The sequence below is a fragment of the Flavobacterium sp. RSP15 genome (genome assembly GCF_003968755.1).
Classification (GTDB): Bacteria; Bacteroidota; Bacteroidia; order Flavobacteriales; family Flavobacteriaceae; genus Flavobacterium.
This window is the reverse complement of sequence record NZ_RYDL01000002.1, coordinates 386,769-495,672: the sequence shown is the minus strand read 5'-3', so window position 1 is coordinate 495,672 and position 108,904 is coordinate 386,769. Positions and strand designations below refer to the sequence as shown.

Here is a 108,904-nt window from a genome sequence, read left to right as displayed (position 1 = left end):
ATCCTATTTTGTTGCTCAACTGGTGTGCTCTTTTTAGTGGGTTTGCTTCGCTTTGCTCGCAATGACTGGTTGGGGTCATTGCGAGGAACGTAGCAATCTCACTTTGTGGCTCAACTTGTGTGCTCTTTTTAGTGGGTTTGCTTCGCTTTGCTCGCAATGACATTACCCTCCACAATCCCAATTTCTTCCTCACTCAACCCATACAACTCATACACCATAGCATCAATAGCTTTATCGGTAGCAGCGATTTCATTTTGCAGTTTATTGGCTTTTACTTTGTTTTCTTCAAATAAATCAATCCAGTCAAACTCCTCTTTTTTAGTAAGTGGTGTGCCTTTTTGGGTTTTTATGGCTTTGTTTATTTCCTTTATAAAATCCTCAAACGATAAACCATACCATTTTTCTAGTTTACCACTACGTTTTTCTATTTTAAACTGACCCGAAAAATATTTGCTGAATTTTTGGGTTACTTCTTGTAGCTCTTTATTCAACGATAACATTGAATCCGCTTTTTCTATGAATGGTTGTTGGTTTTTTGAAATTTCAATAGGAATCTGAGATACATATTTCTTTTTAAAACGAAGATAGCCACCAGAAACATGAGCATCATTAAACTTTGATTTAAACCAAAAGCTAATTAAATTACTATTCAATATTGATAATAAATATTTATATTCAATTGATTTATTGTTTATTAATAATGAATATAAAGTGTTTACAGTGTAATATTTTTCATCATCATAATATGCTTGAAGTCTTAGTGAAATATCTCTAATTAGTATTTTTTCATTTTCATAAAGTTTTGAATTTGTTAAATTTGCATACTCACCATTTTCTTTTAAAATTAAATCATTATCAAAATTGACAAACAGATTCAAATCAGGATTTATTGAATATCTATCTAAATCTCTACCCCTTAATAATGGTTTACATTTACTATTTAACTTTTCATCAATTATAAGTTTCTCTCTAACATTTCCAGTGTGTATTGTTTCTGTAATCGAGCAGATGTTTATTAATGATAATGAATTCCTACTCAGCTTTTCTATAAAAGAATAATTGTAATTAGTTTTAGTTTTGAAAGATATAATGTCGTATGTTTTGTCATCAATCTTTTTAAATTCATTTTTCTTCAAGTTAATTATCACAGGATATACTGAAGCATCTATAAATATATTTTCATTTGATATATCTTTAATTTCATTAATTAATGAATTTTCTAATATAAATTTTCTGTTTTTAAGTCCATAATTTGTTGCAATAAATTTATTTGGAATTATGTAAGATAAATAACTTTTTTGTTTTAATATATTTAAACCTAATTCAGTAAAAAGAACATATAAATCATATTGTTGATGTGCGCTCTCATATTTTGTACTAAAATATTCTTTATCAACATTTTTCAACATTGTGTTTCTAACATAAGGCGGATTCCCAATCACCACATCAAAACCCTCATTAGCAAAAACTTTAGGGAATTCGTTTTGCCAGTTAAACGCTTTGTCGCCAGCAATGGCAACATCGTCTATTAAAGAATTACCACATTTTATATTGTTGTTCAGGCTGTTTAATTTTCGGTTGCGTTGTGCGGTACGCAACCATAAGGAGAGTTTGGCAATCTCTACACTTTCTTCGTTGAGATCCACACCAAAAAGGTTATTTTCAAGAATGCTTCCTTCCACATCGCTTAATACTAGTGCATCACCAAACAGTTTGGCTTGCAGTTCATCTACATATTTATGCTCGGCAATTAAAAATTCTAGAGCTTGGCTCAAAAACGCACCACTGCCACATGCTGGGTCAACAATGGTGAGTTGCAACAACCAGTTCCGGTAATTGTCTAAGGTTTCTTTTAATTTCTTTTTGGTAGTAACATTTATTTTTTTGTCGGTAGAATATTTGGTTTCATCCAGCGCAATTTCAACTTTCTTTTCTTCACAGAGTTTGCCAATGGTATTGTCAACGATGTATTTTGTAATGTATTTTGGGGTGTAAAAAACGCCGTCTTTTTTGCGTTTGGTTTTGGTTTTATCCGTTACTTGTCCTGCAATGGCATTGGTTATTTCGTCTATTTCATTTAGCGAATTTTCAAAAATATGACCAAGAATGTTTACGTCAACTTCACTTTCAAAATCGTACTCGCTTAGTTTTCTGGTATGTTTAAAAAGTAAATCATCGTTTACGGCAATGTTATCGAGCAAATCATCTGGCTGAAACAAACCGCCATTGTAGGCATAAATATCATATTGTGCGGTAACAATTTCGTTAGTGTGTTTTCCAAAAGCGGGCAAACTTACTCTGGCGCCCGTATTTAAATCATTAAAATACATTTTGTATCTGTCGTATAACGAAACGGGAATGCGCGCTTCACGGAGTTTTTGCCATTCGAGATTAATACTAAAAATTAAATTGGTGGGTAGCAATTGTCGGTCTTCGGCAAAGAAAATAAACAAAAACCGATCAAGAAGTTTCTGGGTTTTCTTAAACAGTTCCGGTTGGTTGTATTGCGGATTGAGTTGAACAATATCACTAAACAATGCTGTACGAAACGCGGAATAATCCTTGTACAATTCTTTAGTAATCTTGTCTTCACTGGAAACACTTTCATATTTTATTTTCTTAGGTAAATCAGTCTGCATACTTTCTAGCGAAAGGCACAGGAATAGCAAATTGAATTCGTCACGAGAAAGCGTAAACAAATTAAATTCTACAAACTCGGTCGCATTGTCAACATAAAAACGAAGTTTCTCGAAGTTGGAAATGATTACGTAACTACACTGTTTCTGATTGTTTTTATAGCCAAATGCCTGCGTTTCTATTTTGGATAAATCGGTAGTTTCGGTTCCTTTCAGTTCAATTACGGCATGCACATTTTCGTTCAGGATTATGGCGCCATCGGCTTTCTTGCTGTTGGTCTCGTTTTTCTGTTCGGTAATTAAATTGTAATTGGTATTAGGATGTTGCGTGTAACCCAGCACTTGCACAAACAAGTCGTTCAGGAAAATAGCTTGGTATTGTTCTTCCTTGCTGTTACGAATGTTTTGTTGCTTTGCTGCATTATGAAATATGGTGGTAAACAACTGCCATTTTTCATCAAGAACAAGTTTGTTGATTGCGTTAGTATATTTTTTAACGACTGTATTTTGAAATAAAGACATAATTTGAATCGATTGGAGTTTCAAACTTACGATTATTTAACCTAAAAAAAGCGTAGAAATCTAGATTTTTTCTAAGAAAATTACTAAAAAAAACGCCCTTTAAAATCTGTTTAGCCAACAAAAAAAATAAAAATTCACACTGTTGCCCTACGTAAATAATGGCTAAAATTTAATGTTGTATTTTAGCAAAACACTAAATTTCTTTACCACAGATTTCACAGATTAGCACAGATTAATTCACCATCTAATTTTAAAAATCTTTTAATCCTTTTAATCAGTGGCAAAAACTCTTTTTAATAATTGCGACAACATATCTTTCTTGCTACTTATTTCGTTCAATCGGTTTAAATCATTGAGTTGGCTGATCTCTTTTGGTGAATTCCGTTTCATGCATAAATAGCGTTAAAAAATTAAAAAAGTCTTTTGTTTGATTTCGTTTACCAAATATGCTCCTGAAAATCGTACAAGAAATTAAGCACACTGTAAAAAAGTTGCTCTACAACAAGCGTTAAATTTACAGACGCTATTAAAACATCTTTCGCTTAAGGAGCGGCTAAATTTGGAATGCCGTGATCGGCAGCCGACAATAATCTAGAATTATTGAAGTTACTTTTTAGTTTCTAAATGATGCTGCGAGTTACAGCGGAATTTTTGCTATTGCTCTGTTTTTCTAGCTTGGATGGATCTATTTGCAGAAGCAATTAGCGGTTTACTGTTATTGTCCGAATATCAAACTCGTATTGCCTCTTTCCTTATTATGTGTGCGATGTTGGTAGCCACTTTTATCCGACAAATTAATAACGGAGTATGGAATTGTATAGCAACAATGGGATTTCTTCAGATAGCGATGTTCTATCTAATTTTAGGATCTGGACGTTTTGATATTGATTATTTACGAACTAAAAATAACGCAACATCAAGAAAACTATCATAGTAATATCCGCAGTACTTTTATTTTTACTTTTACGGGACTGCCCAAAAACCATTTTCTAAAACTCCGTTTTTATAATAAAAATTGGCTTTTCGGTTGCCGTGAAAGTCGAGGTATAAAAATTCAAGTTCATAAACGGTACAAGCAACTACCGAAAAATTTTCTTGAAATAGATCACTTTCAGTATTTGTGGGTTTTATTAGAGAAAATCGTTCGTTATAACCTAAAGTTGCTATATCTGATTTTGTGTTTGGCGGTTCATTAGTCATATAACCCAATCGAGCTTGAGCGCTAGTTGCCTTCCATCTATCATTTGCTAAAGCATCGTTTGTATGTAGGGTTGCATGCGCTTTCACAGCGATTTGAACGCGTTGACGCGCATCGTAAAATAACAATGAAATTCGATTGTCTTGTTGTAAGTGAGTGAATTTTCTAGAACGATTATCGGTATGAAAGAAGATCGTTTTTTGAGCTTCGTCTACTTTTCTATTTACAACAATTCGCAAAGCTGCAGTATTATTTTCATCAATAGTTCCCACACACATAGTTCGAAAACCGTTTTTTTTCTTAACCGATCCATTGACTAATTTTTTCCAAGCCAATGTTTCTAAATCGGTTAATGCGTAAGGAGTATCATTGATGGTAATGTAATCTTGAAGTGGATTATTCATAAATACAAGGTGTAAAAAGTTCAAATTTATTTCTAGAATGCTATTGCAAATACAACCTAAAATAAAATCATTTTGCAAGCAAAAATACAACAAGAAAGTAACCACCGGAGTACCGATATAAAATTAAATTTCAGTTGCCTTAACATTAGGTGTTGTTCAATCTTCGATAAAAAAACTTTTAGCTTATATTTGCAGATTAATAGTCGCTGTTTGGCGATTGCGTGAGGGATTGCAGTGAAAATCCTTTTCCTTTTTTCTTTAAAAAAGGAAAAGATTGTAGCGGAAAGCCCGACCCTTGTGGTCACGCCCTGAAAAAAAATCAGGGTAAATCCAAATAAATTTGATATCAACAGAAAATGAAACACATACGGAATTTTTGCATTATTGCACATATTGACCACGGGAAAAGCACGCTTGCTGACCGATTACTTGGCGCTACACAAACCGTTACCGCTCGTGAGGAAAAAGCGCAATTGCTGGACAACATGGATCTAGAACGTGAACGTGGGATTACGATTAAGAGTCACGCGATTCAGATGGAATATACGTATAAAGGACAAGAATACATCTTGAACTTGATTGACACTCCTGGACACGTGGATTTTTCGTACGAAGTTTCTCGGTCGATTGCCGCTTGTGAAGGCGCACTTTTGATTGTAGATGCAGCGCAAAGCATTCAGGCACAAACGATTTCGAATTTATATTTGGCTTTAGAAAATGACTTGGAAATTATTCCGGTTTTGAACAAAGTAGATTTACCAAGCGCGAATCCAGAGGAAGTAAGTGACGATATTATTGATTTACTTGGATGTAAATTAGAGGATATTATTCATGCATCGGGTAAAACTGGTTTTGGTGTCGAAAATATCTTGGCAGCGATCATCGATCGAATTCCTCCTCCAAAAGGAAGTGTTGATGAGCCATTACAAGCCTTGATTTTTGACTCGCATTACAATCCATTTCGAGGAATCGAAGTTATTTTTCGGGTAAAAAATGGTCAGATTAAAAAAGGCCAGAAGATTAAATTCATGGCTACCGGAAACGAATATTTTGCAGACGAGATTGGGACTTTAAAATTAAACCAAGTTCCGAAACAAGTGATTTCAGCCGGTGATGTTGGGTATTTAATTTCTGGAATTAAAGAAGCGAAAGAAGTAAAGGTAGGTGATACATTGACAGATGCGAAAACACCAACAACGAATATAATTAAAGGATTTGAAGAGGTGAAACCAATGGTTTTTGCGGGAATTTATCCCGTGGATACGGAGGATTATGAGGAGTTGCGAAACTCTATGGAAAAATTGCAGTTGAATGATGCTTCATTAGTATTTTTACCGGAAAGTTCAGCCGCTTTGGGATTTGGTTTCCGTTGCGGATTCTTGGGAATGTTGCACATGGAAATTATCCAAGAGCGTTTGGAGCGTGAATTCAACATGACAGTGATTACCACGGTTCCCAACGTTTCGTATTTGGCTTACACCAAAAAGGATCCAACAACTCCACTTATCGTAAACAATCCTTCGGACCTGCCCGAGCCCTCCCGTTTAGACCACGTGGAAGAGCCTTTTATTAAGGCAACTATCATCACCAAATCGGATTATGTTGGAAATGTAATGAGTTTGTGTATTGAAAAACGTGGGTTGATTACGAATCAGACCTATTTGACTACGGAACGTGTAGAGTTGACTTTTGATATGCCATTGGCAGAAATTGTATTTGATTTTTACGACCGTTTGAAAACCGTTTCTAAAGGATATGCGTCGTTTGATTATACGCCAATTGGGTTGCGAACTTCTAATTTAGTGAAAGTAGACATCTTATTGAACGCAACGATTGTGGATGCGTTATCCTCCTTGATGCATGCCGACAACGCGTATCAAATAGGAAAAAAAATGTGTGAAAAACTGAAAGAATTGATTCCGCGCCAACAATTTGATATTCCTGTTCAAGCGGCTATTGGGGTAAAAGTGATTTCTCGCGAAACAATAAAAGCATTGCGTAAAGACGTTACCGCTAAGTGTTATGGTGGAGATATTTCCCGTAAACGTAAATTATTGGAAAAACAGAAAAAAGGTAAAAAACGAATGAGATTGGTTGGAAATGTTGAAATTCCGCAAGAAGCATTCATGGCTGTTTTGAAGTTGAATGATTAATGACAGGATGTTTTTTCTCGTCATTAATTACCCCGACTATAGTACCGGTTTTTTTAGAGGAGTGAACTAGTATTTTATGCCACATTTAAATACCAAATTGGTTGTTTGCTTTGGCGTTCAGCTACAAAAGAGACATAGGAACAAAAGCGTATATTTGAATAACAAAAAAATATAACAATTATGAATTTTAATTCTAAAAATCCATTTTTAAATACTAAAACTTTTTCTACTGCAGTTTCAAAAAATGATCAAGTACATCAAACCACAATTCTTGATTATAATGACGAGATGACCTTGTCAGGAACCATAAATAAAAGTTTGATTTTATTTTTACTACTTACAGCTTCGGCTGTGGTAATATGGTGGTTGACCCTTAATGGGATGAACCCAATGGTTCCAGCAATTGGCGGTGCAGTAGTTGGGCTTATTCTAGTCGTAATTTCAGCGTTTAAACCTCAATATTCCCCCTATTTAGCCCCTGGTTACGCACTTTTTGAGGGATTATTTATTGGTGGGATTTCAGCAATATTTGAAGCAATGTATCCTGGAATTGTCATTCAGGCAGTAGGAGCCACATTTGTAACCTTCATGATTTGTCTGGGATTGTATAAATATAAAATTGTGAAGGTAACAGAACAATTCAAATCGGTAGTTGTGGCAGCAACATTGGCAATTGCTACATATTATCTTATATCTTGGGTATTTTCAATGTTCACCAGTTTTGTGCCCGTGCATTATGGCAACTCTTGGATGAGCATTGGAATCAGTGTTTTTGTAATTGTGATTGCTGCTTTAAATCTGTTTTTGGATTTTGACCGCATCGAAAAAGGAGCAGAACAAAAAATGCCAAAATACATGGAATGGTATGGTGCCATGGGGTTAATGATCACCCTTGTTTGGCTGTATATTGAATTTTTAAGATTGCTCTCAAAATTAAACAGTAAAAACTAATTGACAAAACCTGTATAGAAAAGAGTGGTCTTATTGGAGTATAAAAGAGTCACTCTTTTTTATGCTGCTTTCTCAAAAGCAATGTAATGACTTAAAAGCCCTTTATTGTTGAAAATAGGAAATCCTTTTATGAAACAAACATAAATAGCCCCATTTTTTTTATAATTCAACACTGTTTTTTCAAAAGGTTTCTGCTCTACTATTGCCGTACGAATTTCACTAGACGTGCTCTTGCTCGTTGCTTTCCCTTGAAAAATCTTAGGGCTTTTTCCCAAAACTTCGGATTCTGCATAGCCATTCATTTTTTTCATATTGTGTGATGCAAATATAATATTCAATTTTGCATCCGTAACAATTACTACTTCTTCTTTCAGGCTGCTATTGAGATCCCAATCATTCTCTGACCATTTATTTTGCAAAGCAATTGAGTTGAGTTTATTTAAATCCAAAAAAATATTCTTTACTGAACTCAAAAATTCATTATGAAAATCCCAAGAACAAACAGGAACTGTTTTAATGCTTAAAGCACTGTGATACATTGCAATAGCGTCTTCATATTCTTTAAAATTGATCATATTACATAATTTAATAAACCAAATGTAATTTTATTTATAAAGATAAAATAACAAATTTCAGATTTTAACCATTGTTGAACACCTTCATTCTCCATTAAAAATCAAATTTCAGCTGTACCACAACAAATTTTTTCTCCTCTGTATTCAAATTGCTTAGAGAAATCCCCAGCAAACGAACGGAATTTTTCATGCGCTCCTGATACAAAAGTTCTTTCACAACCTCTAGAATCAGTCCTTTGCCAGATATAAAATAAGGCAAGGTTTTACTGCGGGTTTGTTGGGTAAAATCACTGTATTTAATTTTCAAAGTGATTGTTTTTCCAGCTATAGTTTGTTTTTTTAATCTTCTTTCTAAAGTACTAGCAATATGATCCAGTTGCTCCATCATGAAAATTTCTGAAGAAAGGTTGACGTCAAAAGTATGTTCTGCCGCTACTGATTTTGTGATTCGATTGGATTTAACCTCACTATTATGAATTCCCCTGACTACGTTGTAGTAAAAGTGTCCTGATTTTCCAAAATGTCTCTCCAGAAACTCCAATGATTTACTTTTTAATTCTACTCCCGTAAAAATCCCTAATTGGTACATTTTCTCAGTGGTTACTTTTCCAACCCCATGAAATTTGCGAATGGCTAATTCTTCCAAAAATGCAATCATTTCATTTGAATTGACTGTTTTCTGCCCGTTGGGTTTATTATAATCACTTGCGATTTTAGCGACGAATTTATTAACTGAAATCCCTGCTGAAGCGGTCAAACCTACTTCATTAAAAATGCGTTGTCTTATTTCTTGTGCCAATAAAGTGGCGCTTGGATTTCCTTTTTTATTTGTAGTGACATCTAAATACGCCTCATCGAGTGAGAGTGGCTCTACTAGATCCGTATATTCATAAAAAATCTTATGAATTTTTCTTGATATTTCTTTGTACCGATCAAATCTCGGTGTAACAAAAATAAGTTCCGGGCAGTTTTTTTTAGCCATAACGCCACTTATGGCACTCCTTACTCCAAATTTTCTAGCCTCATAACTTGCTGCAGCGACAACTCCTCGATTCTCTGAACCTCCCACTGCAATGGGTTTTCCCCGCAAGAATGGATTGTCCAATTGCTCCACAGAGGCGTAGAAAGCATCCATGTCAACGTGAATAATTTTTCTTTCTGGGAATGAATCCATGCATAATTTTCTAATTGAATACTCCCCTTCGATTTCTTCCAAGTAAACCTAGCATTCTAATTAATTCTTACCGTCTGAACTCAAATAATTGACGACTACTTTTGATTTTTTTTTGTTTTCCGTTGGAAAAAAGAAACTAATGGGTCTGGATTTAAAATGATTCCAGATAGAAGCAGCAATAAATCGCAATTCAAACAAAGAAATAGCCCTGGAGCGGAGCGCCAATCCCAACGAAAGGCTAAAACTGACTGTAAAATTCACTAACCCAATAACTCCAATCCCAAAAATGCCCCAAAACAACATAGTATTGCTTACTTGATAATTTGCTCCATACACTCCTAAGGCAAGATTACCGCTTACAAAAGTGATGTGTCTAATATCCAGATTTAACCCTAAAAACAGGCCAACGGAAGCCGTACTTCCCATAAAAACGCCAAACCAAAAATTAGAAATAATTCCAGCCCCTCTTTTTTCGTACAGCTTGGCTAATTTTAAAGTACGTACTTTTCCTAAGCTTCTTTTCAACATAGGGTGTTCCGTTATTCGGAAAAAAACCTGATTATGCTTATCCCTATTGGCAATACTTCCCGAAATAATTCCAGATAAAAACAGAAAAAATCCTGCTATTGCCGCATGAAAAATAGCTAATGAATGAATGGGACTAATGTCTATAAGTAACGTTTCCCATTTAGTTGCAGCAATATTATAATGGAATAAGTAATCAATAGCCCAAATTCCAAGCAATGAAACTGGAAAAGCCATAATTACATTCCCCAAAAATGCAATAAACTGGGACCTGAAAACACGTGCAAAAAGAATGGCAAAAGCTTCATATTTTTCCGCCTCCTTCCCTTGTTTTGCAACTCCTTTTTCTAGAGCTTTTATCAAGGCCGCGGCGGTCATCGCTGGCTGTTTTGTAGCTAAAGTAAACCCCAGAAGATAAATAGCAATAAATCCAAAAGCATAATTCATACTATAAAGAAAAGCATGCCCAAAAAAACTAGTGTCAGCACTAGCAAGCAAAACCTTAATGACACATAATATACCTACAATAAACCCTCCACCTAGGGCGGTACGGAACATTTTAAAATATTCTTTGCGACTTTCTGTGATATAATGTTCCCCTGTTTTAGCCGTGTGCTGGGTAATTTCATAGGAGATTAATTGCGTACTTTCGGCTATGAATTTCCTAACGTTGTTCTTGTAGCAATTGAATTTTATCAAACGTAAGGCTAAAATAATTCCATTGTTTTTTTTATCACTCTCTTTTTCAACGATCAGCAACGGAATTAAAAATTTAAGCCGCTCTAATTGCTGTCTGATTTTTAGTAAATTCTGGTTTACCCGAAGTGAAATGCCATATTTAGAACTATTATGAAAGGCTCTGTCCACAAATTCTTCGCATTGCTTATGCAAAACCATCAATTGGGAATAAGATAAATCATCTATAGTGATGAAATGATTTTCAGAACTCCGGACTTGATCTTCTATTTGAAACAATTCCTTTTCAAAAGCTGAAAAAGGACTTTCAAAATCATCAAATTCAGGTACCATTTTAATCACATCCGTTTCCATGGCACGACCGCTGATGCGTTGAGTAATAAGATGCATAGCAACAAGTATTTCTGATAAAACGGAGTGAGGTGCTACATTTTCATAAATAGATTTGAATTTTAAAAGGCTGTATAATTCCTCTAATTGCTCCACTGGAATTTTATTTACCCAAATCCCATCATTGGCTAGGTAAAAAACCTGATTGAAAATGTATTCTAAAGTGTCTTTTTGAGGTTGATAAGGCAATATCTTAGCAAAGATTCTTTTTTTGACTTCAAAAAGAAAATCTACATCTTGCAAAATAGCTGCGTCTGTTAGGATTTTATTAAACTTAATGTCTTTGAGAATTTCTTTGAGATACAGGGAAAGTTGTTTTCGACAAGAATAATTTTCTTTCAAAAAAGTAATAATATCCTGCAAATCTACGGTTGCCAATTTTTTTGTTTGCAAAGGCCGAATCAACCGAATTAACTCCACTAAAGGCTCTAGGTTGTCCTCTGTATCGCGCCAAGACTCTGCTTCCCCAAAAAATTCAGTTAGCACTCCCACTGCAGTTGGCTTGTATTTTCTTTTAAAGAATGGTTTTATCAACTTTGTTTAATTTTTGTAAAAATACGAACAGACTGATCATTTTTCATTAACAAATCCCTGAAATTATTGCTCGGGGACACATAAAAAGCCCTATTCACAAAATTCCCTTCCTATTACCGGTAATCGACACACCGAATTGGAACATAAAAAACAGCAAACTAGCGTAACCCCCGCTTTTATCAAAGAGATAAAAACGGAACAAAAGCAAAATATTTAATACCTTTGGTTGCTGGTATTAGCCCAAATAGCAATGAAAAATCATCGATTGAAAAAAACTATTTTTTACAAATTGAAAAAAGATTTATGAGTAACAATTGAAATGAATATCTGGATACAAGCCAAGTAAACTGAAAAAATAAATAACAAAAAATAACAAATTCCGCTTGAAATGATAGAAATAGAAAGGAAATTTTTAGTCAAAGATGATTCCTATAAAGAATCTGCTTTTACTCAAAATCATATTGCGCAGGGCTATTTGAGTTCCGCGCCAGCGCGAACGGTACGGGTACGAATAAAAGGAAAAAAGGGGTTTCTGACGATAAAGGGAATTTCTAATACCTCCGGACTGTCCCGTTTTGAGTGGGAAAAAGAAATTTCCATTCGTGACGCTGAAAAATTACTGCTTTTGTGTGAAAAGGGAGCTATTGATAAAACTCGTTTTGAAATAAAAGTGGGCTCTCATATTTTTGAAGTAGATGAATTTCATGGTGAAAATCAAGGACTGGTTGTGGCAGAAATTGAATTAAACTCTGAAGAAGAATTTTTTAAAAAACCAGCTTGGCTGGACAAGGAAGTCACCGGAGACTCCCGCTATTACAATTCTTATTTGAGCACTTCGCCTTTTAGAAACTGGTAATCTAATTACTCATTACGGCTATCGTTACTTGCAGCCCTCCGCTGTTTTTATTAGCTGCAATATCCATAAATGCTCGTTTAGAAAGATCAATCTCTCTAGACTTGACAAATGGGCCTCTATCTGTAATTTCTACAATTACGAACTTCCCGTTTTTTTCATTGGTCACTTTGACTTTGGTACCAAAGGGCAGTTTTTTGTGGGCGGCGGTATATTTATTATTGTCAAATTTTGTACCGCTGGTCGTTCTTCTGCCATTGAATTTATCTGCGTAATAGGATGCGTGAGCGGCTTTTTTGTAGATTTTAAATTTTCCTAAAGAAGAGATCAATGAGTCTATTTTTTTTTCTTCCAGATCGATTGCTGTTCGGCTTTTTTTGATGCTGTCTTTTTGTATAGTGGCTTTTTGTCTTTCAGAGATGGAACTTTGGCTGCTGGCTAAAGTGATTATTGCCAACAAAAAAAATAATGTTATTAATTTTTTCATTTATGTCTTTTTTAGTTAAATCTATTTTACAAAAACCATACCTAGATAAAAAAAGCTCTATTTCTAGAGCTTTCACGGTTTTTTTTAAAACCATATTTTCCATGGGATTCGGCTTAAAATAAGCAGTAATCCTAAACCATAAAAAATAGAAAATGTTTTAAATTTAGATTCGCTTGTAGTTGCTTTTTTGTGTTTTGACCACCCAATAGTAATCAAGACAATTGCTATTATATTGATTAAAGGATGTTCTAAAGCCAACAATCGGCTTTCCGTTGTCAGCCCACCCATTCCAACGGCTTTTATCATATTCAAACCATTGGGAGACACAAAATACAAAATAACACCTACTACTAATTGAATGTGTATTGCTATTAAGCCAAACAGCGCTATCTTTCTGTCTTTGGAAGTAAATTCTTTTTTAGAAAACATTCCTATCAGAGAATTAACCACAGCCACCACTAAAACTAAAAGTGCCAGATAAGCCCAGCCAGAATGAAATTTTTGAATAAAATCGTACATAAATAATATTTTTGTTTTAACAAATATAGGCAAAAAAGGCATAAAAAAACCACGTTTCTCAACGTGGTTTTAAATATTCAAATACTTAAATTACTCCTATTTACCAAAAATATATCTTAGTGTAAATTGTGCTTGCCAAACATCAAAAGTTGAAGCATTTTTTTGAAAAGTGTCTTTTATTAAAACTCGAGTTCCGTTAGCTTCTACTTGAGTCGCTAATTGATAAAAAGGAACATTCGTAGTCGTTGTTCTGTAGTTCAAAACATTTGTATTTGTAACTCGTTGTGTAACTCCCCAATCTTTATTAATGAAATTAGTAAAGTTCAGGATATCAGCTCTGAATTGAAAATTATTCTTTTTACCCGCAATTGTAATATAAAAATCTTGAGTTGCTGATAAATCTAATCTATGTAGCATAGGTAAAACTCCTCCATTTCTCTCTGCATACTGCCCTCTTCTAGTAGAAAGGTAATCATCTTGATTGATATAGGATTCGTAAGCTTGTTGTTGTTGCGCTTCAGTGTAGACTGTTGTCACAGTCCCATTTGTTACTGAAAGTGATTGAAAACGAATTTCATTTGCATTTTTAGGGACATAAATCAAGTCATTGTTATTTACTTTGTCACCATTCATATCACCCCCGTAAGAATAGGAAAACGGTCCGGATTGTTCTCCAATGTATCCTAAATTGATTGAAGTTGCCGCCCCTACATTTTTACCGTATTCAATTTTGTATCCTAAAATACCAACTAATCTATGTGGTGTATTATTGTTAGATAATGCTAAAGGTAAGTCGTTATTTCCATTTACAGATCTAGCGCCCGTCCACGAACCAGAAGCAATAGAACCCGGAGATAACAAATCATTAGCACTTGAATACGTGTATGCAAACGATCCCCATAGCCCTTTTTTGTATGGATACTCTAATTTAAAGGTTGAAGAATAAAAATATCCTTTGTCCGTGTTTGTTAAAACAACGGCACTGGAAACATTATCATTAACACGAACACCTCCATCGGTACGAGCATATCTTGGTCTGTTATCCGGACCGCTGAAAGTTCCAACTGGCGCATCAAAATTAGCATTATAATAATGTATCGCATTAATATTTCTTTGAAAAATCCCTTCTACTGTACCTACAAAACCAAAAGGAAGCCTTTGATCAACCGCTATATTTGTTTTCCAAACTTGAGGAAATTTGAATTTTTTATCGCTAAAAGCCAATTCAAAAGTAGTAGGAAGCGTTGGGGTATCCGGAATGAAATACTCATTAGGATTTGGAGTAAAACCATACCCACCTGTAGCTAGTGCCGAACCACTTACATCAACAAAACCTGTAAGCACTCCATTATTACCAATTGCATTAGATAAATAAACTGAAGGTGCTCTTCCTGTAAAAACACCACTACCTCCACGAAGTAAAGTACTTGCATCGCCATTTAAGTCTAAGTTGAAACCAACTCTTGGCTCAAACAAATACTGTGTATCAGGCATTTCTCCTGTATTAAATTTTTGGCCTTGCCCAAAAGTTAATGCAGTAACTGCAGGATTCTCAAGAGCTGTATCAGCAAACCAAACTGCTGAAGCACGAATACCTACTGTTAATTTAAATCTATCGCTCAATTTCATTTCATCTTGCGTGTACAAATCTAATTTGTTTGACTTGAAAATTTGTAATGGCTCTTGAGCACCCGGCAATGCAGAATATCTGAATTGAAGACGTGCAGGAAGTGCCGTTGTTGATGGAATGCCACCAGTGTTTGCAGATTGATTAGCTGCTGCATAAAAGTCAGTAAGTGAATTAAAAGTGTAAACACCATTTGAACCAGAGAAAAACAAGTTGCTTGATTTGAAATACTCAAAGTTAGCACCAAACAATAAAGAATGTTTTCCTATGGTTTTAGTCAAATTATTTGTAAAATGTAAAGTAGAATACGAAAGTTTATTTCCTTGAGTGAACGGATCTAAACCTGCCGAGATAGCTGTAGTAGACCCATCCAAAATATCAATTGTTGGAAATAACCCACCACCTTGTAATGCTCTGTCTTCAATTTGCTTATCGTAACCAGCTATAAAATTATTGTACCAAGAATTGCTTAGTTTACTATTCAATTCTAAAACTACTGATCTAGTATTATCTTGAATAACGTATCCACTGTTTTTGAAAGACATAGCAAGAGGACTTGTTCTTCTATTTCCAAAACCTAATGAATTTGAGTTCGATGTTAATTCATCAGAACTTGAATCATGAAATACATAACGAGCAGTTAATTGATGATTATCATTAATATTCCAGTCAAGTCTGGCTAGGAATTTTTTTGAAATCCTTTCTGAATCATAATTCTCCCAAGGACCAGTAGTGTAATTAAATTTATCTTGCAAGAAATTTGAAAGTGTCTGCATTTGTTCGAAAGTAGGTCTAGAAACCTGCGCACTTGCTTGTGGCGAACCTGTAGATGTCCAAGTAGTAGCCGGACTAATGTTCTCTATAGTTTCAACATTCCCAAAGAAAAATAATTTATCTTTAATGATTGGTGCTCCAATTCTGGCACCCCAAATTTTTTCTTCAAATTTTCCAGGTACTACTGTTCTTTCTCCTGCTTTACTTCCTATGAAGTCTTTTTTGTTGCTCCGGAATGAGTTGTATATTGACCCTTCCACCTCATTCGTTCCACTTTTGGTAACCGCATTGATTCCAGAACCTAAAAATCCGGATTGACGTACGTCATAAGGAGCGATATTTACTTGTAATTGCTCAATAGCATCTAATGAAATAGCTGTAGAACCGGTTCTTCCTCCGGCTTGTGAGTCACTACCTAAACCAAAACCATTATTAAAAACAGATCCGTCAATAGTAAAATTGTTCAATCTTGAATCCTGACCACCAAAAGTACCGTTACTACCTGCATTAGCATTGTACTTGGTAATTGCATTTATGGAACGCGCACCTGTTACTGGTACGGCAGTGATTTCTCTGTTAGAAAATTGTTGAGATGCTCCAGTTCTTCCTTTATTGAAATTCCCTTTTGATTTTGTTGAGACTATAACTTCACTCAAAACATTAGACTCTTCCTGAACAACTACATTTACAGTTAAATTATTCCCTAAAGGAGCAGTAATTTCTGTGATTTCAGTTGTTTTGTAACCAATATACGTGACTTTTACAGTGTAAGGTCCACCTGGTCTTATTCCTTGGACAGCATATCCACCATCAGAACCAGTAGTTGAAAAATATTTCGTTCCTGTAGGCTTGTGAACAATTTCTACTGACGCTCCAGGCAAAGTCTCTCCAGTATCTGATTTAACAATACCAGACATAGCAGAACTAGTAACCTGCGAATGACCAACAACTGATAAAAAAATAATTAAAATAAAAATAATTTTTTTCATTTTTGTTTTTTGTTTAGTTTATTAATATTTGGCAAAAATATAACATTTTTACTTAAATAAGTTAACATAACGTTAAGAATAGCATTTCTTTTAAACAGAATTTTTATCTTAAAACAACAATCTCGTTTTTTTTAATTAAAAAAAACGAGATTGTACAATTAAAATCATTTTGTTTTAAACTATTCACACCTAATTACCAATTGCAAATACTAAAAAAATAACACAAATTTAAAAAAAAGTGCTCTAACAGCGTTACTTAAACACTAAAAGCCCTGAATTAGCTAAATTCAGGGCTTTTAGTGTTTTATACCTCCATCAAAAACAGAGCAGTAATCTGCCTTAAATGAAAATTGATAAAATCATAAAAATCAGTGACCTATTTACTCCTGTTTATTTTTCAAAAAATGATTCAATAAAAAAGTGGTAGAGCTGTCATGCGTTTCAACCGTTTTTGTATTAATTTCTGTCAAGATAGAATTAGCCAATTGTTTTCCTAATTCAACTCCCCACTGGTCAAAACTAAAAATATTCCAGATCACTCCTTGTACAAAAATCTTATGCTCGTACAAAGCAATCAAAGAGCCCAAGGATTCGGGGGTCAGCTTTTGGATTAAAATAGTATTCGTTGGCTTGTTGCCTGTAAAAACTTTAAATGGCAAAAGGAATTTTGCTTTATCAGCTGAAATTCCTTGTGTATCAAATTCAGCTTGTACTTGTTCTACTGATTTCCCATGCATTAATGCTTCTGTTTGTGCAAAAAAGTTAGACATTAGTTTATCATGATGATCATAGTCGCCGTATAGCGGAGTTACAAATCCAATAAAATCTGCAGGTATCAGTTTTGTCCCTTGGTGAATTAACTGAAAAAAAGCATGTTGTGCATTAGTCCCCGGCTCCCCCCAAATGATCGTCCCAGTTTGGTAATTGACTGGTTTCCCGTCCCGACCCACACTTTTACCATTGCTTTCCATTGTTCCTTGTTGCAAGTAGGGGGCTAATTTTTGTAAGTATTGCGTGTACGGAATCAAAGCTTCACTTTCGGCACCAAAAAAATTGTTGTACCAAATACTCAATAACGCTAACGTAACCGGCATGTTTTGGTCAAAATCGGCAGTTTTGAAATGGTCATCCATTTCATTGGCTCCTTTTAACAATCCGTCAAAATTATCATATCCTACGGCTAAACTTATCGTAAGTCCAACGGCACTCCATAAAGAAAATCTTCCGCCAACCCAATCCCACATAGGGAATACGTTGTCTGGATTGATTCCAAACGCTGTTACTTTTTGAATATTGGAGGAAACTGCAACAAAATGCTTGGCTACATCCGCTTGAGTAGCGGTTTGTAAGAACCATTTTCTAATGGTCTCAGAGTTGGTCAGTGTTTCCTGAGTTGTAAATGTTTTGGAAACAATCACAAAAAGGGTTGTTTCCGGATTTAGTTTTTTTATGATTTCATTTACATGATCCCCATCCACATTAGAAACAAAATGAACATTTAAATGATTTTTATAAAATTGCAATGCCTCAACAACCATAACAGGCCCTAAATCCGAGCCTCCTATACCTATATTGACCACATCAGTGAACGGCTTCCCTGTAAAACCTGTTCTTTCTCCTGAAGTGACTTCGTTCGTGAATTTCTTTATTTTGTGTTTTACCTGGTATACCTCTGGGACTACATTGACTCCATCCACTTTTATAACTGCTGTTTCTTTGACCCGCAAGGCGGTATGCAGTACGGCTCTGTTCTCCGTTTGATTGATTGGTGCACCCTCAAAATAATCAGCAATAGCTGTTTTAAGTCCAACTTCATCAGCCAGTTCAAGCAAAAGCTGAATCGTTTCTTGATTGATATTGTTTTTAGAATAATCAATTAAAAAATCATTCCATTTTAAATTAAATTTTTCTGTTCTCTCAGTATCCAATTGAAATAATTCTTGCAAAGACGCTTTTTGCATTTTGGCATAATGTTTTTCAAGTTTCTTCCAAGCACTCGTTCCAGTAGGGTTTATAGTATTTAAAGCCATGTGTAAGAATTTCTAGTATTGTTAAAATTTGAGCAAAAATACTCAAATTAGTTTTAATGAAAAATGGTTTTGCATTATATTAAACTATAGTAATATAACAAGATCCCAGTGTTTTTTGGGACTAACACTAAGCAACTCGTCTTTTTTGAAAAAACTGTGATGATTTTACAACTGTTATTTACAGGTTAGCCACACTGTCCAGTTCAAATTTCAAGGGCGTTATTTGTGTCAAAAACCGACTTTTATTAGCGCCATTCATAGGTTCTCCACTCGGTAATTTAAGTCTTAATGCATCCACTTGTCTCCCGTTTTTCCAAAATCGATAACATACATGCGGCCCTGTTGCCAGCCCTGTACTCCCAACTAAACCAATGACTTGTCCCTGACTGACCCGTTGACCGCGTCTTACCAAAATTTTTGACATGTGCAGGTATTGTGTAGAATAGGTTCCATTGTGTTTTACTTTTACATAATTTCCATTTCCGGCAGTAAAACCACTTTGCTCCACAACACCGCCAGCGGTAACGGTAATAGGAGTTCCGCGTGGTGCGGCATAATCCGTTCCTTTATGCGCTTTCCATCTGTGCTGAACCGGATGAAATCTACTGTTTGAAAATCTTGACGAAATTCTACTGAATTTTATTGGAGACTTAAGAAAGAAATTTTTTAGTGTTTTCCCTTCTTCATTATAATATTGAATTTTATCTGAATTGGGGTTCTGCGCAAAGGGAAAGGCATAAATAATTTTTCCTCCGTATTCAAAAAAAGAGGCTTCCAGTTCTTCGACTCCGTCATAAACGGAATCATTTATAAAGCGCTCTGTAAACGTTATCGCAAAACGATCTCCTTTTTTGAGTTTCATAAAATCAATAGAATACGCATAAATTTTAGCTATTTTATTTGCTAGAGCCCCTTCAATCTTGGCATTACCCAATGTTGCAGACAAGGATTCTTTCAAAACGCCACCAATGGTGCGTCGCCTAATTGTAATGGGCTTAGTTTTTTTATAAACAACTACCGCTGTGTCCCGCATATCAATAACGTAATAACTCAGCGCATCGGGTTGATAAATAAAAGCCTGTAAATTATGTTTTTTATCTTTGGATCTCAACAACGTAAAAGGCCTGTTGATTCTTATACTTCTTACATCAAACGAATCTCTCACTTTAGCAATAATATCATATACTTTTCGTTTCCCAATATTCTGATTTTGAATAATGGTTCCAAAAGTATCTCCCCTTTCGATAGTATCATTAACGATATTAAAATCCGCAAGAATAAACCCAAACGCACTCTTTTTAGGAACAATTTTCACTACTTTTTCCGGCACGATTTCCTTTTTTTTATCACAGGATACTAAAGAAAAAAGTACTATTATAATTATAAATATTTGTTTCAAATCTTGTTTTTTTTATTCAATCTACATTTCTACTCCCCAATTTTCTAATTCGTGGCTACTCCATAATTCCGGGAAGAAAATTCTTCTTTGATATTTTGGATGCATGTATTTTTTCCAGTCACTCCCGCCAGTAGCTTCACCATCCCCTTTACCGCTCTGATCTATATATTTTTTTGCTGTATTAAGGTGTTGCATTACCCAAGTAATATTTACCGTATGGTCATAATGACGCATCGCTTGAACTAGTTCTGGATTTTTCTGATCTGTTTCCGGTAATTGTTTGAATTTTTGCCAAATATTAATGGTGTTGTATTCCTCCATATGGGCTAAGAATTCCTTCTTGTATTTTTTTTCAAACTCCTCCAGTAAAAATGATTTTTTACCGCTTTGATGCTCTTTTCCGGCTGCTTGCCAATACAAATGCTCTAGTGCAAACTCATACGTGGTATTCCTGTCGATGGTATCTCTATAACGATGATCTATCAGATTTATTAGGTCAGTTGATGAAAATTCTATCAAGCGGTATTGCGCACTTTGAAAGCCGCTGGCCGGAGTTAGTGTGTTTCTAAATTTCATGTATTGCTCCACTTCCATTCCATTTCCCATAATATCAAAAGATGTGGTTAACATGTCAAAGTAACGGCTGATTCGCATTAATCGCTCTGTGAAAAATACTGTACTAATGTTTTTACAATAGGAAATTTGCTGCATCTCCCAGAGAATCATTTTAAATATCAATTCATTAACCTGGTGGTACATGATAAAAACCATTTCGTCCGGAAGCGTCGTTCTCTGGATTTGAAGATTCAACAGGGCATCTGTCTGAATATAATCCCAATAGGTGATTGGCTTGGACCACAATAATCCTTCGAGCTGTGTTTCTGTTTTTTGATTTATCGCTTCATATTTAAGCTCAATTTCTTTTAAAATAGCCTCTGAATTGTCTTTAATGCTCATTATTTTTTTGTTTTAAAAGGATTTTTCAATCCTCTGTATCCTTCAATATCTGCTTTGATTGACCCTACTGCCAGACTGGCTTTTATCCTCAGCGGCACTTTATTGTCATCGTCCGAAATCCAGACAGTAAGACTTTCTTGCTCTTTGAAAACGCGTCCTGATTGTACCAAAGGTCTAAAAATCATAGCCGAAACAACGCCAAATTTAGTGGTAATATTTTCTCGTCCAATAAACTTTAGCTTGAATTTAGTAGTTTCGTTATCAAAAAACATATCGATTGCCACTGAATCACCAATTTTCAATTTATCGATAGTAGGATAGTTTCTTAAATAATAAAAGGCAGATAAAATATCCTGAGTGTTTTTTGGAATGTAAAGTGTTTTTTCGGTTTTATGCTTATAATCTTTTACAACAACTCTATTTGTAGATTGGTCAAAAAATCCTTCTTGATTTTTAGTATAGCCCCCTTCATCAATTTTTCGAACGAACTGGTACGGATTTCCTGTTTCCTTATCAATGTAGCTTTCGTATAAATCATCTACTTTAAAGAAAAAACGAGACATCCCTGTGGTGTATCCTTTACCAACAACATGAAACGTTTTTTTGTTGTTTAAACTGGCCTCTTTTACTTCCAGCGTAGCATAACCGGCATTGACTATTCCATAGTGTATCCTGAATTTGAACCACTCACCCACTCCGTAAGCATCTTCCTGAGGAGAATCAAAGCTTACTGTTATAATCAACACAAAGAATAAGAATAGTTTTTTCATCACTTAATTTACCCGTTTATTAACTCTATTAGCAAATTTTGTTCCAAATATATCAAAACAAAAAAACTCAGTCAAATAATGACTGAGTTTTTATGCTATTAACTAACCAAAAAACTATAAACTATGAAATTTATATGAAATCAGGAAGGAAACCACCCCTTCCCTTTTTGCGAGTGCAAAGGTAGTTAACAAACCCACTTATTTTTGTTAAAAAAAAAGTTTAACACAACATTTACAAAAAAACATGTTGTTTATTGGTTATTTTTTCACAATATGTAAAAATAATGCTTTTTTACAACGTTCCTCGTAATTCCTGTTCTCGCTCAATTGATTCAAATAGTGCCTTAAAGTTCCCCGCTCCAAAACCTTTGGCACCCATTCTTTGTATAATTTCAAAAAACAAGGTCGGCCGGTCCTGTACTGGTTTTGTGAAAATTTGCAACAAATACCCTTCTTCATCGGCATCTACCATGATGGCCAGTTTCTCGATTTCGTTCAAATCTTCTTTCATCATTTTCATGTGATCGCCCAATCGCTCCGGAATGGCTTCATAATAGGTATGTGGAGGAGCAGACAAAAATTCAATTCCTCTTGCTTTGAGTTGCGATACTGTTTTGATAATATCGTCCGTTGCTATAGCGATATGTTGAATTCCAGGCCCACCATAAAAGTCTAAGTATTCCTCAATTTGTGATTTCTTTTTTCCTTTGGCAGGTTCGTTGATTGGAAATTTGATTCTTCCATTTCCGTTTGACATTACTTTGCTCATCAACGCTGAATATTCCGTATTGATTTGTTTGTCATCAAAAGAAAGGAAATTTACAAATCCCATTACATCTTCATAGAACTTTACCCAAGTATTCATTTCGTTCCAGCCCACATTTCCCACCATGTGGTCGATGTATTTCAAACCTGTTGGTTCCGGATTATACTCGGATTTCCATTCCTTATAACCCGGAAGGAAAACGCCCGTATAATTTTTACGCTCCACAAAAATATGAACCGTTTCGCCGTAGGTATAAATTCCAGAACGTATTACTTCTCCAAATTCATCTTTTTCTACGGTTGGCTCCATAAAAGAACGCGCCCCACGTTTCATGGTTTCTTCGTACGCACTTGTGGCATCTTCTACCCAAAGCGCAGCTACTTTAACACCGTCTCCATGTTTCCTTAAATGGTCATGTATGAGAGAATCTTGTGTTAATGGCGTAGTTAATACAATACGGATTTTATCTTGTTTTAGCACATACGACGTTCTGTCTCGCACTCCGGTTTCTAGTCCGGCATACGCCAAAGACTGATACCCAAAAGCCGTTTTATAATAATGTGCGGATTGTTTTGCATTTCCTACGTAGAATTCTACATAATCGGTTCCTAATAACGGAAGGAAATCTTGTGCTCCTTCAAATATTTTTTCGAGTCCGTATTCTACTGATTTTACTTCTTTGCTCATTGTGATTTATTTTTTGATTCGGCATCTCTAGTTTTGGAACGCGGTTGACGCGGATAAAGCAGATGTACACGAATTTATTAATTTAAAATTATGTTGCTGTTTACTCTAAAGCCCTAGTCCTGATGGTCGAATTGCTCTCGCAACTACCTTTTTCTGGCTTCTTTAGCCAGGAAAAGATAAAGTGTACAGCAGGAAATAGCTTCCTTATTATTATATATACGTGTGATTGCTTCGTTGCTCGCAATGACTTATTCTACCCAAGATTTATAATATTGGCCGTCGTCCAACCCCATCGCTTCTTCGGTGACCATTAAGGGGCGAAAAGTATCAACCATAACCGCTAATTCGTGGGTTTCTGTATGACCAATGCTGCGTTCCATAGCACCTGGCGCCGGTCCGTGAGGAATACCTTTTGGATGTAGTGTAATGTGACCTTGCTCTATATTGTTGCGACTCATAAAATCCCCATCTACATAATACAAAACCTCATCACTATCTATATTACTGTGATTGTAAGGCGCAGGAATGGATTTTGGATGGTAATCGTACAATCGTGGACAGAACGAACAAACGACAAAAGTTGAAGTTTCGAAAGTTTGATGAACTGGTGGTGGCTGGTGTACCCGACCTGTTATAGGTTCGAAATTATGAATACTAAATCCGTATGGAAAATTATAACCGTCCCAACCTATTACATCAAAGGGATGCGTGGCATAAACGAATTCATGCATCATTCCTTCTTTCTTGATTTTTATTAGAAAATCACCTTTTTCATCATGCGTTTCTAATTCTGTTGGTAAAATAAAGTCGCGCTCGCAAAATGGCGAATGTTCTAAATGTTGACCTGATTCATTTTTATAGCGTTTCGGCGTGTAAAAAGGAGCAAATGATTCGACGTAAAACAATCTGTTTTCCGAAGTTTCAAAATCAATTTGGTAAATCATTCCGCGAGGAATAATCAAGTAATCGCCATATTCGAAAGGAATATTTCCCATCATGGTGCGCAATTTTCCTTTTCCTTTGTGTATGAAAATCATTTCATCAGCATCGGCGTTTTTATAGAAATAACTTCGTAAGGATTGTCTTGGCGCGGCTAGTCCTATAATACAATCTTTATTGATCAACATGGCTTTGCGGCTGTCCAGAAAATCGTCCTCCGGCCTTAACTCAAAACCTTTTAGCAGTAATGATTTGATGTTTTTTCCAATGGCAATTTTTGGCTCAACCGAATACGAACGAAGAATTTCCTTGACTTGCGTAGGCCTGTGAACGTGATATAATAAGGAAGAATGGCCATGAAAACCCTCTGTTCCAAAGAGTTGTTCGTAATACAAACCACCATTTGGTTTTTCGAATTGTGTGTGTCTTTTTTGAGGAAAACTTCCTAATTTGTGGTATAAAGGCATGATTTTTTTGTTTAAAAGTGTAACAGATTAAAGTTGAGATTACTTTATAATGTGCTATGATAAATCAAAAAAGGTGCTTACTCAGGATTTCTCTTGATAAGGAATTGAAGATGCTCTAATAAATCTAGCCATTTTGTTTTCATTATAACAAATATCGGAATTATTATCGAAATAAATTACAATTAAAACAAAAACCCAATGCTGAACCATGTAAATCCTTTTGGTTGTTCCGGGGACCAAGAATATTTTATTTCTATAGGTCCAATGACTGTTTCTAAACCATATCCTACGGCATAGCCAGAATATTTTGGAATTGAAACCCAATCCACGGTCTCAAAAATCTGATCTCCAATATTAGCAAAATTTGCCGAAAAATTGATATGATTTTTTTTATAAAACTCGTAATCTATCGTTCCTGTTGATTTTATATAACTATTAGCGGCCACACTTAAATAATCGTATCCATATAAATATTTGAAATTATTAAGCGGATTATACCCATATCCCCCTAAAATAAAATTAAAGAAAGCAACGCTCTCCTGACCAAAAGAAAACCCGGCATCGGTTTGGAATTTTACTGTAGCGTTCTTAAATAAAGTTGCAGCTACACCAAAATCGGCTTTAGCAATAGAAAACGGTTGAAAATCACCCGTGTAATTAGACGACAGCAAATAGGTTTGAATATCACCAGTAAAATACCATCCTTTTTTAGGGAAATATTTATTATCAAAAGAATCAAATTTCATGTAGCCAAAAAGACTGAAGTAATTACTGTTGTCAATTATTGGATTTACATTGGCGAGTGTTTCTGATTTTATTTTTAAATATTTGAGTTCGACTCCGCCTCCTATAAGAAATTTTTGAACAAATAAAGACTGGAAATATGCTTGATTTGTCAAGTCCGTAAAATTTATATTAATCGAATTTATATCAGGATTATTAAACGTTGTACTGCTTATTTCTTTGGCTACATTCCTATTAAATTGGTTGTAATTAGATTTAAAACCAAAACTCAAATTAAATCCATTTTCAATGTAATAATCTAAATTATATCTAATATTATCTCCTAAAACAATATCCAGAGAGGCTATATCATTTTTAAAAAGTGTTTTTTTACGGGTCAAATTTACCAAAACGCCACTTTTGAATAAATTATCATAATGCAGGCCAAATTTTAAATAGGTTTTTGTTGAATTCTCTTCTAAATTTATGTTCAGGTCTACACCTCCTTTATTAGGTTCCAATGAATATGAGATAGAGCTGAAATTTTTGGTTGCATTGATATTATTAATGCCTCTTAATAAATCATCATAGCACGTTTTTACTCCGGGCTTAAATCTTAGCTTCCCTATGACATACTCTTTCGTGTAATTCTTTAATTCATTGCTGTTTATTGCTCTTATTTGCAGGCTGTCTGACAGTAGTTTTAACTTGGGTTTTGTATAGGGATTGGACACATCAACAAGTTGTTTGAGTTGTTCATAAATGCCTAATGTTGCTTCCTCCCCTTTTCTTATTATTTCCCTTCCCTTGTCAAATGAGATCACACCATATTGTGTAACGTCTGGTCTAATATAAATATCGGTATCCGTTACATTTCTTTTCATTCGCTCTATAGATTGAAGGTTGGTGATTTGAACCAAAATTTTAGTAGCATCCTTGAGTTGTGTTCGGTCTAATAAATCATTTTGAACATCAACTCCTATAATGATGTCCGCACCTAATTTTCGCACCTCTTCAATAGGATAATTATTAACAACGCCGCCATCGACCAGAATTTTTCCACCAATTTCAACCGGAGAAAATAAGGAGGGAAATGCGGAACTGGCAATCATGGCCTGTGCCAGGTTCCCTTTGTTCAATAAGACTTGCTCTCCCGTTTCAATATTAGTTCCAATACATAAAAAAGGAATTGGAAGCTGGTTAAAATCTTTGATGTGTCTAACGTTTCTGGTAATTCTGCTCAATAAATTATAATTGTAGATTCCTTTAGACAAAGCTTCTGGAATTCCTATTTTGAATTTGTCAAACGGTAAAACCAAAGCATACAATTCGTCGTTTCTTTTTTCGTAAAAATTCTTAGAAGACCTGGGGATAAAATCATTTATTAATTCATTGAAATCGGTCGCTTGAAAAATAGAATCGATCTGGTTCGCGTTGTAACCTGAAGCATACAACCCTCCAATAACCGCACCCATACTGGTTCCGCCTATATAATCAATCTTGACACCCGCTTCTTCTAACACCTTAAGGACTCCTATATGAGCAAATCCTTTTGCACCACCACCGCTTAAAACCAAGCCTACTTTGGGTCTTTTTTGCTCCTGCGAAAACACCATCAAACTAGTAAAAACAAGAAATATTAGTGCGATTTTCTTCATAAGCAGCAATTTGGTAGTACTAAAACTGGACGCCATTGGGTATTATTTGTCCAGATTTAGATATTCTAGATTAATCATTGATCTATTGCCTTGTAAAATTCGGTAATTTTTTTGGCTTTAGACACACCTATAACGTCCGAAATTTCTTTTTCTGTTGCTAATTTCAATCTTTTAACACTTTTGAAGTGCTGGATCAAGGTCAGCATCGTTTTTTCGCCAATACCGGGAATGGATTCTATCGAAGAATTCAGTGCTGCTTTACTCCTTTTATCCCGGTGATGCGTTATCCCAAAACGGTGCGCTTCGTTGCGTAATTGCTGGATTATTTTAAGGGTTTCTGATTTTTTATCTAAATATAATGGAATAGAATCACCCGGATAAAAAAGTTCTTCGAGCCTTTTGGCAATGCCAATTATGGCTATTTTTCCCCGAAGACCCAATTCGTCAAGACTCTTCAGCGCTGATGACAATTGCCCTTTTCCACCGTCAATAATTATTAAATTCGGTAACGGTTCCTTTTCGTCCAGCAATCGTTTGTACCTTCTATAAACCACTTCGGTCATTGAAGCAAAATCATCCGGTCCTTCGACTGTTTTAATATTAAAATGGCGGTAGTCTTTTTTGCTGGGTTTTCCATCTTTAAAAACCACACAAGCCGCTACAGGATTTGTTCCTTGAATATTCGAGTTGTCAAAACATTCAATATGTCTTGGCTCTACAGGCAATCGCAAATCTTTTTGCATTTGTGCCATAATCCTTTTTGTATGACGGTCTGGATCTACAATTTGCAGTTGTTTGAGTTGTTCAATTCGGTAAAACTTAGCGTTGCGAATGGATAAATCCAAAATTTGCTTTTTATCTCCTAATTGCGGAACGGTTACTTTTATATTCTCCCCCAAATCAACAGGAAACGGTACGATTATCTCACGCGACAGCAATTGAAAACGTTCCCGCAGTTCAATAATTGCTAATTCCAGTAATTCTTCATCGGTTTCGTCAAGTTTCTTTTTGATTTCCATCGTGTGCGAACGAATAATCGAACCGTGCGAAATTTGAAGGAAATTCACATAAGCCGCACTTTCATCCGAAACTATTGAAAACACATCGATATTAGTGATTTTTGGATTTACAATCGTAGACCGCGATTGGTAATTCTCTAAAATATTTATTTTTTCTTTGATTTTTTGCGCTTCTTCAAAATGCATGTCGGCGGCCAGATTGGTCATCACACGCTTGAAATCTTTCATGCTTTCTTTGAAATTTCCTTTCAGGATTTCGCGAATCGCATCCACTTGTTTTTGGTAATTTTCTAAAGTTTCTAATCCTTCGCAAGGCCCCATACAATTACCAATATGATACTCAAGACACACCTTGAATTTTCCACTTTCAATATTGCTTTTACTCAAATCATAATTGCAAGTTCTAAGCGGATACAACTCTTTGATCAGTTCTAAAATAGTGCTGACGGTTTTGAAACTAGTATACGGCCCAAAATACTCCGACCCGTCTTTGACCATTCTCCGAGTCGCAAATATGCGCGAAAAAGGTTCTTTCTTGATGCACAACCACGGATAACTTTTATCATCCCGCAATAACACATTGTAGCGCGGCTGCAAGGTTTTTATTAGGTTATTTTCAAGTAAAAGGGCATCGGTTTCCGTAGGAACCACAATGTGTCTTATGGTCACGATCTTCTTAACGAGCACATTGGTTTTGGCCGTGTCATGAATTTTATTGAAATACGAAGAAACTCTTTTTTTTAAATTTTTGGCTTTGCCTACATACAAAATTTTCCCTTCCTTGTCGTAATATTGGTATACGCCTGGATTATCAGGTAAGGTTTGGATTTGGAGTTCAAGTGAAGGAAGTAGCATTTTAGATTGATTCTTTTTAATTTAATTTTGCACTTCAAAAATACAAATAACATTTTTCAAAAGCGAAAAATGACGCACTTCTTATTTCTTCCCGAATAATTTTCTAAATTTAGCCTTTAAACTTTCTATGAATATACGAGAACCTAAAAACATAACGATCTTAAAAGAGCCCATCTTACCGGGAGACAGCAAAACCATCAATATGGAAATTGCAAAACTCCATACCATGACCAAACTGAAAATTCCAATAATTGTGGAACGGTCAAAAATCAACGGGCCTACCGTGTTATTCACCGCGGGGCTTCATGGAGATGAAATTAACGGGATCGAAATTGTACGCCAGCTGATTGTACAAAAAATCAATAAACCAAAAACAGGAACCATTATCTGTATTCCCGTGATTAATGTCTTTGGATTCGTGAATCAATCCCGAGAATTTCCAGACAAACGGGACTTAAACCGGGTATTCCCTGGCAGTAAAACGGGCTCACTTGCAAGCCGGTTTGCGTATAATTTACTTAAAGAAATTATTCCACATGTAGATTATGTAATTGATTTTCATTCCGGTGGCGCCAGTCGCTTCAATGCCCCACAAATTCGTATTGTTCCTAATAATCCAGAACTGAAAGCCTTATCGGACATTTTTAACACCTCTTTTACAATGTTTTCAAAAAACATTCCAGGAACTTTTAGAAATTCATGTAACAAATTGGGGGTAAAAATGCTGCTGTTTGAAGGCGGAAAATCCATTGACATAGATGAAGCGGTCACACAGGAAGGAGTTGAAGGTTCTAAACGAATATTGCATCATCTGGGGATGTTAAATGCAAAGAAAAAAACCATAACCCCTGAAAAAGAAACCATTTATATAGAAAAATCCGTTTGGGTCAGAGCCAAATACTCCGGGATGTTTCACGGTCATACTAAAATTGGTAATTACGTAACAAAAGGACAACTCTTGGGCTCGATTTCTGATCCCTACGGAAAGGTTGAACACAAAGTAAAAGCACCCAATTCAGGTTATATTTTTAATGTAAATGATGCGCCCATCGTATACCAGGGTGATGCCATCTACCATCTTTCTCTTTAAATACGAGTATACAATCCATACTTTTGCATCCGGTTCAAAATAATAAAACATGAATAAAACAGCCTTACGGAAAAAATACAAAGCCTTACGGAACTTCCTTTCCGAAAATGAAATCGAGGATAAAAGTTTGGCAGTAGCCAATAAAATACTCGCGATTCCAATTTGGGAGAAAACCTATTTTCATATTTTCCTTCCCATAACAGAACAAAAAGAGGTTAATACAGAATTTATTCTTCACATATTATCTGGAAAAGATAAAGAGATTATTGTTTCCAAAGCTGATTTTGCCACCAGAAAGATGACGCATTTTCTTTTGACTGATAATACCCGAATCAAAAAAAATGAATATAACATTCCCGAACCGGTAGATGGTATTGAAGTTCCTTCTACTAAAATCGATGTGGTTTTTGTTCCGCTTTTGGCTTTCGACAAAAAAGGACATCGGGTGGGTTACGGCAAAGGATTTTACGATACATTTTTATCAGAGTGCAAACCGGATGCAATCAAAATTGGACTTTCCTTTTTTGACTCCGATGAATTGATTACTGACGTTTTTGAAGGCGATGTACAACTGGATTACTGTGTGAATCCGAATCAAGTTTATAAATTTTAATCCGTACTTTTGCAACTGATACAATTCACTTAACTTATGAGAACATTCAAAAATTCAAGATTTGCCGTAAGCGTTATGGTCATTCTTTTTGCAGTTTCCTTTTCAAGCTGCAGCATTCAAACCGGAACCAGCAGATCATCCTACAAAGCTAAAAAACTACCTCCAGGTCAAGCAAAAAAAATATATGGCGGGAAAAGCGCTAAACGATATGCCCCCGGACACAGTAAAAATTAATACAAACAAAAAAGACTTGCTCGAATCAGGAACAGGTCTTTTTGTATGTTATAAAAAAGTTGAATCTAATCGTGATGAAATGCTTTTTTGTTGAAAAAAATCAAGATTCCAACTCCTGTTGAAATCGCCATATCGGCAACATTAAAAATAGCGTTGAAAAACGTAAATTCTTTTCCGCCCCAAATTGGCAACCAACTAGGTAAATTTCCATGCCAAAAAGGAAAGTAAAACATATCTACCACTCTTCCGTGAAACCACGTTCCATAAGGTTGATCTGAGAATAAAGTAGCCACTTCTTGCTGACTGTCATCAAAAATAATTCCGTAAAAAACAGAATCGATGATGTTCCCAAAAGCACCTGCCAAAATCAATGAGATGGCAACAATTAGATAGTTAGAACTATTTTTCCTTTCTATAGAATCCCATAGCCAGTACCCAATTCCGCCTACAGCAACCAATCTAAAAAGGGTTAAAAATAATTTTCCGTAAACCCCCGGAATTACTGTTCCCCATGCCATTCCCTCATTTTCAATGAAAAGGATTTTGAACCATTTGAATACTTCGACTTCTTCCCCTAAGATAAAATTAGTTTTGATGTAGATTTTAGTGACTTGATCAACAAGCAGTAAAATAAAAATAAGGAGATACGCTTTTCGTAATGACATTTTATAAATTTTAATGGCGCAAAAATAGCAATTTAATCAAAAAAAACGCTCCCAACGGAGCGTTAAATATTGTTTAACTAGTAGTTTATCGTTGCAAGTTCTTTGCTTCAATACTCATTGTAGCGTGAGGGACAATTTTCAATCTTTCTTTCCCGATTAATTTGCCAGAGACTTTACACACTCCGTACGTTTTATTTTCGACACGGAAAAGGGCATTTTTCAAATCCCGAATAAACTTTTCCTGACGAATTGCCAGTTGAGAGTTTGCTTCTTTAGACATCGTTTCGCTTCCTTCTTCAAAGGCTTTAAAAGTTGGCGAAGTATCGTCGGTTCCGTTATTTAAATCATTCATGTATGCACTTTTTATCAGATCTAAATCAGCTTGTGCTTTTTTAATTTTCCCGAGGATTATCTCTTTGAATTCTGCTAAATCAGTATCAGAATATCTTGCAATTTCATCTGTCATCTTATATTATTTTGAAATTAATATCATTGTTTTTATTTCATCAAACGCTATTTCCGTACCGTTTGTTATTTCATCTGCAAACACCAATTCACTGGTTAGTGTTTCTGATTTTATATAGGCTTCATTTTCTAAAATTGCCTGTTCTAAAAGTCCGTTTCTCTTCAGTTGCACTTTAATTTTATCCGTAACTTCAAATCCGGAATCTTTACGAATATTCTGAATTCTGTTTACTAATTCTCTGGCAATTCCCTCTTGTTTTAATGCAGGTGAAATTGTAATATCCAGCGCAACCGTTATTCCGTTAGCGTTTGCTACTAACCAGCCTTCAATATCCTGTGAGGTAATTTCGACATCTTCTTGTGTTAAAATTACGGTATTTCCTGCAATAACAATACTTAGACTTCCTTCCTTATCCAATTGACTAATCTGTGCTGCAGAAAACCCCTGTATTTCCTTAGAAATCATCCCCATATCCTTTCCGAAACGGGGTCCAAGCGCCTTAAAATTAGGCTTAATTTGTTTTATCAAAACACCGGAAGCATCATCCAAAAGTACGATTTCCTTCACGTTTACCTCTGCTTTTATCAGGTCAGAAACAGCCTCAATTTCGACTCTTTGGTTGTCGTCAAGCACCGGAATCATTACCTTTTGCAACGGCTGACGCACCTTGATCATTTCCTTTTTTCGGAGTGATAAAACCAATGATGAAATGGTTTGTGCTTTCTGCATTTTGCTCTCTAACATTTTATTAACATAGTTTTCAACCGAAATTGGAAACTCGGCCAAATGTACGCTGTCATATTTTTCCGACTGTGTTGCTACAGTTAAGTCTCTGTAAAGTTTGTCCATGAAGAACGGAGCGATTGGTGCACCAAGTTTACTTATGGTTAACAAACACGTATATAAAGTTTGATATGCCGCGATTTTGTCCTGTGCGTATTCTCCTTTCCAGAAACGTCTTCTGCACAAACGAACGTACCAGTTACTCAAATTTTCCTGAACAAATTCAGAGATTGCTCGAGCCGCTTTCGTTGGCTCATAATCTGCATAATAGCTATCTACATCTTTTATCAAAGTATTCAATTCAGAGATAATCCATTGATCAATTTCAGGTCTTTCGTTTAATGGAATCTCTGCTTCTTCATATTTGAAACCATCAATATTGGCATACAAACTAAAGAACGAATACGTGTTGTACAAGGTTCCAAAGAACTTTCTACGAACTTCCGCAATTCCTTCTAAGTCGAATTTCAAATTATCCCAAGGATTCGCATTCGAAATCATATACCAACGCGTTGCATCTGGACCGTATTCTTTTAATGTTTCAAATGGATCAGCGGCATTGCCTAAACGTTTAGACATTTTTTGTCCGTTTTTGTCTAAAACCAATCCGTTAGAAACTACATTTTTGTACGCTACTTTATCAAAAACTAATGTCCCAATGGCATGTAAAGTATAAAACCAACCACGCGTTTGATCCACTCCTTCAGCAATGAAATCAGCAGGAAAATCCTTGTTTGCGTCTATTTTATCTTTATTTTCAAAAGGATAATGCCATTGCGCATAAGGCATGGAACCAGAATCGAACCAAACATCAATCAAATCCGCTTCACGTGTCATTGCTTTACCGGAAGCAGAAACCAACGTAATTTCATCGACTACATTTTTATGCAAATCAACTAAATCATAATTGGATTCAGCCATATTTCCAATTTCAAAACCTTTAAAAGGATTTTCTTTTTGGAAACCTGCAGCGATAGATTTTTCAATTTCGTTATATAATTCTTCAACAGAGCCAATTAAGATTTCCTCTTGTTTATCTTCAGTTCTCCAAATTGGCAATGGAATTCCCCAGAATCTGGATCGCGATAAATTCCAGTCATTGGCATTTTTTATCCAGTTTCCAAAACGTCCTTCTCCAGTCGATTGTGGCTTCCAGTTAATCGTTTCGTTCAGTTCGAACATTCTGTCTCTAACCTCCGTGATTTTTATGAACCAGGAATCCAATGGATAATATAAAATCGGCTTATCGGTTCTCCAGCAATGCGGATAACTGTGGACATATTTCTCTACTTTGAAGGCTTTGTTTTCTTCTTTTAATCGAATGGCAATTTCAACATCTACGGAACGCTCTGGCGCCTCGCCATCGTTATAATACTCATTTTTCACATATTTACCGGCATATTCGCCCACATGTGAGGTGAATTTTCCTTGTAAATCTACTAAGGGAACCGGAGTTCCATTTTCATCCAGCACCAACATCGGCGGGATTTCTGGCGTAGCTTCTTTTGCTACTCTTGCATCATCAGCACCAAAAGTAGGTGAGGTATGTACAATTCCTGTTCCATCTTCGGTAGTTACAAAATCTCCTGAAATTACTCTAAAAGCATTTTCAGCATTTTGATACGGAAGCACCAATGGCATTAGTTGTTCGTACCGAATATCAACCAAATCAGCTCCTTTGCATTCTGCTAAAACCTGATACGGAATTTTCTTGTCGCCTTCTTTGAAATTTTCAAAATCAGCAGGTTCTGTACTTTCAAAGAACCCTTTCCCGAATTGTTTTGCAACTAATTTTTTAGCCAAAATCAATGTTGCCGGACGAAATGTATATTGATTGAATGTTTTTACTAAAGCATATTCAATTTTTAGACCTACAGTCAAAGCGGTATTACTTGGCAATGTCCAAGGCGTTGTCGTCCAAGCGAGGAAATAAAAATCCCCACCCCAACCCTCCCCAAAGGGGAGGGAGTTGAGTCCGAATGCTTTGTAAATATCATTCTCTTCTCCCTCTCCTTTGGAGAGGGCTGGGGTGAAGAATTGTGCCACAACAGTCGTATCCGTTACATCACGATAACTTCCCGGTTGGTTGACTTCATGAGATGACAATCCTGTCCCTGCTTTTGGGGAATAAGGCTGAATAGTGTAACCTTTGTACATCAAATCCTTGTTGTAGATTTGTTTCAAAATCCACCAAACTGTTTCCATGTATTTGGATTTATAGGTCACATACGGATCTTCCATATCAACCCAATAGCCCATTTTTTCGGTCAAATCGTTCCATACATCCGTATAACGCATTACGGTTTTTTTGCACGCTTCGTTGTATTCTTCGATGGAAATGGTTTTTCCAATATCTTCTTTGGTGATTCCCAATTCTTTTTCGGTTCCTAATTCCACCGGCAAGCCATGCGTATCCCAGCCGGCTTTACGCTTTACTTGAAACCCTTTTTGAGTTTTATATCTGCAAAAAATATCTTTAATCGCGCGTGCCATTACGTGGTGAATTCCCGGTAATCCATTTGCCGAAGGCGGGCCTTCAAAAAACACGAATGGGATGTTTCCTTCACGAGTGGTTACACTTTTCTCGAATATGTTTTCCTTCTTCCAAAAATCAAGTACCTCTGACGCTACAGTTGGTAAGTCAAGTCCTTTGTATTCAGTAAATTTTGTGCTCATTTTATCCTTTTCTTTAATCGAAGTGCGAAAGTAATAAATTAAAGTCGAAAGTTGAAAGTCGTAGGTCGAAAGTTACGCTTTAAGCAAAAATCGATCTATTGGAATTTTGTCAAAGAGACAAAAACACTTTTATTCATTCCCTTCTAATTCAAAAAAATCATTTACTGGTTTATCAAACAATTTTGATAATTTTAGGGCTAAAACTAAATCTCAACTGCGCTCGATTGGACAAAGTTGCTAATTTTTGTGAGCACGGATTGCAAATCCTCGCGATCGAGTCAAATCGTTGAGTGCTTATTTTATCTGCTGGCCCTTTTATTTTTTACTCATTATTGTGAACGTGAAATTTTGTTCTTTCATTCTTTTTTGAACTTCTGTAATTATTGGCGCAATATCTTTGTATGAGTCAACACTTGGAGCTTCTGTGATATATTTTTCATATTCGTCGATTTCTCTGTTGTATTCTTCCCAGATTTCATTTAGTTCTTTAGTGAAACGTTTTTTTAATATTTCATTAATGCATTTGACCGTACTAAATATCATTCTTTCTTCTTCATTAGTGGTTGCAAATCTTTTTCCTTCTAGCTCTTTCCACCAAGGAGCAAATACTTTTTTTTTGTCTCTATTGTGATGAGCCAATAGTTTATTTCTCTTACTCCTTAACGAATCAAATTTTTTAATGTAATCCATTAATGGCGTCAAAGCATATAGTGTATCAGATAAGTAAAAATTATCTTCTTCATTAACAAATTTCTCAAAGACTATTAGTTCATCTATTAATGAACAGATATAAATATCTAATAATCTGTGAACATCTGTATAAACCTGTTTGTGTTTATCAAATTCTATTTTTTTAACTTCAGCTCTCGAGTATGCAATATGAGAACAGAGATGATTTACATTAAATAAAGTATGTTTAAGTTTTTCTATTTCCATTTTTTCTTATCGAATATATATATTTCTCGATTACAACTTTTAGTTTCAAAGTTGATCGTTCGCAATTTTAGCGAGCTTTCAGGTCGTACGTCTTTTATAAAGTTCTCAATTTAAGCCCGTTGGATATTCTTCGGCTATTAGGTCTTCAATTGTTTTAATTCCTTCAGTAGAATTCATTTTTTCTAATAAAGCTAATGTTTCCCTATATTGCATTGCTTCTGGTAAAATTGTAAATTCAGCTTCAAATCCTAATTCGTCTATTTTTTGCTCAATTTCTTCTAAACTAACATTAAAAAATTCTTTTCTGTAGTTTAACATATTTACTTTTTTATTCGAAAATGCTTTATGAAGTTCATTTTCTAAAGTTCTCGCTTCGTCTGAATAAATCATAGCGTGAACATCAAATTGAAATGGAACAGAAGCGTCTCCAAGTTCTTTAACCCTATCAATTGGTTCAAGTCTTCTTGTCATACCTATTTTGTATACGTTTTCACCAAACGAACCAATATTAGAAATTATATAAACGTGTCCACGTTTTGTTTGTTGAGCCATTGACATTGCACGTTCCTTCTTTTCTTGTGCTAATAATAATTCTTGTTCAAGAATTAAAATTTTGGTGTTAAGTTCTTCTTGTAATTCGCCTGTCGCTTTTTCAACTTCTTTTCTTGCTTTGAGTAAAGCTTTTTGGTAAGTTTCCTCTTCTTTTTCCGCTTGTTTTTGAGCTTGCTCAAATTCACGTCTTGCTTTTTCTTCCTCTCGCAATTCTTCTTGAATAGCTCGCATTTCTTCTTTCTCTTCTTGGCGTTTTACTTGGAACTCATATTCAAGAGTGATTTCTTTTAATTTTAGTTCAAGAAATTCATAAGAAATGCTAACTGAATAACCATCAGCAAGTTTATTCAAAGTTTCATATGATTTATGAATTCGTTCCTTCATCTGATTAACGTTATTCCATTTAACTTTAGCAAGTTGAGAATTACATTCACCATTAAAAGCCCGAAGCACTAATTTTATATATTTTTTTGTGGTTGCTCTTCCTTTTGTAACACTTCCATCTATTGTCCATTCTGTTCTGCAAGTTGCAGCCGTTTCCGATTGAATCATCAATTTTTGTTGCTCAATGATCCTATTTTGTTCAGTTCGATAATCTTCTGATTTCTCGAAATCGTAAACAGGTTCATATATACCAAACTCTATTAAATCTAGTTTTGATTCGTATAAACTTACATCTTTTCGAAGTCGAGTGTAAGTTTCGAGAGAAGTTTGATAATTTAGATTTAATTCATCAAAATCTTTTTGTACATAATTTATTGATTGTTTTTTGTTATCAATAGTTGAATTTAATTCAATTTCTTTATCTAAAATAACTTTATTAAGCTCTTTTTCTTTTTCTGAAATTTCACTGGTTTTATTTTGAATTAGAAATTCTAACTCAATTTTTTTTTGTGAGATTAGTAATTCTAATTCATTCTTTTTATTATCAACTTCATTTTGAATATCAGTAATAGATTTATACTTTTCAAGTTTTTCTTGAAGAGTACGTATTTCTTCAAATTCCGTCTTTTTTAGAAAATCGAATAATCCCATAATTAGAAATTTATGATAAGGTTTTTATTTTATTTCGTTTCATTCACAATTTTGGTCGCATTGCCTACAACTCACAAATAAACACAACTCTACTTCATATTCTACGCCCAAAAGAAGGTGCTTTATTTTGTAAACAGCGGCATTAATTTCTGCTAATATATAAATAAATCTTACAAAATTTGCGCTTCTGTATAATTTATCTTGAGTTTTTGCGTGAGGGATGGAAGAGGAAATCCTTTTATGAAGTTTACGAAATAAAAGATTGGGACGAACAGCCCGACCCGGAGTTTTTACGTAGGGTCACGCCCGAATTTCTAGGCAAAAACCTCTTTCAAAACGTCCAATGATTTTGGTTTTTTGAAGCCGTCCAAGTGGAAACTGTAGTAATCGATCAGTATTCTTAAAACGATTTGCCGTTCGATGACATGGAATATCTTTTGACTGTTATCAAATTTTAAATCAATCAGTTTTTTAAACAAATTGCTTTCGTGTTCTGTGAGCGAACTGATGGCATTAAAAGGCGTAAAGACACCTTCGTTCATTTCGAAAAAAGGCATATCCATATCGGAAATATCAGGATAAAAACCCAAATATTTGGTGGTTTCTAATAATAGGATTAGGTGAAAATTGGCAATTTCATCATGATTGTCCAGCCAATGCAAAGCAGCTTCAAGGAAATTAAAAAGAGGCTCATTTTCTTCTTCTTCATGGATCGAATGGTGCAGCATTTCGGAGATAAACATCACGATCGTGCTTTTATAAATATCCGAATGTATCGAATGAAAAGGAGTCCCGATTTTTATTTCCTTGAAATTTTCTAAAGTACCTTTGTTTTTATGAACGGCTTCAATTTCGAGTATCGTCAAAGGTTGAAAATAAGCGATTTTTTGATTCGATTTCCTTCCTGAAAAAGCATCTCGAACAAAGTACGATTTCAAGCCATGTGACAGCGTAAAGCATTTCACAATCAAGCTTTTTTCTTGAAATTTTAAAGAGGAAAGGACGATGGCTTTGGTTTTTACGAGCACAATTTTAATTTAAAGATTGAAAAATTTAAAGATTGAAAAATTCATTCCTTTAGATTATCTAATTATCATTACTTTTTTGACCTTGGTCTCCACTCCGTCTTGTGCCGAAATAAAAATCATATACACCCCGGAAGCCACTTTATATTTCCCAAAGGCGGTGGTATCCCATTCTATTGTTCCGCCTTCGGAAGTGGTTTCATAAACCAGATTTCCTCCAATATCAGTGATTTTAATGTTGGCTTTATCCAGTAATCCGGAAATTTTAACGGTTCCTTGGTATTCTGGTCGAACCGGATTTGGATACACATACGCGTTACTTAAATCATCATTAGCAGCAGTTGCAATTCCTTTGAAAGAAATCAGCCCTTTTGCAGTAGCAATAAAAACTTCGCCCGTAGCGCTATTGATCTCAATGTCATTGATCACATTGCTGGGCAACGGCGAGTTGCTTATTGTAAAATGATATTTGGTTTCCTGACCGTTTGGCGAGACTAAAAACAAACCGGAATCAGCCGTTCCAATCCATTTGTTATTGGCACCATCTACAGCAATATCCGTAATAAACTGTTCGTATAACAATTCTTGGGCCAGATTATCGTCTGTAATAATTATGGGATTGGTCGTCATCTGGTCATCCGATTGAAAACTACTTACATTTGACAAAATTCGCAATCCTTTTGTAGTACCGATCCAGAGCTGGTTTCTGGTATCTATTGCAATAGTTCGAACATCCGAAACTGGTAAATTACCCAAATCAGCGCCTGTTGTTATTTTTTTAAATCTAGTGTTACTTTCGTTAAAACCAATCACACCATCACCATTCGTAGAAAGCCATTTGGTTCCATTTCTATCTATTGCAATTGTTCCAAAATTGTTGTCATTTGGCGAGTCCAAAATAGCATCCATCGCATAACTTTGCCATTGACCCGAAGGCCTCAAGACTTTCAATCCGTTTTTTATTCGGCTATTGGTAACCCAAAGATTTCCTGTTTTGTCAAATGCGGTTCCATTAATCCTGATGTCTTTATAATTAGGCCCTGCAAAGGTTAATGACTCTAAGCCGCTATTGGTTTGATTATACAAAATTTTTGGTATGTCATTTTCTATTTTCAACAGTCCGGAGAAAAAAGAACTGGCATACACTTCGTTTTCATTGCTTGGATTAACTATAATTCTGGTCATTGATTGCGCTCCTAAAACTGCTTCATACGGAATATTCAACCATCCTGTGGCGCTAAATTTACTAATCCCATAACCATCTAACGGATAAGGATTATAATCGGACGTATAATCTCCGTAAACCACCCAAAGCGAGCTGGGCGCCACCTGAAGCGAAAAGATATTGTTTCTTGACGGACCAATGGGTGTTATGTTTTCAAAAGTTACACCCAAAGAAAGCCTAGTGGTAGTCAATCCGTTTTCTTTTGTTCCAATAAAAACAGTGTCTCCTATTACAGTAGCACACGTAAAACTAATATTGGGTTCCGGCAGTTGATTGGTGTTTATTTGACGTACCAATGCCATTTGGTTATTATAAATATATATACTGCTTAAAGTTGTAACTACTAAATAACCATCCGATGTTCTCATATCCAATGCTGGTTGAGACAGCCGGACAGATCCCGCAAACGAATCTGCATCCGAATTAAATTTATGAATGTATCCTGAAGCGTCCACAGCATACAGATTTGAACCTACGGTTGTGATGCCAGACCAGATTCCAGAGGCTATTGTGGTCCATTGGCTAAAATCGACTAGATTCTTATTAGAAACAGCAGCCCTTCTTATTCCATTATTTGTGGCAGCATAAATAAAACCATTGTACAATGCGGTTTGGCTCACACTGATTTCGGCACCGGCATTCCCAATAAAATAAGTGTCTCCAAATTGCATGGTGGCCAAATTAAATTGGACAATACCAAAATCACACGAGAGATAAGCTATTCCTTCAAATTCCATAAAATGGTTGATTTTCTTTATATTCGAAGGAAGTTGTTTGTTGATAATATCGACTATATTGAGCATGCTTCCATCGGCTTCATTAATCACGATTAGCAGTCCGTTTTCATATCCTACAATTGTTTTATTCGAGGCCGTACTATGAAATACCGATGAAATGGTTTGTCCAGAGAGTCCGTCTACTGTATTGGTGGTTTTGATTATATTACTGGTTGTGTTTTTAGAAAACAACGCATTTTCAGAAGCAGCAAAAACGGCTGTTGCAGATACGGACATATCTTTTATTTCATTATAGGAGAAATATCCCTGCCACGACAAATCGTTTTGAGCAAAACCCATTTGCACAAAAAGTAGCAGTAAAAAAAATAAAATACTCTTGTTCATTATATGTATGACTATTGGATTACAAATATAGAACAAACGAAAGTCTTAGCATTTTGTTACACACAAAAAATGCCTTCTGTCCAGAATAAAGACAAAAGGCATTTTATACAATAATTAAAGCTGATTTATACGACGCCTTGTGCCAGCATAGCATCTGCTACTTTTACAAATCCGGCGATGTTTGCTCCTTTTACATAGTTCACATATCCTTCTTCGTCCGTACCATATCTTTTGCATTGATTGTGGATTCCTACCATAATCTCTTTTAGTCTGGTATCTACCTCTTCACTGGTCCAGTTTAAACGAATCGAGTTTTGTGTCATCTCTAATCCGGAGGCTGCAACACCACCTGCATTTGCTGCTTTACCTGGTGCAAAAAGGACTTTTGCGTTTAAGAATTCTTTAATTGCTTCTAACGTACATGGCATGTTTGCTGCTTCGGTTACACAAATAACTCCATTTGCAATTAAGTTTTTTGCATCTTCCTCGTTCAACTCATTTTGAGTTGCGCAAGGAATGGCAATATCTGTTTTTACTTCCCACACACTCTTACCTCTGTGGAAAGCGGCATTTGGATATTTTTCTAAATACGCTTCGCATCGGTTATCGCCTCTTGCTCTCATCTCTAGCATAAAGTCAATTTTTTCTCCTGAAATACCTTCCTCATCATAAATATACCCATCCGGACCTGAAATAGTAACTAATTTCCCGCCAAGGTCATTTACTTTTAAGGCAACTCCCCAAGCTACATTTCCGAATCCAGAAATGGAAACCGTTTTTCCATTGATGCTTTGACCTATGGTTTTAAGCATTTGTTCCGCAAAATAAACCACGCCATATCCAGTTGCCTCCGGTCTGATCAAAGAACCTCCATAAGCCAGGCCTTTACCGGTTAACACTCCAGTAAATTCATTTTTTATTCTTTTGTATTGACCAAATAGATACCCAATTTCTCTGGCTCCAACACCAATATCTCCTGCAGGAACATCTAATTGTGGCCCAATGTGTCTGCACAATTCCGTCATGAAAGACTGACAGAAACGCATCACTTCACCATCTGATTTCCCTTGTGGATCAAAATCTGACCCTCCTTTTCCCCCGCCCATTGGCAAAGTAGTCAGACTATTTTTGAATACTTGTTCAAATGCTAAAAATTTAAGCACTGATAAATTTACCGTATGGTGAAAACGTATTCCACCTTTGTATGGTCCGATTGCTGAATTCATTTGAATTCTAAAGCCCCTGTTAACCTGTATTTCACCAATATCGTTAACCCACGGAACACGAAATATAATCGACCGTTCTGGTTCAGCTATTCTGAGAAGCAAATTTTTTCCGTCGTATTTTTTCTGTTCTGCAATAAATGGGATTACAGTTTCAGCAAATTCCCTAACAGCTTGAATAAATTCCGGTTCATTTGGATTTTTGGCTTCAACTTGAGCCATAAATTCATTTACTTTTAGTAACATAGATTATAAATAATTGATTAAGAAAACGATTTCGTTAAACTATACAAAGATACATTTTATAAAAATATTCAGACTTAATTTTTCTACTTTATCAATAGAATTATTTTTTTATTACCCATTTGCAATCAATTATGTATAAGATCTACCATTTAATCTAAAATCACTATGACTTTCGTAAGTAAAATAAGGATTTGTAAACTTATTTATAATTTTATTTTTATTAGTGAATGATGTTTTTATATATTTGTAAGGATTAGAAAATTTAGCCCCCTAATGATCAAACAAATAACCCTGCTTACCCTTTTGTTTTTTGGGTTCTTACCTCATTCTAATGCACAATTCGGTGGTTTTTCACATGAAATAGGAGTGATTGCTGGGCCTGTTGCTTTTCAATCTGATTATGGGGAACGAAATGACCTTTCAACAAACTCAGGAAATACAGGTATTGGAATAGGGATTATTCATTATTTGAATTTTTCTTATAAAGCAGATTGTAATTGTTACACCCCTGAAACGTATTTTAACGACCACTTTAAATTAAGAAGTGAGCTATCATACAATAAAACCTCCTTAAAACACTTTGGCAAATGGGTCGCTCCAGAGAAAACCTCACTGGATGCAGATCAATTGCGTGCAATGACGGGAAGCACAGCCGTTACTAACATTGGGATGCAACTTGAATATTTTCCCTGGAGTATTCGTGATTTCAGTGCCCGAACAGGAAGTTTAGGACCTTTTATAAGCCTTGGCGGGCAATTTAGTTATTACAATGCAAAAGCTTCGTCCTCACTAGGTCCTTTGGGAACACCATTAACTACATTTCCCAAATATTTGACCCCAACTGATGGACGTCCCTATGGGTTTTCCTCAGAAAGTGGGGCTGTCTGGTCCATAGTATCCAGCGTGGGAACCCGTTATAAATTATCGCCATTATCGGATTTAATGGTCGACTTAAGAATGCAGTATTATTTTTCCAACTGGGTAGATGGTTTAAATCCTAATCCGGAAATCTATAAAGAAAACAAAGCAAACGACTGGCTTGTCTGGTTTAATGTAGGGTATATTTATTATTTGCAATAATAATGGCAATACTTTTACACAACAAACCCCCAACTCTAAATTAGAATTGGGGGTTTGTTTTTATTTTAAAAAAACCTTACGCTAAGGCTTGTTTCAAATCTTCCAGTAGATCTTCGATATCTTCGATTCCTACGCTTAACCGGACTAAATCATCTGTGATACCAACTGCTGCCCGTTTGTCTTCCGGAATTGATGCGTGAGTCATCAAAGCCGGATGATTTGCTAATGATTCTACACCTCCAAGGGATTCTGCAAGGGTAAATACGCTAATTTTTTCTAGAAAAGCAATAGCATCTTCTTTTTTACCAGAAACAAAGGTAAACGAGACCATTCCTCCATAACCGCTCATTTGCTTTTTTGCAATTGCATGAAACGGATGGCTTGGCAATCCTGGATAATACACCGTCTTTACTTTTATATGATTGTCTAAAAAATCCGCTACTTTCTCTCCATTCTGACAATGTCTTTCGACACGCAAATGCAACGTTTTTATTCCTCTAAGCACTAAAAAACTATCCATTGGCCCTAATGTAGCTCCAGTTGCAAATTGTTGAAAATGCAATTGTTCCCCAAGCGCCTCCTCTTTTACAATTAAAGCTCCCGCAATTACATCAGAATGACCGCCAAGATATTTCGTGGCCGAATGCATGACAATATCAGCACCTAAGTCTAATGGTTTTTGTAAATAAGGCGTTGCAAAAGTATTATCAACTGCGAAAAGTATTTTCTTTTCTTTGGTGATTTTAGCAATTTCCTGAATATCTGCTAATTTCATCAAAGGATTTGTTGGCGTTTCTACCCAAACTAATTTTGTGTTTTCAGTTATCAATGACTTGAATTTCTCTATGTCATTCATATCCACAAAATGAAATTTTATTCCGGAATCTTTGTAAATACGGGTAAACATGCGATAGGTTCCTCCATATAAATCATCCATTGCTATAATTTCATCCCCTGCCTTGAAAGAACGCAAAACACAATCTGTAGCCGCTAACCCTGAAGAAAAAGCCAATGCTCGGGTTCCGTTTTCAATACTTGCTAATGCATTTTCCAGTGCGGTTCTGGTAGGATTTGCAGCTCTGCTATATTCATAATCCGGATTTATAGGTTGTCCGGGACTTGTTTGTGCAAATGTAGATGTTTGATATACCGGTGGCATAACGGCGCCTGTGCTTGGGTCATGGTGTTGTCCACCGTGAATCACTTTAGTATTAAATTTCATATGTAGATAATATTTGTTTTTGTAGGAATATGGTATCGCCAGATCTTCATTGGTGTTTGAGACAGCTTCTGTCATGGCGATTTCATATCTTCTAATTTTAAAATGCTCGATTGTTTTACAAATTTACCGTTTAATTCATTCTTACCAAGCCTCAAGTAGGTACCACAGTATTTAATTATCTATTACAAGATGAAATACACTGTCTTATTTTCACTTATCCTTTTTTCTGTCACACGTTGCTCTAATGAATTAGTTTTTGAATACCAGAATTTTGTAACGACAACTACATTACCCTGCAAAAAGCCATGCCCTACAATAAGCTTAAAAATCCCAATAGCTAAAGAACTCCCAATTGTAGCAGACAGCATTAATAAAAAAGTATTTTCTGTACTGAATAAAATTATTTATTTTGGCGAAAAGCCATACACTGCATCAAATTACAAGGGACTAACGACTGTTTTTATTGGTTCCTACGAAAAACTCCAAAACGATTTTCCGAATGATACCTTTGGATGAGAAGCTCAGGTTGAAGAAAGCATAAAATTCAAATCTGAAAATATTTTAAATTATAAAAGCATGTCTGACCAACAGTCTTTCGGTTTAATTTACTCCAACAGAGGTCTTTTGGGAATCTGATTCTAAAAACACGAGGACAACTTGTTTTTAGAATCAAAAATTCAATTAGTCTATAGCTTTAATTCGGGATACCATCAGTGCTATCAAAAATCCAAAAATACCTATAAATGCGAATGAAAATCGCAGACTGGACAACTCAGCGATGTACCCTATAATAGGCGGACCCATCAAAAATCCAAGAAAGCTTACGCTGGAAACTGTGGTTAGGGCTACGCTGGGAGAAACGTTTGGTGTTTTCCCGGCAACACTATATACAGTAGGCACAATAGTAGAAACACCTAGTCCTACAAACATAAAAGCGAGGGTTGCGGGAATAATAAAAGGAAAAAGTACTGCTGTAAAAAGTCCTGCCGAAATCATGATACCACTTATTTGTAAGACTCTTTTTCTTCCAAATTTACGAATCAGTCCATCCCCTAAAAAACGCCCACCTGCCATCATAATCATAAAAGAAGTGTATCCTAAAATCACTAATGGTCCGGGTGCTTTGATAACATCTTTGAAATAAACGCCGCTCCAGTCAAACATAACACCTTCACTGGCCATGCAACAAAAGCCAATGACACCAAGCCAAATTAAACCGCTATCTGGTTTTGAAAACATTTTTTTCTTCTCGACTTGGATCGTTTCTTTGGCTTTGACCAAAAAATTATAATTAAATGCCATCATCAATAGTACTATTCCGGCAACAATCAAAAAATGAACATACGGAGTCAACTCAAATGCCAGCATACCCAATCCTACTAAAGCACCTGTAAATCCGGCAAAACTCCACATCCCATGAAAAGAGGACATAATTGTTTTTTTGAAAAGTACTTCTGTGTAAACACCCTGTGTATTCACGGCTATGTTAGACAAGTTTCCAAAAATTCCAAACACGAATAATCCCAATGACAATTGCCAAGCCGCAACAGCCAAGCCCAAGTTTGTCAAGCTAAAAACATAAAAAAGCAAGGAAAAAATCAAGATCCGATGACTGCCAAAACGAGTGACCAATTTACCGGAAAAAGGCATCACCACCAGTTGTCCTAGTGGCAAAGCAAATAAAATACTCCCTAAATCCCCTTCGCTTAGGTCCAATGCTGTTTTAATATCCGGAATTCGGCTGGCCCAAGTAGCAAAACACAAACCCATACCAAAATAGAACATAGAAACTGCCCAACGAATTCTTTTCAGATACGAAATCTTAGCATCTTTATATGTTTTCTTGAATTTAGCTTTCGTTTTTGACCTTCCTAAAAAGTTTAAATCTATCAAAGTGATTTGTTTTAGAATTTTATTGTGCCAAAATTACAAAAAGCAACGATTGGTTGTGTCAAAACAACACATTTGATGCGAGCTACAACGTTATTGTTCATAAAAAGTAATTCCCGCGAATTCACTAATTTTCACAAAAGTTTAAAAAAATTAGCGAATTCGCGGTAGATTTTATAGGTCAATTGCTTTTTTTTGAGCGCTACTCTCAATCGCCGCTTCAATAATTCGCATAACATGAACACCCTCTTGTGCCGTAACCGGTTCTATAGATTCATTTGTAATCGAATGATATACTCCGTCAAAAAAGTCATAATAATTCCCTTGAAGCGTAGGTGTGATTTCCTGAACCGTTTTGCCTTTTATTTCCGTGTGTAACAATCCTCTTTTTTCAATTGATTCCGTTCCCCAAACATCCAGATTGGGTTTCATTCCTAATTTTAATTCGTCTTCCTGTACATCGCCACGCGGTTTCAGGAATGACCCTTTTTTTCCATGAATAATATAAGCAGGAATCGCTTCCCGGACAAAAAAACCCGCTTTTAATCGGACACGAAAGTTAGAATAATACAGTAAAATATCGATATAATCATCAACCAAAGAATGTTCCCGTGTGATCCGGATGTCAGCAAAAACAGATTGTGGCAATCCAAACAAGCACAAGGCCTGATCGATTAAATGTGGCCCTAAATCCTTGAGAATTCCAGCACCGGAATTGGCGGTTTCTTTGTGTTGTTTTGGACTCAAAAGCGGATTGTACCGATCAAAATGGATTTCTGCTTCTACAAGATCGCCTAAGACTTTCTCTGAAATGATTTTTTGTACGGTTTTGAAATCGCTGTCCCATCGTCTGTTTTGAAAAACAGCAAGCTTCAGTCCTTTTTCTTTGGCGATGGCCGCTAATTCCTGCGCTTGGGCAACGGTTGTGGTAAAGGCTTTCTCGACAATGGCGTGTTTCCCAGCGAGCAACACTTTTTTAGCATATTCGTAATGTGTCTCTACGGGGGTATTGACTACCACCAGATCAAGATCATCCTCTAATAGCTCTTCCATCGTGGCATAACTTTTCACCGAAGGATAATCTTGATGAATCAATTTTTTACTTCGTTCCCAAGAACCAAGCAGCTCAAATCCGGGATGAAATTCTAAAAAAGGAGCATGAAATACTTTTCCGGACATTCCGTAGGAAAGCAAAGCTGTTTTTATTTTTTGCATGGTAGTAATTTTCAAATTATTGGCGTATTGTTTTTAAACATGTAAGTCCTGTACGTTTTTAAAATTTAGAGGAGTACTATAAATTCTTCTCAACTCATTATCTTTTCAAAATAAAGATTCTTGTTTTTTTAAGCATTTAATGAATTTAAGTTCATAGAAGAATTAAAATGCCTTTATACAGTGTCACTTTATACTTTTTAAAAGTAAAACGTATTTGACTTACCTGTTTCAAAATCTTACTTTTTAGCTCTTTCGTATTGTTTTGGCCATTCGATCTCCGCCTTCAAGTCATGGGCAAATGTCAATCCTAAATTTGGATTTCTCAGGGACTCTCTGGCAAATAACACTAAATCCGCTTTACCTGAAGCAACAATCTCCTCGGCTTGGGCGGCAACAGTGATTAAACCTACGGCGCCAGTCCGGATTCCGGTTTCTTTTTTTATGCTTTCTGCAAAAGGGACTTGGTAATTTGGTCCCAACGGAATTTGTTGGTGCGAAACTAATCCTCCCGAAGAAACATCAATCAAGTCCACTCCTTTTTCTTTTAGTATTTTCGAAAGTTGTACAGATTCCGCAGCATTCCACCCGCCTTCTGCCCAGTCTGTTGCTGAGATTCTAACGAATAAAGGCAAGTTTTCCGGCCACTCAGCTTGAACTGCTACAACGACTTCGAGTGTCAATCGAATTCGGTTTTCGAAACTTCCACCGTATTCATCGGTTCTAAAATTAGACAAAGGCGAAAGAAACTGATGCAACAAATACCCGTGTGCGGCATGGATTTCCATCACTTGAAAACCTGCTTGAAGCGCTCTTTTTGTGGCTGATTTAAAGTCGGAAACTACTTTTTGAATTCCTGTTTGGTCTAGTGCAATTGGTATTGCTTCATTGTCATGATAGGCTACAGCACTTGGCGCTACTGGATCCCAACCGTCTTGTATTTTAGCTACTTTTCTACCTCCGTTCCATGGTGATGCGGCGCTGGCTTTTCTTCCGGCATGTGCCAATTGGATTCCGGGAATTGAATTCTGACTGATGATAAATTGATTAATTTGCTGTATTTTTTCGATTTGTTCGTCTTTCCAAAGTCCCAAATCGCCCGGAGAAATCCTGCCTTCTGGAGAAACCGAAGTCGCTTCCTGAATGATTAATCCTGCGCCTCCGCTGGCGCGACTTCCCAGATGCACAAGATGCCAATCATTAGCAAAGCCATCATGAGCAGAATATTGGCACATAGGAGAAATTGCAATTCTATTTTTAAGCGTGATGCTTTTTATTTGGAGTGGCGAAAATAATTGAGATGACATAGTAGTAATTTAAGTATGTAATTAAAATAAAGACAAAGGGAATTTCCTTTTAAAAAAAGTAAAGTTACGGGACAGCAGCGAAACGAGGGACTGAATTTTCATTAATTAACAAACATTTAAAACGGTATGGAACAATTATTGCGAATTAAACAAATAGAAAACCTTACTTTTGTGAGTTGTAAAAATTAAATTAATAAGAGGATTAGATTGCTTCGTTCCTCGCAATGACAAATAAATGGACATAGTTATCAAGCTTTCTCAATTTTTATTGAGCTTATCATTACTGATTATACTTCACGAATTAGGACATTTCATTCCTGCTAAATTGTTTAAAACCAGAGTCGAAAAATTCTACCTATTTTTTGATGTCAAATATTCCCTTATCAAAAAGAAAATTGGCGAAACTGAATACGGTATCGGATGGTTGCCTCTTGGCGGTTATGTGAAAATTTCCGGAATGATTGATGAAAGCATGGACAAGGAACAAATGGCCTTGCCTCCGCAACCCTGGGAATTTCGCTCTAAACCGGCTTGGCAACGTTTGATTATTATGTTGGGAGGCGTTACCGTAAATTTTATTTTGGCTTTCATTATATATATCGGAATGGCATTTGCTTATGGCGATATTTTCATAGCAAATGCGGATTTGAAAGATGGTTTATTGATTGAAAATAAAGCGATGCAAAATGTTGGTTTCAAAACCGGTGATCATATTTTATCTGTTGATGGTGAAAAAATTACCCGATTTGACAATGATCTAACCATGAAGGTTATTATGGCAAAACAGATTCTTATTGAAAGAAATGGTGCGGAACAAGCAATCAAAATGCCAAATGACTTTGTAGACCAATTGTCAAAACAGGAAAAAGTACCATTGGTATCGATCCGAATGCCGTATGCAATAACATCTATCTCCGAAGGATCTTTGAACACTGCCCTGCAACCTAAAGATATTATTACTTCATTAAACGGACAGTCCACAAAATATTTTGACCAAGTAAAATCTGTTTTAGAAAAAAACAAGAATAAAACAATTGCAGCCACTGTTTTAAGAGATGAGAAAGAGATCAAAGTACCTGTTATTGTTTCTAGCAATGGAGAATTAGGGATTACTGTTGGGTCATTAGGAATGGCTTCACTTGAAAAACTGGGCTATTACAAAATTAGCAAACAAGAATTTGGTTTCTTAGAATCTATTCCGGTCGGGATTACTAAAGGAAAAGATCAATTAGTAGGATACGGAAAACAGTTGAAAATGATTTTCAATCCGGAGACTAAAGCCTACAAACAAGTGGGAGGTTTCAAAGCCATATTCGACATTTTTCCTAATACTTGGAGCTGGGAAGTGTTCTGGAACATCACGGCATTGTTATCCATAATGCTAGGTGTAATGAACTTATTGCCTATTCCGGCACTTGATGGAGGTCACGTTATGTTTTTATTATATGAAATCATCAGTGGTAAAAAACCAAGTGACAAATTCCTAGAGAATGCGCAAATGGTTGGTTTCGTATTACTTATAACACTGTTACTATTTGCTAACGGAAACGACATTTACAAGGCAATTGTAGGGAAGTAAAAAAAATTAAAAAAAGTTTTATTTTTGCTTGCAGAAATCAAATTAAGCCCTATATTTGCACCGCTTTACAAGTGAAATAAACTTCATTAATAAGCACACAAAAACGTTCATTTCTTACCAGAATAAAAATATACAGTTTCCTTCTTAGCTCAGTTGGTTAGAGCATCTGACTGTTAATCAGAGGGTCCTTGGTTCGAGCCCAAGAGAGGGAGCTTTTTAAAAAGACTTTACAGCAATGTAAGGTCTTTTTTGTTTTAAAGCAGTAATGAAAGCGGGACTTCATGGGGATTCAGTAGAAAAGAGCAAATTCTAGATTTTGCCAAGTTGCTAGGTTCGTTTATAAAAAAAAGGCACACTATTCGCTACCCATCTAAAATCTCGAGGTACCCATTTTATATTCTGACTTGTCATGCCAATTGTTTAACTCTAAAAAACGGAAACATGAATCAAGAAAAAACTACAATTCTAATGGTGCCTCTTGCCAAAAACCCACCTCCTTTTTTTGAAGAATCCTATCCTGCCTTTACCATAATATTACGCTAATAGTACATTAATTGTATATCTTTGAATTTCGATCACATGACTTATTATTTACAAGTAGGTTCGGGAATAAACAAAGACACTTAATCCTGTTTGAACTTGCAGATTTTAATATCTTTTCTTTCGAATATACATCCAACACCTTTTGTTGATAGTTGCTTCGATTAAGTAAATAGTGTAAAAACGAACTAGAACTGACCTAAAAAAAACCAATACATAACCCTAAATTTAGATTTAATGAAGAAAATTCTTTTCCTCTCTCTCTTTTTTATACTGGCTTGTAAGCCAACTCAAAAAACAGTTATTCCGGCATGGACCCCTTATGACGAAACCGAAGAACTAGCAAAAAATGCTACCAACGCATCAACAAAAATGCAATACAAATTGATCCAGTCAAAAATTCTGGATAAAAACACTATTTGGGAAAATATAGCACAACAGATAGGTGCTTTTTCCGAGGACGATTATCAAAGACTAAAATCTTTAATCTTAGAACAAAACATTCCCACCATTCAATCCCATATTCAATCTGGCAGCCTTAGCTATGAAACACTGACGCAGTGGTATTTATACAGAATTGTCAAATATGAAAATGATAAAGATAAGATGCTAAATGCAATTGTAGCTATTAACCCTGAAGCAGTTAATGAAGCACGAAAGAGAGATAAAAACAAATCCAATCACGACCATCCAATTTACGGTATACCAATACTTGTAAAAGACAATACAAACGTAAAGGGCATGCCTACCACCGCAGGAACGCATTTGCTACGCAACAATACCGCTGCAGATGCATTTATAATTACCCAAATAAAAGATAAAGGTGCTATTGTTTTAGGTAAAACAAACTTAAGCGAATGGGCTAATTTCCTTTTCCTGACTGGTCCTAATGGCTATAGTGCAGTGGGAGGGCAAACGCTTAATCCCTATGGACGGAAAATATTTGACACTGGTGGTTCGAGCTCAGGAAGTGGTGCTGCGGTAGCCGCTAATTATGCAGCGGCAGCAGTGGGAACTGAAACTTCAGGTTCTATTCTTTCTCCTTCGTGGCAAAATTCAATTATTGGTCTAAAACCAACTACTGGTTTATTGAGCCGAACGGGTATTATTCCAATCTCAAGTACATTAGACACGCCTGGGCCAATGACAAAAAATGTTATTGATAGTGGAATCCTTCTTTCGGCTATGAGTGGAGAAGACAATAATGATCCTGCAACCAAGAACAATCCAAAAAACATAAACTACCTCGATGATCTAAAGTCGGGAACGCTGCAAGGATTGCGATTTGGTGCCATTAAAAGCTTTTTAGGAGATTCAATTTATAAGCAGAGTATCAATACCATAATTAAGTTAGGTGGTATAGTCGTTGAATATGATCCAGAACCAATGAACTTCGACGGTTTTGGCACCATACTTAGTGCCGACATGAAAGTTGATCTCCCTAATTATTTGAATAAATACGCATCAAATGAACTTACTATCCGCTCTATTGCTGACATTATAGCGTACAATAAAAATGATTCGATACTAAAAATTCCCTACGGACAAGGGCGTTTTGAACAAATGCTAGCCGAAAACACTACTGAAGCAGAATTACTGCAAATAAAGGCCAAAATCAAAAAAGAAGGTGTCAATTTTTTTGAAAAACCGATGGTAAAATACCAACTCGACGCTATCTTATCCATAAACAATAATAACGCTGGTCATGCCGCTGCGGCCAACTACCCTTGCCTTACTATTCCTATGGGTTACAAAACAACGGGAGAGCCATGGGGCCTTACATTTATAGCCAGACCGTATCAAGAAGACAGCCTTTTAAAAATGGGATTTGCCTTTGAAAAAGCAACAAAACTTAGAAAATTACCGCAAGACTATAAATAGATTTAAAAGATTAAAATTAAAACTACCCGCATCTATTAAATCACTTGTACGTTGGCTACGACTTTAATTTAAAGCAAGAAGATGCAAAGCAAAATTGATCTTGAAAACATATAAAAAGTTAATCATCGAATAAATCACCCGAACTAGCCTCAATAGCTATCGGTAGAACCTTTTTAAAAAAGACTTTACAGTGATGTAAGGTCTTTATTGTTTTAAATTCACAATGAAATTAGGACCTCACCTAGTTCAAAGGTAAAAATAGAAAAATTTGTCGATAACCATTTTAACTTGTTTACAAATCTGTGCTTCCATGCAACGCCGTTTAACAACTACAATTACTACTAAATTAATTCTTATATTTGATAAATAACTAGGGATGTGTTTTTCCAATATGCAGTGTTTAAAACTAAAAATGGCACATCCTTATTGAAGTTTAAAATTTAATAACCACTAACCAATCTATTAAAACCTATGAACCAAACTTATTTTAAAAGAATTCAGTTGAGTATCGTTCTTGTCTTTTTTATAACACTTTCCACTAGCTTAGGTTATGCCCAAAAAAAGAATGTAAAAAACAAAACAACTTCAAATTTTGTCTCAGATAGCATATTTAATGCGCTTAAATGGAGAAATATCGGACCTTTCCGATCGGGAAGATCACTTGCGGTAGCAGGACATGCCAACCATCCTCTGACGTATTATTTTGGTTCAACAGGAGGTGGCGTTTGGAAAACAATTGATGGAGGAAATGAATGGTTTCCTATTTCTGATAGTATTTTTAAATCATCTGCTGTAGGCGCCATTACAGTTGCTCCATCTGATGCAAATGTGGTATATGTAGGAATGGGCGAAGCGGATATGAGATCCAATATCTCTTTTGGTGACGGAATGTACAAATCTGTAAACGGCGGAAAAACTTGGTCAAAATCTGGCCTCGATAAAGCGGATGCAATTGCTAATATCGAAGTACATCCAACTGATGCTAACATCGTTTTTGTTGCAGCAATGGGAAATCCTTTTAAATCTAATCCGGAACGCGGTGTTTACCGCTCACAAGATGGAGGAAAAACATGGCAATTAGTTCTTTCTAAAGATGAAAAAACGGGCGCCATGTGTGTTCGTATCGATCCTACCAATCCTAGAATTGTTTACGCAACGCTTTGGGAAGGGTATCGTAACGGTCATTCTATGTCATCAGGAGGAAAAGGATCTGGAATGTACAAATCTATTGATGGCGGTGATACTTGGAAATCGCTTAACGAAAAACCAGGAATGCCAGTTGGAATTCTCGGAAAAATGGGAATCGCTGTGTCTCCTGTAAATTCGAATCGCTTGTATGCTTTAATCGAAAATACAAAAGGCGGACTGTATCGATCTAACGATGCAGGCGAGCACTGGGAATTGATTAATGAAGATAAAAATCTTTGGCAAAGACCATGGTATTACATGAATTTACAAACCGATCCTAAAAACGAAAATGGATTAATTGTATTAAATGTAGACGCTTGGAAAACCAGTGATGGTGGTAAAAGCTTTAAAAAAATAAATGTCCGACACGGAGATACACATGATGTATGGATAAATCCTTTAAACCCAGATAACTTTATCATAGGCGATGATGGCGGTGGAGAAGTTACCTTTAATGGTGGGGAAACCTTCACGGAACTAGACACACCCACCGCTCAATTTTATCATGTATCAGTAGACAATGAATTCCCGTACAATATCTATGGAGCTCAGCAGGATAATTCTTCTATTCGGATTGCTTCTAGAACTAGTGGCAATAGTATAGGTCCTGAATCTTGGTACGCCGCTGCAGGTGGAGAAGCAGGATATATCGAGGCAGATCCAACGAATGCTGACATTACATACGGTGGCGAGTACGACGGTCAATTGAGTTCTTACAACAAAAAAACAGGCCAAAGAAAAGATATCTCTCCGTATCCAGAATCGAATATTGGGGCTCCTTCTTATGCTAAAAAATACCGTTTTCAATGGACGTACCCAATTGTTTTTTCGCCTCACAACCCAAAAAGAATGTATGTTACCTCTCAGGTTGTACACGTGACGGAAGATCAAGGTCATTCATTTGAAATTATAAGTCCTGATTTATCCCGAAATGATCCAAAAACTACAGGAGAAACGGGCGGACCAATAACTAAGGATCAAACAGGAGCGGAAGTATACGCTACTATATTCACCCTCTCAGAATCACCGCTAGAAAAAGGGGTAATTTGGACCGGATCTGATGACGGTTTAGTACATATCACTAAAAACAATGGGGCAAAATGGGAGAATATCTCATTACCAACAACAGTATTGCCTGACTTTTCTTTGATTAGTATGATTCACACTTCAGAACACGAAAAAGGAAAAGCATATTTAACAGCCAATAAATACATGTACGGCGATCGTACACCGTATATGTTCAAAACGGTTGATTATGGAAAAAGTTGGACTAAAATAACCAATGGGATTCCATCTGATGAATATTGCAGAGTATTGCGTGAAGATCCTAACAAACCTGGATTACTGTTTGCTGGTACTGAGCGAGGCGTTTATGTTTCCTTCAACGATGGGGATTCTTGGCAAAAACTAAACTTGAATCTACCGGTTACTCCTATTAGAGATTTAAGAATTCAAAAAAGAGAAAAGGATTTAATCGTTGCAACGCACGGCCGATCTTTTTGGGTATTAGATGATATTACGCCGCTTTATGAAATAAAAGACAAAACAGTAAAAGGAGACAAACACCTTTTCAAACCACGTCCTGCTTATAGAATGCAAGGCGGACAAAGCGATGACATGAGTTCAGGAACTAATGCCCCAAATGGAGTAATTGTTCGTTACTTTTTCAAGAAGAAACCTTCAACTGAGATAAAATTACAGTTTTTGACACCAAAAGGAGATACGATAAATACCTACTCTTCAACCAAAGACATGAAGGGTGAACCCATGAAAATTTCCAAGGAATTTTATCAAGATCCAAAAAAAGAGCAAGCGGGTTTCATCACCGCAAAAGCAGGTATGAATTCATTTGTATGGAACATGCGCTATCCAAATGCAACTGCAGTTGACGGAACTAATGTAATGTGGGCAGGGTCAGGTGTAGGTGCAAAAGTAGTACCGGGATCTTATATTGTTCGGTTAATTGAAGACAAAACTATTATTGCAGAAGCAGCTGTTGAAATCAAACTTGATCCTCGAATGACCACAAGTGATGCTGATTTAAAAGAGCAATTTGACTTGCACCAAAAAGTAAATAAAAAAGTCAATGAAGCTCATCTTGCGATTAACCAATTGCGAAAAATACGCACGCAAATTAATGGATACATAGCTACTGTAAAAGATACTGTGGCAGTCAATCAAATGAAAAAAATGACGAAATCGACTCTGGAAAATTTGGATAAAATTGAGTCATCATTAATGCAGCCAAAAGCTAAAGCACCACAAGATGTGTTAGCTTTCCCAATTCAATTGAACGATAAAATGGCTGGATTAGGATCCAATATTTCGTCATCGGAATCAAAACCAACCCGAAATGCTTATGTTGTTTATGAAGATTTAGCTATGAAAATAGATGCCGAACTCCAGAAAATAAAAGATATCGTGGATAACGATGTCAAGAAATTTAATGCTTTTGTAATGAAACAGCAAATTCCTGCCATTATTTTAGATAAGGAAATAAAATAATTAGATCGTATCAATCTTGTCAAATGGAGCGCAGTCGAGATTTAACTGCTAATCTGTCCCGAGGGGCGAGCCCAAGAGAGGAGCTTTTTAAAAAGACTTTACAGCAATGTAAGGTCTTTTTTGTTTTAAGGCTTTAGTGAAAGCCGGGCTTCATGGTGATTAATGAGAAAAACTATCTTGTTTTTGCAAAAACCGTTCTGTTTCAAAAACAGCAGTCATTCTCCTTTTAAAATTTGAGATAAATAGTGATCCTATTCTATTTTTAATTTAGATATTTACATTTAAAATTAATCAGATGATACGAAGACAGTTTATTGGTTCGGCAGCTTTAGTAGGTATTGCAGGTGTTTTTGGATTCACAAAACACTCCAATGAAAAAAATTTAATACACCATGTGTTTTTTTGGTTAAAGAACCCCCAATCGGAAGAAGATAAACAGCAATTGATTTCCGGCTTGAAAACTTTAGCAGCAATTCCAACGGTTCGCCAATTTCATTTGGGTATATTAGCTTCTACGGAAAAACGGGAAGTAGTAGACACTTCTTGGGACGTTTCAGAGCTGTTATTTTTTGATGATGAAGCGGGTCAAAAAATATATCAGGACCACCCTATTCATCAGGATTTTGTAAAAAACTGTTCCCATCTTTGGGAGAAAGTTTTGGTTTATGATGCAATAGACTTATAGGCCTTGAATCTTGAGATATTAGATCAAATACTTTTACCATAATTAAGAGATTCTAAACAAAAATTAATGAATTCTTATTTTTTTCAGCCATTACAATTTTCTACTTTACCATTTTTGCAATAATCTTTTTTGCTTGATTTGAATTACCCCAGCTTGCGATTTCGTGCAAAACAGGCATTAAGCTTTTCCCTTTAGCAAATGAAAATGTAATTCCAGATTTAGATATTGGAAATTATTTGAATAACATTCGTCGGGAAAAATTATTTATTGTTGAGCAAAAACTTGTTGATGGCAAAATTTTTGAAATAGAAAGATCATATTATTTAGCAGAAGTAGAAATTGGAAATAAAGTATCTATAAACAATGAGGTTATTAAAGACGGCTCATATCAAATAAGCAACGAAAAAAAATATATGAAGTCAAAAACAATACAATAATACAGATTTTTACAGTTAACATTTACAAAACTTCTTCTGAAACAGAAATTACAGTACATCAAAAAAATTACTGGGAGATATCAAAAGGTGATAGCGTTTTTATAAACTCTGAAATTGCAGAAAGTCAATCATTAAAACTTACGAAAGGGACAGTTTTATTAGTTCATGATGGTAAAATTAACCAAATAAAATGGAAAACAATTTTTCATAATTTACTGTATTTATTTCTGCATTAAATTCTTACTAAGCTTCAGAGTAAATTGGGCATTTAATCACAATAATACTTATGTCATGGGGTGATTATGTTTTTAAAGTTTCAATATAAAAACATGAGACAAATATTAAATGCCAACTGTAGAATTTGCAATTTTGAAATTGATTTTAAATATGGTGGCGGTCAGTTTAATTACCATGAAAACCACCCTGTTCCTGCTATAAATAAAGAAACTGGATAATTTGAAACCGGGAACTATTATTTCACTTCCTTAATTGCACTGCTCTCTATCCAGCCTTCGGTTCCATCCGTTAGTTGCACTTTTTTCCATTTTTCGATGACTTCCTTCACATAAACTTTAGTCCCTTCATGCAGCACAAAAATAGATTTACCGCCATTTCTGGGTTCGCTTTTCACATTCGCCATTTCGGCAAAAACAATGGCTGGTTTTTCGGTATCAAAATGACTTTTCTCAATAATAGCTGCGACCAGCGTCATTAGTAAAAGAAAAACAGCCAGAAACATTCCAAAAAAGAAAATCCGTTTAGGAAGTGTTCTTTGTAAAAAATAGTACCCGATAAAAAACAACAAAAAAGCGGCAGCCAATCCTACAGAAACCCATCCCCAGGTATTATAATGATAAATTCCCGTGAAATCACGAACTAATTTTGCAAAACCTACTTTTGGGATTACTTTAATTTCATCAATTGTTCTTTTTTGAGCGAATTTCAGGTTGTTAATACTTCCTTGATCGTTTGGATTGAGCACTAATGCTTTTTCATAATTGTAGATCGAAGGCGCAACCTGATTCAATTTATAATAGGCATTTCCTAAATTAAAATACAATTCCGAAGAGTGCTGCTGGGTTTTCAAAACACTTTCATAGGCAGCCACGGCTTCAGTGTACTTTGCCTTTTCATAATACGCATTCCCTTTTTCAAAGCCGTTTTGGGCAAAGAAAAACTGAGTTGAAAGTAAAAGTATGTATAGTATATTTTTCATCATTATCTTTTTTTGCAACGAGGGCACAAAGGCTCATAGTGTATTTACTCAAAAATTAATTTTAGTGCTTTTATTAAGTAATCTGTTTTTCCAACGCAGCGATGATATAAACTGCTTTATCAAAATCCTGTTGTATTGTAACACTGGATGAAGGTGCATAACGGGCCACTTCACAATTTTCAGTAAGCGCAATAAAATCGTTTACAGCTTCTGGTTTTGCATTTCGGGACAACAATAATTCCTGAATATTATTCTTGCTCATTTCAGAGGTTTCAATGTGTAATTTTGCCTTCAGGAAATTATGCATCGCTTTCTCCAGTGCAATGTAAAACAGTTCTTTGTTATTGATTTGTTTCTTGGCCACTGATAAATATTTCTTGGCCAGTCTATTATTCATTCGGATTCTGTTTCCGGAAATATCGCCATCCATAGCTTCCTTTTTCTTTTTGAATAACACAATTATTGGAACCAATAAAAAAGGCAGTACTAACAATCCAATAAACAAATTCGATCCAAAGAAATCCTCTTTATCAATGGTAACCAGATTGGTTTTTGACTTGATCGTTTTAAATTCTTCAACCGCTGCAATTTTATTTTTATTTCCAGCTGTAGCGGAAGAATCTGCCGGAGAAGGGCCATCAAGAATATGGATCATGATCTCTGGAGAACGGAGTGTTTTATACGTACGGGAATCCAAATCAAAATAAGAAAACAGCATTGGTTTTACTGGATAATTCCCTCTGTATTGCGGAATTATAGTATAACTGTCTGACATTTTTCCGCTCATACCGGAAAGTGGTGTACTGATGTCTTCGCTGTGAACGGCATCATACATTTCCAGCGCATTTGGCACAACTGGTTTTGGCAAACTGAACAATTTTAGATTCCCTTTTCCGGTTACGCTGACAACAAGATCCAGACTTTCTCCGTTTTTTAAATCGGTTTTAGACGGTGTGACTTTGAAGTCGAAACTTCCAACCGCTCCGGTAAAATTTTCTGGTTTTCCAGACTCGGGTAGTGGTTTAACAGTAATGGTTTTGGCCCCGGCCGAAACTCTTTGGGTCGTTTCCGTTAGTACCATTCGACCAAACATATCCCTTTGGTTCGTTGGTAACTGCACATCAACTGCTAATGATAGGGGCTCGATCTTAAGTTTTCCTGATTTTTGCGGATATAGCACTACTTTTTTCAGCACGATATAGCGATAATTTTGGCCTTTAAACATCCCCTCTTCGGCAGCAAGCTGTTTTATTTCAATATTTTGACTCCAAAAATCATTGTATTTTGGCTTGGTCAGTTCTCCTAAATTTGAGATGCCAATATTTGCAAAATACAATTTGTACACGACCGTAATGGGTTCGTTGATGTACGGATTTGTTTTAGACACATCGGCAACAAGATATAAGTTTTCATCCGCAGGCACTTGTGAATCGTTTGGATCTATGGGTTGTTGCGTAGCCTCAGTAACATTTATTTTTACTGGTGCTGTCTTATAAATTTGACCATTAAACTCTATGGCTGCCTGCTTGATAACCAAGGTTCCTTTTTGATTTGGCAAAAGAATATATGAATAGACTTTCTCAAAAGAACTTCTACCGTTTACCCAGGACTGACTTACTTGCTGGCTGGGCCCGGCAACAATTCTAAATCCTTCAAATGAAGGCTTCACAAAATTATCCCCATCTACATTCATCATAAAATCAATACGCAACCTCTCATTTAAGCCCAACGTACTTTTGCTGACTTTGGCCTCAAACTGAACCTGAGCATTAAGGGAGCTGCACACCAATAAAACGATTGCTGCTATATATTTTTTCATTTTCAAACTGTCTAATTGAATTACCAATCCTTCTCCGTTTTAACTGGTTTTCCTTTTACTTTCTGGGCATTCACCTTATCCTGAACCTTCTTTTCTTCTCTATTTACAGCATCTAGTAAATTTTCCAGACGCTGCTTGGAGATACCTCCAGGTGCTGGTTTTGGCTCCCCATTTTCATTGGGTTTTGGCTCATTTTTATCTTTGTCCTGATCGCCTTTATCGTCTTTTTTATCTTCCTCTTTTTTGTCTTTCTTCTCGTCCTTTTTATCGTCTTTCTTGTCTTTATCTTTCTTGTCGTCTTTTTTCTTGTCATCCTTTGGCGGATTGTCTTTCAGCATTTTTTTGGCCAAAGCAAAATTATAACGGGTTTCCTCATCGGTTGGGTCATTTCGCAAGGCGTTTTTATACGCTTCTACCGCCTGAGTATAATCCTTTTCATTCATGAATACATTTCCCAAATTATGCAGGGCTCTGTGTTTTTGAGGTCTCGTTTTTGAATTTTTAAATGCTTTGGCGTACGCAAATTTGGCTTCTCCAGACTGCTTTTGCTTGTAAATACTATTTCCAAGATTGAAGGACGCAGCGGTACTATTAGGGAATTTTGAATCCGAAATTCTGTAATTAGCCTCTGCCTCTGCGAATTTGTTTTCCGCATATTCTGCATTTGCTTTAGGCAAAATTCGGTCTTTTTGTTGTGCGTACAAACCGGCCGTTCCGCAGAAAGCAATCATTAAAAAAGCAATTATGATAATTTTAAATCTTTTCATTTATTGTATCTATAAATCCAGAAGGTTAAGAACCTTTAGGAAATAATTATTTATTTTCGTTAAATAAATTCAATTTCTTAACCCAGCTTGTTTTTCTCTCCAACAGAAAGACATCCACAAATAACAGCAAGAAGGCAAACCCCAAAAACCATTGAAATTGCGATTGAAAATCCGCCATTTCCGTCGCTTCAAATTCGGTTTTTTGAATATTATCCAAAGCATTCTTGATGTGCTCCAGCACTTCTTTGGTATTATTTCCGTTTACATAGCCTCCTTTTGTGGCTTTTGCAATGGCTTCTAAACTGGTCTGATTAAGTTTAGTGATCACGACTTCATTGTTATTGTCTTTTTGAAAACCTGTTACAACACCGTTTCTTTTCAATGGGATTGTAGCTCCTTTTTCGGTTCCAATTCCTACTGTAATGATTTTCATTCCCAATTTATTGGCTTCTTCAGCAGCACTTTCGGCTCCTTCAGAATGATCTTCCCCATCAGAAATCAGAATCAATAATTTGCTGGTCTTACTTTTATCGTCAAAATAAGTGGATGATAATTTTATGGCTTCATCCAGCGATGTTCCCTGCGAAGAAACCATTTCGGTATTCATGCTTTGCAAAAACATCTTGGCCACTCCATAATCCGTAGTGATTGGCAAAACCGGAAAAGCACTTCCGGCATACGCCACAATACCTATCCTATCGCTTCCTAGCTGGTTGATGATTTGTGAGACAATTTGCTTGCTTTTGTCCAATCGATTGGGCGCAACATCTTCAGCTAGCATACTTTTAGAAACATCCATTGCAAAAACAATGTCAATCCCTTCCCGTTTTACGGTTTCCATCTTGGTGCCAATCTTTGGGTTTACCAAAGCAAAAATCAGTCCAAGAAAAGCTAAAATCAGCACGACTATTTTTAATACTGGCTTAAAAACGGAACTTTCCGGACTTAATTTTTTTACCATTTCTAAATCTCCAAACTCGCGCTGTTTCTTTCTTTTCCAATATAAATTGGCCAGAAAAACCAACACTAAAAGAGGCAGTATAAAAAGAAGGTATAAATATTTTTTTTCGTCTAATTCCATTTTTAATTTTAGATTTATGAATTTTGATCTTAGATTTTACCCTAAATCAAAATTCTAAACTTGGTAATTCTAATTCCAATATTCCAGTTCGTGCTCCCTTCCCTTCGGGGAGGGCTGGGGTGGGGATTTTATATAAAGCTTTTAAAAACTGTATTCCTTAGTCCCACTTCCAGCAACAACAAAAAACCGGCGAACCATATAAAAGGCCTGAATTTTTCATCGTAATCATAGAATTTTAATTCTTCTATTTCTGTAGTTTCCAGTTTATTGATGGAGGCATAAATTTCGGCAAGCTTGCTATTGCTGGTGGCTCTAAAATATTTTCCGTCCGTTTTTCTGGCAATACTTTTCATTAATTGTTCGTCAATTTCCACTTTCATCATTTGGAATAAAAACGTTCCATTAGGTGCTATTTTATAGGGAAACATGGCCATTCCGTTAGTTCCAATTCCTACTGTGTATACTTTTATTCCATATTGCTTGGCGATGTCTGAGGCTGTTTCCGGCTCAATGAATCCGGCATTATTCACACCATCTGTCAAAAGAATAATTACTTTACTTTTGGCTTTACTGTCTTTTAATCGGTTTACGGCAGTGGCTAATCCCATCCCAATTCCGGTTCCGTCCTGCAAAACAGTATCGTATTTTATACTGCTAATCGCATTCAGGATTACTGCTTTATCGCTGGTCACCGGTGTTTTTGTGTACGCTTCCGAGGCATACACCACTAATCCTATTCTGTCATTTGGTCGTTCTTTAACAAAATCAGCTGCGACTCTTTTCAATGCTTCCATTCGGTTTGGTTTCAAATCTTTGGCCAGCATACTCCCAGAAACATCCATTGCCATAACAATATCAATTCCTTTAGTTGTTTTTGTTCTACTGCTTACATCCACCGTTCTTGGCCTGGCCATGGCAACAATTAAAGAACACAATGCCAAAACCCGTAATACATTCAACAGTGGCTTTAACTTTGTCAAATACGACTCTGCGCCTTTAAATCCTGCTATAGAACTAATTTTTAATGTTGCGATCTGTTCGTTTTTTGTCCAAAGCAACCAAACAATCACAACTGGAATCAGTAGAAACAGCCAAAAAAATTCTGGGTTCAAAAAAGTTATTTTATCCATTATTTACTTGCTTGTTTTAATTCGACCGAGTTCAAAACTCGTTCTGATATTTCATTGCCATAGGTATCTCCTTCTTCATGAAAAAGTAAAATTTGTTGTAATCCACCTTCCTGACTGAACAGTACTGCTTCATAGTACATTTTTACACCTGTCGTATCACCGCCATCAACTTGGGAAAAAGTGCCGTAGGCTTTAATCCCTTTGACCCCTTCTTTGGTTTCAAATTCTTCTTGTTTAACAATCATATTTTGAGCTCCTTGGGATTCTAATGATTGCAATATCCCGTCCATCGATTTAGCCAAATCAATTTGCGTTTCTGCTTTGAATTTTAACGTAGAAACCATCACATAAAAACGATCTAAAACACTACCATACACAAACGATTGCATCTCTTTAATCAATGCCATTCCATTTTTAGGAAGCGTTTTAGTCAGATCTATTCTCTTGAGTACTTTTGGTGTTTCTATGATAATTCCTGGATTTCCATATTCACTTTTTACCCATTCGCCTTCTAACAATTCTTTTGTAGGATGACCAATGATATTGTCTTTCACATAACTAAACCCTTTGGTAACAATAAAAAAAGTGGTGGTCGCTGCCAATAAAAATAGTACAATAGCGCTGGCCGTAAGAATCCGTTTATTTCTTTGTTTGCGCAACTGAATTTGAATTTGTTTTTGTCTTTGTGCTTCATTCAACAGTGTCTCTTCTGCTTCTGGAACTTCCAGCGGAATGGAGCTGTCCAGGGTTAAAATTGCTTTTTGAATTTTATTTCGGTCTTCGGTTATTTCAAAATCCAATGGTTTCGATTTGGCAAATTTCACTAAATCGGCTTGTTTCAAAACACGCTCCAGATTTTCGATAATTTCCTTCGAAAGCGTCATTTTCTTTTTGACAGAAGCCGCTCTAAGTCCAAGAATCAGCTCTGATGTAGTACTTTCCATGGCTGGAATTTCTATGGCTTCTTCAATATAATTTCGGGCAATATCAGTCAATTCGCTGTAATAGGCTTTGACTTCTCCTTTTTGCCAAAGTTCTTTTTTCTCCAAAGAATCTAGCAAACTAGTCGCTCTTTCTATAGGCGTTTTATAAATTTCTTTGTGTAGTTTTTTCTCTTGTCGTTTTTTAATAAACCAATAAATACAAGCTCCTATACCACCAATCAAAGCAACAATCAGCAGGTATTTCCACCAATCTCCAATTGAATTATCCGCAGGAGCAATGTCCTTGATGTCGTACATTTTTTGTTTCAAAGTATCCACTTGAACGTTCGCTACCTCAACCAAAAGCGAATCCGTAAAAAACGGTTTGCTGTTGATAAAAATCTTAATACTTGGAACCACATATCTGCCAGAATCAAATTGGGTCAACCCGTATTTCTTGATTAATTCATAACGGCCATCCATTTTGACCGTATCAATAGGATACGACTGAATCACCTCTAAAGCGCCAAGGTTTTTTAAGTTTGGAAAAATGACCTTAGACGAAGTATCAACAGTAGTTTTTATAGATAATTTAAATTCGGCACCAATTTTATTTTTAATTGTATCAATACTTGTGACTACTTGCTTTTGTTGTGCAAAAACAGCCGTAGAAAGCAGCAATAGTAGGTATAATTGTTTTTTCATCTTTTATTATTGAACCCTTATCTCGATTTAAAATAACTCAGCAATTTAGTCACATAACTTTCATCAACTCTTGTGTTTACCACACCTGAACCTGATTTACTGAATGTTTCTTTAAAATAGGTTACTTTATTATGGTACTGTTTTTCATAATTCATTCGCACTGCTTTCGAGCTGGTATTTATCAATTCAATTGCTCCGGTTTCGGCATCAAGCATAGAAACCATCCCTAAATTTGGCATTTTTTCTTCCCGAATGTCGTACACTCGAATCCCAGTTATATCGTGTTTTTTAGAGGCTATTTTTAATGTATGTTCATACTCTTCCGACATGAAATCAGAAATTACAAACACAATAGCTTTCTTTTTCTGGGTTCCCGATAAAAATTTTAAGGCTTGGGCAAGATCTGTTTTACGGCTTTTGGGCTGAAATTCGATCAATTCCCTGATGATGCGCAATACATGCGACCTTCCCTTTTTTGGGGGAATATACAATTCGATTGCGTCAGAAAACAAAATTAAACCTATTTTATCATTGTTTTGTGTGGCTGAAAAAGCCATTGTTGCCGCAATCTCCGTAACAATATCTTTCTTGAATTGATTTTTCGAACCAAAACTTTCTGATCCTGATATATCCACCATCAACATCATGGTCAATTCCCGTTCTTCCTCAAACACTTTTACGTGCGCTTCATTGTATCGCGCCGTAACATTCCAATCAATAGCACGAATATCATCTCCAAACTGGTATTGACGCACCTCGCTGAACGTCATTCCGCGCCCTTTAAAAGATGTGTGGTATTCCCCTGAAAAGATGTGATCGCTCAATCTTCGGGTTTTGATTTCTATTTTGCGTACTTTTTTTAAGAGGTCTTTTGTATCCATTTCTTTGGTAATTAGTGAGAAGTGAGTGGTGAGTAGCAACCAAAAAAGGCTAATTACTATTCACTTTTTACTATTCACTTTTATGGTACTTCTATTTCGTTTACAATTTTGTTAATAATATCAACCGAAGTAATGTTTTCGGCTTCTGCTTCGTAGGTAACACCAATTCTGTGACGCAATACATCATGCACTACCGCCCGAACATCTTCTGGAATTACATAACCGCGACGTTTGATAAAAGCGTAACATTTTGCAGCATTTGCTAAATTGATGCTTCCTCGAGGAGATGCTCCAAAACTGATTAACGGTTTCAAATCAGCCAATTTGTATTTCTCCGGGTACCGTGTGGCAAAAACGATATCCAGAATGTATTTCTCTATTTTTTCATCCATGTATACTTCCCGAACGGCTTCCTGTGCGCGCAAGATTTGCTCTACTGAAACTACTGGATTAACTTTTTCATAACTCCCTTTCAGGTTCTGGCGAACAATCAAACGTTCGTCTTCCATTTTTGGGTAATCAATAACCGTTTTCAACATAAAACGATCCACCTGAGCTTCAGGCAATTGGTACGTTCCTTCTTGTTCAATAGGATTTTGAGTAGCCAAAACCAAGAATGGACGGTCTAGTTTGAAAGTAGTGTCTCCAATAGTTACTTGCTTTTCCTGCATGGCTTCCAGTAAGGCGGATTGTACTTTGGCAGGTGCACGATTTATCTCATCCGCAAGGACGAAATTAGCAAAAATTGGTCCTTTTTTTATCGAAAACTCATTTTGCTTAATATTGTAAATCATTGTTCCCACAACATCCGCAGGCAATAAATCCGGCGTAAATTGTATTCTGCTGAAAGAGCCATGTACCGCTTGTGAAAGCGTATTGATCGCTAATGTTTTTGCTAATCCGGGAACTCCTTCTAATAAAATATGACCCTGACCCAAAAGTCCAATCAACAAACGCTCCACCATGTGCTTTTGACCTACAATAACCTTGTTCATTTCCATTGTGAGAAGGTCTATAAAAGCACTCTCTCTTTCAATTTTTTCATTGATTGCTCTGATGTCTAAAGCCGCTGTATTTTCTTCCATTTTATTATTTTTAAAACCTTGAATTTAATGCCGTCGTTTTGAAGGTGCAAATTGAATTTTTTTTTAGAAGTAAGATGTTAAAAAATGGTTAAAACTTCGACAAAAGACTTAATTTTAAGGCCGAATTATGATACAATTTTTATATTTTTAAGAACTTTGAAAAATATATTTCGAATTTGAAGATTTACGCATTTTAATAAAAAATAAAAAACATGAATAAAACTAAATTATCACCCATTGTAGCAGGCGTCATGAACTGGGGGATTTGGGATAAAAATCTCAATACCAAAGAAATGGAAAACATGATTAATGTGTGTTTAGAAAATAAAATCACAACTTTTGACCATGCTGATATCTACGGGGATTACACCACCGAGTCTGATTTTGGAAAAGCATTTGCAGCCAGCAGTATTGACCGGGAAAAAATGCAATTGATATCCAAATGCGGAATCCAAATGGTGACCGAAAACCGGAACAATACGATCAAACATTATGAATATTCAAAAGAGTACATTATCTGGTCCGTTGAAAACTCCTTAAAAAACCTGCATACCGATTATTTAGACGTGCTTTTACTACACAGACCCAGTCCTTTGATGCAGCCGGATGAAATTGCCGAAGCCGTTTTGAAGCTAAAATCAGAAGGGAAGATCATCGATTTTGGAGTTTCTAATTTCACTTCTACACAAACCGAATTAATTGGTCAAAAAACAGAAGTCTTATACAATCAAGTCCAATTTTCGGCCACTAATTTCGAACCGATGGTGGATGGAAGTTTTGATTATATGCAGGCCAATAACATTCGGCCTATGTCTTGGAATCCACTTGGATCTGTTTTCAGAAAAGATATTCCGCAAACCCATCGCTTAAAAAAATTATTGGCGACCTTAGTTTCAAAATACCATTTGGGCTCCGACTCGATTTTGCTGTCCTGGATTTTAAAACACCCTGCTCAAGTAATTCCTATTGCCGGAACGGTAAATGTAGCCCGAATCCAATCCTTGATGAAAGCCGTCGAGTTAGAATTAGACAAAGAAGATTGGTTTGCCATTTGGGCAGCAAGTATGGGAACAAATGTAGCCTAGAATCCCTATTCAACTCAACAACTTTAGAATCAAAAAAGAAAAAAATTTCATGACTAAAACAGCCTTAGTGACCGGAGCCACCAGCGGAATTGGTAAAGCAACAGCACAAATATTAGCTAAAAATAACTATCAGATTATTCTTTGCGGACGCCGTGAGGACCGATTGACTGAACTCAAAAAGGAGCTTTCAGCATTTACCAAAGTGCATACGTTGTCTTTTGACGTTCGAGATAAAAAAGCGGTTTTCGAAAGCATCAATTCTATTCCGGAAGTCTTTGCTACAATTGATGTTTTGATTAATAATGCCGGAAATGCACATGGTTTAGACCCCATTCAAAAAGGAGATTTAGACGACTGGGATGCCATGATTGACATCAATGTAAAAGGACTTTTGTATGTCTCAAAAGCCATAATCCCACAAATGATCGAACGAAAATCAGGTCATATTATCAACATTGGGTCCATAGCCGGAAAAGAAGTATACCCTAACGCAAACGTCTATTGTGCTTCCAAACATGCTGTTGATGCCTTAAACCAAGCTATGCGAATGGACTTGAATCCTTATGGAATCCGGGTGGGAGCCATTCATCCCGGTGCCGTGGAAACAGAATTCAGTGAAGTGCGTTTCAAAGGCGATACAGACAGAGCCGCCAATGTATACAAAGGTTTTGAGCCATTACATCCTGAAGACATTGCTGACATTATTCACTTTGTAGTTTCCAGACCGTACCATGTAAATATTGCCGATTTGATGGTGTTGCCAACCGCACACGCCGCTGCCACTATTTTAAAAAGGAATTGATTATCTCCATTATTTAGTATAAAAAACTACAATATATCGAGTTATCATTATATTTATAAAAGGGAATAAACAAAAAATGCAACAGTTAAAAATGCAACCGCTAATTCGCAGATTTTCTAATTAATTTTAAAATCTGCGAATTAGCGGTAGTTTATTAAAATATTCTGATAGAAAAGGATCAAAATAGGATCAACAAATATGTCTTTAACAACACTGAAAAATAAAAATACATAATAAACAGTACCAATGATCAACAAACGCATTCTTATTAAAAACCTGCTTGCTCACAATGATGAAAGTAGTTTTTATGACAAAAAGCGCCAGTTAAATTTGCATACACGGGAAGGAAAAGCCAAGTTTCTCAAACACATTTGCGCGCTGTCCAATTCAAACCCTATGAATAACTCCTATATTGTAGTGGGGGTTGAAGACCAAGACAATACTATTGTGGGGGATGATTTTTTTGATGACAGTCGGATTCAGAATTTAGTGAATGCCTATCTGGAGAATCCACCCAAAATTCAATATGAAAATATACCTTTTCCAAATCTACCAAAGGACAAGGTTATCGGACTGGTAACAATCAAGCCAAAAAGCAACACCTCCTATTTCAAAAAAGGAATTCACACGATTCCTGCCAACAGTATTTTTATCCGAAGAGGCAGCAACACGACGCCGGTTGAAGGCGAAATTGAAAAGAATTATCAGAATACGGAAACCGTAATTGGCATTGAAAACAACTCCCGAAACAGCATTGAATACACACTTGATGGCGTGATTGATTTTATGAATTTACGCCACAAAGACATGTCACCAAAGTATAAAGTATTCAAGGAGTTATTTGTGATTTGCTGGGCAGGAATTGCAAAAAAATCCCGTGATAAAACGTATTTATCCCGCGTGGATATTGAATTGATCAACGAACAAATCAAGCTGTTCTATTCGGCTCAGGATGTGGTCGAAATTACTTTTGACGAAGATACTTTTACCATTATTGAATATGTTCCTTTGGGTCTGAATGATAAAACGAGTTATTATCCTTTAGAAAAACAAACGATTCATTTTCATGACAATGGTTATTATAAAATTGAGAGAGAGATGCTTTTTCAACCACCGGAATTCAACAAGAAAATGCTGTTCCATATTTATAATGCCAATATTGCTTTGCTGAACAAACTCCAAAAAGGACTTTCGTTAGGCAAACGAGAAGAAAAAGATTTAGAGAATTTACCCTCAACATTCATGATTTGCTACCTCAACGGTTTTGAAGAAGCCAAACAAAAGCTAATAGATGCCAAAGTACTGTTGAAACCTTTCAACCACGTGTATTTATCGTTCAAGGAAGCGTTGCGAATTTTGAGAAAGATGAAATATGATGTGCAGTAATTTTTTGTTGATTTATTTATTTTTAAAATGTCCTGAAAAGTAAAATAAGCCCCTAAAGTAGTGATATTTTAAGTTTTACTTTAAAATGAGATTTGAGGAATTTAGCCCTGTTATTTGCAATAAAAATCAGAATTTTTAAAAAAGAGCTCCTTTAACTTTAGTTAAAAAAATAAGTTAAAAAGTAGTACTTCACCACTCTTTTACTTAATTTTATACCTTGAAAGACAGCTCGTATTTCTTGCTGTTTTTAGACTAATAAATGAACAACCCGTACATGAGAACACTTGTTATAGGCGATATCCACGGTGGTTTGCGAGCATTGCACCAAATTATGGAAAGAGCCAACGTTACTAAAAACGACACCCTGATTTTTCTGGGAGATTACGTCGATGGCTGGAGTCAATCTCCTCAAGTACTAGATTTTATCATTGCTCTGAAAACCAAACAAAACTGCATCTGCATACGTGGGAACCATGATGATTTATTGCTGGAATGGCTCGGCGAAAGCAAAGACAATCTGCTTTGGCACAAACATGGTGGAGAAGCAACTGTTTTAGCCTACGAAACGGTTGGCTTAGAAACCAAGAAAAAACACATTGAATTCCTGAAATCATTAGAAAATTTTCATCTGGACGAGCAACAACGGCTTTTTGTCCATGCCGGTTTTACGAATATGAATGGTGTTGACTTTGAATATTTTCCCGGGCTTTTCTATTGGGACAGAACCTTATGGGAAACGGCCTTGGCATTAGACACGACAATGAAAACCGACCATGCGTTTTACCCAAAACGCTTTACTTTATATAATGAAATCTATATTGGTCACACGCCTGTCACCCGAATAGGTGAAACGACTCCCGTTCAAAAGGCAAATGTTTGGAATGTGGATACCGGAGCAGCCTTCAAAGGACCATTGACTATTATGGATGTTGACACCAAGGAGTTTTGGCAAAGTGAACCTTTGAACCAATTGTATTTTGACGAAAAAGGAAGAAATTAGATATCCTATTTTTTTAAACCTGTGTTTAAAAGTGATCTATTACTGCCACATTAACACTTGTACGAACTATAAAAAATAAAAAAAGATCGTCTAAGTCAAATATATTTTTCTGGGCACTTTGGATTTTATTATTGCTTTAGAAAAGGTTTTGTTTTTTCCGATGTGTTGACAGGTTAGATTACATCACAAAGATTATTGCAGGTTTTTTAATAAGTTTGCAAGGAATTTGTAATACTAAAAAAGGCAATTTGAAATATTCAAATTACCTTTTTTAGTTAATTCTATTTTGGGGTTACAAGTCAAATTTTATTCCTTGTGCCAATGGCAATTGGGTTCCGTAATTGATAGTATTAGTTTGTCTTCTCATGTAGGCTTTCCATGCATCAGAACCCGATTCACGTCCGCCGCCAGTTTCTTTTTCCCCCCCAAAAGCACCACCAATTTCAGCTCCTGAAGTACCAATATTTACGTTGGCAATTCCACAATCAGAACCCGATTGAGAAAGGAACAATTCCATTTCTCTCATGCTGTTTGTAAAAATAGAAGAAGAAAGTCCTTGTGGAACTCCGTTTTGCAACGCAATCGCTTCTTCAATCGTGCTGTATTTCATTACATATAAAATAGGAGCAAAAGTTTCTGTTTGCACAATGTTAAAATGGTTTTCAGCTTCAATGATACATGGTCTTACATAACAACCACTTTCATATCCTTCGCCTTCAACCAAACCACCTTCAACAATAATTTTTCCACCTTCTTTTTTAGCGCTTTCAATCGCATTCAAATATTCCTGAACAGCACCTTTATCGATCAGCGGTCCTACGTGATTATTCTCATCCAATGGATTTCCTATTTGCAATTGTCCGTACGCATTTTTCAACACGCTGATCGTTTTGTCATATACACTTTCGTGAATGATTAAACGTCTGGTTGAGGTACAACGCTGTCCTGCTGTTCCTACCGCTCCAAAAACCGCTCCGACTAATACCATACTGATATCCGCGTGTTCCGAAACGATAATGGCATTGTTCCCTCCTAATTCAAGGATAGTATTTCCAAAACGTTCGGCCACAGTTTTTGATACGTGACGACCTATTCTAGTTGATCCTGTAAAAGAAACCAGCGAAATTCTCTTATCATTATTGATTAAGTCTCCGGATTCATTTCCTGTTACTAAACAACTAACGCCTTCAGGAACGTTATTTCTTTTTAACACTGTTTTAATGATATTTTGACAAGCAATTCCACATAAAGGTACTTTTGAACTTGGCTTCCAGATGGCAACATCACCGCAAACCCAAGCAATCATAGCGTTCCAACTCCAAACTGCTACCGGAAAGTTAAACGCTGAAATGATTCCAACCGTTCCTATTGGATGGTATTGCTCATACATCCGGTGCAAAGGTCTTTCAGAGTGCATGGTTAATCCGTACAATTGACGTGATAATCCCACCGCAAAATCACAGATATCTATCATTTCCTGCACTTCGCCATATCCTTCTTGAAGGCTTTTTCCCATCTCATAAGAAACTAGTTTTCCAAGTGGCTCTTTGAATTTTCTTAATTCATCTCCCATCTGGCGAACGATATCTCCTCTTTTAGGAGCGGGTACCATACGCCATTCTAAAAATGCTTCCGAAGCTTTTTGCATTGCTTTTTCATAGTCTTCCTTAGAAGACGTTTTTACTTTTCCAATTAAAGTCCCATCTGCTGGTGAATAACTTTCGATGATTTTTCCATTGGCAAAATTAGCTGCTCCTGTTGATGTTCCTTCATTTACCTCCTCAATCCCTAATTGCTTAAGGGCATCTTTGATTCCGAATTGATCTGCTATTGTTATCATTGTAACTTTTTTATTAAAAATTGTTATATTATTTACAAATATATTGATTTAACGTCAAATACTAAACATTGCTACTTTTATTTTGTTCTTTGGATCCAAAATCTGTTTTTTATAGAACAAATCCGTTTATAGATCTCAGAATTCTATCCAAATGATCTTCTTTTGAGGTTCTTTTGAGGTTCCTTGTTATTGGTAGGCAAAATAAAATCGAATACACACTATGGTTTTAATCCCGGATAGTTGTAAATCTATTCTATTTTATCTTAAAAACAGAACAATTACTTATCTTAACTTTTATTTCCTGCGAAGTTCCGTGAATATATTTGCAAGGGATAGTGGGAAATAGCTCCAAATAAAAATTGGATTGCCTATTTTTGTGCTCTATAAAATAGAATCATGATACAGAATCCAAAAAGATATACAATTACAGCGGCATTGCCTTATACGAACGGCCCAATTCACATTGGCCATTTGGCGGGTGTCTACGTACCTTCGGACATATATTCCAGATATTTAAGATTGCAGGGAAGAGACGTTTTGTTTGTTTGCGGAAGTGACGAGCACGGCGTGGCGATTTCGATGAAAGCTAAAAAAGAAGGTATTACACCACAGGAAGTAATCGATAAATATGACGGAATTATACGTAAATCATTCTCTGATTTTGGAATTTCATTTGATAATTATTCCAGAACTTCGGCTAAAATCCATCATGATACGGCTTCCGAATTTTTTAAAAAGCTGTATGATAAAGGTGATTTTATTGAGGAAGTGACCGAGCAATTGTATGATGCAAAAGCGGATCAATTTTTGGCAGACCGGTTTGTGGTGGGAACGTGTCCAAAATGTGGCAACGAAGAAGCCTACGGCGATCAATGCGAAAAATGTGGCTCTACGTTGAATGCTACGGATTTGATACATCCAAAATCGACCATTACAGGCGAAACGCCAATTATGAAAGCAACGAAACACTGGTTTTTGCCTTTGGATCGTTATGAAGATTTCCTGAAAGAATGGATTCTTGTTGGACATAAAAACGACTGGAAACCGAATGTTTACGGACAAGTAAAATCATGGATTGACGGTGGACTCGAGCCTCGTGCAGTGACTCGTGACTTGGACTGGGGAATTGACGTTCCTGTTGAAGGTGCCGAAGGAAAAAAATTATACGTGTGGTTTGATGCGCCTATTGGCTACATTTCTTCTACAAAAGAATGGGCTTTGCGCGAAGGAAAAGATTGGGAACCGTACTGGAAAGATAAAGACACGAAACTAGTTCATTTTATAGGGAAAGACAATATTGTTTTCCATTGCATTATTTTCCCAGCGATGTTGAAAGCCGAAGGAAGTTATATTTTGCCGGACAATGTGCCTGCAAATGAGTTCTTGAATTTGGAAGGAAATAAATTATCGACTTCAAAAAACTGGGCGGTTTGGCTGCACGAATATTTGGAAGAATTCCCGAATCAGCAAGACGTGTTGCGTTATGCGTTGACCTCAAATGCACCAGAAACGAAGGATAATGATTTTACCTGGAAAGATTTTCAGGCGAGAAACAATAATGAATTGGTAGCGATTTACGGAAATTTCATTAATCGCGTGGTAGTTTTAACCAATAAATATTACAACGGAATTGTACCTACTCCAAATGAACTTTCGGAAGTGGACGAAGCTACTTTGACGGAATTGAAAGCGTATCCAGCGGTGATTTCAAGTTCTCTGGAGCGTTACAGATTCCGGGAAGCGTTGAGCGAGTTGATGAATGTGGCTCGTTTAGGAAATAAATATTTAGCCGACGAAGAACCCTGGAAAGTAATCAAAGAGAATCCGGAGCGCGTGCAGACACAAATGTACGTTGCGTTGCAAATTGCGGCTGCGTTGAGTTCACTTTGCGAACCCTTCTTGCCGTTTACAGCTACAAAATTATCAAGAATCCTAAAAATAGAAAGCCCGTTAAACTGGAATACTGTTGCTCAAAACTCTGATTTGATTCCAGCTGGACACCAAATTGGAGAAGCGGAATTATTGTTTGCCAAAATTGAAGACGAGGAAATCCAGAAACAAATTGACAAATTAGAGGCGACTAAAACGGCTAATAAGGAAGAGATTGCTTCGTCCCTCGCAATGACAGAGACACAAAAAGAAGCGATTCAATTTGAGGATTTTGCCAAAATGGATATCCGTGTTGGAACAATCTTGGAAGCCGAAAAAATGCCAAAAGCGAACAAGCTTTTGATTTTGAAAATAGATACTGGAATTGACGTGCGCACCATTGTTTCAGGAATTGCGGAGAGTTTTAAGCCCGAAGATATAATAGGAAAAAAAGTTACTGTTTTAGTGAATTTGGCTCCAAGAAACCTTCGTGGCGTAGAAAGTCAGGGCATGATCTTAATGACCACCAATGCCAAAGGGAAACTGGTTTTTGTAAATCCGGATACCGATGACGTTGCCAATGGAGAGACTATAAATTAAGAAAAAACAACCGCAAATTTGCTAATTAATATGTAATCTTAAATATATTAAGTAATAACCATGGTATAATGTCGTATTTTAAAATCAGGGCGAAATTATGTAACAATCTGATTTAAAGCTGTTTTACTTAAAGTTAATTCTTTTGACTTTACGACTTTTAAACTTTCGACTTACTTAATTAGCGAATTCACGGTAAATAAAAAAATATGAGCTTAAAAGTAATTGCCTTCGATGCCGATGATACCTTATGGATCAACGAAACCTACTTTGATGAAACGGAGAAAAAATTCTGCGGTTTGATGGAAGATTATTTATCGCATCAGGGAATTTCTAAAGAACTTTTCAAGGTCGAAATTGACAATCTGAAATTATACGGCTACGGAATCAAAGGCTATATTCTTTCGATGATTGAAGCCGCGATGACTATTTCGAATAATACCATTCCTATTGAAATAATCGAAAAAATTATTCAATATGGAAAAGAACTGCTGGAGAAACCTATCGTTTTATTGGATGGTGTTCAAGAAACTTTAGACGCATTGAACGGAAAATACAAATTGGTTGTAGCTACCAAAGGCGATTTATTAGACCAACGCCGAAAATTGCACAATTCTGGTTTGGGACATTATTTTCACCATATAGAAGTGATGTCAGACAAACAGGAAAAAGATTATTCCGATCTCATCAAACGATTGGAAATACAACCTTCGGAATTTTTTATGATTGGCAATTCCTTAAAATCAGATATACTTCCGGTTTTAGCCATTGGCGGACATGCCGTTCACATTCCGTTTCATACCACTTGGGCACATGAAAAAATTGACCATAAAATAGAACACGAAAATTTCATTGCTTTCAAAAAAATAACAGACGTTTTAAAACGATTGGAATTACGATAAATCCACCAATCCAATTGGCTAAAATTAGAGTATGCGAGTGCATTTGTCGGATCTGTTCTGTCTTAAATTTAGCCCCTTTAAACCTCTTTTTTAAGTAAAAAAGACACAAATTCAGCATATAAATACCTATTTTGAGGTATCAAAAACGCTTTAAAACATTTAAAAAATGCCAATTTTAGTACATTGTTTATTACAATTGGAACGAATCCTTATATAATTTACTCTTTACCGGCTATCCTCCATTTTTGTACTGTAATTTTGTAATAACTTTAAATTTTAACATGATGAAAAAAATCATACTTACGTTAGTTTTTGCTTCAGCGATTACAACTTTAAGCGCTCAAACAGAAACTGTAAAAAATACTGAAATTGACTTTAATAAATGGTCTATCGAAATTGCAGGTGGTTTTAACAAACCACAACAGCCTCTGACTGCCGGTTATTTTACCTCTACACCCAGTCCTTTTGTTGCTGATCTAGGAGTTCGATATATGTTCAACAACAAATTTGGTCTAAAGGCTGACGTTGGATACAACAGTTTTCAGGCAAAAAAGGAATCTATTAATTTCGATACTCAGTACTACAGAGCAAATTTACAAGCTGTAGCTAACTTAGGAAGGGTTATGAATTTTGAAACTTGGACCAATACAATTGGTTTATTAGGTCATACTGGTTTTGGTTATGCGCAGTTGAGAAATGACAATAATCACATCCAAGACAAAATGGGTAACTTTATTGCCGGTGTAACTGCACAAGTGAAACTAACAAACAGACTTGCCTTGACAGGAGATTTCACGACAATAATGAATTTTGGTCAAAATACTGCTTTTGATAATGCCAGCCTTACGCCTGAAGCCAGAGGTTTCTCGGGGACTCTTTTTAATGGTACAGTAGGTTTAACAGTTTACTTAGGTAAAAACGAAAAACATGCGGACTGGGTTATCGATCATGAAAGTAAATTTGATGCAATTGACGCAAGATTTATGGCTATCGAAAATAAAATGCTAGATACGGATGGAGATGGCGTAGCTAATTATTTAGATCAAGAAGAAAACACCCCTGCAGGAGCTTTGGTTGACACCAAAGGAAGATCAATTGATAAAAATAACAACAATGTTCCTGATGCTACAGAAGCTTACGTCCTAGAGAATTATGCTAGCAAAACCCCTGATAGTAACGTTGTATATGATAACGAACTAATTAAAAGTTTAATTAATGGTGGTTATGTTGCTGTTTATTTTAACTTTGATCAATCAAGACCAACTGACGTATCTACAGAAGCTACTAGTTTTATTTTAACATACTTGAGAGACAATCCTTCTGCTTCAGTAGACATTATTGGTCATGCTGATGAATTAGGAGGATCTGCTTACAATGATAAATTATCTACAGCAAGAGCTAACCATGTTAAAACTACGCTGGTAAAAGCTAACATTGATGCATCAAGATTGAATGTTGTTGCAAACGGTGAAGATACCTCGGTAGATAAAAATTCAGTAAATGCAAGAAAACTAGTTAGAAGAGTTACGTTCTCCGTAAAATAAGCTTCATACTTACTTATAAAAAAGCCCTAAAGGAAAATTCCTTTAGGGCTTTTTTTAGAACTAAACCTTTTCTAACTGTTCCATTTTAGAATAGAGAATCAACTACCTCCTAAACTATTCACAAAGAATAGCTGTACTTTTGAACTTTAAATAAAATCCCGCCATTTTGAGAACCCTTTTAGATATAGAAAATTGGCCTAGAAAAGAACATTTTCATTTTTTCAGACAATTTGAAGAACCTTTTTTTGGAGCTACTGTCGAAATTGATTGTACAAAAGCTTATGCAGCTGCAAAAGCACTAAATTCTTCTTTTTTTAATTATTATTTACACCAAACATTAGTAGCGGTAAATACCATTGAATCTTTTAAATATCGAGTTTCAGAGGACCAAATATATATTTGTGACCAAATTAATGCTTCGGCTACAATCGGTAGGGAGGACGGCACTTTCGGATTTTCTTTAATCGAATACAATGCTGATTTTGCAGTTTTCAAAACGACCGCCGCTACAGAGATTGCCCGCATTCAAACCACAACAGGACTTTTTACCCGAACTTTTGAGGAGGATAACGTGATCCATTTTTCAGCAATTCCGTGGCTGGATTTTTTCTCTTTATCCCATGCTAGAAGTTTTTCCTTTCCGGACAGCTGTCCAAAAATATCTTTTGGCAAAATGAAAGTATCCCCTAGTGGCAAAAGAACCATGCCCATGTCTGTTCATGTACATCATGGATTAATGGACGGTTTTCATCTGGGACAATTTGTGGATTGTTTTCAGGAATTGATGAATCAGTAGTCACTTATTTTATTTAACTTTACTAAAAAGAAAATTATGCTATCTAAAAATATTGAAATTGCCCTAAACAAACAGATTCGCATTGAAGCAGAATCCTCGCAAACCTACCTTTCTATGGCGTGTTGGGCTGAAGTGAGCGGACTGGAAGGAATTGCTCAATTCATGTTTACCCAATCTGACGAAGAGCGCCTTCACATGCTCAAATTAATCAAGTATGTTAATGAGCGTGGTGGGCATGCAAAAATAACAGATTTAAAAGCCCCGAAAATCACTTATGAAACCTTCAAAGATATGTTTGAGGAACTTTATAAACATGAAATTTTTGTTTCGGATTCGATAAATGAGTTGGTACACATCACTTTCTCTGAAAAAGATTATGCCACACATAACTTTCTGCAATGGTATGTTGCCGAACAAATTGAGGAAGAAGCGACCGCAAAATCTATTTTGGACAAAATCAACTTAATAGGAGATGACAAAGGCGGTTTATACTTATTTGACAGAGACTTACAACAAGTGGTGCTTGTCAAACCTGCTATTTAAATGTTAAAATTTATTTAGAACAGATAAAAATAATATACATTTGCCCTAGTTTTTAATTCTTTATAAAAATTGGAAAAGAAAAAAAAGGGAAAGAAAAAGAATCAAAAAGAAATCCTTAAAACCATTAAGATTGCAGAAAACTGCAAATCTAAATGTTGCAAAAAATTCAAAAAAGGGGAAGACAATCGCTGTAAGCGGTGTCCGTTGTTTGATTTATTAAAAAAAGTATCTTGATTCAAAACATAAATGCCCTCTGAGACAGAGGGCATTATTTTATTGCTTCGCCTTGAAAGGCCTATTTCCCTAAAAGCAAAACATCATCAACGACAACTTCAGTGATGTAACGTTTTTCTCCATTTTTATCGTCATAACTTCTATGGGTTAATTTTCCTTCAATGGCAATTTCTTTTCCTTTGGTAACATATTTCTCTATGATTTCAGCCGTTTTTCCCCAAGCAACGAGTTTGTGCCATTGGGTTTCTTCTACTTTTTCTCCTTTGTCGTTTTTGTAGCTTTCATTTGTAGCTAACGAAAAATTAGCTAGTTTTTTTCCTCCGTCAAATGATTTAATTTCCGGATCATTTCCTACATGTCCAATTAACTGTACTTTGTTTCTTAATGTGCTCATGGCGTATACTATTTAAATGTTAGTGTATGTTTGTTGAATTGGTCTTTCAAATCAACAGGGCAAAGATGCGATCATTGCTAAAAGGTAATCGGTTGTTAACTATTTACTTTCGGTTGTAACTATTTGTAACCGTTTGTAATTGGTAAATTTTAGCTATATTTGATAAAATCATCATTTCATGCAAGCCAAAATAAACAAAGTAGAGTTACGAAATCTAGCGATTGAAGACTATAAAGAGCTCAAAAAATCAATGGTAGAATCGTATCCGGAAATGGTAGGTTCCTATTGGAGAGAACATCATATTGAAAAATTATTGAGCATTTTTCCGGAAGGCCAACTCGTAATCTTAGTAGACGGCGAAGTTGTAGGCTCTGCATTATCGCTAATTGTGGATGAAAGCTTAGTAGACAAAAACCATAATTATTCTGATATAACAGGAAAATATACCTTTTCGACCCACAATCCACAAGGGGATGTCTTGTATGGAATAGATGTGTTTATTCATCCAAGCTACAGAGGACTGCGCCTGGGAAGACGTTTGTATGACGCCCGTAAAGAACTATGTGAACAATTGAATTTGAAAGCAATTGTTTTTGCCGGCAGGATTCCAAATTATGGGCAACACGCCAAAACCCTCACTCCTAAAAATTATATCGAAAAAGTAAAAAGAAAAGAGCTACACGACCCTGTGCTTTCTTTTCAGCTGAGCAATGATTTTCACGTAATCCGGGTCATGAAAAACTATCTGGAAGGCGATACCGATTCTAAAGAATTTGCCGTTTTACTAGAATGGAATAATATTTATTACGACGAAAGCCCTAAATTAATAAACCTCAAGAAAAGTGTCATCCGCCTGGGACTCGTTCAGTGGCATATGCGCCAACTGAACAATCTGGAAGCTTTATTTGAACAATGTGAATTTTTTGTTGATGTCGTTTCCGGGTATGGCAGTGATTTTGCATTATTTCCAGAACTCTTTACCGCTCCGTTGATGGCGGATTACAATCATTTGTCCGAGGCAGAAGCCATACGGGAATTAGCCAAACATTCAGAGCCTGTTCGCAAACGCTTTCAGGAGCTAGCCATTTCGTACAACATCAACATTATTACAGGAAGTATGCCTCATTTAGAAAACGGCACGCTTTACAATGTGGGTTTTTTATGCAAGAGAGACGGAACTTCAGAAATGTATGCCAAAATTCATGTTACTCCAAACGAAGTACAACACTGGGGGATGACTGGAGGATCACAAATTAAGACCTTTGATACCGATTGTGGTAAAATAGGCATCATGATTTGTTATGATGTTGAATTTCCGGAACTCTCTAGATTAATGGCAGATGAAGGCATGAATATTTTATTTGTACCGTTCTTGACAGATACTCAAAACGCCTATACCAGAGTCAAACATTGCGCACAAGCCAGAGCGATTGAAAACGAATGTTATGTAGCCATAGCAGGATGTGTAGGAAATCTTCCTAAAGTAAACAACATGGATATTCAATATGCGCAATCAGCAGTATTTACACCTTCTGATTTTGCTTTTCCAAGTAATGGAATCAAAGCCGAAGCAACCCCAAATACCGAGATGACACTCATTGTAGACGTAGATTTAGATTTACTGAAAGAGCTTCACGAGCACGGTAGCGTACGCATTCTAAAAGACCGTAGAACTGATCTATACGATATCAAAAAAATAAATCCATGACAAAAACCTGCTTAGAATGTGAAGAGAAAATTGTAGGCCGTGAAGATAAAAAGTTTTGCAGTGACGGTTGTCGCAACGCCTACAACAATAAAATGAACAAAGACAGCACTAATTTTATGCGCAACATCAACAATAAGTTACGCAAAAATTACCGCATTCTAATTGAACTTAATCCCGATGGAAAATCAAAAACCACCCGCGCAAAATTATTAAGCAAAGGTTTTGATTTTGAATTTTTTACTAATATTCTGCGAACCAAAACAGGAAATACTTACTATTTCCTGTACGATCAGGGGTATTTAGTTTTAGACAATGAGTATTACATGCTAGTCAAAAAAGACATTTAACACCGCATCCAAATCCACTTACTTACCATGAAAAAAGATTATTTCTCCATTTTTGCCGGTTTGTTTATTTCAGTAACCCTAGCGTTAATCTACTTTACGATGATGCCGCAATGGACTTCCAATGATCAAGGGTCCCTTACTGAGTTTTCGACCCAAAGGGCTTTGAATCACATCAAATCCATTTCAAAAAAACCTCATTATGTAGGCTCCGACAATCATGAAGTGGTCGCAAATTACCTCCTGAAAGAGCTAAAAAAGTTAGGACTGCAGACTTCTGTTCAAACCGGCTATACGCTAAGTGACTGGGGAAATCTGGTACAATCAAAAAACATCTTGGCTCGTATCAAAGGTTCTAATAGTTCCAAAGCCTTGTTGTTGCTTTCACACTATGACAGCGCACCCCATTCCTACTCGCCTGGAGCTAGTGATGCGGGTTCCGGTGTAGCTACAATTCTGGAAAGTGTTCGGGCTTTTTTATACAATAAAACCCCGCATAAAAACGATATTATTATTTTGTTTTCGGATGCAGAAGAGTTAGGACTTAATGGTGCTACACTTTTTGTAACCCAACATAAATGGGCAAAACAAGTGGGACTGGCACTCAATTTTGAAGCCCGTGGTTCTTCCGGCCCCAGCTACATGCTGATGGAAACTAACAATGGAAATGCAGGATTAGTAAAAGAGTTTGCTGCTGCAAAAGCGACTTTTCCAGTATCTAATTCCTTGATGTACAGCATTTATAAAATGTTACCCAACGACACTGATTTGACCGTTTTTAGGGAACAAGGCGATATTCAGGGCTATAACTTTGCATTTATTGATGACCATTTTAACTACCATACCGCTCAGGATGACATCCAGCATTTAAACAAAAATACGCTGGCTCATCAGGGTTCATATTTAATGCCGTTGTTAAATTATTTTTCCAATACGGATTTAAATGCGGTGCAATCCAGTGAAGAGTATGTCTATTTTACCATTCCATACACTTTTATAAGCTATCCTTTCAGTTGGGTTTTGCCTATGGTTCTACTCGCCTTAGCGTTGTTTCTTTCGCTATTATTTATAGGAAGAGCCAAACGCCTTATATCAGCCCGAGAAATTGTAAAAGGATTCATTCCGCTGTTTGGTTCCCTGACGGCAACGGGAATAATTACCTTTTTTGGATGGAAAGGATTGCTGCTCGTCTATCCTCAATACACGGATTTGCTGAACGGATTTACCTATAACGGACATGCTTACATAGCTGCTTTCGTACTGCTGGCTTTAGCAATAAGCATGGTGTTTTATCATTTATTTTCATGTCGTAAAGTCAACATCAATCATTATGTAGCGCCATTATTTATTTGGATTGTGATTAATGCCATCATAGCTTTTATGTTACCGGGAGCTGGATTCTTGATTATTCCGGTGTACTTTGGTCTATTCCTTTTTGGGGTTTTCATTGTGACTCAAAAATCAAGCGAAACATTAAATCTTATTTTTAGCATTCCTGCTTTGATCATTATAGCTCCTTTTATCCAAATGTTTCCTATCGGTTTGGGACTAAAGGTATTGTTTGGAAGTGCCCTTCTTACGGTATTGCTATTCGGATTATTGCTGCCTATTTTTGGGGCTTTCGCCAAAAAGGGAATCTGGTCTATACTCCTGCTTTTGCTTTCCATTGGCTTTTTTGCGAAAGCGCATTTAGAGTCGGGATACAAACCCGGAAAAGCGAAGTCAAATAGTTTATTATACCTTTATAATGCTGACACAGATCAAGCCAATTGGGCCACGTATGACACCAATCTCGATTCCTGGACCACAGGCTATTTGGGTGTAAACCCGAAAAAGGCAACCAATTTGAACGAAATTCCGTTGTTCAGCAAATACAATTCTGGTTTTACCTATGCTGCCAAAGCACCTAAAAAAGCGATTCCGAAACCAACTATCGCATTTCTGGAAGACCGAATTATAGGAAATCAAAGACATGTCAAAATAAAAATTTCCCCGAACAGAAACGTTAATCGCTATGACATTTTTGCCAATGAAAAAATGATACTTCATAATTTCAAAGCCAATGGCGTGACTACACTAGGTCGGAAAAATTCAATTTACCAGCGCAAAGGAAAAAAAATCCTGAGCTATTATGTGGTAGGAAATGCCCCTTTAGAATTGCAGTTTAGTTTTAATGCTGCAACTGCGTTCAACATGGAACTGTTAGAAAGTTCTTTTGATCTACTTTCCAATCCTTTATTTGAAATCACAAAAAGAGAAAACTGGATGATGCCAACCCCTTTTGTTTTGAACGATGCGGTTGTCATTAGGCAAAAAATAAAAGCGAGTCCGGTTGTTGTGAATATTTTGGAGACTACTGTAACAAATCCTGTTGTAAAAGATAGTTTAACAGTAGTGAAAGACAGTTTGAAAAAATTATGATGGAATTTCTTTAAGGTCACATTTTATGACCTTGAAGAAATTTAAATTTATGAGAATGCACGGCCACCAATTGTAACCGCGCATAAATTTGAAAATTACGATTGATTACAAAAAACGAAAATGATAAAAATTAGTGTTCTGGGTTGCGGATGGCTGGGTTTGCCTTTGGCGAAAGCCTTACTTTCGAAAGGATTTTCCGTGAAGGGCTCGACGACTTCTACAGCGAAATTAGACGTATTGAAAAATACCGGAATCGCTCCTTTCTTAATTGCGCTTTCAGAAAATAAAACCACAGGAAACCTTTCTGATTTTCTGGAAAATTCTAAAATTTTAATCATTGATGTCCCACCAAAACTTCGTGGTTTAGCGCAAGAAAACTTTGTTGCCAAGATTAGAAATATGATTCCATCTATCGAAAAATCTTCTGTTGAAAACGTACTTTTCATCAGTTCGACATCTGTTTATAATGATGAAGCTATTTTTGTTACTGAAGAAACTATCCCAAAACCGGATACGGAAAGCGGCAAACAATTACTGGAAACAGAACAGCTTTTGCAAAACAACAGTCATTTTAAAACGACGGTATTGCGTTTTGGCGGATTAATTGGCCAGGACCGCCATCCTGTAAAATTCTTGGCAGGCAGAGAAAATCTTGACAACCCTAATGCAACCATTAACTTAATTCATCAAGACGATTGTATTGGAATCATTGAAAAAATTATTGAAACGGATTCATGGAATGAAACCTTCAATGCAGTGGCTCCATTTCATCCTTCTCGAGAACAGTACTACACCCAAAAAGCGAAGGATCTGGATTTAGCTTTGCCAAAATTTAATTCAGAAGAAAATTCAACTGGAAAAATAATTTTGAGTGCTCGCATAGAAACGGTTTTAAAGTATACTTTTACGAAACCAAATTTGTAATGTGAGAACTAAAATTAAGAATGCCGTTTCGTCCAAAATAGACACTATTGGACTGCCAATTTTGGCTTTGTGTTGGGTCAGTTTTTTTTGGGGAACTACCTGGATTGCTTCTAAAGAGGGCGTGAAACACATGCCCGCCTTACAACTTGTCGCCATCAGACAATTTTTAGGAGGATTCCTGTATATTTCCTATTTTTTATTTAAAAAGGCGCCTTGGCCAAAGGGAAAACAATGGAAAACGATCATCATTCTAAGCATTCTTAATTTTGTTTTAAGCAACGGATTAAGCACTTGGGGCGTCAAGTATATCAGTAGTGGTCTAGGCGCAATTATTGGTGCTTGTGTCCCTTTATGGATTGTGATCATTACTTTTTTTAGAGGCGAACGATTATCCAGAGTATCAGTTGTGGGTTTGATTATCAGTTTCAGTGGGGTTTGTGTGATTTTTTACGACCACCTGAGTGATTTTTTGATACCTAGTTTCAGATTTGGAATAATCATTTCCATAATTTCTACTTTAACTTGGGCATTTGGCACCTTGTACACAAGGAAAAAAGCAGCCACTTTTAATCCGTATTTTAGTTTGGGACTGCAAATGTTTATTTCTAGTATTTTAGTTTTTGCCTACACTGGCGCAACTGGAATTTCCGTCAAATTAAGCGAAATTCCTGCTGCTTCCTGGTGGTCTATCGCTTATTTAGTTGTTTTTGGTTCCATACTTACCTTCATTGCCTTTATCTATGCGCTTCAAAATCTTCCTGCTGAAATTAGCACTGTTTATTCCTATATTAATCCTATTATTGCTGTGCTTCTGGGTGCTTTTATCTTTGGCGAAACCCTTAACGCCGCAATAGCCATAGGTGGAAGCGTTACGTTGTTTGGGTTGTATCTGGTGAATTATTCGTTGAGAAGAACCCGAAAAAACAGTGTCAAAACAGAATAAAAAAAGTCCAATTTGCTTGAGCAAATTGGACTTTTTTATACTACAAGATAATTTTTATACCTGTATTTTTTTCTGGACTGAAGCTACGTCTCTGTGTCATTCGACTAAGGAGAAATCACATCAAGATCATACTCTGGTGAATAATTTCTACCAGATTTTTACTCTCTTTTCTGGAGCAATGTACATGCCATCATTTTCTTTAATATCAAAGGCTTGATAAAACGTATCAATATTTTGCAAAGGCACATACGCACGGTACATTCCTGGAGAATGCGGATCTGTTTTCACTTGGTTTTTCAAGGCTTCATCACGCATTTTTGAACGCCAGATCGTTGACCAGGAAATAAAGAAACGTTGTTCCGGAGTATATCCATCGATTAATCCCGGGTTTCCGTTTGCTTTCAGGTACAATTGCAAACCATCATAAGCGGCATTTACGCCTCCTAAATCTCCAATGTTTTCACCAAGCGTGAATTTACCATCTACAAAAGTTCCTGGAATAGGTTGCAAAGCGCTGTATTGAGCTGCAAGCGCTCCTGTTAAAGCAGAGAATTGTTTCAAATCTTCAGCGGTCCACCAATCTACTAAGTTTCCGTCAGCATTGTAACGCGATCCCGAATCATCAAACCCATGTGAAATTTCATGCCCGATAACGGCTCCAATTCCACCATAATTTACGGCTTCATCTGCTTGATAATTATAAAAAGGCGGTTGCAAAATAGCTGCTGGAAATACAATCTCATTATTTGATGGGTTGAAATAGGCGTTCACAGTTTGTGGAGACATGCCCCATTTTTCTTTATCGACTGGCTTGTTCAATTCAGCTATGTTTTCTTCAAAACGCCATTTTGCCAAGTTTTTAACATTATCAAAATACGTTCCGCTTTCTTTTGGACTTTTAATGGTCAAGGCTGAATAATCTTTCCATTTGTCTGGATATCCAATTTTTATTCTTGATTTATGCAGTTTAGCAAGTGCACTTACCTTAGTTTCTGTAGACATCCAAGGCAAATTATTGATTCGGTTTTCGAAAGCAAGAAATATATTTTTGATCATTTTTTCCGCTTTGGCTTTGGCTTCAGCCGGAAACATTTTCTCTACATATAATTTTCCTAACGCTTCTCCAACCGTTCCGTTGATGGTTTGAAGTGCTCTTTCGTCACGTGGTCTTTGACTTACGGCGCCCGTCAGGGTTTTTCCGTAAAACTCCCAGTTTGCGTCTTCAATAGTAGTTGACAATTGACTTGATGCTCTGTTTAATAAAGTCCAACGCATGTATGCTTTCCAGTCTTCTACTTTATTTTCTTTGAAAATTGTTTCTAAAGCAGTCATATATTTAGGCTGCGACACTATCAAGGAATCCACTTTAGGCAATCCTATTTTTGTGAAATAATTATCCCAGTTGATTGAAGGCGTCAGTTTTTGTAAATCTTTAACCGTCATTGGGTTGTATGATTTACGACGGTCTCTTCTTTCTACTCTATCCAATCTTGGTTTAGACATGGCGATTTCAAGTGCTAGGATTTTTTCGGCATTCGCTTTAGCAACTACCGGAGTATCACCAAGGTACTGTAACATTTTAGCAACGTGAAGCACGTATTTAGCTCGTTTTTCTTTAGAGTCGGCATCTTCAGAAACATAATAATCTCTGTCTGGCAAACCTACGCTACCCAATCCTACATTAATTACATTTCTATTGCTGTTCTTTGCATCAGTGCCTACACTGGCTCCCACAAATCCAATACCGCCAATTGGCTCCATTTCAATTAATAATGCCTCTAGGTCTTTCGCATTTTTAACTGCGTTTATTTTTGTCAAATACGGCTTTAAAGGCGCTATCCCAAGCTTATTTCTTCCTATGGTATCTAATATCGACTGGTATAAATTAACGGCTTTCCCTTGATCAGTATTTGATTTATAACTCGGATTCTTAGTGGCTTCCTTCAAGATTGCCAAAGCATCGGCATCTGTTTTTTGACGCAATTCATCAAAACTTCCCCAACGGGTTCTATCAGCTGGAATTTCTGTATTATCCAACCATGTTCCATTCACATAGCGAAAAAAATCATTGTTGGGTTGTACATTCTTGTCCATGTGGTTCACATTGATTCCTGGCTCTTTCGCCACGGCTGTGTTCTGGGCTTGACTTACCGTAAAACCCATGATTACAGGAATCACAAAAAGCAACTGCTTATTGATGTTCTTTTTCATTTTTAATATATATTTAGTTAGTTTTACAAAGCTATCAATAAAACTTTTAACTTCTTGTTAAATTTTATCCCAATAAGATTGTGTTAATTTGAATTAAAAACAAATTTCGTTTTCGTATTTTTGTATTAAAATAACATTATGTTACGAATTTTAAAAAAATACCGAATCTTTTTAGGCGTCTTCCTGGTTTTTTCTGCAGTCGTTTTATCCTTATTTTATTCGGCCTTAAAGCCAAAAAAAACACTTCCTATTTTTAATCCTTCTGATGTAAATCCGGAATTAGTAGACAGTACGATTCAGTATAAAAGTAAATACCATACCATTGCTGATTTTTCGTTTGTCAACCAAAACGGAAAAACCATCACCCAAAAAGACTATGAAGGAAAAATATATGTGGCTGATTTTTTCTTTACCACTTGCGGCTCCATTTGTCCAAAAATGACCACCAATTTATCGGATATCCAGAAAGTTTTTGCCAATGATCCCAAGGTGAAGTTATTGTCGCATACTGTTTTTCCGGAGACGGACAGCGTTCCGGTTTTGAAGGCTTACGCCAAAAAATATAAGGTAGATGCTTCAAAATGGAATTTAGTCACCGGTGATAAAAAAGAAATTTATACCATGGCCAGAAAATCGTATTTGGCCGTTAAACTGGGAGAACCAAGCGAATTATACGACATGGTACACACAGAAAATTTTGTATTGGTAGATACTAAAAAAAGAGTTCGTGGGTTTTATGACGGTACTAACAAAGAAGACATGAAACGATTAATCGACGACATTCGTTTTTTGAGTGCCGAATAAGATTAATTGACCTTTAATTTCTTCGCCTTTTCTGATAAATCCCATCCCAATCCATGCATTTGTTTTGTCTTAATTAAGGTTTAAATGTGATATTTATCATTTTTATTTGTATTAAAATGTGTATTTTTGCAATCTTAATTCAATCTAAATAAGATTTGCAAACAACGATAAATTCTCTCAAAAAAGGCGAAAAGGCCATTATAAAAGACTTTGACATTGATATAGTTCCATTAAAATTATTGGAAATGGGTTGCTTGCCGGGCAATCTGGTAGAATTACTTCAAATTGCTCCTTTTGGCGATCCTTTATATTTAAACATCAATGGTTCACACGTTGCTATCCGATTGGAAACTGCCCGTGAGATTGAAGTTGAAATACTAAAAACTAATTTATAATGACCAATCAAAATATCAATGTTGCTTTAATTGGAAATCCTAACACCGGAAAAACCTCTGTTTTTAATCAATTGACCGGTTTGAATCAACAAGTAGGGAATTACCCTGGAATTACCGTTGAAAAAAAGATGGGTTTTTGCAAATTACCCAATAACATCAAGGCTAATATCTTGGATTTACCGGGAACCTACAGCCTAAATGCCAGTTCGATTGATGAAAACGTTGTCATTGAATTATTACTGAATAAAAACGATAAATTATACCCTGATGTAGCCCTTGTAGTTACGGATGTGGAGAATCTAAAACGAAATTTATTACTTTTTACCCAAATAAAAGACCTTGAAATTCCAACCATATTAGTCATCAACATGGCCGACAGAATGAAATTCAAAGGTATTACATTGGACGTTCCGTATCTTGAAGCGCACTTAAAAACAAAAATTGCACTGATCAGTTCGAGAAAAGGTTTTGGAATTGATGAACTAAAAAAATTGATCGTCAACTACAAATCTCTTTCAAATGAACCCTGCTTGAATGCCTCAAGCATTGATCCGGAATATTTTAATACGTTAAGAAAAACATTCCCCAACCAGCTCTTGTATAAATTATGGCTGGTCATTACTCAAGACGTCAATTTCCTGAATTTAGACCGAAATGAAATCCGAAATTCATTTACTAAATCGCATTCGGATCTAAAGCGTTTGCAACAAAAAGAAACCATAAAACGCTACCAATTCATCAATGACGTTTTGAAAACAGGATTAAAAGTCGATGAGACAATTGCTAAAGATTTTCGCAGCAAACTGGATCGCGTCCTGACTCACAAGATTTGGGGTTATGTGATTTTCTTCATGATTTTGTTTGTTATTTTTCAATCTATTTTCGAATGGTCTAAAATTCCAATGGATTTCATTGACGGTACCTTTGCTACAATAAGCGCTCTTGCTGCCGAGCAATTACCGGCCGGCGTTTTAACCAATCTAATTTCGCAGGGAATAATTCCTGGAATTGGAGGTATTTTGATCTTCATCCCTCAAATTGCTTTCCTATTTATGTTTATTTCAATTCTTGAAGAAAGCGGTTACATGAGCCGAGTTGTTTTCCTGATGGATAAAATTATGCGTAAATTTGGATTATCAGGCAAAAGTGTAGTCCCGCTCATTTCCGGTACGGCCTGTGCGATTCCGGCAATTATGGCAACCCGAAACATTGAAAACTGGAAAGAACGATTGATCACCATCCTGGTCACCCCATTCACGACCTGCTCCGCCAGATTACCTGTTTATGCCATAATCATTGCTCTGGTAATTCCGGATACTCGTGTTCTGGGTTTTCTGAACATGCAAGGAATGACCTTGATGCTGTTGTATCTTTTGGGTTTTGGAACGGCTATTTTTTCAGCGTACATTTTGAATAAAATCCTTAAAATAAAAGGAAAAACATACTTTGTGGTAGAAATGCCCAATTATAAATTACCGCTTTTCAAAAACGTAGGTATTAATGTGATCGAAAAAACAAAAGCCTTTGTTTTTGGTGCCGGAAAAATCATACTGGCTATTTCTATAGTTTTATGGTTCTTAGCTTCGTACGGACCAGGAGAAAAATTTAATGATGCGGAAACCATTGTCACTGAAAACACCAAAAACAATCCGTTGCCTGAAGCAGAATTTGAAAATGCAGTGGCCTCCCAGAAACTGGAAAACTCTTATATCGGAATCATGGGAAAAGCCATTGAGCCTGCTATTTCTCCTTTGGGTTACGACTGGAAAATAGGAATTGCCATCATCAGTTCCTTTGCTGCCAGGGAGGTTTTTGTGGGAACATTAGCCACTATTTACAGTGTGGGTGGTAGCGATAATGAAGGTACTATTAAGAATAAAATGGCTGCCGAGATTAATCCGGTTACCGGAGAAAAGGTTTTTAATTTTGCTTCCGGAATATCACTATTACTTTTTTATGCTTTTGCTTTGCAATGTGCAAGCACACTCGCCGTTACAAAAAAAGAAACCAATTCCTGGAAATGGCCGGCAGGACAATTGATCTTTATGTCCGGATTCGCCTATGTTGTGGCTTTAATTGCGTACCAAATTCTCAAATAAGCCATTACTGATTAGCTCAAATTTCATCGCTTTGGTGAGTCATACTAAAGGCGTGAAAGGTTAATAAAAACCTAAACAAAAATTGAATCGCAGGATGCTTCTTTTAATCGCCTGCACTCAGATGCGTATAAGACACCTCTAAGAAAAATAAATAAGTTATAAATTCGAAGTAAAAAATTATAAAAGATACAGTATAATGCAAAAAACGTTCGAATTAAAACCTATTTGTATACCTAGAAATTAAATTCCTTCTCAATAGCGATACGTCAACAAAAGTTAAAGTTAAAAATTATTATTATTTTTAATTTGTCTAAATAAGATTTAGGCTTTACATTTGCAATGTAGAATTAATCTAAATAAAAAAAATGAGAAATATTATAATTATTGGCTCGCTATTAATTACGTCCGTTTTGTTTGCACAAGAAAAACAACTTACAAAAACTCAAAAAGATAGTATTGAAAGTTTAAACGAAGTAATTATTACCACCGATGCGATCATTGGAAGTAAATTTAAAGCCAAAAACAAAGCCGGATCAACTTATTTTATCTCTCCAAAAGAATTAAAAACCTTTAATTATGATGATGTTTCCAGGGTTCTAAGAACAGTTCCAGGCATCAATATTCAGGAAGAAGATGGCTTTGGCCTGAGACCAAACATTGGTATGAGAGGAACAAGCCCAGACCGTTCTGGTAATATTACCCTTATGGAAGATGGGGTTCTAATTGCTCCTGCACCTTATGCCGCTCCTGCCGCTTATTACTTTCCAACAGTAAACAGAATGCAGTCTTTCGAAATTGTAAAAGGCGGAAGTCAAATACAATACGGTCCTTATACTACCGGCGGCGCCATCAATATGGTTTCTACTCAAATCCCAAATCGTTTCACAGCCCGAGTTGTAGCCAGCATTGGTAGTTTCAATACCAAAAAAACATACGTAAATCTTGGGGATGAACGCGAAAATTTTGGTTATGTTTTAGAATACAACAATCGAAATTCAGACGGGTTTAAAAAAATTGACAACAGTACTAAAAATACCGGTTTTCAGGGAAATGATTATGTAGCTAAATTTAGAATTAATACAGATCTTGATGCCAAAGTCTTTCAGTCCTTGACTGCTAAAGTTCAATTTAGCGAAGATTTTGCTAATGAAACCTACCTTGGTTTAACCGAAGACGATTTCAACAATAGTCCTTACAGAAGGTATGCCGGATCAAATGAAGATTATATTGATACCGAGCACAAACAAATTATGTTTACGCATTTTATTCAACCTTCTAAAAATTTCAACATCACCACAAAAGCGTACAAAAATGATTTTGCCAGAAACTGGTACAAACTGGATGCTTTAAAAGTAGGAACAACAAAAGTGGGAATTAATTCTATATTAATTGACCCAACAAGGTATAATGCAGAATATTTAGCTTTAACTGGAGCTGCTAACACTGCTGATAATGCTTTATTAGTCAAAGCCAATAACAGGATGTATGAGTCTAAAGGAATCCAATCAGTAGCGAATTATAATTTTGCAACAGGAACGCTGAAACACGATCTTGATTTTGGATTTCGCTACCACGAAGATTATGAAGATCGCTTTCAATGGGTTGATGGGTACGCCATACAAAATGGAGTGATGAATAGAACTTCGAATGGAACTCCGGGCACAGATGCAAATAGGATTACAAACGCTGAAGCAATTGCCGCTCATGTGCTTTATACGATTACGTATGACAAATTTACGTTCTCGCCGGGAATCCGATATGAAAATATTAATTTAGAATCGATTAATTACGGGAGCAACGATATTATAAGAACCGGTACAAATATCGTAAATGCAAATAACCGTTCTGATGTTTGGATACCGGGAATGGGAATTCTATATAAAATAAATGAAGATTACAATGTGTTTACGAGTGTTCACAAAGGATTTTCACCTCCGGGCGCTAAAGTTGGAGAAGATGCTGAAAACAGTATCAACTCAGAACTGGGTTTTCGCTTTCAAAAAAATGCCTTTTACGGAGAATTGATTGGCTATTACAATGATTTTTCTAATTTACAAGGTTCGGATAACATGTCCGGTGGCGGAACTGGAACTGGAGATTTATTCAATGCAGGTGCCGCAATCGTAAAGGGAATTGAATTTTTGGCCACATATGAAATCCTGAACAATTCAGAAAAAGGATATAAACTGCCGCTTAGCTTTTCCTATACTCTGACGGATACGAAATTAAATAGTGACTTTAACAGCCCAATATGGGGAAATGTAACACGTGGAGATGAGATTCCGTACATCGCCAAAAATCAATTTGCTCTGACTGCCGCTTTCGAAACAGAAAAATTCAATTTGGCCATCAGTGGGAAATATGTAGATGCGTTTAGAACATTGGCAGGAACGGGAACTATTCCGTCCCAAAACAAAGTAAATAGCAATTTTATTGTAGATTTTTCAGCAAGATACCACCTCAGCCAAAAAGTGAGCCTGATGTCTAATATCATTAATTTAATGAATGAAAAGTATGCCGTTTCAAGAGTTCCTGCAGGTTTAAGACCAGGAATGCCTTTTAGTATCAATTTTGGAATTATGGCACAGTTGTAAAAAACTTTCTCATTAGTTTAACTCAAAAAGCAACCTCTTTTGGTTGCTTTTTCTTATTTTTACAATATGGATATTCAAGAAATTTTAGCTTTTTTTGCCCTTGGAATAGCACTTGCTTTTTTGATTAAAAAATTCTTCCTCAAAAAGAAAAAATCAGATAAAAATTGTGGCAGTGGTGATGATTGCGGCTGCCATTAAAATTTTATTTCGTGTTTAAACGTTAAAAAAGAGCCCATGTAAAATGTTTGGTAGTAGTCTGAACTATCTTAAAATAACAATAAGTCTGCACTTTCTTTAAAATATAAAGAAAGTGCAGTAATTTAATAAAATTACTTTTTTAGACTCAATACCAACTGTTTACGTTTGTATGTTTTAGAAAATGTTTTCAAATTTGAACTTGTTTCTGGTTTGACTTTGAACATTATTTCAGCTTTATCCCTACAAAAATTGAAATTATGATACTATTATGAATTAGTAATCCGCATGCGATTAGACCATCATAATTTTAACAAAAATCTGATCTATAGGTTATATATATTTAATCCCAATGAAAATATTTTTCATTTTGTTATAGTGATATGCAGTCATTCAGTAGTGATATAAAAAGTTATTTTAAATACCCAATTTTTACATAGTATTCGCTGGGGTTGATTTTGACACCTTCTTTTGGATATGGAAGAACACTATAGTTTTTAATGTTTTTTTGCTTTTTAGGTAAATATTTAGAAAACCATTCTTTATTTTCTTTTTCGTTTTCCATCGAAAAAACCAATATCCTGTTTTCAATTAATTTTAAATCTTTGTAAACAGAAACAACTCCCGAAACTTCCCCTTCCCAAATACATGTAACCCCTTCCGGACAACGGGAATCTGAAGAAATCGATTTTAGAACCAACTGAAAACCTTTTTTATTGAGGCATATTTTCTGATGTATCGTGCTGTATTTGACCTTCTGGGATTTAGGACTTTGCGCCAAAACTACACTGCTGATAATTATACAAAGGAATACTACTGACTTTTTCATAAACGCAATTTAAAAGATAAAGCTACGCTTCTTTTTAATAACAAATGGCAAAAATTAAAAATCCTATCCCAAAGCCACATCCAGAACCATCATCACTATAAATCCGCCAACAAATCCCAGTGTGGCAATATCCGTATTTTTATCCTGTTGTGTTTCTGGAATCACTTCCTCTACCACAACAAAAATCATAGCACCTGCAGCGAAGGCCAAAGCGTACGGTAAAATTGGGGTAAAAAATGTGACAGCAAAAGCGCCTAAAACAGCAGCAACTGGTTCTACCAAAGCTGATGATTGTCCATACATAAAGCTTTTCCTTCTACTCATTCCCATACGACGCAACGGCATGGCCACGGCAATACCTTCGGGGAAATTCTGAATTCCAATACCAATGGCCAAGGTAACAGCACCCGCAATGGAAGCCTCCGGAATCCCGGCAGCCACTCCGCCAAAAAGAACCCCTACGGCCAATCCTTCTGGTATATTATGCAGTGTAATTGCTGACACCAGTAATGTAGTACGTTGCCAAGGCGATTTAATTCCCTCCGTAACTTTAAAATTAATGTGAAGATGTGGCAATACTTTATCAATCCCAAAAATGAACAAGGCACCAAGAAAAAAACCAAAAGCTGCGGGAATCACTTTTTGAAAACCTTCGCCGCCAGTCATTTCTATAGCAGGAGCCAATAAACTCCAAAAACTTGCAGCAACCATTACGCCCCCTGTAAATCCGAGCATTCCGTCCAGTACCGTCCGGTTCATGGTTTTAAACAAAAAAACGAACGAGGCTCCTAAAGCCGTAAGAAACCAAGTGAATAAACTCGCGTACAAAGCGGCTAATATTGGGTCGATACTCGTGAAATAATCTACTATAGATTGAAACATAATTATTTAATGTATAAATTACTGGCAATTTTATTTGAAATGGTTATTTCTTTGGTACCAATGCGTATTCGGAAAGAGGAATCAAAAAATTCTTTCTCGACAATTTCAATCTGAGAACCCAAAGCAATTTCCTGTTTGTCTAAATATTTTAAAAATTCCGAAGAGGTATCCTTTACGCCTACACAAATCCCGATTTGGTTTTTCTCGAATTCAGAAAGCAGTTGTTTTTCTACTTTTATAATTCTTCCCTTGGCATCCGGAATAGGATCTCCATGAGGATCTTTAGTAGGATTTCCCAGAAAATCATCCAGTTTATTGATGAGTTTTTCAGATTTTATGTGTTCTAATTGTTCCGCAAGATCATGCACTTCATCCCATGAAAAGTCTAATTTCTCCACTAAAAAAGTTTCCCAAAGCCGGTGCTTTCGAACAATCATTTTAGCGGCTAATTGTCCTTGATCAGTAAGGGAAACGCCTTGGTATTTGATGTAGTTGACTAACTCTTTTTCGGCGAGTTTCTTGAGCATATCGGTAACGGATGATGCTTTGGTTTCTATTTTTTCGGCAATCGCATTGGTGCTGATATCCACCTCTGAAACGGCCGTAAGGTGGTAAATGGTCTTAAGATAATTTTCTTCTGAAAAGGTCATGCTGTTTTTTTTTGATGTTTTCTCTCCCTACATTTGTACAGCTGTAAAGAATAAAGAATTGCAACAATCTTAATAAATTAGAACTGTAAAACAATTACAACAACAAAGATACACAAAAAAGCACACCAAAAATATTTTTTTAGTCAAGTCTAAAATATAAGAACAAATTATAAACAGTTAGGACACAATCCAGAAAGTGTAAAATTAGCCTCCTTCATTACGTAGTTCGGCGGTAATTTAAAGGTGGGCGATACATTCTCCAAGCAGGTTACCAATTGGCATTTCTCGCAACTAAAATGAATGTGATTGTGGCTATGCGGAACACCATTGTCCAAGTCATGGCAACTTGCATATTTTATGGTTCCGTCTAAAGTAACCATTTTATGAATCACATCTTCGGTCATAAGGCGATTCAAAACCCTGTAAATGGTAACGCGGTCACAAAAATTTTGGCTTAAAGCCTGAATTTCTGTATGCGATAACGCCACATCCGAATTTCTTATTATTTCTAAAATAGCAGTTTTAGCGGTTGTGTTCCGAGTTATTTTCATTTTTGGATAAATTACTTATCGCAACAATGTTGCTTTATTGAATATATTTCTATATTTGCAACACAATTGCATTAAGCAAATATACAAGAAATGAAGAAACTATCAATATCTAGCATCGATCTTTTAGGGATTTCGAGTGCCGGTTTGTGCCTGATCCATTGTTTAGTTTTGCCTTTACTAACCATCCTGCCTTTTGGCGTGTCGCACAATCCGTATATCGATTTACTGTTTGCATTAACAGGTCTTTGGGCCGTATTGCGCCTTATAAAAACGGCCACTTTTAGGATAATTGTTATATTCCTGCTCTCCATATCTCTAATTCTGTTGAGTGTGTTAATTGACATTTTTCTCGATTTACACACTAATTTGTTAATTATAGGCGGAATAGGAATGATACTCGGACATCTCTTGAATTATAAAAATCACAAAAAAAAGCACCTATGAAAAAATTGCCCGTAACTGTATTATCTGGTTTCTTGGGAGCCGGAAAAACCTCCTTACTCAATTATATCCTGCATAATAAAGAGGGTTTGAAAGTAGCCGTTATCGTAAATGACATGAGTGAGGTCAATATTGATGCGCAATTAGTCAAAAAAGAAAACACGCTTTCCCGTACCGAGGAGCGATTAGTCGAAATGAGCAACGGCTGTATTTGTTGTACGCTACGCGAAGATTTAATGCTAGAAGTCGAGAAATTAGCCAAAGAAGACCGTTTTGACTACCTGTTAATTGAGAGTTCCGGGATAAGCGAACCAATTCCTGTCGCACAGACTTTTTCCTTTGTAAATGAAGAAGAAAACATCGATTTATCCCGATTTAGTTTCATTGATACGATGGTGACCGTGGTCGATGCCTTTAATTTCTTTAAAGATTTTGGCTCAGCCCAAACTCTTCAGGACCGGAAAGTGTCTGATATTGAAAATGATACTCGCACAATTGTAAACCTGCTGGTCGATCAAGTAGAGTTTGCCAACGTCATCATCCTGAACAAAACTGATTTGGTTACCCAAAAAGAATTGGAAGTTCTCAAAGCATCCATCCAGAAACTGAATCCCATAGCTAAAATAATCCCTTCTATTCTTGGAAGAGTTAATATCAACGAAGTCCTAAACACCGGATTATTTAACTACGAAGAAGCCGAAGCCTCCGCTGGGTGGATGCAGGAGCTCGAAGGAATTCATATGCCTGAAACTGAAGAATACGGAATTTCTTCCTTTGTTTTTAGAGACGAACGTCCGTTTCACCCCTGTCGCTTTTGGCACTACCTAACAAAGGATTTTCCGCAGCATATCATTCGGAGCAAGGGATTATGCTGGATTGCTTCCCGACCACAACAAGCCATCAACTGGAGTCAGGCCGGCGGATCCATGAAAGCCGAGGGAGCTGGTGTCTGGTGGGCCAGTATGCCTCTGGGGGAACGGATGACTTTTCGTAATTTTGTCGAATATCAAGACATTATCGAAGAGCGATGGACGACCAATTTTGGAGATCGCCTAAATGAAATCGTATTTATAGGGCTGCAAATGGACGAAAATTTAATTCGAGAACAACTCGAAAACTGCCTTTGCACCAGTGATGAAATTATGGATTTACAAGGCGGTTTTTTTCCTAGTACCGATGCTTTTCCTATTCCTAGAGCCTATCACGAGGACCAAGGAAAAGCGGTTCTAAATAAAATATAATGGTTATAAATCCTACTCATTTTAGTTAAATATTCGGTAATCAACGGTTCATTGTTATGATGAATCCTTTTTTTATCCATTGAACAATATAATTTTTATATATCAAATATTATTTTTAGATTTGTCTAAAATTTAATTTATAATAATGAAAAATATATTTTATTTACTACTTGCCTTTTCGTTCCAAATGATAGTTGGCCAAGAAAAAAGTAGTGTTTCGGGCTTCATTTCTTCGGAAAAAAAGAAAATTCAAGCAGCGCAAGTCCTTTTACTAAAAACTAATTACACAACTCAAACCGATAGTTTAGGCCACTATAGAATAGATGCTGTTCCTGAGGGAAATTATAAAATACAAATTACCGCAGCCGGTTTTCAAACGGTCAACAAAACTATAAGTATAAAAAAAAACGATTCAATTCTTGTTAACTTTGAACTATACAACACGGACAATCAACTCAACGAGGTCGTGGTTTCCGGAACTTTAAAACCCGTAAAAAGACTGGAAAGTCCCGTTCCTGTTGAAGTATATTCTCCCACATTTTTCAAAAAAAACCCTACAGCCAGTATTTACGAAGCTTTACAAAATGTAAATGGCGTGCGTCCGCAACTCAATTGTGGCGTATGCAATACAGGCGACATTCATATTAACGGACTCGAAGGCCCGTATACTCTGGTCTTAATAGACGGAATGCCCATCGTGAGCAGTTTATCTACGGTGTATGGATTATCTGGAATTCCAAATTCACTGGTCGAACGAATCGAAATCGTAAAAGGTCCCGCTTCGTCTCTATACGGTAGTGAGGCTGTTGGAGGTTTGATCAATATTATTACCAAAAATCCAACAAACGCTCCCTTGTTTTCGGCTGATATTTTCTCAACTTCTTGGTTAGAGACCAATGTTGATTTAGGAGTAAAACTCAATGTTGGGCAGAAAGCTACGGCACTTCTAGGTTTAAATTATTTTAGCTACAATCAAAAAATAGACAACGACAATGACGGATTTACAGATGTTACACTTTCGGACCGAATCTCCCTTTTTCAAAAATGGACTTTCAACAGAAAAGAAAACCGTTTGTTCACTATTGCGGCGCGTGGGGTATATGAAGACCGTTTTGGCGGCGATGTGCGTTGGGAGAAAAAACACCGTGGCGGAGACGAAATCTATGGCGAAAGCATTTATACCAAACGAGCAGAATTAATAGGAAGTTACCAATTGCCTTTTCAGGAAAAACTAATGCTGTCTTTTTCAGGAAATGTACATTATCAGGATAGCAGATACGGTACAACGAGCTATATTGCGAATCAAAAAATTGGTTTTCTACAGTTAACTTGGGATAAGAAAATAGGAAAAAACGACCTGCTTGCAGGAATTGCCACCCGATACAATTATTACGATGACAATACACCGGCAACATTAAAACAGGGAAATAACAACCCAGAGAAAACCTGGCTACCGGGGATTTTTGTTCAGGACGAAATTACATTTACCGAAAAACACAAACTTTTACTGGGAATGCGCTACGATTACAACTCATTTCACGGAAATATTTTCACACCACGATTAGCCTATAAATGGAAATTGAACGATAATAATATCATTCGTTTAAATACCGGGACAGGGTTTAGAGTCGTGAATTTATTCACCGAAGATCATGCTGCCTTGACTGGTGCTCGCGAAGTTATAATTGCAAACAACCTAAAGCCCGAGCAATCCGTAAATGCAAATTTGAATTATATTAAGAAAATAAATTTTGATAACGGAACCTTTATTGGCATTGAAACTTCCTTATTTCATACCCGCTTCAGCAATAAGATAATATCGGATTATGTTACTGATCCCAACCAAATCATCTATGACAACATCAACGGTTATGCGATAAGTCAAGGAATCAGTGCGAATATCGATTTCAATTTTCCTAATGGATTAAAAATTATCACCGGTGCTTCCCTGCTTGACAATAAAAACGTTCAAAATGGCCGAAAAGAAAACCCTATTCTAACTGAAAAATTTACAGCAACTTGGAGTGTTTCCTATAAAATTCAAGCTATCGATTTAAATATTGATTACACCGGAAATCTATACAGCCCTATGCGACTCCCACTTTTAAGCGCTTTAGATCCCCGTGCTCCAGAATCACCTTGGTACAGTTTACAAAACATTCAATTCACGTATTCTGGTTTACCTGATTTTGAAATTTATGTCGGAATTAAAAACCTGTTGAACTTTTTACCCAAACAAAACAACCCTTTTTTGATTGCAAGAACTGATGATCCTTTTGATAAAAATGTAACCTACGACACAAACGGACAAGCGCAGGCCACTCCCCAAAATCCCTATGGACTAACCTTTGACACTACCTATGTATATGGGCCCAACCAGGGAATCAGAAGCTTTTTCGGACTCCGATATACCTTGAGATAATGAGAAAAAAACTGTATTTACTGGTACTCCTATGCTTTGCAATTCCTTCTGGATTCGCGCAGTTGCATTCGGTTTCGTTTGAACAAATTGACAGTTTGCAAAATAACAAAAAGAGAAAAACGATAGTTTTTATTCAAACCGATTGGTGCCAATTTTGTCATGCCATGAAAAACACCACTTTTAAAAACAAGGAAATTATTACCCAGCTCAATTCTAATTTCTATTTTATTGATTTTAATGCCGAGGAAAAGCGAACGGTTATTTTTAACAAAACCAGTTTTCAATTCCGACCCACGGGAAACAACTCCGGAACACATGAACTGGCCCTCGCATTAGGAACAGTCAACAAGCAACTGAACTTTCCTGTTTTGTGTGTTTTGAACAGTGAAAATGAGATTATTTTTCAGCACAACGGCTACTTAAACACAAAAGAATTTAAGCTGATTTTAGCCAAACTAAAAGAATAAAATTGTCTATTTTTGAGGAAATGTCAAATTCTCAAATGAAACACTTCGATTACATCTTTACCGGCGCAGGATTATCGGCTTTAATGACCGTGTATAAAATGGTCCAATCTGGTAAATTCCGAGATAAAAGTATTTTGTTATTGGATGAAAATACCAAAAAAACCAACGACAGAACCTGGTGTTTTTGGAAAACTAGTGATTCGGTTTGGGAACAATCCATTTCCAAGAAATGGGATTCGGCTTTGTTTGCCAATTCAGATTTTCGACGAGATTTAGACTTGAAACCCTACCGCTACAATATGGTTAAAGGGCTGGATTTCTATAATCAGGTATTTGATCTGCTTTCAAAACAAGAAAACATCACGTTCATCAACCAGAAAGTTTTGGAAATCGAAGAATCTGAAACTATCATTCTGGTACAAACCGAAAGCGAATCCTTTTCCTGCTCGAAATTGTTTAATAGTATTTACAACAACAAAAAAGCAGAAAACCAGACAAAATATCCTGTTTTACAACAGCATTTTATAGGTTGGTTTATCAAAAGTGAGCAAGCTGTATTCAATCCCGAACAAGCTACTTTCATGGATTTTTCAGTGGAACAAAAAGGAAATACCCGTTTTATGTATGTGTTGCCTACTTCCAAAACTGAAGCTTTGCTGGAATACACGTTGTTTTCGCACAAACATTTAAAAACTGAGGAGTACGAAAACGAAATCCAGCAATACATCGAAAAACTTGGGATTACAAACTATGAAATCGTTGAAAAAGAACAAGGTAGTATTCCCATGACGTGTTATCCTTTTTGGAAAGCCAATACGAAAAACGCAATCAACATAGGAACTTCTGGCGGCTGGACGAAAGCCAGTACGGGCTATACTTTCAAAAATTCGGATAAAAAATCAACAGAATTGGTTGCCTTTCTACAAAGGGAAACCGACTTTACTAAGTTTCATAAAAGAACCAAATTCTGGTTGTACGATTTGCTTTTGCTAGACATCTTAGACCGAAAAAATGAATTGGGTTCTTCTATCTTTTCTTCGATGTTCAAAAAAGGAAATCCAACATTAATTTTTAAATTTCTGGATGAGGAAACTTCTTTTATTGAGGACATTACCGTTATTCTAAAATGTCCCAAAATCCTATTTATTAAAGCTATTTTTCATGTAGCTTTCAAAGCAATGAAATAGAAATCAAACTATAACAAAACTTTATAATTCAACTCCTATACTTGATTGTAAACTTTGTAACTTTGCAATTCAAAATTAGTATTGATTTAAAATAAAAAAGATATGTATCCAGAAGAAATGGTAAAACCAATGCAAGCCGAATTAACCGCTGCAGGTTTTCAAGATTTACATAGTGCTGAAGCAGTAGAAAACGCAATAAAATTAGAAGGAACAACACTTGTAGTTGTAAATTCGGTTTGTGGTTGTGCTGCCAGAAACGCACGTCCGGGGGCAAAAATGAGTTTGGATGGCGCTAAGAAACCAGACCATTTAATCACCGTTTTTGCAGGAGTTGACAAAGATGCAGTTGATGCCGCAAGACAACACATGTTCCCTTTTCCTCCATCATCGCCAAGTATGGCTTTGTTCAAAAACGGAGAATTAGTGCACATGTTAGAGCGTCATCACATTGAAGGTCGCCCAGCAGAATTAATTGCTGAAAACTTGAAAGACGCATTTAACGAGTATTGTTAAAATTTACATTTTAGAATATATTAACCCTTTCAGAGTTCTAAACTCTGAAAGGGTTTTTTATTTATAAACAACGTAAACTTTGTATAATTTTTTTATTTGGAGCTATTTCCAGCTATTCGCTACAATCTTTTTTTCCGCTAAAAAGCGGATAAAAAAGGATTTCCACTGCTATCTGGGCTAAAAGATATTTGGTGCTAGAAAAAGAGGTGTATATTTGATGACGGTAAATAGTTAGGCCAATGTTAATCAATAATATTAAAAAACGACAAAAAATAAATTATGAAATATTACAAACAGCTATTCTCAATTTTCACTATTCTCTTACTTTTGACAAATAATGCATTTTCTCAAAAAAGAAAAATAGTTAAAATTGACTCTCTAATGAAATGGTCAAACCAAATTGGAGTTTTTAATGGAAATGTACTTGTTTCAAAAAATAATAAAATATTATACAACGCTTCATTCGGATTTACTGATGCAACAAAAACAAATAAATTAACTACCAATTATAGATTCAATATTGGCTCTATCACAAAAGAATTTAGTGCAGTTGCTTTACTGCAGTTACAACAACAAGGCAAATTAAAATTGACCGATAAGATTTCTAAATTCATTCCGGAATTACAAAAATGGGCAAATGAAGTTTCAATTATAGATTTATTGCAATATACAAGTGGGATACCTAATGTCAAATGGGCGGGGATTAAAAATGATAAAGACATTTTTGATGGTTTAAAATTAATCAACTCACTTGACTTTAAACCAGGAACAAATTACGATTATAACAACAATAATGTTTTTTTAAGACACTTTATTGTTGAACGATTAACTGGAATGTCTTATAAAACTTATGTAGAAAAATTCATCTTCAAACCTTGTAAAATGAATTTTTCTATTATGACACCTTTTGAAAATGTAGAAAACATAGCTAAAGGATTTAATAATAATTTAGTTTCGGACAAAACCGACTTACCAATAACCGGTGGTATTTACTTAACAACCTTTGATTTACTGAAATGGGCAAATTGTCTTCATTCAAAAAAAATAATCAATAAAAAATCACTTTACGAAATAGGTCAACAATTTGATTTGCATGAAACTCAATCCGCTTTGGGACAAGCAAAATTTAAAGGCGGAAATTTAATTGAGCATTTACATGATGGAAGATCTGGAAATTATGAAGCAATTTTAGTTTCTGATATTGATGAGAAATTTACAATAATTCTATTAAACAACAATTTTAACGGAAAAGTTTCTGAAATATCATATGCTATTACAGCAATATTAAAAGACCAAAGATATAGCCTTCCAAAAAATTAATTAAAAAACAATCGATTCCCCTCTCCCGCACCATTCCTTTCATCCGGCTCGGCGTAATAATTACGATCCTAAACAACTAATCATCCTATTTACCACAACTACCCTAGCCCAGATTAAAGCGGTATCCTCTTGTTGTAGCGATAGCGGAAACAAGAGATTTAGCGAAAAGCTGGAAATAGCTCCAAGAAAATTAAACCATTAAGACATTAAGATAAATTAAAAATGCCTTGTTATTGATTATGAACCTTAGTCCCTTGAAAACTTTGCCTCTCTGAACCTTTTTTCATACTTTTGCTAAAAATATATTTCTCAACTTAAAACTGTTTATAGCATGCAACTGTATAACACATTAAGCGCAGAGGAAAGAGCCATCATGATTGATGATGCCGGAAAACAACGTCTTACGCTGTCTTTCTATGCTTATGCGCAAATCTCAAATCCAACACAATTTCGTAACGAATTATTTCTGGCGTGGAACTCACTTGAAGTTCTGGGCCGAATTTATGTTGCCAGTGAGGGAATCAACGCCCAATTATCATTGCCTGCCGATAATTTTTACGCGTTCAAAGATTCAATTGAAGTTTATGATTTCATGAAAGGAATCCGATTGAATATTGCCGTAGAACAAGACGATCACTCGTTCTTGAAACTCACCGTAAAAGTGCGTGACAAAATTGTGGCTGATGGTTTGGTTGATGAAACTTTTGATGTAACGAATATTGGAATTCATTTAAAAGCGGCGGAATTCAATGCTCTTCTAGAAGATCCAAACACGATTGTAGTCGATATGCGAAATCATTACGAAAGTGAAATTGGACATTTCACCAAAGCTATAAAACCAGATGTGGATACTTTTCGGGAATCATTACCCATTATCGAAGAGCACCTCGCGGAACACAAACAAGACAAAAAACTATTGATGTACTGCACCGGAGGAATTCGCTGCGAAAAAGCCAGTGCTTATTTCAAACACAAAGGTTTTGAAAACGTGTACCAACTGGAAGGCGGAATTATTGAATACACCCGCCAGGTAAAAGCAGAAGGTTTAGAAAGTAAATTTATTGGGAAAAACTTCGTGTTTGATCATCGCTTGGGCGAAAGAATCACAGACGATATTGTTTCGCAATGTCATCAATGTGGTGCGCCTTGCGATGTGCATACCAATTGCGTGAACGAAGGTTGTCATTTGCTTTTTATTCAATGTGATTCTTGTAAGGAAAAAATGGAAGGTTGCTGTTCTACGGAATGTGTAACTGTGATTCATTTGCCGGAAGAAGAACAAAAAGCCATCCGCAGAGGAATTAAAAACGGAAATAAGATTTTCAAAAAAGGGAAATCAGACGTTTTGACTTTCAAAAATAATCAAGATCCATTAGCAGGAGTTCCGAATCTTAGTGAATTGGCTGAGTCAAAAATTGCTCGCAGAGTAGCTACCGTTCTCAAAAAAGAAATAAAGATCAAAAAACAATACATTGGAAAAGGAACTCACTTTTATCCAAAACCAAGTATTGGTCAGTTTCTAATTGAAGAAAACGAAATCAAAATTGGTGATACGATTCTGATTAAAGGCCTTACAACAGGCGAGCAAAAACTGGTAATCGAAGAAATGCTGGTGAACGATTTTGCACAAGAAAAAGCAGTTTCTGGAGACACTTGTACTTTTAAATTGCCATTCCGGATTCGATTGTCAGATAAATTATATAAAGTTGTAGATTAGTGGAAATTTAAAACTAATTGTATGCCACATTCCTTTAATAAATTATGGATTCATGCTGTTTGGGCAACCAAAAACAGAGGTGAATTAATTGACTTTTCAATAGAGAAACAAGTATACGACTATATCAGACAAGAATTAATTGAATTGGGATGTCCCGTACGAATCATTAATGGAATGCCCGATCATATTCACGCCTTATTTTTATTAAATCCACAAAAATCAATTGCAGATGTAATAAAACAAATTAAAGGGAGCTCGTCACATTCTATAAATGGAGAAAATTTAATGATTGAAAAATTTGCTTGGCAAACAGGTTATGCCGCTTATTCCGTTAGTGAATCTCAATTAGAAGCCGTTTATAATTACATAAAGAATCAAAAGCAACATCATTTAAAGAAAAATTCTCAAGATGAATTTGACGAATTTATAAAATTACATGGGTTAAGCCAAATTTGAAACCGTGGCTATGTTCAAAAAACACACAGCCATTAAACTATAGCCAACCGTTTCAACGGTTGGAGACATTCATGGGTCAATGTATTGTTCTTTACTTTACGTTGCCAACGGTTGAAACCGTGGGCTATGTTCTAAACAAACACATCTATTAAACCATCGCCAACCGTTTCAACGGTTGGAAAAATTCATGGGTCAATCTTTGAAAAATAATGTGTTGTTCTTTACGTTGCCAACGGTTGAAACCGTGGGCTATGTTCTAAACAAACACATCTATTAAACCATAGCCAACCGTTTCAAC

At 36.1% G+C, this 108,904-nt stretch carries 84 protein-coding genes, 1 tRNA gene and 1 pseudogene; 43 read left to right on the top strand and 43 right to left on the bottom strand.

The features are described from left to right. Positions 1-128 precede the first annotated feature (128 nt). Entirely contained in the window at positions 129-3,158 is a 3,030-nt protein-coding gene (locus tag EKM00_RS04555; protein WP_126515386.1) for an Eco57I restriction-modification methylase domain-containing protein, read from the bottom strand. A gap of 676 nt (positions 3,159-3,834) precedes the next feature. On the opposite strand from EKM00_RS04555, the pseudogene EKM00_RS04550 reads away from it, so the two are divergent. Next, positions 3,835-4,092 (top strand): annotated as a pseudogene (locus EKM00_RS04550) (DoxX family protein); the annotation flags it as partial. 29 nt (positions 4,093-4,121) lie between these two features. Here EKM00_RS04550 and EKM00_RS04545 read toward each other — a convergent pair. Further along, the gene (locus EKM00_RS04545) at positions 4,122-4,760 is read right to left on the bottom strand and encodes a pyridoxamine 5'-phosphate oxidase family protein (protein WP_126515384.1); all 639 of its coding nucleotides are present in this window, start codon (positions 4,758-4,760) and stop codon (positions 4,122-4,124) included. 356 nt (positions 4,761-5,116) lie between these two features. Here EKM00_RS04545 and lepA point away from each other — a divergent pair, with 356 nt between their 5' ends. Next, positions 5,117-6,913: a translation elongation factor 4 gene (gene lepA, locus EKM00_RS04540; protein WP_126452060.1), complete on the top strand. Its 1,797-nt coding sequence runs from the start codon at positions 5,117-5,119 to the stop codon at positions 6,911-6,913. A 180-nt stretch (positions 6,914-7,093) separates the two neighbouring features. Then, positions 7,094-7,864 carry a Bax inhibitor-1/YccA family protein gene (locus tag EKM00_RS04535; protein ID WP_126515383.1) on the top strand — a complete coding sequence of 257 codons (771 nt, stop codon included), beginning with the start codon at positions 7,094-7,096 and terminating at the stop codon, positions 7,862-7,864. A 59-nt stretch (positions 7,865-7,923) separates the two neighbouring features. On the opposite strand, the gene EKM00_RS04530 is transcribed toward EKM00_RS04535, so the two are convergent. From EKM00_RS04530 to EKM00_RS04520, 3 genes are all read right to left on the bottom strand, one after another. Continuing rightward, entirely contained in the window at positions 7,924-8,439 is a 516-nt protein-coding gene (locus EKM00_RS04530) for a PAS domain-containing protein (RefSeq protein ID WP_126515382.1), read from the bottom strand. Positions 8,440-8,533: 94 nt separating this feature from the next. Further along, positions 8,534-9,613 (bottom strand): DNA polymerase IV, encoded by a 1,080-nt coding sequence (gene dinB, locus EKM00_RS04525; protein ID WP_126515381.1) that lies wholly within the window; start codon positions 9,611-9,613, stop codon positions 8,534-8,536. A 60-nt stretch (positions 9,614-9,673) separates the two neighbouring features. After that, entirely contained in the window at positions 9,674-11,758 is a 2,085-nt protein-coding gene (locus tag EKM00_RS04520; RefSeq protein WP_233592234.1) for a site-specific recombinase, read from the bottom strand. Between the two features lie 388 nt (positions 11,759-12,146). On the opposite strand from EKM00_RS04520, the gene EKM00_RS04515 reads away from it, so the two are divergent. Further along, positions 12,147-12,614: a CYTH domain-containing protein gene (locus EKM00_RS04515; protein WP_126515380.1), complete on the top strand. Its 468-nt coding sequence runs from the start codon at positions 12,147-12,149 to the stop codon at positions 12,612-12,614. Position 12,615: 1 nt separating this feature from the next. Here EKM00_RS04515 and EKM00_RS04510 read toward each other — a convergent pair whose 3' ends face one another. The 11 genes from EKM00_RS04510 to uvrC form a co-directional block, all read right to left on the bottom strand. Next, positions 12,616-13,098, bottom strand: coding sequence for a septal ring lytic transglycosylase RlpA family protein (locus EKM00_RS04510; protein WP_126515379.1), 483 nt, complete (start codon positions 13,096-13,098; stop codon positions 12,616-12,618). A gap of 84 nt (positions 13,099-13,182) precedes the next feature. Beyond that, positions 13,183-13,617 carry a hypothetical protein gene (locus tag EKM00_RS04505; RefSeq protein WP_126515378.1) on the bottom strand — a complete coding sequence of 145 codons (435 nt, stop codon included), beginning with the start codon at positions 13,615-13,617 and terminating at the stop codon, positions 13,183-13,185. 96 nt (positions 13,618-13,713) lie between these two features. Beyond that, entirely contained in the window at positions 13,714-17,007 is a 3,294-nt protein-coding gene (locus tag EKM00_RS04500) for a TonB-dependent receptor (protein ID WP_126515377.1), read from the bottom strand. Positions 17,008-17,387: 380 nt separating this feature from the next. Next, positions 17,388-19,037 (bottom strand): glucose-6-phosphate isomerase, encoded by a 1,650-nt coding sequence (gene pgi, locus EKM00_RS04495; RefSeq protein WP_126515376.1) that lies wholly within the window; start codon positions 19,035-19,037, stop codon positions 17,388-17,390. 178 nt (positions 19,038-19,215) lie between these two features. Further along, complete coding sequence (locus EKM00_RS04490; protein WP_126515375.1) at positions 19,216-20,436, bottom strand: peptidoglycan DD-metalloendopeptidase family protein; 1,221 nt, start codon at positions 20,434-20,436, stop codon at positions 19,216-19,218. A gap of 21 nt (positions 20,437-20,457) precedes the next feature. Next, complete coding sequence (locus EKM00_RS04485; protein WP_126452078.1) at positions 20,458-21,393, bottom strand: tryptophan 2,3-dioxygenase family protein; 936 nt, start codon at positions 21,391-21,393, stop codon at positions 20,458-20,460. Beyond that, a complete protein-coding gene (locus EKM00_RS04480) occupies positions 21,393-22,163 on the bottom strand; it encodes a DUF3108 domain-containing protein (protein WP_126515374.1) in 771 nt (256 codons plus the stop codon). Before EKM00_RS04480 ends, EKM00_RS04485 begins: the two co-directional genes overlap by 1 nt. 292 nt (positions 22,164-22,455) lie before the next feature. Continuing rightward, positions 22,456-23,616 carry a 4-hydroxyphenylpyruvate dioxygenase gene (hppD, locus tag EKM00_RS04475; RefSeq protein ID WP_126515373.1) on the bottom strand — a complete coding sequence of 387 codons (1,161 nt, stop codon included), beginning with the start codon at positions 23,614-23,616 and terminating at the stop codon, positions 22,456-22,458. A 248-nt stretch (positions 23,617-23,864) separates the two neighbouring features. Further along, positions 23,865-25,022 (bottom strand): homogentisate 1,2-dioxygenase, encoded by a 1,158-nt coding sequence (locus tag EKM00_RS04470; RefSeq protein ID WP_126452084.1) that lies wholly within the window; start codon positions 25,020-25,022, stop codon positions 23,865-23,867. Positions 25,023-25,204: 182 nt separating this feature from the next. Beyond that, complete coding sequence (locus EKM00_RS04465; RefSeq protein WP_126515372.1) at positions 25,205-27,403, bottom strand: patatin-like phospholipase family protein; 2,199 nt, start codon at positions 27,401-27,403, stop codon at positions 25,205-25,207. A gap of 74 nt (positions 27,404-27,477) precedes the next feature. Continuing rightward, positions 27,478-29,277, bottom strand: a complete 1,800-nt coding sequence (uvrC, locus tag EKM00_RS04460) for an excinuclease ABC subunit UvrC (protein WP_126515371.1) — start codon at positions 29,275-29,277, stop codon at positions 27,478-27,480. 127 nt (positions 29,278-29,404) lie between these two features. Here uvrC and EKM00_RS04455 point away from each other — a divergent pair, with 127 nt between their 5' ends. The 3 genes from EKM00_RS04455 to EKM00_RS04445 are packed head-to-tail and all read left to right on the top strand — an operon-like array spanning position 29,405 to position 31,214. Next, positions 29,405-30,367: a succinylglutamate desuccinylase/aspartoacylase family protein gene (locus EKM00_RS04455; RefSeq protein ID WP_233588534.1), complete on the top strand. Its 963-nt coding sequence runs from the start codon at positions 29,405-29,407 to the stop codon at positions 30,365-30,367. Positions 30,368-30,416: 49 nt separating this feature from the next. Further along, positions 30,417-30,980, top strand: a complete 564-nt coding sequence (locus EKM00_RS04450) for a 5-formyltetrahydrofolate cyclo-ligase (protein ID WP_126515370.1) — start codon at positions 30,417-30,419, stop codon at positions 30,978-30,980. Between the two features lie 36 nt (positions 30,981-31,016). Further along, on the top strand, positions 31,017-31,214 hold the full coding sequence (locus tag EKM00_RS04445; protein ID WP_126515369.1) for a hypothetical protein: 198 nt from the start codon (positions 31,017-31,019) through the stop codon (positions 31,212-31,214). 65 nt (positions 31,215-31,279) lie between these two features. On the opposite strand, the gene EKM00_RS04440 is transcribed toward EKM00_RS04445, so the two are convergent. From EKM00_RS04440 to gdhA, 8 genes are all read right to left on the bottom strand, one after another. Then, a complete protein-coding gene (locus EKM00_RS04440; RefSeq protein ID WP_126515368.1) occupies positions 31,280-31,879 on the bottom strand; it encodes a lipoprotein signal peptidase in 600 nt (199 codons plus the stop codon). A gap of 85 nt (positions 31,880-31,964) precedes the next feature. Then, complete coding sequence (locus tag EKM00_RS04435) at positions 31,965-32,345, bottom strand: TraR/DksA family transcriptional regulator (protein ID WP_126452096.1); 381 nt, start codon at positions 32,343-32,345, stop codon at positions 31,965-31,967. A 6-nt stretch (positions 32,346-32,351) separates the two neighbouring features. Next, on the bottom strand, positions 32,352-35,804 hold the full coding sequence (gene ileS / locus EKM00_RS04430) for an isoleucine--tRNA ligase (protein ID WP_126515367.1): 3,453 nt from the start codon (positions 35,802-35,804) through the stop codon (positions 32,352-32,354). A 315-nt stretch (positions 35,805-36,119) separates the two neighbouring features. Further along, entirely contained in the window at positions 36,120-36,740 is a 621-nt protein-coding gene (locus tag EKM00_RS04425) for a hypothetical protein (RefSeq protein WP_126515366.1), read from the bottom strand. A gap of 105 nt (positions 36,741-36,845) precedes the next feature. After that, entirely contained in the window at positions 36,846-38,327 is a 1,482-nt protein-coding gene (locus EKM00_RS04420; RefSeq protein WP_126515365.1) for a DUF4041 domain-containing protein, read from the bottom strand. Positions 38,328-38,641: 314 nt separating this feature from the next. After that, positions 38,642-39,355, bottom strand: a complete 714-nt coding sequence (gene recO / locus EKM00_RS04415) for a DNA repair protein RecO (protein ID WP_126515364.1) — start codon at positions 39,353-39,355, stop codon at positions 38,642-38,644. 54 nt (positions 39,356-39,409) lie between these two features. Further along, positions 39,410-41,698 carry a type IX secretion system anionic LPS delivery protein PorZ gene (porZ, locus tag EKM00_RS04410; protein ID WP_126515363.1) on the bottom strand — a complete coding sequence of 763 codons (2,289 nt, stop codon included), beginning with the start codon at positions 41,696-41,698 and terminating at the stop codon, positions 39,410-39,412. 125 nt (positions 41,699-41,823) lie between these two features. Further along, positions 41,824-43,167: an NADP-specific glutamate dehydrogenase gene (gdhA, locus tag EKM00_RS04405; RefSeq protein WP_126515362.1), complete on the bottom strand. Its 1,344-nt coding sequence runs from the start codon at positions 43,165-43,167 to the stop codon at positions 41,824-41,826. A 273-nt stretch (positions 43,168-43,440) separates the two neighbouring features. On the opposite strand from gdhA, the gene EKM00_RS04400 reads away from it, so the two are divergent. Further along, the gene (locus EKM00_RS04400) at positions 43,441-44,247 is read left to right on the top strand and encodes a THC0290_0291 family protein (RefSeq protein ID WP_126515361.1); all 807 of its coding nucleotides are present in this window, start codon (positions 43,441-43,443) and stop codon (positions 44,245-44,247) included. A gap of 76 nt (positions 44,248-44,323) precedes the next feature. Here EKM00_RS04400 and EKM00_RS04395 read toward each other — a convergent pair whose 3' ends face one another. The 4 genes from EKM00_RS04395 to EKM00_RS04380 all read right to left on the bottom strand — a co-directional run bounded on the left by EKM00_RS04395 (position 44,324) and on the right by EKM00_RS04380 (position 49,878). Continuing rightward, on the bottom strand, positions 44,324-45,469 hold the full coding sequence (locus EKM00_RS04395; protein ID WP_126515360.1) for a cystathionine gamma-synthase: 1,146 nt from the start codon (positions 45,467-45,469) through the stop codon (positions 44,324-44,326). A gap of 681 nt (positions 45,470-46,150) precedes the next feature. Then, positions 46,151-47,362 (bottom strand): MFS transporter, encoded by a 1,212-nt coding sequence (locus tag EKM00_RS04390; protein ID WP_126515359.1) that lies wholly within the window; start codon positions 47,360-47,362, stop codon positions 46,151-46,153. A gap of 171 nt (positions 47,363-47,533) precedes the next feature. Beyond that, positions 47,534-48,574 carry a Gfo/Idh/MocA family oxidoreductase gene (locus EKM00_RS04385; protein WP_126515358.1) on the bottom strand — a complete coding sequence of 347 codons (1,041 nt, stop codon included), beginning with the start codon at positions 48,572-48,574 and terminating at the stop codon, positions 47,534-47,536. 236 nt (positions 48,575-48,810) lie between these two features. After that, positions 48,811-49,878 carry an NADH:flavin oxidoreductase/NADH oxidase gene (locus EKM00_RS04380; protein WP_126515357.1) on the bottom strand — a complete coding sequence of 356 codons (1,068 nt, stop codon included), beginning with the start codon at positions 49,876-49,878 and terminating at the stop codon, positions 48,811-48,813. Positions 49,879-50,113: 235 nt separating this feature from the next. On the opposite strand from EKM00_RS04380, the gene rseP reads away from it, so the two are divergent. The 7 genes from rseP (at position 50,114) to EKM00_RS15055 (ending at position 59,148) form a co-directional block, all read left to right on the top strand. Beyond that, positions 50,114-51,457 carry an RIP metalloprotease RseP gene (gene rseP / locus EKM00_RS04375; protein WP_126515356.1) on the top strand — a complete coding sequence of 448 codons (1,344 nt, stop codon included), beginning with the start codon at positions 50,114-50,116 and terminating at the stop codon, positions 51,455-51,457. Positions 51,458-51,595: 138 nt separating this feature from the next. Next, positions 51,596-51,669 (top strand) — tRNA-Asn (locus tag EKM00_RS04370). A gap of 565 nt (positions 51,670-52,234) precedes the next feature. Next, positions 52,235-53,878, top strand: a complete 1,644-nt coding sequence (locus EKM00_RS04365) for an amidase family protein (RefSeq protein ID WP_126515355.1) — start codon at positions 52,235-52,237, stop codon at positions 53,876-53,878. Between the two features lie 471 nt (positions 53,879-54,349). After that, on the top strand, positions 54,350-57,571 hold the full coding sequence (locus EKM00_RS04360) for a WD40/YVTN/BNR-like repeat-containing protein (RefSeq protein WP_126515354.1): 3,222 nt from the start codon (positions 54,350-54,352) through the stop codon (positions 57,569-57,571). Positions 57,572-57,866: 295 nt separating this feature from the next. Further along, positions 57,867-58,256 (top strand): Dabb family protein, encoded by a 390-nt coding sequence (locus EKM00_RS04355; RefSeq protein WP_126515353.1) that lies wholly within the window; start codon positions 57,867-57,869, stop codon positions 58,254-58,256. Positions 58,257-58,492: 236 nt separating this feature from the next. Then, positions 58,493-58,693 (top strand): hypothetical protein, encoded by a 201-nt coding sequence (locus EKM00_RS04350; protein WP_126515352.1) that lies wholly within the window; start codon positions 58,493-58,495, stop codon positions 58,691-58,693. A 329-nt stretch (positions 58,694-59,022) separates the two neighbouring features. Continuing rightward, positions 59,023-59,148 (top strand): hypothetical protein, encoded by a 126-nt coding sequence (locus EKM00_RS15055; protein WP_255416614.1) that lies wholly within the window; start codon positions 59,023-59,025, stop codon positions 59,146-59,148. 17 nt (positions 59,149-59,165) lie between these two features. Here EKM00_RS15055 and EKM00_RS04345 read toward each other — a convergent pair whose 3' ends face one another. The 8 genes from EKM00_RS04345 to EKM00_RS04310 all read right to left on the bottom strand — a co-directional run bounded on the left by EKM00_RS04345 (position 59,166) and on the right by EKM00_RS04310 (position 68,300). Beyond that, the gene (locus EKM00_RS04345) at positions 59,166-59,909 is read right to left on the bottom strand and encodes a tetratricopeptide repeat protein (protein ID WP_126515351.1); all 744 of its coding nucleotides are present in this window, start codon (positions 59,907-59,909) and stop codon (positions 59,166-59,168) included. 73 nt (positions 59,910-59,982) lie between these two features. Continuing rightward, positions 59,983-61,728, bottom strand: a complete 1,746-nt coding sequence (locus EKM00_RS04340) for a BatD family protein (protein WP_126515350.1) — start codon at positions 61,726-61,728, stop codon at positions 59,983-59,985. 20 nt (positions 61,729-61,748) lie between these two features. Then, entirely contained in the window at positions 61,749-62,495 is a 747-nt protein-coding gene (locus EKM00_RS04335; protein WP_126515349.1) for a tetratricopeptide repeat protein, read from the bottom strand. Between the two features lie 46 nt (positions 62,496-62,541). Continuing rightward, complete coding sequence (locus EKM00_RS04330; RefSeq protein ID WP_126515348.1) at positions 62,542-63,576, bottom strand: vWA domain-containing protein; 1,035 nt, start codon at positions 63,574-63,576, stop codon at positions 62,542-62,544. Between the two features lie 128 nt (positions 63,577-63,704). Further along, positions 63,705-64,706, bottom strand: coding sequence for a vWA domain-containing protein (locus EKM00_RS04325; RefSeq protein ID WP_126452135.1), 1,002 nt, complete (start codon positions 64,704-64,706; stop codon positions 63,705-63,707). Beyond that, positions 64,706-66,334: a hypothetical protein gene (locus tag EKM00_RS04320; RefSeq protein WP_126515347.1), complete on the bottom strand. Its 1,629-nt coding sequence runs from the start codon at positions 66,332-66,334 to the stop codon at positions 64,706-64,708. Before EKM00_RS04320 ends, EKM00_RS04325 begins: the two co-directional genes overlap by 1 nt. Positions 66,335-66,351: 17 nt before the next feature. After that, the gene (locus EKM00_RS04315) at positions 66,352-67,215 is read right to left on the bottom strand and encodes a DUF58 domain-containing protein (protein ID WP_126457681.1); all 864 of its coding nucleotides are present in this window, start codon (positions 67,213-67,215) and stop codon (positions 66,352-66,354) included. Positions 67,216-67,295: 80 nt separating this feature from the next. After that, positions 67,296-68,300 (bottom strand): AAA family ATPase, encoded by a 1,005-nt coding sequence (locus EKM00_RS04310; RefSeq protein WP_126452140.1) that lies wholly within the window; start codon positions 68,298-68,300, stop codon positions 67,296-67,298. 212 nt (positions 68,301-68,512) lie between these two features. On the opposite strand from EKM00_RS04310, the gene EKM00_RS04305 reads away from it, so the two are divergent. The 4 genes from EKM00_RS04305 to EKM00_RS04290 all read left to right on the top strand — a co-directional run bounded on the left by EKM00_RS04305 (position 68,513) and on the right by EKM00_RS04290 (position 72,573). After that, on the top strand, positions 68,513-69,385 hold the full coding sequence (locus tag EKM00_RS04305) for an aldo/keto reductase (protein ID WP_126452142.1): 873 nt from the start codon (positions 68,513-68,515) through the stop codon (positions 69,383-69,385). A 49-nt stretch (positions 69,386-69,434) separates the two neighbouring features. After that, positions 69,435-70,187 carry an SDR family NAD(P)-dependent oxidoreductase gene (locus EKM00_RS04300; RefSeq protein WP_126515346.1) on the top strand — a complete coding sequence of 251 codons (753 nt, stop codon included), beginning with the start codon at positions 69,435-69,437 and terminating at the stop codon, positions 70,185-70,187. 246 nt (positions 70,188-70,433) lie between these two features. Beyond that, positions 70,434-71,573, top strand: coding sequence for an ATP-binding protein (locus tag EKM00_RS04295; protein WP_126515345.1), 1,140 nt, complete (start codon positions 70,434-70,436; stop codon positions 71,571-71,573). Positions 71,574-71,847: 274 nt separating this feature from the next. Next, a complete protein-coding gene (locus EKM00_RS04290) occupies positions 71,848-72,573 on the top strand; it encodes a metallophosphoesterase family protein (RefSeq protein WP_126452327.1) in 726 nt (241 codons plus the stop codon). 292 nt (positions 72,574-72,865) lie between these two features. On the opposite strand, the gene amaB is transcribed toward EKM00_RS04290, so the two are convergent. Continuing rightward, on the bottom strand, positions 72,866-74,413 hold the full coding sequence (gene amaB / locus EKM00_RS04285; RefSeq protein WP_126452148.1) for an L-piperidine-6-carboxylate dehydrogenase: 1,548 nt from the start codon (positions 74,411-74,413) through the stop codon (positions 72,866-72,868). A gap of 396 nt (positions 74,414-74,809) precedes the next feature. Between amaB and metG the strand changes: the two genes are divergently transcribed. The 5 genes from metG (at position 74,810) to EKM00_RS04260 (ending at position 80,664) form a co-directional block, all read left to right on the top strand. Then, a complete protein-coding gene (gene metG, locus EKM00_RS04280) occupies positions 74,810-76,882 on the top strand; it encodes a methionine--tRNA ligase (protein ID WP_126515344.1) in 2,073 nt (690 codons plus the stop codon). A 206-nt stretch (positions 76,883-77,088) separates the two neighbouring features. Beyond that, the gene (locus tag EKM00_RS04275) at positions 77,089-77,781 is read left to right on the top strand and encodes an HAD family hydrolase (RefSeq protein ID WP_126452152.1); all 693 of its coding nucleotides are present in this window, start codon (positions 77,089-77,091) and stop codon (positions 77,779-77,781) included. Positions 77,782-78,065: 284 nt separating this feature from the next. After that, a complete protein-coding gene (locus EKM00_RS04270; protein WP_126452154.1) occupies positions 78,066-79,325 on the top strand; it encodes an OmpA family protein in 1,260 nt (419 codons plus the stop codon). A 166-nt stretch (positions 79,326-79,491) separates the two neighbouring features. After that, the gene (locus EKM00_RS04265) at positions 79,492-80,121 is read left to right on the top strand and encodes a chloramphenicol acetyltransferase (protein WP_126515343.1); all 630 of its coding nucleotides are present in this window, start codon (positions 79,492-79,494) and stop codon (positions 80,119-80,121) included. Positions 80,122-80,157: 36 nt separating this feature from the next. Next, the gene (locus EKM00_RS04260) at positions 80,158-80,664 is read left to right on the top strand and encodes a ferritin (protein WP_126452158.1); all 507 of its coding nucleotides are present in this window, start codon (positions 80,158-80,160) and stop codon (positions 80,662-80,664) included. A gap of 295 nt (positions 80,665-80,959) precedes the next feature. Here the strand turns inward: EKM00_RS04260 and EKM00_RS04255 are convergent, their stop codons facing one another. Next, on the bottom strand, positions 80,960-81,292 hold the full coding sequence (locus EKM00_RS04255) for a single-stranded DNA-binding protein (RefSeq protein ID WP_126452160.1): 333 nt from the start codon (positions 81,290-81,292) through the stop codon (positions 80,960-80,962). Between the two features lie 178 nt (positions 81,293-81,470). Between EKM00_RS04255 and EKM00_RS04250 the strand changes: the two genes are divergently transcribed. From EKM00_RS04250 to EKM00_RS04230, 5 genes are all read left to right on the top strand, one after another. Continuing rightward, positions 81,471-83,000 carry a bifunctional GNAT family N-acetyltransferase/carbon-nitrogen hydrolase family protein gene (locus EKM00_RS04250; RefSeq protein WP_126515342.1) on the top strand — a complete coding sequence of 510 codons (1,530 nt, stop codon included), beginning with the start codon at positions 81,471-81,473 and terminating at the stop codon, positions 82,998-83,000. After that, positions 82,997-83,347 carry a hypothetical protein gene (locus tag EKM00_RS04245; RefSeq protein ID WP_126452170.1) on the top strand — a complete coding sequence of 117 codons (351 nt, stop codon included), beginning with the start codon at positions 82,997-82,999 and terminating at the stop codon, positions 83,345-83,347. The genes EKM00_RS04250 and EKM00_RS04245 overlap by 4 nt, the downstream gene beginning before the upstream one ends. Positions 83,348-83,374: 27 nt before the next feature. Next, complete coding sequence (locus tag EKM00_RS04240) at positions 83,375-85,765, top strand: M28 family peptidase (RefSeq protein ID WP_370453918.1); 2,391 nt, start codon at positions 83,375-83,377, stop codon at positions 85,763-85,765. Between the two features lie 120 nt (positions 85,766-85,885). Further along, positions 85,886-86,689, top strand: a complete 804-nt coding sequence (locus tag EKM00_RS04235; RefSeq protein ID WP_126515341.1) for an SDR family oxidoreductase — start codon at positions 85,886-85,888, stop codon at positions 86,687-86,689. A gap of 1 nt (position 86,690) precedes the next feature. Beyond that, a complete protein-coding gene (locus tag EKM00_RS04230) occupies positions 86,691-87,632 on the top strand; it encodes a DMT family transporter (RefSeq protein ID WP_233592233.1) in 942 nt (313 codons plus the stop codon). Between the two features lie 147 nt (positions 87,633-87,779). Here EKM00_RS04230 and EKM00_RS04225 read toward each other — a convergent pair whose 3' ends face one another. Further along, on the bottom strand, positions 87,780-89,843 hold the full coding sequence (locus EKM00_RS04225; protein WP_126515340.1) for a M13 family metallopeptidase: 2,064 nt from the start codon (positions 89,841-89,843) through the stop codon (positions 87,780-87,782). Positions 89,844-89,981: 138 nt separating this feature from the next. Between EKM00_RS04225 and EKM00_RS04220 the strand changes: the two genes are divergently transcribed. From EKM00_RS04220 to EKM00_RS04200, 5 genes are all read left to right on the top strand, one after another. Next, positions 89,982-90,647: an SCO family protein gene (locus EKM00_RS04220; RefSeq protein WP_126515339.1), complete on the top strand. Its 666-nt coding sequence runs from the start codon at positions 89,982-89,984 to the stop codon at positions 90,645-90,647. Positions 90,648-90,802: 155 nt separating this feature from the next. After that, positions 90,803-91,042, top strand: a complete 240-nt coding sequence (locus EKM00_RS04215) for a FeoA family protein (RefSeq protein ID WP_126452178.1) — start codon at positions 90,803-90,805, stop codon at positions 91,040-91,042. Continuing rightward, on the top strand, positions 91,042-93,141 hold the full coding sequence (gene feoB, locus EKM00_RS04210; protein WP_126515338.1) for a ferrous iron transport protein B: 2,100 nt from the start codon (positions 91,042-91,044) through the stop codon (positions 93,139-93,141). Before EKM00_RS04215 ends, feoB begins: the two co-directional genes overlap by 1 nt. A 365-nt stretch (positions 93,142-93,506) precedes the next feature. Beyond that, entirely contained in the window at positions 93,507-95,735 is a 2,229-nt protein-coding gene (locus tag EKM00_RS04205) for a TonB-dependent receptor family protein (protein WP_126515337.1), read from the top strand. A gap of 66 nt (positions 95,736-95,801) precedes the next feature. Beyond that, a complete protein-coding gene (locus EKM00_RS04200) occupies positions 95,802-95,933 on the top strand; it encodes a FeoB-associated Cys-rich membrane protein (RefSeq protein WP_126452183.1) in 132 nt (43 codons plus the stop codon). A 409-nt stretch (positions 95,934-96,342) separates the two neighbouring features. Here EKM00_RS04200 and EKM00_RS04195 read toward each other — a convergent pair whose 3' ends face one another. The 4 genes from EKM00_RS04195 to EKM00_RS04180 form a co-directional block, all read right to left on the bottom strand. Further along, a complete protein-coding gene (locus EKM00_RS04195) occupies positions 96,343-96,759 on the bottom strand; it encodes a hypothetical protein (protein ID WP_126452185.1) in 417 nt (138 codons plus the stop codon). Positions 96,760-96,822: 63 nt separating this feature from the next. Then, positions 96,823-97,641: a ZIP family metal transporter gene (locus EKM00_RS04190; RefSeq protein WP_126452187.1), complete on the bottom strand. Its 819-nt coding sequence runs from the start codon at positions 97,639-97,641 to the stop codon at positions 96,823-96,825. A gap of 2 nt (positions 97,642-97,643) precedes the next feature. Next, positions 97,644-98,291, bottom strand: a complete 648-nt coding sequence (locus tag EKM00_RS04185; RefSeq protein WP_126452189.1) for a metal-dependent transcriptional regulator — start codon at positions 98,289-98,291, stop codon at positions 97,644-97,646. A 167-nt stretch (positions 98,292-98,458) separates the two neighbouring features. Beyond that, positions 98,459-98,842, bottom strand: coding sequence for a Fur family transcriptional regulator (locus EKM00_RS04180; RefSeq protein ID WP_126452191.1), 384 nt, complete (start codon positions 98,840-98,842; stop codon positions 98,459-98,461). Between the two features lie 90 nt (positions 98,843-98,932). On the opposite strand from EKM00_RS04180, the gene EKM00_RS04175 reads away from it, so the two are divergent. The 9 genes from EKM00_RS04175 to tnpA all read left to right on the top strand — a co-directional run bounded on the left by EKM00_RS04175 (position 98,933) and on the right by tnpA (position 108,606). Further along, positions 98,933-99,286: a MerC family mercury resistance protein gene (locus tag EKM00_RS04175; RefSeq protein WP_126515336.1), complete on the top strand. Its 354-nt coding sequence runs from the start codon at positions 98,933-98,935 to the stop codon at positions 99,284-99,286. Next, positions 99,283-100,524 carry a GTP-binding protein gene (locus EKM00_RS04170; protein ID WP_126515335.1) on the top strand — a complete coding sequence of 414 codons (1,242 nt, stop codon included), beginning with the start codon at positions 99,283-99,285 and terminating at the stop codon, positions 100,522-100,524. Before EKM00_RS04175 ends, EKM00_RS04170 begins: the two co-directional genes overlap by 4 nt. Before the next feature lie 145 nt (positions 100,525-100,669). After that, positions 100,670-102,946: a TonB-dependent receptor gene (locus EKM00_RS04165; protein WP_126515334.1), complete on the top strand. Its 2,277-nt coding sequence runs from the start codon at positions 100,670-100,672 to the stop codon at positions 102,944-102,946. Then, positions 102,946-103,413 (top strand): thioredoxin family protein, encoded by a 468-nt coding sequence (locus EKM00_RS04160; protein ID WP_126515333.1) that lies wholly within the window; start codon positions 102,946-102,948, stop codon positions 103,411-103,413. Before EKM00_RS04165 ends, EKM00_RS04160 begins: the two co-directional genes overlap by 1 nt. A gap of 35 nt (positions 103,414-103,448) precedes the next feature. Continuing rightward, positions 103,449-104,600: a lycopene cyclase family protein gene (locus tag EKM00_RS04155; protein WP_126515332.1), complete on the top strand. Its 1,152-nt coding sequence runs from the start codon at positions 103,449-103,451 to the stop codon at positions 104,598-104,600. Positions 104,601-104,702: 102 nt separating this feature from the next. Next, positions 104,703-105,113, top strand: a complete 411-nt coding sequence (locus EKM00_RS04150; RefSeq protein ID WP_126452203.1) for a BrxA/BrxB family bacilliredoxin — start codon at positions 104,703-104,705, stop codon at positions 105,111-105,113. A 279-nt stretch (positions 105,114-105,392) separates the two neighbouring features. Beyond that, positions 105,393-106,433, top strand: coding sequence for a serine hydrolase domain-containing protein (locus EKM00_RS04145; protein WP_126515331.1), 1,041 nt, complete (start codon positions 105,393-105,395; stop codon positions 106,431-106,433). 331 nt (positions 106,434-106,764) lie between these two features. Continuing rightward, the gene (gene trhO, locus EKM00_RS04140; protein ID WP_126515330.1) at positions 106,765-108,150 is read left to right on the top strand and encodes an oxygen-dependent tRNA uridine(34) hydroxylase TrhO; all 1,386 of its coding nucleotides are present in this window, start codon (positions 106,765-106,767) and stop codon (positions 108,148-108,150) included. A 21-nt stretch (positions 108,151-108,171) separates the two neighbouring features. Continuing rightward, positions 108,172-108,606: an IS200/IS605 family transposase gene (gene tnpA / locus EKM00_RS04135; RefSeq protein ID WP_126452209.1), complete on the top strand. Its 435-nt coding sequence runs from the start codon at positions 108,172-108,174 to the stop codon at positions 108,604-108,606. The last annotated feature ends 298 nt before the right edge of the window (positions 108,607-108,904 follow it).

Coding starts and splice junctions, on each gene's coding strand:
- EKM00_RS04555 (WP_126515386.1), bottom strand. CDS start 3,158: ATGTCTTTATTTCAAAATACAGTCGTTAAAAAATATACTAACGCAATC.
- EKM00_RS04545 (WP_126515384.1), bottom strand. CDS start 4,760: ATGAATAATCCACTTCAAGATTACATTACCATCAATGATACTCCTTAC.
- lepA (WP_126452060.1), top strand. CDS start 5,117: ATGAAACACATACGGAATTTTTGCATTATTGCACATATTGACCACGGG.
- EKM00_RS04535 (WP_126515383.1), top strand. CDS start 7,094: ATGAATTTTAATTCTAAAAATCCATTTTTAAATACTAAAACTTTTTCT.
- EKM00_RS04530 (WP_126515382.1), bottom strand. CDS start 8,439: ATGATCAATTTTAAAGAATATGAAGACGCTATTGCAATGTATCACAGT.
- dinB (WP_126515381.1), bottom strand. CDS start 9,613: ATGGATTCATTCCCAGAAAGAAAAATTATTCACGTTGACATGGATGCT.
- EKM00_RS04515 (WP_126515380.1), top strand. CDS start 12,147: ATGATAGAAATAGAAAGGAAATTTTTAGTCAAAGATGATTCCTATAAA.
- EKM00_RS04510 (WP_126515379.1), bottom strand. CDS start 13,098: ATGAAAAAATTAATAACATTATTTTTTTTGTTGGCAATAATCACTTTA.
- EKM00_RS04505 (WP_126515378.1), bottom strand. CDS start 13,617: ATGTACGATTTTATTCAAAAATTTCATTCTGGCTGGGCTTATCTGGCA.
- EKM00_RS04500 (WP_126515377.1), bottom strand. CDS start 17,007: ATGAAAAAAATTATTTTTATTTTAATTATTTTTTTATCAGTTGTTGGT.
- pgi (WP_126515376.1), bottom strand. CDS start 19,037: ATGGCTTTAAATACTATAAACCCTACTGGAACGAGTGCTTGGAAGAAA.
- EKM00_RS04485 (WP_126452078.1), bottom strand. CDS start 21,393: ATGAGCATTAAAGACAATTCAGAGGCTATTTTAAAAGAAATTGAGCTT.
- EKM00_RS04480 (WP_126515374.1), bottom strand. CDS start 22,163: ATGAAAAAACTATTCTTATTCTTTGTGTTGATTATAACAGTAAGCTTT.
- hppD (WP_126515373.1), bottom strand. CDS start 23,616: ATGAGCAAAGAAGTAAAATCAGTAGAATACGGACTCGAAAAAATATTT.
- EKM00_RS04470 (WP_126452084.1), bottom strand. CDS start 25,022: ATGCCTTTATACCACAAATTAGGAAGTTTTCCTCAAAAAAGACACACA.
- EKM00_RS04465 (WP_126515372.1), bottom strand. CDS start 27,403: ATGAAGAAAATCGCACTAATATTTCTTGTTTTTACTAGTTTGATGGTG.
- uvrC (WP_126515371.1), bottom strand. CDS start 29,277: ATGCTACTTCCTTCACTTGAACTCCAAATCCAAACCTTACCTGATAAT.
- EKM00_RS04455 (WP_233588534.1), top strand. CDS start 29,405: ATGAATATACGAGAACCTAAAAACATAACGATCTTAAAAGAGCCCATC.
- EKM00_RS04450 (WP_126515370.1), top strand. CDS start 30,417: ATGAATAAAACAGCCTTACGGAAAAAATACAAAGCCTTACGGAACTTC.
- EKM00_RS04445 (WP_126515369.1), top strand. CDS start 31,017: ATGAGAACATTCAAAAATTCAAGATTTGCCGTAAGCGTTATGGTCATT.
- EKM00_RS04440 (WP_126515368.1), bottom strand. CDS start 31,879: ATGTCATTACGAAAAGCGTATCTCCTTATTTTTATTTTACTGCTTGTT.
- EKM00_RS04435 (WP_126452096.1), bottom strand. CDS start 32,345: ATGACAGATGAAATTGCAAGATATTCTGATACTGATTTAGCAGAATTC.
- ileS (WP_126515367.1), bottom strand. CDS start 35,804: ATGAGCACAAAATTTACTGAATACAAAGGACTTGACTTACCAACTGTA.
- EKM00_RS04425 (WP_126515366.1), bottom strand. CDS start 36,740: ATGGAAATAGAAAAACTTAAACATACTTTATTTAATGTAAATCATCTC.
- EKM00_RS04420 (WP_126515365.1), bottom strand. CDS start 38,327: ATGGGATTATTCGATTTTCTAAAAAAGACGGAATTTGAAGAAATACGT.
- porZ (WP_126515363.1), bottom strand. CDS start 41,698: ATGAACAAGAGTATTTTATTTTTTTTACTGCTACTTTTTGTGCAAATG.
- gdhA (WP_126515362.1), bottom strand. CDS start 43,167: ATGTTACTAAAAGTAAATGAATTTATGGCTCAAGTTGAAGCCAAAAAT.
- EKM00_RS04400 (WP_126515361.1), top strand. CDS start 43,441: ATGATCAAACAAATAACCCTGCTTACCCTTTTGTTTTTTGGGTTCTTA.
- EKM00_RS04395 (WP_126515360.1), bottom strand. CDS start 45,469: ATGAAATTTAATACTAAAGTGATTCACGGTGGACAACACCATGACCCA.
- EKM00_RS04385 (WP_126515358.1), bottom strand. CDS start 48,574: ATGCAAAAAATAAAAACAGCTTTGCTTTCCTACGGAATGTCCGGAAAA.
- EKM00_RS04380 (WP_126515357.1), bottom strand. CDS start 49,878: ATGTCATCTCAATTATTTTCGCCACTCCAAATAAAAAGCATCACGCTT.
- rseP (WP_126515356.1), top strand. CDS start 50,114: ATGGACATAGTTATCAAGCTTTCTCAATTTTTATTGAGCTTATCATTA.
- EKM00_RS04365 (WP_126515355.1), top strand. CDS start 52,235: ATGAAGAAAATTCTTTTCCTCTCTCTCTTTTTTATACTGGCTTGTAAG.
- EKM00_RS04360 (WP_126515354.1), top strand. CDS start 54,350: ATGAACCAAACTTATTTTAAAAGAATTCAGTTGAGTATCGTTCTTGTC.
- EKM00_RS04355 (WP_126515353.1), top strand. CDS start 57,867: ATGATACGAAGACAGTTTATTGGTTCGGCAGCTTTAGTAGGTATTGCA.
- EKM00_RS15055 (WP_255416614.1), top strand. CDS start 59,023: ATGAGACAAATATTAAATGCCAACTGTAGAATTTGCAATTTTGAAATT.
- EKM00_RS04345 (WP_126515351.1), bottom strand. CDS start 59,909: ATGAAAAATATACTATACATACTTTTACTTTCAACTCAGTTTTTCTTT.
- EKM00_RS04340 (WP_126515350.1), bottom strand. CDS start 61,728: ATGAAAAAATATATAGCAGCAATCGTTTTATTGGTGTGCAGCTCCCTT.
- EKM00_RS04335 (WP_126515349.1), bottom strand. CDS start 62,495: ATGAAAAGATTTAAAATTATCATAATTGCTTTTTTAATGATTGCTTTC.
- EKM00_RS04330 (WP_126515348.1), bottom strand. CDS start 63,576: ATGGAATTAGACGAAAAAAAATATTTATACCTTCTTTTTATACTGCCT.
- EKM00_RS04325 (WP_126452135.1), bottom strand. CDS start 64,706: ATGGATAAAATAACTTTTTTGAACCCAGAATTTTTTTGGCTGTTTCTA.
- EKM00_RS04320 (WP_126515347.1), bottom strand. CDS start 66,334: ATGAAAAAACAATTATACCTACTATTGCTGCTTTCTACGGCTGTTTTT.
- EKM00_RS04315 (WP_126457681.1), bottom strand. CDS start 67,215: ATGGATACAAAAGACCTCTTAAAAAAAGTACGCAAAATAGAAATCAAA.
- EKM00_RS04310 (WP_126452140.1), bottom strand. CDS start 68,300: ATGGAAGAAAATACAGCGGCTTTAGACATCAGAGCAATCAATGAAAAA.
- EKM00_RS04305 (WP_126452142.1), top strand. CDS start 68,513: ATGAATAAAACTAAATTATCACCCATTGTAGCAGGCGTCATGAACTGG.
- EKM00_RS04300 (WP_126515346.1), top strand. CDS start 69,435: ATGACTAAAACAGCCTTAGTGACCGGAGCCACCAGCGGAATTGGTAAA.
- EKM00_RS04295 (WP_126515345.1), top strand. CDS start 70,434: ATGATCAACAAACGCATTCTTATTAAAAACCTGCTTGCTCACAATGAT.
- EKM00_RS04290 (WP_126452327.1), top strand. CDS start 71,848: ATGAGAACACTTGTTATAGGCGATATCCACGGTGGTTTGCGAGCATTG.
- amaB (WP_126452148.1), bottom strand. CDS start 74,413: ATGATAACAATAGCAGATCAATTCGGAATCAAAGATGCCCTTAAGCAA.
- metG (WP_126515344.1), top strand. CDS start 74,810: ATGATACAGAATCCAAAAAGATATACAATTACAGCGGCATTGCCTTAT.
- EKM00_RS04275 (WP_126452152.1), top strand. CDS start 77,089: ATGAGCTTAAAAGTAATTGCCTTCGATGCCGATGATACCTTATGGATC.
- EKM00_RS04270 (WP_126452154.1), top strand. CDS start 78,066: ATGAAAAAAATCATACTTACGTTAGTTTTTGCTTCAGCGATTACAACT.
- EKM00_RS04260 (WP_126452158.1), top strand. CDS start 80,158: ATGCTATCTAAAAATATTGAAATTGCCCTAAACAAACAGATTCGCATT.
- EKM00_RS04255 (WP_126452160.1), bottom strand. CDS start 81,292: ATGAGCACATTAAGAAACAAAGTACAGTTAATTGGACATGTAGGAAAT.
- EKM00_RS04250 (WP_126515342.1), top strand. CDS start 81,471: ATGCAAGCCAAAATAAACAAAGTAGAGTTACGAAATCTAGCGATTGAA.
- EKM00_RS04245 (WP_126452170.1), top strand. CDS start 82,997: ATGACAAAAACCTGCTTAGAATGTGAAGAGAAAATTGTAGGCCGTGAA.
- EKM00_RS04240 (WP_370453918.1), top strand. CDS start 83,375: ATGAAAAAAGATTATTTCTCCATTTTTGCCGGTTTGTTTATTTCAGTA.
- EKM00_RS04235 (WP_126515341.1), top strand. CDS start 85,886: ATGATAAAAATTAGTGTTCTGGGTTGCGGATGGCTGGGTTTGCCTTTG.
- EKM00_RS04225 (WP_126515340.1), bottom strand. CDS start 89,843: ATGAAAAAGAACATCAATAAGCAGTTGCTTTTTGTGATTCCTGTAATC.
- EKM00_RS04220 (WP_126515339.1), top strand. CDS start 89,982: ATGTTACGAATTTTAAAAAAATACCGAATCTTTTTAGGCGTCTTCCTG.
- feoB (WP_126515338.1), top strand. CDS start 91,042: ATGACCAATCAAAATATCAATGTTGCTTTAATTGGAAATCCTAACACC.
- EKM00_RS04205 (WP_126515337.1), top strand. CDS start 93,507: ATGAGAAATATTATAATTATTGGCTCGCTATTAATTACGTCCGTTTTG.
- EKM00_RS04200 (WP_126452183.1), top strand. CDS start 95,802: ATGGATATTCAAGAAATTTTAGCTTTTTTTGCCCTTGGAATAGCACTT.
- EKM00_RS04195 (WP_126452185.1), bottom strand. CDS start 96,759: ATGAAAAAGTCAGTAGTATTCCTTTGTATAATTATCAGCAGTGTAGTT.
- EKM00_RS04190 (WP_126452187.1), bottom strand. CDS start 97,641: ATGTTTCAATCTATAGTAGATTATTTCACGAGTATCGACCCAATATTA.
- EKM00_RS04185 (WP_126452189.1), bottom strand. CDS start 98,291: ATGACCTTTTCAGAAGAAAATTATCTTAAGACCATTTACCACCTTACG.
- EKM00_RS04180 (WP_126452191.1), bottom strand. CDS start 98,842: ATGAAAATAACTCGGAACACAACCGCTAAAACTGCTATTTTAGAAATA.
- EKM00_RS04175 (WP_126515336.1), top strand. CDS start 98,933: ATGAAGAAACTATCAATATCTAGCATCGATCTTTTAGGGATTTCGAGT.
- EKM00_RS04170 (WP_126515335.1), top strand. CDS start 99,283: ATGAAAAAATTGCCCGTAACTGTATTATCTGGTTTCTTGGGAGCCGGA.
- EKM00_RS04165 (WP_126515334.1), top strand. CDS start 100,670: ATGAAAAATATATTTTATTTACTACTTGCCTTTTCGTTCCAAATGATA.
- EKM00_RS04160 (WP_126515333.1), top strand. CDS start 102,946: ATGAGAAAAAAACTGTATTTACTGGTACTCCTATGCTTTGCAATTCCT.
- EKM00_RS04155 (WP_126515332.1), top strand. CDS start 103,449: ATGAAACACTTCGATTACATCTTTACCGGCGCAGGATTATCGGCTTTA.
- EKM00_RS04150 (WP_126452203.1), top strand. CDS start 104,703: ATGTATCCAGAAGAAATGGTAAAACCAATGCAAGCCGAATTAACCGCT.
- EKM00_RS04145 (WP_126515331.1), top strand. CDS start 105,393: ATGAAATATTACAAACAGCTATTCTCAATTTTCACTATTCTCTTACTT.
- trhO (WP_126515330.1), top strand. CDS start 106,765: ATGCAACTGTATAACACATTAAGCGCAGAGGAAAGAGCCATCATGATT.
- tnpA (WP_126452209.1), top strand. CDS start 108,172: ATGCCACATTCCTTTAATAAATTATGGATTCATGCTGTTTGGGCAACC.